The sequence below is a fragment of the Limnohabitans planktonicus II-D5 genome (genome assembly GCF_001270065.2).
GTDB classification, from domain to species: domain Bacteria; phylum Pseudomonadota; class Gammaproteobacteria; order Burkholderiales; family Burkholderiaceae_C; genus Limnohabitans_A; species Limnohabitans_A planktonicus.
Genome location: NZ_LFYT02000021.1, coordinates 1 through 80,925, shown reverse-complemented (window position 1 = coordinate 80,925; position 80,925 = coordinate 1). Strand labels below are relative to the sequence as shown.

Annotated in this window: 73 protein-coding genes, 2 tRNA genes and 3 pseudogenes; 22 read left to right on the top strand and 56 right to left on the bottom strand. The window is 58.6% G+C overall.

Translation table 11 applies throughout. From position 1 onward, the window contains the following. Positions 1-814: 814 nt before the first annotated feature. The 3 genes from H663_RS35075 to H663_RS35065 all read right to left on the bottom strand — a co-directional run bounded on the left by H663_RS35075 (position 815) and on the right by H663_RS35065 (position 4,950). Positions 815-1,786, bottom strand: coding sequence for an alpha/beta hydrolase (locus tag H663_RS35075; protein ID WP_053172425.1), 972 nt, complete (start codon positions 1,784-1,786; stop codon positions 815-817). Position 1,787: 1 nt separating this feature from the next. Further along, the gene (locus H663_RS35070; RefSeq protein WP_420844059.1) at positions 1,788-2,762 is read right to left on the bottom strand and encodes a Bug family tripartite tricarboxylate transporter substrate binding protein; all 975 of its coding nucleotides are present in this window, start codon (positions 2,760-2,762) and stop codon (positions 1,788-1,790) included. Between the two features lie 190 nt (positions 2,763-2,952). Then, on the bottom strand, positions 2,953-4,950 hold the full coding sequence (locus tag H663_RS35065; RefSeq protein ID WP_083451219.1) for a sigma-54-dependent Fis family transcriptional regulator: 1,998 nt from the start codon (positions 4,948-4,950) through the stop codon (positions 2,953-2,955). Positions 4,951-5,306: 356 nt separating this feature from the next. Here H663_RS35065 and H663_RS35060 point away from each other — a divergent pair, with 356 nt between their 5' ends. The 7 genes from H663_RS35060 to H663_RS35030 are packed head-to-tail and all read left to right on the top strand — an operon-like array spanning position 5,307 to position 11,136. Continuing rightward, a complete protein-coding gene (locus H663_RS35060) occupies positions 5,307-6,314 on the top strand; it encodes a thiamine pyrophosphate-dependent dehydrogenase E1 component subunit alpha (protein ID WP_053172429.1) in 1,008 nt (335 codons plus the stop codon). 51 nt (positions 6,315-6,365) lie between these two features. Beyond that, positions 6,366-7,406: an alpha-ketoacid dehydrogenase subunit beta gene (locus tag H663_RS35055; protein WP_053172431.1), complete on the top strand. Its 1,041-nt coding sequence runs from the start codon at positions 6,366-6,368 to the stop codon at positions 7,404-7,406. Next, on the top strand, positions 7,403-7,645 hold the full coding sequence (locus H663_RS35050) for a lipoyl domain-containing protein (RefSeq protein ID WP_053172433.1): 243 nt from the start codon (positions 7,403-7,405) through the stop codon (positions 7,643-7,645). Before H663_RS35055 ends, H663_RS35050 begins: the two co-directional genes overlap by 4 nt. Further along, entirely contained in the window at positions 7,642-8,277 is a 636-nt protein-coding gene (locus H663_RS35045; RefSeq protein WP_053172434.1) for a dihydrolipoamide acetyltransferase family protein, read from the top strand. The genes H663_RS35050 and H663_RS35045 overlap by 4 nt, the downstream gene beginning before the upstream one ends. Then, the gene (locus H663_RS35040; RefSeq protein ID WP_053172436.1) at positions 8,274-8,981 is read left to right on the top strand and encodes a lipoate--protein ligase family protein; all 708 of its coding nucleotides are present in this window, start codon (positions 8,274-8,276) and stop codon (positions 8,979-8,981) included. Before H663_RS35045 ends, H663_RS35040 begins: the two co-directional genes overlap by 4 nt. Then, the gene (locus tag H663_RS35035) at positions 8,978-9,532 is read left to right on the top strand and encodes a gluconate 2-dehydrogenase subunit 3 family protein (protein ID WP_205872737.1); all 555 of its coding nucleotides are present in this window, start codon (positions 8,978-8,980) and stop codon (positions 9,530-9,532) included. The genes H663_RS35040 and H663_RS35035 overlap by 4 nt, the downstream gene beginning before the upstream one ends. Before the next feature lie 23 nt (positions 9,533-9,555). After that, a complete protein-coding gene (locus H663_RS35030) occupies positions 9,556-11,136 on the top strand; it encodes a GMC family oxidoreductase (RefSeq protein WP_053172439.1) in 1,581 nt (526 codons plus the stop codon). Between the two features lie 296 nt (positions 11,137-11,432). On the opposite strand, the gene H663_RS35025 is transcribed toward H663_RS35030, so the two are convergent. The 4 genes from H663_RS35025 to H663_RS35010 are packed head-to-tail and all read right to left on the bottom strand — an operon-like array spanning position 11,433 to position 16,118. Next, positions 11,433-12,974 (bottom strand): class I adenylate-forming enzyme family protein, encoded by a 1,542-nt coding sequence (locus H663_RS35025; RefSeq protein ID WP_053172441.1) that lies wholly within the window; start codon positions 12,972-12,974, stop codon positions 11,433-11,435. Beyond that, a complete protein-coding gene (locus H663_RS35020) occupies positions 12,974-14,242 on the bottom strand; it encodes an acyl-CoA dehydrogenase family protein (RefSeq protein ID WP_053172443.1) in 1,269 nt (422 codons plus the stop codon). The genes H663_RS35025 and H663_RS35020 overlap by 1 nt, the downstream gene beginning before the upstream one ends. Next, positions 14,239-15,036 carry an alpha/beta fold hydrolase gene (locus H663_RS35015; RefSeq protein WP_053172445.1) on the bottom strand — a complete coding sequence of 266 codons (798 nt, stop codon included), beginning with the start codon at positions 15,034-15,036 and terminating at the stop codon, positions 14,239-14,241. Before H663_RS35015 ends, H663_RS35020 begins: the two co-directional genes overlap by 4 nt. Continuing rightward, positions 15,033-16,118, bottom strand: coding sequence for a 2,5-dihydroxypyridine 5,6-dioxygenase NicX family protein (locus H663_RS35010; protein ID WP_053173559.1), 1,086 nt, complete (start codon positions 16,116-16,118; stop codon positions 15,033-15,035). The genes H663_RS35015 and H663_RS35010 overlap by 4 nt, the downstream gene beginning before the upstream one ends. A 71-nt stretch (positions 16,119-16,189) precedes the next feature. Between H663_RS35010 and H663_RS35005 the strand changes: the two genes are divergently transcribed. The 3 genes from H663_RS35005 to H663_RS34995 all read left to right on the top strand — a co-directional run bounded on the left by H663_RS35005 (position 16,190) and on the right by H663_RS34995 (position 18,070). Then, positions 16,190-16,762, top strand: coding sequence for a flavin reductase family protein (locus H663_RS35005; RefSeq protein WP_420844058.1), 573 nt, complete (start codon positions 16,190-16,192; stop codon positions 16,760-16,762). Beyond that, the gene (locus H663_RS35000) at positions 16,759-17,199 is read left to right on the top strand and encodes a MarR family winged helix-turn-helix transcriptional regulator (protein WP_053172447.1); all 441 of its coding nucleotides are present in this window, start codon (positions 16,759-16,761) and stop codon (positions 17,197-17,199) included. Before H663_RS35005 ends, H663_RS35000 begins: the two co-directional genes overlap by 4 nt. Before the next feature lie 226 nt (positions 17,200-17,425). Continuing rightward, complete coding sequence (locus H663_RS34995) at positions 17,426-18,070, top strand: LysE family translocator (protein WP_083451159.1); 645 nt, start codon at positions 17,426-17,428, stop codon at positions 18,068-18,070. A gap of 158 nt (positions 18,071-18,228) precedes the next feature. Here the strand turns inward: H663_RS34995 and H663_RS34990 are convergent, their stop codons facing one another. The 7 genes and pseudogenes from H663_RS34990 to H663_RS34960 all read right to left on the bottom strand — a co-directional run bounded on the left by H663_RS34990 (position 18,229) and on the right by H663_RS34960 (position 26,417). Further along, the gene (locus tag H663_RS34990; protein ID WP_019430837.1) at positions 18,229-18,624 is read right to left on the bottom strand and encodes a RidA family protein; all 396 of its coding nucleotides are present in this window, start codon (positions 18,622-18,624) and stop codon (positions 18,229-18,231) included. A 49-nt stretch (positions 18,625-18,673) separates the two neighbouring features. Then, complete coding sequence (locus H663_RS34985) at positions 18,674-20,353, bottom strand: AMP-binding protein (RefSeq protein ID WP_053172449.1); 1,680 nt, start codon at positions 20,351-20,353, stop codon at positions 18,674-18,676. 157 nt (positions 20,354-20,510) lie between these two features. Then, complete coding sequence (locus tag H663_RS34980; RefSeq protein ID WP_053172451.1) at positions 20,511-21,695, bottom strand: acyl-CoA dehydrogenase family protein; 1,185 nt, start codon at positions 21,693-21,695, stop codon at positions 20,511-20,513. Between the two features lie 3 nt (positions 21,696-21,698). Continuing rightward, complete coding sequence (locus H663_RS34975) at positions 21,699-22,559, bottom strand: enoyl-CoA hydratase family protein (RefSeq protein ID WP_053172453.1); 861 nt, start codon at positions 22,557-22,559, stop codon at positions 21,699-21,701. Positions 22,560-22,714: 155 nt separating this feature from the next. Beyond that, positions 22,715-23,173, bottom strand: a pseudogene (locus H663_RS34970) (MarR family winged helix-turn-helix transcriptional regulator); the annotation flags it as partial. Further along, positions 23,170-23,967 carry an SDR family NAD(P)-dependent oxidoreductase gene (locus H663_RS34965; RefSeq protein ID WP_053172454.1) on the bottom strand — a complete coding sequence of 266 codons (798 nt, stop codon included), beginning with the start codon at positions 23,965-23,967 and terminating at the stop codon, positions 23,170-23,172. The pseudogene H663_RS34970 and the gene H663_RS34965, both read right to left, overlap by 4 nt. A gap of 116 nt (positions 23,968-24,083) precedes the next feature. After that, positions 24,084-26,417, bottom strand: coding sequence for a bifunctional salicylyl-CoA 5-hydroxylase/oxidoreductase (locus H663_RS34960; RefSeq protein ID WP_053172456.1), 2,334 nt, complete (start codon positions 26,415-26,417; stop codon positions 24,084-24,086). 533 nt (positions 26,418-26,950) lie between these two features. Here H663_RS34960 and H663_RS42065 point away from each other — a divergent pair. Beyond that, positions 26,951-28,207: a sigma 54-interacting transcriptional regulator gene (locus H663_RS42065; protein WP_133240038.1), complete on the top strand. Its 1,257-nt coding sequence runs from the start codon at positions 26,951-26,953 to the stop codon at positions 28,205-28,207. Positions 28,208-28,243: 36 nt separating this feature from the next. On the opposite strand, the gene H663_RS34950 is transcribed toward H663_RS42065, so the two are convergent. The 26 genes from H663_RS34950 to H663_RS41660 form a co-directional block, all read right to left on the bottom strand. Further along, positions 28,244-29,500 (bottom strand): FimV/HubP family polar landmark protein, encoded by a 1,257-nt coding sequence (locus H663_RS34950; RefSeq protein WP_133240037.1) that lies wholly within the window; start codon positions 29,498-29,500, stop codon positions 28,244-28,246. A 153-nt stretch (positions 29,501-29,653) separates the two neighbouring features. After that, positions 29,654-29,729, bottom strand: a tRNA-Phe gene (locus tag H663_RS34945). A gap of 55 nt (positions 29,730-29,784) precedes the next feature. Further along, positions 29,785-30,444 (bottom strand): response regulator, encoded by a 660-nt coding sequence (locus H663_RS34940; RefSeq protein ID WP_053172462.1) that lies wholly within the window; start codon positions 30,442-30,444, stop codon positions 29,785-29,787. Positions 30,445-30,464: 20 nt separating this feature from the next. Beyond that, entirely contained in the window at positions 30,465-32,762 is a 2,298-nt protein-coding gene (locus H663_RS34935) for a sensor histidine kinase (RefSeq protein ID WP_053172464.1), read from the bottom strand. 1 nt (position 32,763) lies between these two features. Further along, positions 32,764-33,330, bottom strand: coding sequence for a DUF4390 domain-containing protein (locus H663_RS34930; protein WP_240620540.1), 567 nt, complete (start codon positions 33,328-33,330; stop codon positions 32,764-32,766). Between the two features lie 31 nt (positions 33,331-33,361). Then, positions 33,362-34,720 carry a 16S rRNA (cytosine(967)-C(5))-methyltransferase RsmB gene (gene rsmB, locus H663_RS34925; protein ID WP_053172468.1) on the bottom strand — a complete coding sequence of 453 codons (1,359 nt, stop codon included), beginning with the start codon at positions 34,718-34,720 and terminating at the stop codon, positions 33,362-33,364. A 10-nt stretch (positions 34,721-34,730) separates the two neighbouring features. Then, entirely contained in the window at positions 34,731-35,273 is a 543-nt protein-coding gene (locus H663_RS34920) for a LemA family protein (protein WP_053172470.1), read from the bottom strand. A 97-nt stretch (positions 35,274-35,370) separates the two neighbouring features. Then, entirely contained in the window at positions 35,371-39,585 is a 4,215-nt protein-coding gene (rpoC, locus tag H663_RS34915) for a DNA-directed RNA polymerase subunit beta' (protein ID WP_053172473.1), read from the bottom strand. A 23-nt stretch (positions 39,586-39,608) separates the two neighbouring features. Continuing rightward, complete coding sequence (gene rpoB / locus H663_RS34910; protein ID WP_053172475.1) at positions 39,609-43,733, bottom strand: DNA-directed RNA polymerase subunit beta; 4,125 nt, start codon at positions 43,731-43,733, stop codon at positions 39,609-39,611. A gap of 348 nt (positions 43,734-44,081) precedes the next feature. Next, positions 44,082-44,456 (bottom strand): 50S ribosomal protein L7/L12, encoded by a 375-nt coding sequence (gene rplL, locus H663_RS34905; protein WP_053172477.1) that lies wholly within the window; start codon positions 44,454-44,456, stop codon positions 44,082-44,084. A gap of 40 nt (positions 44,457-44,496) precedes the next feature. Further along, positions 44,497-45,003: a 50S ribosomal protein L10 gene (rplJ, locus tag H663_RS34900; RefSeq protein WP_053172478.1), complete on the bottom strand. Its 507-nt coding sequence runs from the start codon at positions 45,001-45,003 to the stop codon at positions 44,497-44,499. A gap of 306 nt (positions 45,004-45,309) precedes the next feature. Beyond that, positions 45,310-46,005 (bottom strand): 50S ribosomal protein L1, encoded by a 696-nt coding sequence (rplA, locus tag H663_RS34895; protein ID WP_053172480.1) that lies wholly within the window; start codon positions 46,003-46,005, stop codon positions 45,310-45,312. Next, positions 46,006-46,437, bottom strand: coding sequence for a 50S ribosomal protein L11 (gene rplK, locus H663_RS34890; RefSeq protein WP_019430860.1), 432 nt, complete (start codon positions 46,435-46,437; stop codon positions 46,006-46,008). It abuts the gene before it with no gap. Between the two features lie 118 nt (positions 46,438-46,555). Continuing rightward, positions 46,556-47,137 carry a transcription termination/antitermination protein NusG gene (nusG, locus tag H663_RS34885; protein ID WP_053172482.1) on the bottom strand — a complete coding sequence of 194 codons (582 nt, stop codon included), beginning with the start codon at positions 47,135-47,137 and terminating at the stop codon, positions 46,556-46,558. Then, positions 47,137-47,520, bottom strand: coding sequence for a preprotein translocase subunit SecE (gene secE, locus H663_RS34880; protein WP_053172484.1), 384 nt, complete (start codon positions 47,518-47,520; stop codon positions 47,137-47,139). The genes nusG and secE overlap by 1 nt, the downstream gene beginning before the upstream one ends. A 98-nt stretch (positions 47,521-47,618) precedes the next feature. Continuing rightward, a tRNA-Trp gene (locus H663_RS34875) sits at positions 47,619-47,694 on the bottom strand. 11 nt (positions 47,695-47,705) lie between these two features. After that, on the bottom strand, positions 47,706-48,896 hold the full coding sequence (tuf, locus tag H663_RS34870) for an elongation factor Tu (protein ID WP_053172825.1): 1,191 nt from the start codon (positions 48,894-48,896) through the stop codon (positions 47,706-47,708). Between the two features lie 180 nt (positions 48,897-49,076). Beyond that, positions 49,077-51,179 carry an elongation factor G gene (gene fusA, locus H663_RS34865; RefSeq protein WP_053172827.1) on the bottom strand — a complete coding sequence of 701 codons (2,103 nt, stop codon included), beginning with the start codon at positions 51,177-51,179 and terminating at the stop codon, positions 49,077-49,079. A 99-nt stretch (positions 51,180-51,278) separates the two neighbouring features. Then, on the bottom strand, positions 51,279-51,749 hold the full coding sequence (gene rpsG / locus H663_RS34860; RefSeq protein ID WP_053172830.1) for a 30S ribosomal protein S7: 471 nt from the start codon (positions 51,747-51,749) through the stop codon (positions 51,279-51,281). Positions 51,750-51,914: 165 nt separating this feature from the next. Further along, positions 51,915-52,292 (bottom strand): 30S ribosomal protein S12, encoded by a 378-nt coding sequence (gene rpsL / locus H663_RS34855; RefSeq protein ID WP_011466063.1) that lies wholly within the window; start codon positions 52,290-52,292, stop codon positions 51,915-51,917. A 136-nt stretch (positions 52,293-52,428) separates the two neighbouring features. Then, the gene (locus H663_RS34850) at positions 52,429-53,586 is read right to left on the bottom strand and encodes a D-alanyl-D-alanine carboxypeptidase family protein (protein ID WP_053172832.1); all 1,158 of its coding nucleotides are present in this window, start codon (positions 53,584-53,586) and stop codon (positions 52,429-52,431) included. Positions 53,587-53,636: 50 nt separating this feature from the next. Continuing rightward, positions 53,637-54,263 (bottom strand): alpha/beta hydrolase, encoded by a 627-nt coding sequence (locus H663_RS34845; protein WP_053172834.1) that lies wholly within the window; start codon positions 54,261-54,263, stop codon positions 53,637-53,639. Further along, a complete protein-coding gene (locus tag H663_RS34840; protein ID WP_053172835.1) occupies positions 54,263-54,607 on the bottom strand; it encodes a (2Fe-2S) ferredoxin domain-containing protein in 345 nt (114 codons plus the stop codon). Before H663_RS34840 ends, H663_RS34845 begins: the two co-directional genes overlap by 1 nt. Positions 54,608-54,632: 25 nt before the next feature. Next, the gene (locus H663_RS34835) at positions 54,633-55,742 is read right to left on the bottom strand and encodes a VanZ family protein (RefSeq protein WP_053172837.1); all 1,110 of its coding nucleotides are present in this window, start codon (positions 55,740-55,742) and stop codon (positions 54,633-54,635) included. Between the two features lie 13 nt (positions 55,743-55,755). Next, positions 55,756-56,184, bottom strand: coding sequence for a CopD family protein (locus H663_RS34830; RefSeq protein ID WP_053173590.1), 429 nt, complete (start codon positions 56,182-56,184; stop codon positions 55,756-55,758). Positions 56,185-56,354: 170 nt separating this feature from the next. Next, positions 56,355-56,495, bottom strand: a complete 141-nt coding sequence (locus tag H663_RS41660; RefSeq protein ID WP_165803926.1) for a hypothetical protein — start codon at positions 56,493-56,495, stop codon at positions 56,355-56,357. 9 nt (positions 56,496-56,504) lie between these two features. Here H663_RS41660 and hemB point away from each other — a divergent pair, with 9 nt between their 5' ends. Together hemB and H663_RS34820 are read left to right on the top strand one after the other, a co-directional pair. After that, complete coding sequence (hemB, locus tag H663_RS34825; protein ID WP_053172840.1) at positions 56,505-57,509, top strand: porphobilinogen synthase; 1,005 nt, start codon at positions 56,505-56,507, stop codon at positions 57,507-57,509. Between the two features lie 8 nt (positions 57,510-57,517). Continuing rightward, positions 57,518-58,663 (top strand): magnesium transporter CorA family protein, encoded by a 1,146-nt coding sequence (locus H663_RS34820; protein ID WP_053172842.1) that lies wholly within the window; start codon positions 57,518-57,520, stop codon positions 58,661-58,663. Positions 58,664-58,790: 127 nt separating this feature from the next. On the opposite strand, the gene H663_RS34815 is transcribed toward H663_RS34820, so the two are convergent. After that, entirely contained in the window at positions 58,791-59,480 is a 690-nt protein-coding gene (locus tag H663_RS34815) for a dienelactone hydrolase family protein (RefSeq protein WP_053172843.1), read from the bottom strand. Between the two features lie 27 nt (positions 59,481-59,507). Beyond that, positions 59,508-60,110: a 2-hydroxychromene-2-carboxylate isomerase gene (locus H663_RS34810; protein WP_053172845.1), complete on the bottom strand. Its 603-nt coding sequence runs from the start codon at positions 60,108-60,110 to the stop codon at positions 59,508-59,510. Positions 60,111-60,187: 77 nt separating this feature from the next. On the opposite strand from H663_RS34810, the gene H663_RS34805 reads away from it, so the two are divergent. Next, positions 60,188-60,934 (top strand): SDR family oxidoreductase, encoded by a 747-nt coding sequence (locus tag H663_RS34805; RefSeq protein ID WP_053172847.1) that lies wholly within the window; start codon positions 60,188-60,190, stop codon positions 60,932-60,934. After that, entirely contained in the window at positions 60,934-61,401 is a 468-nt protein-coding gene (locus tag H663_RS34800; protein WP_053173592.1) for a MaoC family dehydratase, read from the top strand. Before H663_RS34805 ends, H663_RS34800 begins: the two co-directional genes overlap by 1 nt. A 22-nt stretch (positions 61,402-61,423) precedes the next feature. Here H663_RS34800 and sppA read toward each other — a convergent pair whose 3' ends face one another. Further along, positions 61,424-63,226 (bottom strand): signal peptide peptidase SppA, encoded by a 1,803-nt coding sequence (sppA, locus tag H663_RS34795; RefSeq protein ID WP_053172848.1) that lies wholly within the window; start codon positions 63,224-63,226, stop codon positions 61,424-61,426. Positions 63,227-63,397: 171 nt separating this feature from the next. Here sppA and H663_RS34790 point away from each other — a divergent pair, with 171 nt between their 5' ends. Next, the gene (locus H663_RS34790) at positions 63,398-64,036 is read left to right on the top strand and encodes a MarC family protein (RefSeq protein ID WP_053173594.1); all 639 of its coding nucleotides are present in this window, start codon (positions 63,398-63,400) and stop codon (positions 64,034-64,036) included. Between the two features lie 18 nt (positions 64,037-64,054). Here the strand turns inward: H663_RS34790 and H663_RS34785 are convergent, their stop codons facing one another. The 5 genes from H663_RS34785 to H663_RS34765 form a co-directional block, all read right to left on the bottom strand. Beyond that, positions 64,055-64,441, bottom strand: coding sequence for a YkvA family protein (locus tag H663_RS34785; protein WP_053172850.1), 387 nt, complete (start codon positions 64,439-64,441; stop codon positions 64,055-64,057). Positions 64,442-64,522: 81 nt separating this feature from the next. Next, on the bottom strand, positions 64,523-65,677 hold the full coding sequence (locus H663_RS34780; RefSeq protein WP_083451179.1) for a tripartite tricarboxylate transporter substrate-binding protein: 1,155 nt from the start codon (positions 65,675-65,677) through the stop codon (positions 64,523-64,525). Between the two features lie 292 nt (positions 65,678-65,969). Further along, positions 65,970-66,890: a nucleotidyl transferase AbiEii/AbiGii toxin family protein gene (locus H663_RS34775; RefSeq protein ID WP_053173843.1), complete on the bottom strand. Its 921-nt coding sequence runs from the start codon at positions 66,888-66,890 to the stop codon at positions 65,970-65,972. Next, entirely contained in the window at positions 66,887-67,627 is a 741-nt protein-coding gene (locus H663_RS34770) for a type IV toxin-antitoxin system AbiEi family antitoxin domain-containing protein (protein ID WP_053173842.1), read from the bottom strand. Before H663_RS34770 ends, H663_RS34775 begins: the two co-directional genes overlap by 4 nt. A gap of 276 nt (positions 67,628-67,903) precedes the next feature. Further along, on the bottom strand, positions 67,904-69,931 hold the full coding sequence (locus H663_RS34765; RefSeq protein ID WP_053173841.1) for an AAA domain-containing protein: 2,028 nt from the start codon (positions 69,929-69,931) through the stop codon (positions 67,904-67,906). 106 nt (positions 69,932-70,037) lie between these two features. On the opposite strand from H663_RS34765, the gene H663_RS34760 reads away from it, so the two are divergent. Next, positions 70,038-70,292: an AbrB/MazE/SpoVT family DNA-binding domain-containing protein gene (locus H663_RS34760; RefSeq protein WP_053173840.1), complete on the top strand. Its 255-nt coding sequence runs from the start codon at positions 70,038-70,040 to the stop codon at positions 70,290-70,292. Further along, positions 70,286-70,606 (top strand): type II toxin-antitoxin system PemK/MazF family toxin, encoded by a 321-nt coding sequence (locus H663_RS34755; RefSeq protein ID WP_053173838.1) that lies wholly within the window; start codon positions 70,286-70,288, stop codon positions 70,604-70,606. The genes H663_RS34760 and H663_RS34755 overlap by 7 nt, the downstream gene beginning before the upstream one ends. 39 nt (positions 70,607-70,645) lie before the next feature. Here the strand turns inward: H663_RS34755 and H663_RS34750 are convergent, their stop codons facing one another. From H663_RS34750 to yaaA, 5 genes are all read right to left on the bottom strand, one after another. After that, the gene (locus tag H663_RS34750; RefSeq protein ID WP_053173836.1) at positions 70,646-71,086 is read right to left on the bottom strand and encodes a PACE efflux transporter; all 441 of its coding nucleotides are present in this window, start codon (positions 71,084-71,086) and stop codon (positions 70,646-70,648) included. Positions 71,087-71,145: 59 nt separating this feature from the next. Then, positions 71,146-71,397: a YlcI/YnfO family protein gene (locus tag H663_RS34745; RefSeq protein WP_053173833.1), complete on the bottom strand. Its 252-nt coding sequence runs from the start codon at positions 71,395-71,397 to the stop codon at positions 71,146-71,148. Between the two features lies 1 nt (position 71,398). Continuing rightward, positions 71,399-71,827 carry a putative toxin-antitoxin system toxin component, PIN family gene (locus tag H663_RS34740; RefSeq protein WP_053173831.1) on the bottom strand — a complete coding sequence of 143 codons (429 nt, stop codon included), beginning with the start codon at positions 71,825-71,827 and terminating at the stop codon, positions 71,399-71,401. A gap of 113 nt (positions 71,828-71,940) precedes the next feature. Then, entirely contained in the window at positions 71,941-72,786 is an 846-nt protein-coding gene (gene queF, locus H663_RS34735) for an NADPH-dependent 7-cyano-7-deazaguanine reductase QueF (protein ID WP_053173829.1), read from the bottom strand. Then, entirely contained in the window at positions 72,783-73,559 is a 777-nt protein-coding gene (yaaA, locus tag H663_RS34730) for a peroxide stress protein YaaA (protein WP_053173828.1), read from the bottom strand. The genes queF and yaaA overlap by 4 nt, the downstream gene beginning before the upstream one ends. On the opposite strand from yaaA, the gene H663_RS34725 reads away from it, so the two are divergent. Next, positions 73,558-74,253 carry a pseudouridine synthase gene (locus tag H663_RS34725; protein WP_053173826.1) on the top strand — a complete coding sequence of 232 codons (696 nt, stop codon included), beginning with the start codon at positions 73,558-73,560 and terminating at the stop codon, positions 74,251-74,253. The two genes, yaaA and H663_RS34725, sit on opposite strands and share 2 nt — an antisense overlap. Positions 74,254-77,323: 3,070 nt before the next feature. Here H663_RS34725 and H663_RS34720 read toward each other — a convergent pair. After that, positions 77,324-77,479 (bottom strand): annotated as a pseudogene (locus tag H663_RS34720) (IS91 family transposase); the annotation flags it as partial. Positions 77,480-77,587: 108 nt separating this feature from the next. After that, positions 77,588-77,937, bottom strand: a pseudogene (locus H663_RS34715) (dihydrolipoyl dehydrogenase); the annotation flags it as partial. On the opposite strand from H663_RS34715, the gene H663_RS41370 reads away from it, so the two are divergent. Beyond that, positions 77,914-78,219 carry a hypothetical protein gene (locus tag H663_RS41370; protein ID WP_133240036.1) on the top strand — a complete coding sequence of 102 codons (306 nt, stop codon included), beginning with the start codon at positions 77,914-77,916 and terminating at the stop codon, positions 78,217-78,219. The pseudogene H663_RS34715 and the gene H663_RS41370 sit on opposite strands and share 24 nt — an antisense overlap. After that, positions 78,186-79,064: a LysR family transcriptional regulator gene (locus H663_RS34710; protein ID WP_053175783.1), complete on the top strand. Its 879-nt coding sequence runs from the start codon at positions 78,186-78,188 to the stop codon at positions 79,062-79,064. Before H663_RS41370 ends, H663_RS34710 begins: the two co-directional genes overlap by 34 nt. A gap of 337 nt (positions 79,065-79,401) precedes the next feature. Here the strand turns inward: H663_RS34710 and H663_RS41365 are convergent, their stop codons facing one another. Continuing rightward, a complete protein-coding gene (locus H663_RS41365) occupies positions 79,402-79,701 on the bottom strand; it encodes a hypothetical protein (protein WP_133240035.1) in 300 nt (99 codons plus the stop codon). Positions 79,702-80,049: 348 nt separating this feature from the next. Here H663_RS41365 and H663_RS34705 point away from each other — a divergent pair, with 348 nt between their 5' ends. Further along, on the top strand, positions 80,050-80,799 hold the full coding sequence (locus H663_RS34705) for a LamG domain-containing protein (RefSeq protein ID WP_053175778.1): 750 nt from the start codon (positions 80,050-80,052) through the stop codon (positions 80,797-80,799). The last annotated feature ends 126 nt before the right edge of the window (positions 80,800-80,925 follow it).

Here is an 80,925-nt window from a genome sequence, read left to right as displayed (position 1 = left end):
CCCCCGACGTTTGCGTGATTTGCCCGTACCGCCCTGACATGGGCATGTGCTTGTTCGGGCACATGTCGGACTCTGCGAGTGCCGACCTACGAGATGACGGTGATTGGCAGGTCGGTGGTCGAAGACCCCGACGTTTGCGTGATTTGCCCGTACCGCCCTGACATGGGCATGTGCTTGTTCGGGTAAATGTCGGACTCTGCGAGTGCCGACCTACGAGATGGCGGTGATGAGTAGGTCGGTGGTCGAAGACCCCGACGTTTGCGTGATTTGCCCGTACCGCCCTGACAGGGGCATGTGCTTGTTCGGGCACATGTCGGACTCTGCGAGTGCCGACCTACGAGATGGCGGTGATGAGTAGGTCGGTGGTCGAAGACCCCGACGTTTGCGTGATTTGCCCGTACCGCCCTGACATGGGCATGTGCTTGTTCGGGCAAATGTCGGACTCTGCGAGTGCCGACCTACAAGATGGCGGTGATTGGCAGGTCGGTGGTCGAAGACCCCGACGTTTGCGTGATTTGCCCGTACCGCCCTGACATGGGCATGTGCTTGTTCGGGCAAATGTCGGACTCTGCGAGTGCCGACCTACGAGATTCCGGTACTTGGTAGGTCGGTGGTCGAAGACCCCGACGTTTGCGTGATGTGCCCGTACCGCCCTGACATGGGCATGTGCTTGTTCGGGCACATGTCGGACTCTGAGAGTCCCGACCTACGAGATGACATTTCTCACACATTTCAAACTTCAGCGTGCCGAATCAATGAAGCCAAGCGCCCCTGCGCTTGAGGCGTCAAGGGACGGCCTCTGGAGCAGGTCAGGTCAAACCATCCACTTGGCCAGCGCGTTGCTGGTGCCTTCGGGCAGTTCTTCGGGAATGAAGTGGCCCGAAGGCATGACCTGCCCGCTCACATGGCCCGCGCATTGCGCCTGCCACAGCTCAAGCGGCTTGAACATGCGGTTGACCACACCCCGACTGCCCCACAAGACCAGCGTGTCGCAAGCGATTTGGTCACCCCGCGCGCGGCTTTCACGGTCGTGCTCCAGGTCGATGCCTGCACTGGCGCGGTAGTCTTCGGCCGCGCTGTGAATGGCGGCAGACCAGCCCTTGTCGTTGAGCGCCGGGTTGCAAAAAGCGCGTTCGTATTCGGCCAAGGCTTCGGCTTCAATGTATGCCAAACCCTGACTGCCCCAGCCGCCGAGCTTGGCGTGCAGATAAGCCTTGGGGTTGCCGCCGATCATGAATTCGGGCAGGGGCGCGGGCTGCGTCAGGTGGAACCAGTGGTAGTAGGCCTGTGCAAACGCAAAGTACGGGTCAGCCACGGGGCCGGAGACCTCCGGGGTTTTGCCCCACAGACCGCTGTACATGTCAAACGTCGGCGCGATGTCGATCACACACAACTTCTTGACGCGCTGGGCATGGTCCAGCGCCAGCCGATGCGCCACGCGCCCGCCCCGGTCGTGACCGCACAAAAAGAAGTCGCCCACACCCAGGGCGTCGAGCAGGCCCACCACCTCTTGCGCCATGGCGCGCTTGCTGTAGTGCAAGTGCTCGGCGTCGCCCACCGCATGCGACGAATCGCCATAGCCACGCAAGTCGGGCATGACCAGGCGGTAACGGCCGCGCAAGTTTTGCGCGACGCGGTGCCACATGACATGGGTTTGCGGAAAGCCGTGCAGCAACACCAGCACGGGCAGGTGCGCTTGCGCGGCCCAATCGGCCGATTGCCGAAAGCACACCGGCAAGCCCGCCACCGTGAGCGTTTGCCGCTCGAAGCCATCAAACCAGGCCATATCAGTCCACCTTGGCGCCAGAGGCCTTGACCACTTCGGCCCACTTCTTGTGCTCGGCGTCAATCAGCGCGGCAAATTGTGCGGGCGTGTTGCCGCTGGGGATCGCCCCCAAGGTGGCCAGGCGTTCTTTCAGCGCGGGGCTGGCCAATGACTTGGCAACTTCTTGCTGGATGCGGTTGACCACATCGGCAGGCGTGCCTGCAGGGGCCAGCAAGCCAAACCAGCTGCTGGCCTCAAAGCCCTTGAGACCGGCGGCTTCTTCGATGGTGGGCAGCTCGGGCATGGCGGCCGAGCGCTGAGCGCTGGTCACGGCCAGGGCTTTGAGCTTGCCGCCTTTGATCAGCGGAATGGCTGAGGGCAAGTTGTCAAACATCACGTCCATGTTGCCGCCCGACAAATCCAGCAGCGCGGGACCAGACCCCCGGTAAGGAATGTGCGCCATGAAAATGCCGGTTTGGCTCTTGAACAACTCGCCCGCCAGATGAATGGAGGTACCGTTGCCACTCGAGGCCATGTTCAGCTTGCCGGGGTTGGCTTTGGCGTACTGAATGAAATCCTTGACGTTGTTGATCTTGTTGGCCGCGGCTTTCTCGGCATTGACCACCATCACGTTGGGCACACCCGCGACCAGCGTGATGGGCGCGAAATCCTTGAAGGGGTCATAAGGCAGCTTGGCGTACAGGGCCCGGTTGATGCCGTGTGTGCCCACCGTGCCCATGAGCAGGGTGTAGCCGTCGCCTGCCGACTTGGCCACTTGTTCGGCCCCCAGGTTGCCGCCTGCGCCGCCCTTGTTTTCGATGACGAATTGCTGGCCAAAAGCTTTGCTCAAATCAGGTGCGATGGCGCGGGCCAGGATGTCGGTGGTGCCGCCGGGTGCGAAGGGCACCACGATCTTGACGGGTTTGTTGGGCCAGGCGGTTTGCGCCCAGGCCATGGACGAAGTTGCCAGCAAGGCAGCGGCCGCAACACCACCCATGATGTGTCGGCGGTTCAATTTTGAAATCATGCGAGTCTCCTTAAAAACGTGAGTCCTGCATGATGACATCATCGCTTCAAGCCCCTGTCACCCAAGCGCCGAAACACCCCCACACCAAGGGTTTGTCTGAGGTTGAACCCTCAGGCCAACTGAAGATGTCCAGCTTGCGCAACGCGCGGCTTGATCCTCCTCAGATCGGCGCACTGATGCCTTCGCGCGCCATGCGTCGGTAAATGGTGGAGCGGCTGACGCCCAGTTGGCGTGCCACTTCCGAAACATTCCAGCGCTCTTGGCGCAAATGCGCCAGGAGTTGGGCGCTCTTTTCGGGCAGGGCTGACTCTGGCATGGACGACGCTGTCTGGCTGGACAGGGCTGCGCAAGACGCCAGCGGCTCCCCCGAGGCCAAGCGGGGCGGCAACAAAGGCACGCCCGCACCGCACTGCAACTCGCGAGGCAAATGCCTGGGCTCGATCAGATTGCGTTCACACAAGGCCACCGCCGTTCGCAACACGTTTTTCAACTCGCGGATATTGCCAGGCCATGCATAGTGCTTCAACAAATCGCAGGCCTCTGGCGTGATGGTGGGAATGAACACCCTGGACTGTGCGCGCGTTTGCGCGTGCAAGACCTGTTCAATCAGTGCGCCCAAATCCTGGCGTTCGCGCAAAGCCGGCAACTCGATCACGATGCCACTCAAACGAAAATACAAGTCCTGCCGGAAGTGTCCCTCGTCCACCATGGACAGCAGCTTGCGGTGCGAGGCGCAAATGACCTGCACATCCACTTTGGCCGACACCTCTGCGCCCAAGGGCATGACTTCACCTTCCGCCAGAACGCGCAACAAGCGGGTCTGCAAAGCCAGTGGCATGTCGCCAATTTCATCCAGAAACAAAGTGCCGCCATCGGCTTGCTGGATCTTGCCCTTGACCCCTTTGGTGCGTGCCCCGGTGAAGGCACCATCCGCATAGCCAAACAACTCACTCTCAATGAGGCTTTCGGGAATGGCTGCGCAATTGAGGGCGACAAAGGCTTGGTCTTTGCGGGCGCTGCACTGGTGCATGGCTTGCGCAAACATTTCCTTGCCGGTGCCGGTCTCCCCATGCAACAAGACCGAAATGCCCTTGTTCATCACCCGACCGGCCTTGAGCACGTTAGACATCATCAAGGGGTCCGTACCGGCCAGCACATGCAAAGCTTGCAGGTCCGTGCCCACCGAGGCGACCTGGGCATGGTCTGCCAAGACCCGGGTCACACGCGGCTGCGTCGGATGCGTGAGTTTGGCAAAGTAGCGCCGCGCACTGGCCACATGGCGCACTTCGAAGGCGTCACCTTTGGCCCGGTGCGCCTGCGTGACCAGCGCGGGCATGTCCAGGCCCAATACATGGCTGATGTCTGCCCCCATGCACGTCAGCGCTTGCGCCAGTGGATGGTCCGGATGCGCCCCCAAGCACTGACGCGCCCGGCTGTTGGCGGCCATGACCCGTCCGCTCTCGTCCAAGGCCATCAAGAGGCTGACCTGCACATCCAGCAAGGCCCGACTTTCGCTCAGGTACAAGACGCAGTGGTGGCGATGCTGGCGCAAAAAATAAGCGTCCTCGACCATTCGGGCCGTTTGCGACACCATTTGCAGCACCAGGTGTTGGCTGCGCTTGTCGTGCGGTGAATACAGCGCCGATGCATCCAGAACGGCCAGCAAATCCCCCCCAGGCCCAAACACCGGGGCAGAGCTGCAGGTCAAGGTGGTGTTGGGCGAGCGAAAGTGCTCATCGTGGTGCACGGTGATGGGTGCGCGTTCAATCGAACACACGCCCACCGCGCAAGTGCCTTCCACCTCCTCTGACCAGCAAGCCCCCACGTAAAGACCCGCATGTCGCAGCTCTTTGTCGTGGGCCTCGTTGTTCACAAAGTCCACCGTCACGCCTTGTGGATCGGTCAGCAACACCACATAACCGGCATCCCGCACTTGGCGCGAGAGTTGATTCATGCCCTCGCGCGCGGTGTGCATCAAGTCTTCCAACGGCGTTTGGTAGTCCTTGAGCTGCCCCCTCGAATACACCCTGGGTGGCGTGCTCAGACCGGGGTCGATCTGGTAGCGCTCCAGAGACCGTTTCCAGGAATTGGCCAGGGCCGAATCGCCCTGCAGGGCCTGACGAATGCGCTGGTCGATGACGGAAGCAGAAAAGGACATGGTGAAAGGGGTGAACACGCCCATACCAGCGCTGCAAGAAGGATTCCCCCAAACGCCGTATGCCTACGTGTAGTCGTTGACAAGACGAGTCCATCGTAGTCATTTATGCCTCTGTATTCATTGGCGCTTACCCGACTCCAAGGTGTCATTTGTTGCATGTGAATGCAACACCTGTCGCACCTCAAACGGCGGCCATTGCATCAGCTGTCTGCCTTTTGCAACAGGCCAGCGGCCATGCAGTCAGGGCAATCCCTTGCTGAATCTGGCTTTTGCCCGCTGGCACGGCGATTGCAAAAGTTCATCGTCCGATGCCCGTCATTCGACGGTGCACGGCGCCAGAACTTTAGGAGATATGCATGCAAGCAAGTACCGAGCAATTGCGGTGGATGTACGAAACGATGGTCGAAATTCGTGAGTACGAAGAGACCATGGTCAAGGTGTATATGGAAGGCAAACTGCCGCCCGCCATTCAAAAAGGCCTGGCCTTTGACATCGGCTCAGGCCCCGTGCCCGGAGAAATGCACCTGGCCGCAGGCCAGGAGCCGGTGGCCGTCGGGGTGTGCGCGCATCTGCGCCAAGACGACACCGTGGTGGGTGCACACCGCCCGCACCACTTTGCCATTGCCAAGGGCGTGCCCCTCAAACCCATGACGGCCGAGATGTTTGGCAAGGCCACGGGCCTGGGCCGTGGCAAGGGTGGCCACATGCATTTGTTTGACCCGGAGCACAAGTTCAGCTGCAGCGGCATCGTGGGCGCCAGCATGCCCCCGGCTTGCGGCGCAGCGCTGGCCGCCAAAAAGCGCGGCACCGATGCGGTGGCCATCGCCTTTTTTGGCGAAGGCGCCACCAACCAGGGCGCCTTCCATGAATCCATGAACCTGGCTGCCCTGTGGCGCTTGCCGGTGATTTTTGTGTGCGAAGACAACGCGTATGCCATCTCGGTCGAAAAATCCGAATCGACCTCTGTGGCCTGGAATTCAGACCGTGCAGCGGCATACGGCATGCCCGGCATTTTGGTGAAAGACAACGACGCCGTCGAAGTGTTCAAAGCCGCAGGCCAAGCCGTGGCGCGGGCACGCGCAGGCCTTGGGCCAACCCTGATCGAGGTCAAGACCGACCGCTACCTGGGTCACTTTCAAGGTGACCCGGAAACCTACCGCCCCAAAGGCGAAACAGACGCATTACGCAAAAACGATCCGATCCCGCACCTGGCGCAGCAACTGCGCGCCCTGGGCGCCTTGGACGATGACCAAGACGCAGCATTGCGCCAGGCCGTGCACCAGCGCGTTCAAGAGGCTTACGACTTCGCGCGCAACAGCCCCTACCCCGAAGCCGAAGACGCCTTGCTGCATGTCTTTGCCTGAACTTTTCAGCCTCGGAAAACCCCACACCCCCTCACATTTCAGGAGTCCTTCATGACCCAACCCACCCGCAAACTCACCATGGCCCAAGCCATCTCCGAAGCCATTGGCCAGGAGATGGAACGCGACGCAGAAGTCTTTGTGCTCGGCGAAGACGTCGGCAAGTACGGTGGCATCTTCGGTGCCACCGGCGGCCTGCTCGACAAGTTTGGCAAAGACCGCATCATGGACACGCCCATCTCTGAAACCGGCTTCATTGGCGCGGCCATCGGCGCAGCGGCAGAAGGCATGCGCCCGATTGCCGAATTGATGTTTGTCGACTTTTTTGGCGTGTGCATGGACATGATCTACAACCACATGGCCAAGAACACCTACATGGCCGGTGGCAACATCCAGCTGCCCATGGTGCTGATGACGGCCATTGGCGGCGGCTACAACGATGCGGCGCAGCACTCGCAATGCCTGTACGCCACATTTGCCCACATGCCGGGCCTCAAGGTGGTGGTGCCCTCCAACGCCTATGACGCCAAGGGTTTGATGACCCAGGCCATCAGGGACAACAACCCCGTGGTCTTCATGTTTCACAAAGGCATCATGGGCCTGCCCTGGATGTCCTACCTGGAGGGCAGCACCAACGAGGTGCCGCAAGAGGCTTACACCATCCCATTCGGCAAGGCCAAGGTCGTGCGCGAAGGCCGCGATGTGACGATCGTCACGCTCAGCCAGATGGTGCAAAAAGCGGTGCTGGCCGCCGAAACCCTGGCCGCACAGGGCATCGACGCCGAGATTGTGGATTTGCGCACCGTGGTACCCCTGGACCGCGAAACCATCTTGGCCTCGGTCAGCAAGACGGGGCGTCTGCTGGTGGCCGATGAAGACTATTTGAGCTTTGGTCTGTCGGGCGAGATCGCCGCACTGGTGGCTGAAAACCTGGACATCCTCACCCTCAAAACGCCTGTGCGGCGCTTGGCCGTGCCCGATGTGCCGATTCCCTACAGCCGTCCGCTGGAACAATTCGTCATCCCGCAAGTGGCCAACATCGTGCAGCAGGCACAAGCCTTGATGGTGGCCCCGAAAGTGAAGGTGGCCGCATGAACGCCGTGACCTTGCCCACCGAATTGTGGGCCGACGTGGATGAGGGCACCGAAGCCCTGGTGGAAGAATGGCGGGTCAAAGAACAAGACACGGTGACGGCAGGTCAGGTGCTGGGCAGCGTGGTTCTGGTCAAGTCCAGTCACGAAATCACGGCCCCCGTGGCCGGCACCGTGCAACGCATTTGCGTTCAGGTCGAGGAGACTTTCGCACGCGGCACCACACTGATCGAACTGTCATGAGCGTCATTCCCCTCAAAGGCATGCGAGGTGCGATTGCGCGCAACATGACCTTGGGCTGGCAAGCCCCTCGCGTGGCCATGACCGTGGAAGTCGACATGTCGGCCTGCCTGGGCCAACAAGTCGGCGTCACGCCCCAGGTGCTCAGCGCGGTCGCAGGCGCTTTGCGGGATCACCCCGCGCTCAACGCGTGGCTGACCCCCGAGGGCATCGCCCCGCAGAGCGTGGTGAATCTGGGCATGGCCGTCGCGCTGGCAGAAGGCTTGGCTGTGCCTGTGATCCGCAACGCGGCGGCCAGGTCACTGGCCGACATGGCGCAGCAGGTTCGGGAATTGGCCGCAGCGGCACGCCAGCAAAGCTTGCCACCCAAGGCCTACCAGGGCGGCAGCTTCACGGTGACGAATCTGGGCGCCACGGGCATTGACTGGTTCACGCCGATTCTCAATCCACCCCAAGTGGGTATTTTGGGCATCGGTCGCACGCTGGACACCCCCGTGGTGCGTGACGGCCAGATCGTGATTGCGCCCATGATGTCCATGACTTTGGTGTTCGATCACCGCGCTGTGGATGGTCACCCTGCCGCCTTGTTCTTGGCCGACTTGCGCAAGCGACTGGAAGCAGGAGTCCTGCCATGAAGCGCGACTGGCCAGTCGATTGCCTGACGGTGTCTGCGGCAGAGGAACAACGCTGGATCGAACAGCAACTGAGCACGCGGGTGACGCAGCCGATCACGCGCTTTTGGCGCTACACGGAACCTGCTTTGGTGCTGGGCTGTGGACAACGCGCCAGCTTGGCACAACTGCCCGACAGCCCCATACCCGCGCTGGTGCGCCATGCCGGTGGCGGCGCGGTGCTGACGGGCCCCTGGATGCTGAGCTTGTCGGTCATGCTGCCGCCTGACCACCCGGCTGTCAGCTCAGGGATTTTGAGCAGCTACCGCTGGTTGGGCGAGAGCCTGGCCACGGCCTTGCAAAACAGTTGGGGGGTGCCCGCGCAAGCCCTGGCCAAGCACGCGTCCAAGCCCCCACATTGGGCCTGTTTTGCAGGCTTGTCCCCCTGGGAAGTCGTGGCCGATGGGCGAAAACTCGTCGGTCTCGCCCAGGTCCGCCGAAGCACGGGCGTGTTGCTGACCGCCGGTGTTTTGGTGAGCCCGCCCGACTGGGCACTGCTGTGCCACGCCATGGGCAAACCCCTGACAGACGCCATGGACCTTGAATGCGCAACGACTTCGGTCAGTGCGTATGGGGGCCACGCTGTCACGGCCCACGATGTGTTTCCTGCACTGGCTTTGGCCGTGCAAGAAGCGCTCCATTCATTTTTACCTCAGGAGACTTTATGAGCACTCAAAAACCTTCCATGCGTGTCCTCGACAAACTGCCCCAAGTGCAGCGCCGGAGCTTTCTCGCCGGTGCCGCCGGCATGAGCGTCGTGCCAGTCACGGCGCTGAGCATGGCCCCCACGGCCTTGCACGCAGCGTCGTTCAAGGTACTGGGCAGCCAAACCGGCGCCACGCTGCTGCGCATGGCACGCGACATTTATCCGCACGACAAGCTGGCCGACCGCTATTACCTGCAGGCGCTGATGGCCCATGAGAAAGCCTCGGCCAAAGACGCGGCCCTGAAAAAAATGATCACCGACGGTGTGGCAGAACTGGACGCGCAAGCCAAGCGCCGCTTTGGCAGCAGCTACGCCGCAACCCCCAAAGAAGCCGATCGCGTCAGCGTGCTCAAAGCCATGGAGCAGTCGCCGTTCTTTCAAAAAATTCGCGGTGACATGGTCACCGGTCTTTACGACAACAAGCAGGTCTGGCCCATGTTGGGCTACGAAGGCTCATCTTGGCAAAAAGGCGGTTACGTCAACCGTGGCTTCAACGACATCAACTGGCTTTGAGCCACTTTAAAGGAGACAAACCCATGACAACACCCAAAAAATTCAGCCTCAACGACGACAGCGTCGTGGTCATCGTCGGCTCCGGCGCGGGCGGCGGAACCCTGGCCAATGAGTTGGCCCAAAAAGGCATCAACTGCGTGATTCTGGAGGCAGGCAAGCACTACACCCAGGCCGATATCGACAACGACGAATGGGGCATGTTCAACAAAATTTCCTGGCTGGACAAGCGCATCTCGGCCGGTGGCTGGCACCACACCAAGACCTACCCCGGCCTGCCCGCCTGGATCGTCAAGGGCGTCGGTGGTTCATCTGTCCACTGGGCTGGCCTTGCCTTGCGCTTTCAGCCGCACGAATTCAAAACCCGCAGCACCTATGGCGAACAAGCGGGCACGCAAGTGATGGATTGGCCTGTGGATTACGCTGAAATGGCACCCTTCTACGATCTGGCCGAAAAGAAGTTGGGCGTCACGGGCTCTGCAGCCAGCGGATTGCCCATGCTGCCCGAAAACAACCACTACAAGGTCATCGCTGCCGGGGCGCGCAAGATCGGCTACAAAAACATCGTGCGCCCCATGGCCATCAACTCGCAGGCCTACCAGCACCGCCCCGGTTGCCAGCAAATCGGCTTTTGCATGCAAGGCTGCAAGATCGGCGCGAAATGGTCCACCCTGTATGCAGACATCCCGGAGGCCCTGGGCACCGGCAAGGTCGAGCTGCGCCCGCAGTCCATGGCCTTGCGCATTGAACATGACGCACAGGGCAAAGCCACGGGCGTGCTGTATGCCGACAAAAACGGCAAGCAGCACTTCCAGAAAGCGCGCATCGTTTGTGTCGCAGGCAACTCGATTGAGTCGCCACGCCTCTTGCTGAACTCGGCCTCCAGCATGTTCCGTGACGGTTTGGCCAACTCGTCCGGCCAGGTGGGGCGCAATTACATGAACCACGCCACAGCGGCAGCGGCGTCGATTTACGAAAAACCGGTCTACATGTACCGTGGCACCTCCCTTGCTGCAGTGGTGGCCGATGAAGCACGACATGACGCATCACGCGGCTTCAATGGCGGTTACTACTTGGAAGGCTTGTCTCTGGGCCTGCCCTTCATGGCGGCCTTCATGCAACCGGGTGGCTGGGGGCGCGATTTCACATCGGCCATCGATTTGTACGACCACATGACCTGCGTCTGGGTGTGCGGCGAAGACCAGGCCATGGCGGACAACCGCATCACGCTGCACGCCACGGAAAAAGACCAATATGGTCTGCCCGTCCCCGTCGTCACCAAGACCTACACCGCCAACGACGATCGGCTCGCCAGCCACGGCCTCAAGCAATGGCGTGCTTTGTCCGAAGCCGTAGGGGCCAAGCGTGTGATCGACATGCCGCCTTACCCGGCCAGCCACAACATGGGCACCAACCGCATGAGTGAAAAAGCCCGAGACGGGGTGGTCAACCGCCACGGTCAGGCACACGACATCAAAAACCTCTTTGTCTCGGACGGTAGCCAATTCACGTCCAGCGGTGCCTGCAACCCGACCCTGACCATCGTGGCCCTGGCCATTCGGCAAGCCGGTTTCATTGAAAACGCAATGAAACGCCGGGACCTGTAAGCCGCAGCACACGCTGCCAAGCTGGGTGACCGCGCTTCGCTCGCGATGACGGGAAAGGGGCAATGACAGGGATTGCACGCAGGCCCTCTCAAACCGTCATCGCGAGGAGCCGCCTTTAGCCGCGAGGAGCGCAGCGACGTGGCGATCCAGAAGTGGTGGTTGAGCTGACACTGGATTGCCGCGCTTCGCTCGCAATGACGGAAGAAAAGGGGCAATGACCTTCCAACCGTCATCGCGAGGAGCTTGCGACGCGGCGATCCAGCTGTGTCGTTCGCCAAAGCTCTAACGCCCTTCGTTCACCCCTGCAAAAGTTTTTGCAACTGGGGCTTGAGCACTTTGCCCAAGGCACTTTTGGGCAGGCTTTCCATGAACACCACGCGGCGCGGCAGCTTGAAGCGGGCGATGCGCGACTGCAGGTGCGCCAGCACGACTTCGGCGCTCAGGGCTTGCCCTGCGGCGTCGGCGCTGCGCACCAGCACCGCCACGGGCACTTCGCCCCAGCGGGCATCGGCCACGCCGACCACCGCGTTCTCGGCCACACCGGGCAAGGTGACGAGCTGGTTTTCGATTTCGGCCGGGTAAATGTTTTCACCGCCCGAGATGATCATGTCTTTGCTGCGGCCCACGATGGTGATGCAGCCGTCTTCGGCGCGCTGGCCCAGGTCACCCGAATGGAACCAGCCGTCCTGCAGGCCCGCGTTGAGTTCGCAGTCGGCACGCCAGTAGCCGCTCATCAGGTTATCAGCGCGTATGCAGACTTCGCCCGTTTCCCCGGGGCCAACTTCCTGCCCTTGGGCGTTGATCAGTTTGACCTGCGCTTGCGGGTGCGGCCAGCCCGACGCGCCCACACGGGCCATGGCGTCCGGCAGACGCAGCACGATGGACACAGGGCCTGTTTCTGTGGTGCCATAGACTTGGCCCACGGGCACGCCCCGTGCGTGCAGCGTTTCAAGGTACGCCACAGGCACGGTGGACGAACCGGTCATGATGCCGCGCAGGCAGGCGAGCGAGGTGTCCGCCCAGCGCGGGTGCTCAAACACGGCGCGCATGGTGGCGGGCACCAAGAGCGACAGCGTGGGGCGGCTCGTTTGCATTTCACCCAGCCAAGCGGTCGGGTCAAAGCGCGGGTGCAGCACCACCTCCACCCCCGCCAGCAACGCGGGCAGGGTCTGGATGCACAGGCCGCCCACATGGAACATCGGCAGCGTGGACAGCACTTTGTCGCCGGGCACAAAACCGTGCGTCCAGGCACTGGCGCGGGCATTGGCCAGCAGCGCGGCTTGTGTGTGCACCGCGCCCTTGGGCACGCCTGTGGTGCCCGAGGTGTAGACCAGCAGCAGCGGCATGTCGCTCTTCACATCTGGCAACGGCAGGCCGCGTTGTGAGTCTGTGGCGATCAGGCTTTCGTGGTGCGTGTGCTGCAGGCCTGCGCCTTGCAACGCATGGGCTGTATCGGCATGGTGGGTGTCGTGCACCAGCAGGCGCGGCTGGGCGTCTTGCATGACCTGCTGCAGCTCGGGCACCGCCAGGCGAAAATTGAGCGGCAAAAACACCGCACCCAAACGGGCACAGGCCACCAACGTGACCAACTGCAGCTCGTGGTTAAACCCGAGCCAGGCCACGCGGTCACCCGGCTGCACGCCCCAGGTGGACTGCAGGTGCGCGGTGACGCGTGCCACGCGCCGCCAAAATTTGGCGAAGTGGTAGGCGAAGGTGCTGTCACCCGTCTGGGTGGCTTTGCGCTCATCGCCCCGGAAGGTCATGGCGGGCTGCGTGCCGCAGTCCTGCGCCAGCTGTGCAAAGCGGGCCGCGAGGGGGCTGGTCTCGGGGGCCTGCATCACTCGTCTTTTTCGCCGGGTTCGTACAGGGCTTCGCGGCCAATGCGGTCCATGCACAACTCGGCCGTCCAGGGCAGCATGAGCGAGCCGCAACGTGCATCGCGGTACAGGCGCTCGAGCGGCAGGCTTTTGAGCATGGACTGACCGCCGCAAGTGCGGATGGCCAAACGGGCGATGTCTTGTGCGTTTTCCATGATGGTGTACTGCGCGGCGTAGGCTCGCAGTCGGGTGGATTTGCTCGGGTCCACCTTGGCGTCTTCAATGGCGCGCAAGAAGAGGTTGCGGGTTTGTTCGAGCTTGATGAACATCTCGGCTACGGCGATCTGCTTGGTGGCGAACTGGCGGCGCTTGACGGGGCCCGTACCCGGAATTTCGCCACGCAGATAAGCCAACGTGAAGTCGTACGCCGCTTGCGCGATGCCCATGTAGGTGGGCGAGAGCGTCATGAACATGTGCGGCCAGCGGCTGGCCGCCTGGAAGTACAGGCCTTGCGGCATGAGCGCCGCGTCGTCGGGCACAAACACGTCTTTGAAAATCAAATTGCGCGACACGGTGGCGCGCATGCCCAGCGGGTCCCAGTCGCCTTCGATCGTCAAGCCCGGCGCGGTGCGAGGGATGGCCAGGTACAAGGTGTCTCGGCGCGAGAGGTCAGCGCCCTCTTTCTTTTCGGTGCACAGCACGCCAAAGTAATCGGCGGCGTCTGACAGGGATGCGAAGATTTTTTTACCGTTGATCTTCCAGCCGCCATCGACCTTGACGGCGATGGTGCCGAAAGGTTGTGCCCCTGAGGCTGCTGCGCCGCCTTCTGAAAAAGGCTGCGCGTAAATCGCTGCATCTTTCACCACACGCGCAAAGTGGGTGGCTTGGTGCTGGCGGTGTGATGCGCGTTGCTCGGGCGTCATCTCCAGGTCTTCAGACAACAAGCCGCTCCAAAGCATGGTGCAGACGTGCATGTTGAAGGTGAGCGCGGTGGCGCCGCAGTAGCGACCGATCTCGGCCGACACCATGGCATAGGTGGCGTAATCGGCCCCCTGGCCGCCATGCGCTTCGGGCACGCACAGCGCCAGCAGGCCTGAGTCGCGCATGTCATCGTAGTTGGCGAACGGGAACTGCGCGTCGCGGTCGAGTTGCGCGGCACGGGGCGCGAACTTCTCGCGGCCTAGTTGTCGGGCCAGGGCCATCAGCTTTTGCTGCTTCTCGGTCAGGGGGTAATCGTCGCCACAGATGGGCATGACGTCTGGTTGAGAGGGGGCTTGCACGTCGGTCATGGTTTCACGTCCTTCAGGAATTTTTCGAGTTCGGCGTTGAACGCCTCGGGCTGTTCGTAATGCAGCAAATGCCCTGCCCCGGCCAGGCAGGCGTAGCGCGCACCGGGGATCTTTTGCGCCATGCGTTCCATCACGGTGGGCGGTGCGGTGCGGTCATGTTCTGCGGCCAGGCACAACACGGGCACGGTGAGGGTGGGCAAAGCGGCGCGTTGCTCAAACTGCACCAGCGCATGAAGTGCGGCGCGGTAAGTGGCTGGCGGCACGCCAGACATGCTTTGGTGCGCAGGCTGCAGATGGGCAGGGATTGTCTGGGCGGCATCGCCACCGGGTGCAGCCATGGTCGGGATCAGCTTGTCGGCAATGTCAGCCATGGTTTTGCCCGCTTCCAGTGGAGCCAAGCGCTGCGCCAAAAACTGCTTTTGAAAATCGCCATCGCTGTTGCCAAAAGCCGGACTGCTGGCGGCCAGCAGCAGGCCACGGATGCGCTCTGGCTTTTGCGTCCAGGCTTGCAGGGCGACCATGGCCCCCATGCTGTGGCCCACCAACACGGCTTGGTCGGTGTGCGCCGCGTCCAGCATCTGCCAGAGGGCTTGCGCCAGGTGCGCGAAGTCATAGGGGGTGACCATGGGGCTGTCGCCATAACCGGGCATGTCCCAGGCCAGGCTGCGCCAACCCAGAGCAGCCACATGCGCTTGCTGCGCTGCCCAGCCGTGTCGGCCGCCGCCTACGCCGTGCAAGAACACCACAGCGGGCTGAGTGGGCAAGCCCACGTCGGTGAAGGCGGGCGTACTCATACCAGCGCCGCGCTCACGACTTGGCCCGCATCAACCACCACCGTGTCGTCGAGCCGAATGGTGCAGCCGCGCATGGGCAGGTCAAAGTGGCCCAGCGTGTGGCGGCCTGCCACCTCGTTCGCCCCGGTCGAATACAAAAAGTTGCCCGCAAAGGCCCGCAGCTCGGTGCCGTTGCAGTCGCGCTTGTCGTAGAACGCCATGGCGTCCCAACGCGCCGCCGGGTTCAGGCCAAAGCCCACATGCGAGACCGCATAAGCGGCGCGGTGGCCCTCAAAGTCTTCCCAGGCCTTGTAGTAGCCGCGCATCATGTCCACATCCACGCCCTGCCCCTCGATGGCGACCACGCTGTCGTTCTCGATGGTCAGGCGGATCGTGTCGCGCAAATAGCTTTTGAAGGTCAGGTTCACGTCGCCCGGGGCCATGACCAGCGTGCCGTTGACACTGCCCGCTGCGGGGAAAGCCAGCGCCAGCCCGGCAGGCCAGTGCGACACCATGCCCGGCTTGGGGCAAAAGCCCCACACACCACCGACCACCGCTTGCTTGTCGCCATGTTTCAGATTCACGCGCAAGTCGGTGCCAGCGGCAGACGTGACGTGCATTTGTTGTGCACCACGCAGTTTCTTCATGGCGGCTCGCACCACACCTTCCAGCGCCGGATCGGGCACGGTGCGTTCCAAGATTTCAGGGTGCTCGTTGGACACCATGAGCAGGCGCGGCATGTGGCCGTCCACGCCCTTCATGATGGTCGGCAACTCAGGCGCGTGCAGCAGGCCTTCGACAGTGCAGTCCACCACCATGTCGGCGCGGGCCAATGCAGCCACCACGGGGCCGAGCTGGCCAATCGCGTCGCTGGCGCCTGTCGAGCGCACGGGCGCGGGGGCGGTGAGCGCTGGCGTTGTCAACGTCACTTCGAACACACGGGCGCCCATGGCCTCCAGCGCGAGGCGGGCCAAGTCCACGTTGACCCGGCGTGATTGGGTTTCGGCCAAAATAGCGACCACTTCGCCAGGCTGCACCTTGCACAGCGTGAAGGTGCGGGTAAAGGCCGCGAGCCACCTGTTTTCGATTCGTTCCACCAGCATGCTTGTCTCCTTGGCCTGCAGCGCTGAACGGCTCACCTGCAGACATGAATGGTCAGTTTATATGAAAATTCATGCAATTCAACTATCATCAACCCATGCACCAAGCCCCCCCATCTCACATCAAAGCGCTCAGTCCAGACTTTGAAACGCCGCATTTCAAGCAAGCACTGTCCCGCTTTGCCACGGGCGTGACCGTCATCACCACGTTCGCACCAGGCGCACACAAGGGCGACTCGGCCAGCAGCAGCTTTGTGGGCATCACCGCCAGCTCATTCAACTCGGTGTCGCTCACGCCGCCGCTGGTGCTGTGGAGCCTGGGGCAAGGCGCCAGCAGCGCCCCGCTGTTCCATGCGGGCACGCATTACGTGGTGAACGTGCTGGCCGCCGATCAACTGGATGTCTGCAACCGTTTTGCCTTCGGCAAGGGCGACCGCTTTGCCGATACCGCTTACAAGCTGGGCGCGTCGGGTTTGCCCATTTTGGATGGCGCTCTGGCCTGGTTTGAATGCCACAACCGCAGCCGCCACGAAGAAGGCGACCATGTGATTTTTGTGGGCGAGGTGGAACGCTGCGGTTTCAGCGATGGCTCTGCCCCACTCGTCTACCAGGGCGGTCAGTTCAGCACCACCACGCCACTGGCATGAGCAACCCGGCAGGCTTTGTCGACGACTACCTGGCCTACTTGCTGGCCCGCGCCAGCCATTTGATTTCGAGTGAGTTCCACGCCGTGGTCGAAGCCAGCGGCCTGAGCCTGATGGAGTGGCGCGTCATGGCCAGCCTGTCGGGCAAAGACAGTTTGAGCATCAAAGAACTCGCCAGCATCGTGCTGGCCAAACAACCCACCGTGACCAAGCTGGTGGGCCGCATGCAAGACGCCGGGTGGGTCAAGCGATGCGACGCCGCGCACGACAAACGCCAAAGCCTGGTCAGCCTCACGGCAGCGGGTCGGCGCAAAGTGCAGCCCCTGCTGAAACAAGCCAAAGCGCACGAAGCGCAGGTGGTGTCTGCTTTGGGGTCGGACCCGGCGCATCAGCTCAAGCTGATGTTGGAGAGTTTGATTGCGGCGCATGGGAGTGCCTGAGCGCGCAAAGTCATAGCCAAAAATTTGAGCTTGAGGTTTGGTTGAACCTTTTATTGCCAATATCTGCGTCAAGTGGATATGGCCAAGACTAAATAACTGCTTTGCAGCGCAAGCAGTTTTTTCAAAATCGATCCGTTTTGCTACTGAAGTCCGTGAGACTCAATTCAGGCAAGAGCGTGTTCGTCTAAACTGAGTCAACATAAAACAGTTTTTTCGGAGAACGAAGATGGTTATCGATTCGTCCTTTATTCCTGCAAATTTGTTGCTGATGTACTCCGTCTATTTGGTTGGTACCGCAAGTCCTGGACCGAGCAATATGACTATCATGGCTGTAGCTATACAACGTGGACGCACCCCAGCTTTGGCGCTTGCATCAGGCGTTATTACTGGCTCGATTGCTTGGGGACTGCTGGCAGGTTTCGGCCTCGCCACTGCACTCAGCACGTGGGGAAATATCTTAGTTGCCTTGAAGGTCGCAGGTGGTCTGTATTTGCTTTGGTTGGCATACAGCGCTGGTCGCTCCGCGTTGAAAAGCAATGGGAAATCTAAAAAGTATGCTGATAGTTTAGGTGTGAGTAACAGACAGTTGTATTTGCGAGGTGCTGCAATGCACCTCACGAATCCAAAGGCAATATTTTCTTGGGCTGCTACGATTTCTGTTGGATTGCCTAACTCACCTTCAATGCATGACTTACTAGTTGGACTTTCAGGATGCTTTTTTGTGGGGATGTTGACCTTTTTTGCTTACGCGATTTTCTTCTCCACTACGAGTGCACAGCGCGCTTTCACGGCTACTCGCCGTTGGTTTGAATGCACGTTGGCAGTCATATATGGATACGCTGGCATAAGGTTGCTGCTCTCTAAAACATAGCCTTCGAAGTGGCCCCAAAACTGGTAGTTACCCCTTTTCAACGAAGGCCACTTCAGTCCGTTGCAGTCCTGCTGCAAGAGTCGGCCAGTGGCTGCAACTAGCCTAAACTTGCCGATCGATCTACGACCTTTGCAGCTTCTCCTCCAGACCTTTTTCGCTCACTCCGGCACCACCGCCGTGACTTCAATCTCCACCAGCGCACGGTCCTCTACCAGATCAGCCACTTGCACCAGTGTCATGGCCGGGTAGTTCTTGCCGATGACTTCCTGGTAGACCTTGCCCAGCTCGCGACCACGGGCCAGGTATTCCTTCTTGTCTTTGACGTACCAGGTCATGCGGGCCATGTGCTGTGGGCCTGCTCCGGCGCAAGCGAGCGTGTCGACGATGTTTTGCAGGGCCTGGCGGCACTGGGCCACAAAGTCGTCGGTCTCGAACTGGGCCTGGCCGTTCCAGCCGATCATGCCCGCGACGAACACCATGCGGCCACGCGCTTCGATGCCGTTGGCATAGCCTTTGGCGGGTGCCCAGCCTTCGGGTTGCAAGACGTTGAACATGCTTATCCTTTATCAGTTGGGAACAGAGCTAAAGATCTGTCCCGCAAAGTTATTTGTTGACTGAAATTTGACGCAGCTTGAAGCGCTGCAGTTTGCCGGTTTCGGTGCGGGGCAAGGCGTCCAAAAAGACCACCTTGCGCGGGTACTTGAATGGGGCGATGGTTTGTTTGACGTGCTCTTGCAGTGCTTTTTCCATGGTCGCGTCGCCCGTGTGGCCGGGCTTGAGCACGACATAGGCCTGCACGATGTGACCACGGTCTTCGTCGGGCATGCCGACCACGCCGCATTCGGCCACGGCCGGGTGTTGCAGCAAAGCGCCTTCCACCTCAGGGCCTGCGATGTTGTAGCCCGCCGAGATGATCATGTCGTCGTTGCGTGCCTGGTAGCTGAAGTAGCCGTCGGCGTCCATGACAAAGGTGTCGCCGGGCAGGTTCCAGCCGTCTTTCACATAGTCTTGTTGGCGCGGGTCGGCCAGGTATTTGCAGCCTGTGGGGCCGCGCACGGCCAGGCGCCCCACGGTGCCGGGCGGCACAGGTTGCATGTCGTCGCCCACAATTTGCGCCACATAGCCGGGCACCACTTGGCCAATGCTGCCGGGGCGCACATGCGCGCCCGCACTCGAGATGTAGATGTGGATCACTTCTGTGCCGCCAATGCCATCGGTCATCTCGATGCCTGTGGCCTGCTTCCACAGCTGGCGGGTGGCGTCGGGCAAGGCCTCGCCTGCCGACACAGGGTGCTTGAGGCTGGAGAGGTCAACGCCTTTGGCCAGCGTCGCCATCTGGCGGTACATGGTGGGCGCGGTGTAGCACTGCGTGGCGCGGTACTTGGCAATGGTCTGCATCAAGGTCTCGGGCGTGTGCTTTTCGAGCAGCACGGTGCTCGCGCCATAGCGCAGCGGAAAGGCCAACAAACCACCCAACCCGAAAGTGAATGCGATGGGCGGCGTGCCGCACACCACATCGTTCTCGTTCATCTGCAAGATGTGGCGCGGGAACAAATCGCACATGGCCAGCACATCGCGGTGGAAGTGCATGGTTCCTTTGGGTTTGCCTGTGGTGCCACTTGTGAACGCAATCAGGCACACGTCATCGCGGCTCGTGGGGTAGGCGGTGTACGCGCCACTTTGCTGCTCCATGCGCTGCTCCAGGCCATCAGGGGCATCGCTGCGGAACTGCACCAGCTGCTGCAAGCTGGCCATGTGGCTGACGTGCCCGGGCGTCATGCAGTGCTGCAGTTCGTCGGCCAGCAGGCTGTCGCACAGGGCGGCGCTGACTTGGGCTTTGTCGATGATCTGCGCCAACTCGCCCGCACGCAGCAGCGGCATGGTTGGCACCGCCACCAGCCCGGCCTTGAGTGCGCCCAGCAAGCAAGCAGCCATCATGGGGCTATTGCCTCCGCGCAGCAAAATGCGGTTGCCGGGCACGAGGCCCATGTCGAGGGTCAGCACCTGGGCGATGCGGTTGCTCTTGTCTTGCAACTGCGCATAGGTCCAACTGAAGTCGCCGCCGCCCTTGTTGAAATCACTCACGCCATGCAGCGCGATGCGATCGCCTCGACCTTCGCGCACATGCCGATCCACCAGTTCCACCGCGCAGTTGATCTGGTTCGGGTAATCCAGCTCGGGCCGATCCGCCATGAACACAGGCAATTGGTCCTTCGGCGGCAGCCGGTCACGCGCAAAGGTGTCGGTGTGGCTGCTGGGCAGCAGTTGGTTCCAGTCCTTCATGTCCTTGTCTCCTTTTTTATTTCTACTGTGCAGCGCTTGCCGCACCACGCTGTCGAGGGGCCCCGGGGGCGGGGGCCGATTTCTGCGTACCCCCGCAGCATGAGGCCCCCGCCCCCGGGGCCCCTCGGCAGCTCACCCGATCAGCCGCATCGAACCATCAGCCCTTCAACACATCCTTGCCAATGATCAACTGCTGCACTTCCGTCGCCCCTTCGTAAATGCGCAGCGCTCGGATCTCGCGGTACAACGACTCCACCATCACACCTTTTTTCACACCCATGCCGCCGTGCATCTGCACCGCCATGTCGATGATCTGCTGGGCGTTTTCGGTGGCGGTCATCTTGGCCATGGCCGCTTCGCGGGTGATGCGACCGCCTTGGTCACGCAGCCAAGCGGCGCGGTACGTCAAGAGCGTGGCCGCGTCCAGCATGGTGGCCATCTGCGCGATCTTGGTCTGGGTGATCTGAAAGTCGCCCAAGGTTTGGCCAAACATCTTGCGTGAACGCGCCCAGCTGATGGACTCGTGCAGCGCACGCCGCCCAAAACCCAACGCGGCCGCCGCCACCGAGGTGCGGAACACGTCGAGCGTGGCCATGGCGACCTTGAAGCCCTGGCCCGCTTCGCCAATGCGCTGGTTGGCAGCGACCTTGCAGTTATCAAACTTGAGCGTGGCCAACGGGTGCGGTGCGACCACGTCGATGCGCTCTTCAATCGACAGACCGGGCGTGTCGGCATCGACAATGAAAGCCGTGATGCCGCGTGCGCCGGGCGCTTCGCCCGTACGGGCGAACACCACATAAAAGTCGGCAATGCCGCCGTTGCTGATCCAGGTCTTGCGGCCGTTGAGCACATAGCCGTCTGCCGTGGCAGTGGCGCTGCACTGCATGGCGGCCACATCCGAGCCTGCATCGGGCTCGCTCAAGGCAAAAGCGCTCAAGGCCTGGCCCGACGCCACACGCGCCAGGTAGCGCTGCTTTTGATCGGCCGTACCCATGAGGCTGATGGCCCCTGTGCCCAAGCCCTGCATGGCAAACGCGAAGTCAGACAAGCCGTTGTGAAAAGCCAGTGTTTCGCGCAGCAGGCAGAGCTGGCGGGTGTCGATCACATCCGACGCTGCGCCATAGGCCGTGCCAGACACCGCATGCTTGAGCCAGCCGCCGCTGCCCAGCAGGCGCACCAGACGGATGCATTCAGCGTCTACGGCATCTCGGCTTTCGTCGTGATGGGCGTGGGCCAGGTGCTCTTGACACCAAGTGTCCAAGCGCACTTTGAAGTCGCGGTGGCTGTCGTCAAAGAAAGGCCAGTCGAGTTCTGGCGGGTGAGTGGCTGTGTGATTTGACATGGCTCAGTCCCCTTCAAACACGGGCGTTTGCTTGGCCACAAAGGCGTGGTACGCCCGGTGGAAGTCGTTGGTGGCCATGCAGATGGCTTGGGCCTGGGCTTCGGCCTCGATGGCTTCGTCCACGCCCATGTTCCATTCTTGTTGCAGCATCTTTTTGGTGATGCCGTTGGCAAAGGTGGGGCCTGCCACCAGCTGGGCGGCGATGGCTTGCGCATCGGCCAGCACTGTGCCTGCCTCGCACACGCGGTTGTAAAAACCCCAGCGCTCGGCTTCCAGCGCGCCCAGGCCCCGCCCGGTGAAGAGCAACTCGCTCGCTCGCCCTTGGCCGATGATGCGCGGCAAGAGCGCGCACGCGCCCATGTCGCAACCAGCCAAGCCGACCTTGTTGAACAAAAAGTAGGTCTTGCTGCGCTCGGTGCCGTAACGCAGGTCTGAGGCCATGGCCAGGATCGCGCCTGCGCCCGCGCACACGCCGTCGATCGCCGCGATGATGGGCTGCGGACAGGCGCGCATGGCCTTGACCAAGTCGCCCGTCATGCGGGTGAAGGCCAAGAGGCCGGGCATGTCGAGTTGGGTGAGCGGGCCGATGATCTCGTGCACGTCACCACCCGAGCAGAAGTTGCCGCCCTCACCCGTGATGACCACGGCGTGGATGTCAGGTGCATAGGGCAAGGCGCGGAAAAAGTCACGCAGCTCGGCGTACGAATCAAACGACAACGGGTTCTTGCGCTCGGGGCGGTTCAGACTCACGGTGGCCACACCGTCTTTGACGGACAGCAAGAAATGCTCTGGCTGGTACCCGGCCATGGGCTGGTTGTGGCGAGGCAGCTGGTGCGGCTGGCCGGGCAGGTAGCGTTGGCTCATTTTGTCTCCTTAGGATTGGGTAGGTCGGCACTCGAAGAGTCCGACAAGGGCGTGAATACCCCCTGCGGCCCGCGTTCAGCGCCAAGGCCTGCGCGACCCACGTCGGGGTCTTCGACCACCGACCTACGAAGGGCGCTGTTGTTTGCGGTGGGGGTGCCGGACTTCAAAGCGCCCAGCAGTTGATGCAGTTGTGTTTGTTCTTGTTCGGCCAGCGGCGACAGCAGCTCGACGACCCACCCCTCGTGGGCCTGCGCCATGGACGCGAAAGCAGTACGCCCGGCCTCGGTCAGACTGACGGTGTAGGAGCGGCGGTCGCTGGCCTGCATTTGCCGCTGCACCAGTTGTTCTTTTTCCAGCTGGTCCACGATGCTGGTGACGTTGCCACCCGTGACCATCATGCGGCGCGAGAGCTCGCTCATCGACAGGCCTTGCGGCTCACGCTCGAGTTGCGCCATCAGGTCAAAGCGCGGCAGCGTGATGTCAAACTGTTCGCGCAGGCGTTGTCGGATCGTGTCTTCGATGCGGGTGGTGCACGACAACAGTCGCAGCCACAGGCGCAGCGAGGCGTGGTGATCGGCGTGCGCGCGCACTTCCATGTCAGTCATGTTGTTCATCCTGCCAACTCCCCGCCGTCGATGGCAATGGCTTGGCCGTTGATCGCGTCGCTGCCTGCAGCGCACAACCACAACACGCTTTGGGCGACTTCTTGCGGCTGCACCAGGCGCTGCTGAGGGTTTCTGGCGGCCAGCGCTTGGCGGGCTTGCGCTTCGGTCTTGCCGGTTTTGCTCACGATGTTTTGTACGGCTTCGCGCACGATGTCGGTTTCGGTGTAGCCGGGGCAAATGGCGTTCACGGTCACGTTCTTGCGCGCCAGTTCCAGCGCCAATGCTTTGGTCAGTCCGACCACGCCGTGTTTGGCGGCCACATAGGCGCTCACATAGGCGTAGCCTTGGAGGCCTGCTGTGCTGGCGATGTTGATGATGCGCCCGGGCGTGCCACCCCCTTGTTCGCTGGCGGCTTCAAGCATGCCCGGCAGCACCGCCTGGATGCTGTGGTAAGTGCCCGTGAGGTTGACGTTCAGCATCTGCTGCCACAGCGCGGCATCGGTCTTGGCAAAGGGCTGGCTGCTCGCCTGACCTGCGTTGTTGACCAGGATGTTCACAGGGCCAAAGCGGGCCTGCGCCTGCTGCACCGCCGCTTGCACGGCGTGTTCATCGGCCACGTCCATGGGCGCGATCAACACCGCCACATCGGACACTTGCGCGTGCAGGGCTTCGGCTTGGGCTTGCAAGGTGTCTTGCGAGCGGCCACACAGGGTCAGGCGGCAACCCGCTTGCGCAAGCTGCAGCGCGATGGCTGCGCCAATGCCTGCGCCCGCGCCTGTGATGAGGGCGTGGCGGTTATTCATGAACCCTCCATAAGTTGTAGGAGCTTGCCTGCAAGCGATGGCTTGCTGCGCAACAACCGACTTGATCGCCAGCAGGCTGGCTCCTACAAGACATTCCCGAAGCTGGGTGACGCATCTCAATCCCCCGTGCTTGCGGTCTGCAACGCACGCTCACGGGCAAAGCCCGCTTCAAGCTGCGGCTTGCCCGACACGTAAGCACGCGGCCAAGCCACGTCTTTGAAGCCGATGCGCGCCGCTTCGGTCAGCGTCCAAGCCGGGTTGGCCAAGTGCGGGCGGGCCACAGCGCACAAATCGGCACGGCCTGCGGCCAAGATGCTGTTGACGTGGTCGGCTTCACTGATGGCACCGACTGCGATGGTGGCGATGCCTGCTTCCTGGCGGATGCGGTCGGCAAAAGGTGTTTGGTACATGCGGCCGTAAGTGGGCTTTTGCTCCGCACTGACTTGGCCTGATGAGCAGTCGATCATGTCGGCACCTGCGGCCTTGAAGGCGCGGGCGATCTCAACCGCATCGGTGGGTGTGATACCGCCTTCGACCCAATCGTGCGCCGAGATGCGCACCGACATGGGCAGGTCTTTGGGCCAAGCAGCACGCACAGCGGCAAACACTTCGAGCGGATAGCGCAGGCGGTTGGCGAGCGAGCCGCCGTACTCGTCCGTGCGTTGATTGGTGAGCGGGCTGATGAAGCTCGACAACAAATAGCCGTGCGCGCAGTGCAACTCCAGCCAGTCAAAGCCTGCTTGGGCAGCGCGTTGGGTGCAGGCCACAAAGTCGGCCGTGACGCGGTCCATGTCGGCACGGGTCATGGCGCGGGGTACATCGCCCTGCGGCAAATAGGGCTGGGCGGAGGCCGCCAGCAAGGGCCAGTTGCCTTCGGCATCGTCTGCTGGCACAGGCTGGTCCATGCCAGCACCTTGCCAAGGTCGGCAGGTGGAGCCTTTGGGTCCGGCGTGACCGATCTGCAGGCCGATCTTTGCATCCGACTTCGCATGCACCCAGTCGGTGATGCCTTGGAAGTCCTGCGTTTGGGTGTCGTTCCACAGGCCCGGGCAGCCGTGCGTGATGCGGCCGTCGGCGCTGGGTGCGGTCATCTCAACCATCACGAGCCCTGCGCCGCCCATGGCGCGTGCGCCCAGGTGCACCAGGTGGTCATCTCCCACGCGACCATCGACCGCCATGTATTGCGCCATGGGCGAGACCACCACACGGTTCTTGAGCGTGACCGAGCGCTGGGTGTATGGCGTGAACATCGGCGGGCGAATTCCTGGCGTGGCCGTGCGCCCTGCAAACCAGGCCTCGTAACCTTCCAACCAAGCTTTGTCACGCAGACGCAAATTCTCGTGGCTGATGCGCTGGCTGCGGGTGAGCATGGAGTACATGAACTGCTCGGGTTCGAGCTGGTCGCAGTAGCGCTCGCCACAAACCTCGAACCATTCCATCGCGTTCCAGGCCGCGTTTTGCAGGCGGATGACATCGATCTCGCGCACGGCTTGGTAATGTTTCAACACCTCCGGAATGCGATCAGCCGTGTCGCCCAGCGCCTTGAACTGGCGCACCAGCTCGATGGCGTCTTCCAATGCGAGCTTGGTGCCCGAGCCGATCGCAAAGTGGGCGGTGTGCACCGCGTCGCCCATCAGCACCACATGGCTGTTGCCGTTGAAGTGCGACCAATTGGCGCACTTGACGCGTTGAAAATTGAGCCATGCCGAGCCACGCAGGTGGCGGGCGTTGGTCATCAGCTTTTCGCCCTGCAGGTTTTTGGCAAAGAGCTTTTCACAGAAGGCGATCGAAGCATCTTGGTCGGCTTTGTCCAGCCCGTGCGCCAGCCAGACGTGCTCGGGGCATTCGACGATAAAGGTGGAGGTCTGCTTGTCAAATTTGTAGACGTGTGCCTGAAACCAGCCGTGCTCGGTCTTCTCGAACAAGAAGGTGAACGCGTCGTACTGACGGTTGGTACCCAGCCAAATGAAACGGTTGGGACGGGTGACGATGTCTGGTTGGAACACTTCAGGCATGCGGCTGCGCACACGCGAGTTGACGCCATCGCTGGCAATGATGAGATCGGCATCAGGAAAATCCAGATCGGACTGCACATCCTGCTCGAAAAGCAGCTTCACGCCCAACTGCTCGCAGCGCACCTGCAGGATGTTGAGCAGTTTCTTGCGGCCAATGCCCACAAAGCCGTGACCACCCGAGCGGATCACACGGTCCTTGAAGTGCAGCTCGATGTCGTCCCAGTGGTTGAAGGCCTGCTCCACTTCGGCTGCGGTCTCGATGTCCCACTGGCGCATGTTCTCCAGCGTTTGGTCGGAAAAAACCACGCCCCAACCAAAGGTGTCGTAGGGCTTGTTGCGCTCGACCACCGTGATGTCATGGTCGGGGCCAAGCTTTTTCATCAGCAACGCAAAGTACAGGCCCGATGGACCGCCGCCAATGCACACGATTTTCATTGTTGTCCCTTTCGCCTTTGACGCCCAGCGGAATTGTTTAAGACCTAGATAATTTAGGCTTGAAGTATTTGCGCCAGTCATTTGTCTGTCAATCAGGTGTTAACCCTTACGAGGATGTATCTGTAGGTCGGTGGTCGAAGACCCCGACGTGGGGGATGTGCCGAAGCCCACAACGTCGGACTCTTCGAGTACCGACCTACTAGACCACCACCTCGTAGGTCGGTGGTCGATGACCCCGACGTTTGCTTGCCAGCCCCTGCCGCATGGTGAGCGTTGACGATGCGCGTTCCGCGTCGGACTCTTGGCGTACCGACCTACCCGCACCAACAAACCCCAAATCAGCTTCATTGCCATATTCATGAATCTCAAACCACTTCAGTCCAGTTGTTTTGTTTTTCCTCTTTGTCTTTGACCATCCGCATTCACACCATGGCTTGCACGCAACATATTCAATTAAAAACCCCTTACTTTTTGTGTGGCTACGATTAAAATTTGTCAATACTGACAAAAACATCAACAGCCGTGTGAGCCGCATGCCCCCCTTGACCTCTGACCATCCCGTCCTGGCACTTGCCAAGCGCCCCACAAGTGCGGCCTTTCATGGCTTCGTTCGACGCCTGCACATGGCCAGCCAGACAGACGACCCTATACTGCTCGCAGGCGAGGTGGGCACAGGTAAGCGCCAATCGGCCACCACCGTGCACAACGTCAGCGGCCGCAGCGCGCACAACTTTGTTCAAATCGATTGCTTGGGCATCAAGGAAAGCAAGTTCGAGTTGGAGATGCTGGGTTCACTCAACCCCCATAACCACCAATTGCGCCAAGGCGCGGTGTCTCTGGCCGAAGGTGGCACGCTGTACCTGCATGAGGTTGGCGAACTGCCGTCCACCAGCCAGACCCTGCTTTTGCGCCTTTTGGAAAGCGACACCTATTCCCCGGTCAACTCCAGCGACACCTACAACAGTGACTTCCGTTTGATCACCTCATCCAGCCAGGACCTGATGGCCATGGTGGAACACGGAAAGTTCCGCAATGATTTGCTTCACCACATCAACACGCTGACCATACGCACGCCATCGCTCAATGAACGGCGTGAAGACATCGAAGACCTGGTCAACTCCATCTTGCATGAGATCCCTGGGGGACGTCACAAACAACTCAGCCCCGAGGCCATGGAGGTGCTGTGTCACCACAAGTACACAGCCAATATCCTGGAGCTTCGCAACATCATCCACCGCCTGGTGGGCACCTTCGAGTCCCAGTCCTATTCGGGTTTGCAGGTGGTGCAGGCCATTCACGCAGGTACGCCATCGAGCAAATCAGAACGGGTGATCGAAAAAAAGTCGCAGCGCTCCATGCTGCCCGACTTCAATGGTTATATCGATCAGGCCCAGAACAACCCACCCACATTCGTTCAACCCGACCAGCAAGTGGCCGCGCCGCAGCCGATTTTTCAGGGTGCCAACCATTCGGCTTACGCCAGCACGACTTACCACATCGGCCCCCAAACTGCGCCTGCTCAACCCGTGTCCGAGCCAGCATGGCCATCGGCCAAGGTGGCCGACATCCGCTCACGCCAGGTTCAAGCCCCGCCTCAACCCCCGAGTTGGCAAGACAGGGTTGCGGCCATGGAGACTGAAGACGAAAGCATGGGGCCATTCACGGCCCTGAAAGCGCAGGAGCGCGATTACATTGCGCGGCTGGTGGAGTACTGCAACGGCGACAAGAAAAAAGCGGCCGACATTGCAGGCGTCACCTTGCGCACGCTGTATCGCAAGCTCAAGCATTGACGATGTCAGAGCCCTGGGCACGGGCACCAGGCGGTCTCAGACCATCTCTTTGATGAGCTTGAGTGCTTGCGTGGTTTCAGGCTCTGAGCCTTCTGCGATGACTTCGTCCAACACCGATTTGGCGGTGGCTGCATCGCCCATGCTCAGGTAAATCTTCGCCAGATTGAGGCGGTCTTCAGCCACGCTTCTGGGTTGCGAGGCACGCGTCTTGCGTACGCTGTCAACCACCAGCGTGGGCCGTGTCGGCGTTGGGCGCACGGGCTCATCCACCTTGGACTCGGACGCAAACACAACAGGGCTCGCCTCATTCGCAAGCCCTGTGCTCCGCATGGGCACTTCCAAGTCGGGCGGCTGCGACGCCAGTTCGGAGCTTGTCGCCTCTTGCGGACGCCCCCAGCGCTGACGCCCCAGCAAAAAACCCAAGAGCAGCAATGCGCAGCACACCAGTGCCAACCCCAGCATCAATTCGTTTTTGGACAGACTCACATGGGGCATGAGCACCGTCAAAAAGGGTGTCGGTGCCGGGGTCGGGGTCGGGGTCGTCAAACCATCCGGCATCGTTTTGTCTGACTGAGCCGGATCGTCGGCCAAAGGCGAAAGCTTCAAACTGTTTGAAGCATTGGGCGCACCATCAGAACCATTGGCCAAAGCAGGCACCGCAGAAGCGTTTGCAATTGGAACGCTGGCCTGCGCACTGCTTGACACTGCAGTTGGGGGGGTAAGGGGGATCGCCTGCACGAACTTGTTGGGCAGCGGCTTGTTGGCTGCGGGCAGCGGTGCTGCAGGCAGCGCAGTCGGAGGCACCAGCATCACCTCCCCTTTGCTCACCGTGGGCTTTTCGGCCACGGTGACTTTGTAATGCATCGGTATTTTTTGCTGCGCATGGCTTACCCACAGTACCAAATCAAAGGTCTGCTCGGCCACCGGGTCGGCCGACACCAATTCAATGTAGCCCGCATCCTCCTTGGTCAACACCACCCGAGGCCGAATGAATTTCGAGGCCTCTGCCCGCGTAAGTCCCCAGCGCTCATAGTCACTCGGCGAGCCTGTTTGAACCTGAATCTCACGCGACGCACCAGGCAAGGCTTGCGAAAAGGGCAAAACGGCATGAAACACCGTGAACTGACTGGATGAAACCGTCAAATCAGCCAAGGTAAAGGCAGGTGACGAGATGCTGCAAAGCAAGCCCAGCAAACTGCAAACGGCACGTCCCATTTGCCTTGCCGCAATTTCACGCAGACAGACGCGCACGCTCAGCAACACCGCACACCCCCACGTTTTGTGAGCGCACACAGTGCAATTTCCGAAAATACCAAGCTATCAACCATTGATGTATTTGTCATTACTGACAATTTATACCATTGGTTCAGCTCATGGCGTGGAAATGATGCCCTGCTCAAGCCAAGAAAAAAGCCGCAACTTCTTGCGAAGCTGCGGCTTTTTGTTTGGTGGCCTGGGACGGAATCGAACCATCGACACGCGGATTTTCAATCCGCTGCTCTACCAACTGAGCTACCGGGCCTGAGCCTTGAATTATAGCAGAGTAAAAACAGGGGTCCAGAATTTTCAGACAAGTTTCAAGCGATGCGTTTGCTACGTGACAAATCAATGCCCAGTTGCTTGAGCTTGCGGTAAAGGTGTGTACGTTCCAAGCCGGTTTTCTCAGCCACCTTGGTCATGGAGCCGCCTTCATGCGTCAAGTGATATTCAAAATACGCCCGCTCGAAAGCGTCGCGTGCCTCACGCAATGGGCAGTCCAGATCGAAAAGCTGTCGCTCTTGAGGACCCAAATTTTCCTCTGCGCTTGCTGCGGGGGGCGGCACGTACAAAGCTGTGGGCTGTAAATTAACGGTGGTGGCAATTTGGCGAACTTGCTCACGCGCCAAACCTTGCTCAACCGCTTTGAGCAATTTTTGCAGGGTGATGGGTTTTTCGAGAAATGCCTGTGCGCCGATCTTGACGGCATCAACAGCGGTATCAATCGTGGCATGACCACTCATCATGATGACGGGCATGGTCAGCAGGCCCGATGAGGCCCACTCTTTGAGCAAACTGACGCCATCGGTGTCTGGCATCCAGATGTCCAGCAACACCAGGTCAGGACGCATGCGCTGGCGTATATCGCGCGCTTGTGCGGCATTCTCGGCCAGTTCAACCTGATGCCCTTCATCGAACAGGATTTCAGACAGCAGGTCACGTATGCCCAGCTCATCGTCCACCACCAAAATATTTGCCATATTGACCGTCTTGTCTCAGTTCATGAAGAGGGCTGGTTCAGTGAGCCCTGTTTAGCGACCAGTGCGAATGATAGCGATACTTGTGCACCTTTGATTTCACCGCCTTCAATGACGTTGCTCAGTTCGATGCGCGCACCGTGTTCGTCGGCAATTTTTTTGACCACCGCCAGGCCCAAGCCTGTGCCTTTGGCTTTGGTGGTGACGTAGGGCTCAAAGGCTCGCTTGAGGATGTTGGGCTCAAATCCTGGTCCTGTGTCTGTCACGCTCAGGCGCACCCGTTGGCGCAAGGCACTCCATTCTGTGCGCACCAATACACGGGCGTTGTGTAAGGCGTGTCCACGGCTTTCGCAGGCGTCCTGACCGTTTTGCAGCAGGTTATGGATCACCTGCCTCAATTGCTGCACATCACCTTGTATCGGGGGGCAAGCCGGGTCCAACTCGACGCTCACTGGTGCCCTGTGCACTTGATCGCTGGGTTCGCTGGCATACAAAACCATGAGATCGCCAATGAGCGTATTGAGCTGCACGGACTTGAGTTCTGCTGAGGGCAGCCTTGCGTAGTCGCGAAATTCATTGACCAGACGTTTCATGGCATCGACCTGATCGACGATGGTTTTCACGGACTTGGTCAGCAAGGCATCGTCTTGTGCAGCCAGTTTGCCGATCAATTTGCGCTGCAGTCTTTCGGCCGATAGCTGAATCGGCGTCAACGGATTTTTGATTTCGTGGGCCAGTCGCCGTGCGACTTCACCCCAGGCTTGCGAGCGTTCTGCAGATACGATTTCAGATATGTCATCGAACACCAATAAACGCATGCCGTCAGGCAAGACAGCGCCTCGGGCCAACAAGGTGACACAGCTTTCGGTCAAGCCCTGTCCCGTGGCATGAATTTCAAATGACTTTTGCCAATGGTCGAGCTCATGAGCGTCTTTGTCTGAGCGCAACAGCGTAAATTGTTCGGCCACGCCTTTGGCAAAGTTCTCCAGCGTCGGCAAATTCAGCAAGCTCAGGCCTTCATGGGCCGCCACAGGCACCCGCAAAATGCGCGTTGCGCCCGGGTTGGCAGACAAAATGATGCCATGCGCATCGAGCACCATCACGCCCGAGGTGAGGTTGTCCAAAATCGTTTGCAAATTGCCGCGTGCTGAATCCAGTGCCTCAAGGCTGCGCTCCACACTGGCCCGGGCGTCCGACAACTGCTGGGTCATGTCAGCGAACGAGCGTGTAAGCCCCCCCAACTCATCCTTTCCTTGCAGCGCCATTTTGGGGGTCAAATCACCCGCCGCCACCTGCCGCATGCCGTGTGCCAGCAACAGCAGTGGCCGGGCCAATTGATTGCCCAGCAACACGGCCAACAAAATGGCCCCCAGAACGGCCAGAAACAAGCTCAGCGTCAAGGTTCCGATGTACATGCGCCGCAACCCTTCACGGGCCAGGGCCCGCTCTTGGTATTCACGGTAGGCAGATTGAACTTCTAGCGCGTTGTTGACCAGCGCGGTCGGCAGGTCTTGGGTGATTTGCAGAAGTTTTCGGTCTTCGTCAAAGGCCATGCCCGATTGCGGCACCAGTACCAGGACCTTGATGCGGCCTTTGTCCGCGCCTGAGCTTGACTCGTCAAGCCCTTCTATCCATTCGGCCGCGCCCTTTTGGCGGGCTTCTTTGATCATCGATACAGGAGGCCGCTCGGGGCGGATCTGAAACCTCGATTGGCCTGCACTGGCCACCAGTTTTCCATTGACGTTCCAGAGCACCACATCGCTATAGCCATTTTGTTCTTGCAATTTGTCCAAACTCATGCCGACATTGGTGTCCATCACATCCGCCAGTTGCGATGCGGCGGCGCGTGTTTGCTTGCCCAAATCGTTGCTCAAGGTGTCCAGCGTGGCTCGCCCCAGGTTGAGACCTCCGACAAGTGCTGCTTCTACTTTGACATCAAACCAACTCTCGATGGAGCGCGAAACAAACTGGTAGGACACAACATAAATCAACACCCCGGGCACCACGCCCACCAAAGCAAAGATGGCCGCCAACTTGAGAAGCAATTTGGCGCCGAATTGACCACTGCGCCAACGCAGGATCAATCGCACAAACCCCCACAATATGGTCAGTAACAATCCGCCAGCGACGATGCGGTTGACCAGCACCAGCCATTCGTAGTTTTGGTTGTAGCGACCAAGGTGACCGGTGGCCTGCGTGAGCAACACCAGCAGGCCCAAGCCAATCACCACCATGGCCACAGCACCGAGGGTCACCAGCCATCTGCTGGTTTTTGTCGCCCACAAATTTTGCCGACTGGGTAAATTCGCAAACAAGGCCATGTCAACGCACCATATCGGCACTCAATCGCAAGCTGCGGCTGATCACCAAATTCCAGTCCGCTTGATTTCCGGCAGCAATTTGAAAAGGTCTGGGCAACTGGGAAAAATCGAGCTTGAAACGGTAGAGCAAGTATTGATGACCGTCCGCGTCCAAGTCGGAAGCGTTGGCCACTTTCCAGCCCGATTGCCGACGGATTACCCCCAAGGCCTCTGAGAGTGTTTCGAAATTTTGCGAGATGGTGCTTGATAGACCCGAGTTGGAGATGGGTTCACTCGACACGTTCAAGCGCCAACGCCGCGTCAAGGGCTGAAAGGCCAAACGGTAATAACGACTGACTCCGCCCAGCTTGCGGTCATACCAGTACCAACGGTCCCGCATGAGTTCGGCATCGGCCACAAAGTGCACCGCCAGACCCTTGACCAAGGCGTCCTCCACGGCGGGGCCCAATTCCAGTTTGAGTTGCGCATTCAGAACCAGCGCACTGTCTTGGCGGTCCATGCGCAGTTCTGTCAACTCGGCCACTGATGATTGCGCGCCCACTTTGCACACCGCCAACAAGCAAAGCACGCCCAATACCCAAAGGCGACAGCGCCCCAGATCAATCCTGGCGCTTTTCAAGCAGTGCGTAATAAAACCCATCGTGTTCACCCAAGTGATTGTCCACGACTGGCAGTCCACTTGGCGCATTTCCCGGTATCAAATGTCCCGCAGAGGGTAGCAATACGGCGTCAGTGTTGCGTTGGAGAAACGCTTGCATGACATCATCGCCTTCCAGCTTGAAAACCGAGCAGGTGCAATACAAGAGGCGCCCTCCAACCTTCAATAGTGGCCAAAGTGTCTCCAATAAGTGGGCCTGTACCTTTGCCAACTGGGCACTGTCTGTCGGACGCCTTAACCAGCGCACATCGGGATGTCTGCGCACGATGCCCGACGCAGTGCACGGTGCATCGAGCAAGATGGCATCAAAAGCCAGCCCATCCCACCAGGTCTCGGGCATGCTGGCATCGGCAGCACGCACTTGTGCCTTGACCCCCAGCCTTTCCAAATTTTCATGGATTCGGGCACAGCGATCTTCATCGACGTCCAGCGCCAGGACCTGGGCCTGTGGACAGATTTCCAGCAGATGTCCTGTTTTGCCCCCCGGTGCAGCACAGGCATCCAATACGCGCCAGGGGTGCTGACTGTTCCAATCCTGCAACATCAAGGGTGCAGCGACTTGCGCTGCTGCATCTTGCACCGATGCATGTCCTTGTTCAAAGCCCGGCAATTGATGGACGGGCACGGCTTTGTCCAATTGCAAACCATCCGGCCCCACCGGTGTGGATGCCAAGCCTTGAGCAGCCAGCGCATCTTGGTAGTCCCGCACGTTGTGGTGTTGTCGGTTGACACGCAAGGTCATGGGTGCCGGTGTTTGCGCCATCCTCAGCAGTGCCTGCCAGTGCTCGGGGTGGTCCGCCTGCAGCCGCTCGATCCACCACAAGGGGTGATTCCACTGCGCCTGCGGGTTGCCAGACGTCTGATCCACCAGGGCCTGTCGCTCGCGCAAGAATCGACGCAGGCAGGCATTGATGAAGCCGCTTTGTCCCTGAGTGCTGCGTTGCTGGCGAGCGGCTTGAACCACCTGATTGACCAGTGTATGCACCGGATAAGGTGCTTGCGACTCGTCCCAGCACAAGGCCAAGGCCGTACACAACAGCGCATCGGCTGCGGGCGGAGGTGCTTTGCTGGCCAGCAACTCGCGCAAGGCTGTAGCCCGTCCGAGCTGGCGTAAGGCATGAAAGCTCAAGGACTGAACCCCTGGGCGTAAAGCATGCGGTACAGATTGCAGTTGAGCGGTCAAGGATCGGCCTGCGCGCACGGCCTGTACAGCTGAAGCTGTGGCTTGCAGCAGACGCCAAAGGGGCTCGGATGCAAGGGCTGATCCTCGCGGCTCAGCTTGTGTGTTGAAGGTTTTCATGCAATGCGCTTCAGCTCGCCGACAAAGACAAGTCCATCCGAATGGCGGGCTTGAATTTCAAACGCTTGCCCAGCCATGATGCAGGTCGCATCGACAAGGCCTCGTTGTAGGCCAAGACAGCCACATGGTAGGGAATCAAGGCCGCTGGCAAAGTCTGGCGCATGCGGTTCAGGGCAATGTCCAAATCTGGGCGAATCGACTCCTGAACCGTCTGCTGCATCAGCCGTATTGCCGCCACCAGTTTCAGGTGTTGGGAGACCACTTGCTTTTGACTGTCTTCATCGAGGGGCTGCAGCCTGGCTTGCGTCAGCGCCTCCAGCAAATCATCACAGATGGTTTGAATCTGTTGCAAGTCTTGCGTTTCACCATCACTGGCCAAGACCTGACGGGCAGCCAAACCGCCTTGCAGGCGCACGAGTAGTCGCAGCCACACGGCATCCACACTGCTCCATTGGCGCACGACTTCACCGCGCAAACGGACCAAGCGGTTGTGCGCACCCACCGCCCAAAACACCAACACAGCCAGAACCATGCCAAAACCCAATGCACCCATCACAGCTCCTCAAGTTTGCATCTGCAACAAAACAGCCCCTGTCCGCGAGCGGCACAGGGGCTGATCAAGATCACCGACGGATCGGCGATGTCATGGCTCAGGCAGACTCGCCTGCATCCGAGACAGCTTCTTGCACCGAGGAACCCGCCAAATCTGCAGCTTCAGCGTCTGCAATGGCGCGGCGCTCGGCGTCGTCCATCGCATCCTTGACTTTGCGCGCTTGGTGATAAGCCAAACCGGTTCCAGCAGGAATCAAGCGACCGACGATCACGTTTTCCTTCAGGCCACGCAGCTCGTCGCGCTTGCCCATGATGGCCGCTTCGGTCAGCACACGGGTCGTCTCCTGGAAGGAAGCAGCCGAGATGAACGAATCGGTCGACAAGGACGCCTTGGTGATACCCAGCAACAAGTTGCTGTAAGTCGCAGGGATCTTGCCATCAGCTTGCAGGGCGTCATTGGTGTTGAGCATTTCGGAGCGCTCCACCTGTTCACCAGCGATGTAGTTGGAGTCACCAGAGTTCTCCACCACCACACGGCGCAGCATCTGACGAACAATCACTTCGATGTGCTTGTCGTTGATCTTCACGCCTTGCAGGCGGTACACGTCCTGCACTTCGTCGACGATGTAACGGGCCAGCTCTTCGATGCCCAAGAGACGCAAGATGTCTTGTGGGTCGGCGGGGCCGTCCACAATGCTCTCGCCCTTGTTGACCACCTGGCCTTCGTGCACCAGGATGTTCTTCTCTTTGGGGATCAGTTCATCCCAGACCTTGCCTTCAGGGTCGGTGATCTGCAAGCGGACCTTGCCTTTGGTTTCCTTGCCGAAGGACACGGTACCCGTGATTTCGGCCAGCATGCCTTTATCCTTAGGCGAGCGGGCTTCGAACAGTTCAGCCACGCGGGGCAGACCGCCGGTGATGTCTCGGGTCTTTTGACCTTCCACAGGGATACGCGCCAGCACTTCGCCAGGACCGACATCCATGCCGTCACGCACCTGAATCAAAGCGCCGATCTGGAAGCCAATCGTCACCGAGTGGTCAGTGCCGGGAATCTTGACTTCCTTGCCCGCGGCGTCGATCAGTTTGACCTGTGGACGCACCACTTTGGCCGCACCACGACGCTTGGGATCGATCACCACCAGGGTGGACAGACCGGTCACTTCGTCGACCTGTTTGGCCACGGTGAGGCCTTCTTCGACGTTTTCGAATTTCACCTGGCCAGCAAATTCGGTGATGATCGGACGGGTCAACGGATCCCAGTTGGCCAAGATGGTGCCAGCCTTGATGGTCTGGTCAGCTTTGATGGACAGGATCGCACCATAAGGCACTTTGTGGCGCTCACGCTCCCGGCCGTGTTCGGTGATGACGATCTCGCCGGAGCGCGCAATCACCACCAGTTCACCCTTGGAGTTGGTCACGTAACGCATCGTGGCATTGAAGCCGATGGTGCCGTTGGACTTGGCTTCCACACTGGAGGCCACTGCTGCACGCGAGGCCGCACCACCGATGTGGAATGTGCGCATGGTCAGCTGTGTGCCAGGCTCACCAATCGACTGGGCCGCGATCACGCCTACGGCTTCGCCGTTGTTGACCAAACCGCCACGGCCCAGGTCGCGGCCATAGCACTTGGCGCACAAGCCAAAACGTGTGGCACACGTCAGGGCAGTGCGCACTTTGACTTCGTCAACGCCCGCAGCTTCAAGTTCGTCGATCAAGTCTTCGTCGAGCATGACGCCGGACCCAGCCAACACCGACCGGTTTTCAGGGTGCAAGACATCTTCGGCCACCGTGCGGCCCAACACGCGGTCGCGCAGCGATTCGATCACTTCACCACCTTCGACGATGGCGCGCATCAGCGAGCCATCGGCGGTGCCGCAATCGAGCTCGGTCACGACCAGGTCTTGAGTCACGTCCACCAGACGGCGGGTCAGGTAACCCGAGTTGGCGGTCTTCAAAGCCGTGTCGGCCAAACCTTTACGTGCGCCGTGTGTCGAGATGAAGTACTGCAACACGTTCAGACCTTCACGGAAGTTGGCCGTGATGGGGGTCTCGATGATCGAGCCGTCGGGCTTGGCCATCAGGCCACGCATACCGGCCAACTGGCGAATCTGCGCCGCAGAACCACGGGCACCGGAGTCGGCCATCATGTAAATCGAGTTGAACGATTCCTGATCGACTTCATTGCCATGGCGGTCAATGGTTTTTTCTTTGCGCAGCTGGTCCATCATCACTTTGGAGACGACGTCACCGGCCTTGCCCCAGATGTCAACGACCTTGTTGTAGCGCTCGCCTGCGGTCACCAGACCGGAAACGTATTGCTGCTCGATGTCTTTGACTTCCTTCTCGGCCGCTTCAATGATGGCTGGCTTCTCAGGCGGCACCAACATGTCGTCAATACCGATCGAGATACCAGCGCGTGTGGCCAGACGGAAACCGTTTTGCAGCAGTTTGTCGGCGAACACCACAGTCTCTTTCAGACCGCACTTGCGGAAAGACGTGTTGATCAGCTTGGAGATTTCCTTCTTCTTCAGCGCCTTGTTCAGGTTACTGAATGGCAGACCCTTGGGAAGGATCTCGGACAACAAAGCACGTCCCACGGTTGTTTCAACCATGGACACGGATGAAGTGAATTCACCGGTCACTTTGTCTTTGGTCCACTCGGTCATACGCACATTGATCTTGGCGGACAACTCCACGGCACCGGCGTCCAAAGCGCGCTGCACTTCACCGATGTCGGAGAAGATCAAGCCTTCACCCTTGGCGTTGATGCGGTCACGTGTGGCGTAGTACAAACCCAGCACCACGTCTTGCGACGGGACGATGGAGGGCTCACCCGACGCGGGGAACAAGATGTTGTTGGAGGCCAGCATGAGTGTGCGCGCTTCCATCTGCGCTTCCACCGACAGTGGAATGTGCACAGCCATTTGGTCACCGTCGAAGTCGGCGTTGAAGGCCGCGCAAACCAGGGGGTGCAGCTGAATGGCCTTGCCTTCGATCAGCAGGGGCTCAAAAGCCTGGATACCCAAACGGTGCAGCGTAGGCGCACGGTTGAGCATCACGGGGTGCTCTTTGATGACCTCTTCCAAGATGTCCCACACCACCGGTGTACCGGCTTCGACTTCCTTCTTGGCAGCCTTGATGGTGGTCGCGATGCCCATGGCTTCGAGACGCGCAAAGATGAAGGGTTTGAACAGTTCAATGGCCATCAACTTGGGCAAACCGCACTGGTGCAGCTTGAGGGTTGGGCCCACGGTGATGACGGAACGACCCGAGTAATCCACGCGCTTGCCCAGCAAGTTCTGACGGAAACGACCGCTCTTGCCTTTGATCATGTCGGCCAGCGACTTGAGGGCGCGCTTGTTGGCTCCGGTCATAGCCTTGCCACGACGTCCGTTGTCCAGCAAGCTGTCCACGGCCTCTTGAAGCATGCGCTTTTCGTTGCGGGCGATGATCTCTGGCGCTTTGAGTTCCAGCAAACGGCGCAGACGGCTGTTGCGGTTGATGACGCGGCGGTACAGGTCGTTCAGGTCGGATGTTGCAAAACGACCGCCGTCCAGCGGCACCAAGGGACGCAGGTCCGGTGGCAACACGGGCAGCACTTCGAGCACCATCCACTCGGGCTTGATGCCCGACTTCTTGAAGGCTTCCAGCACTTTCAGGCGCTTGGAGTTCTTCTTGACCTTGAGTTCGGAGCCCGTCAAGTCACCACGCAGGCGTTCGATCTCGCTTTCGATGTCGATGCCTTGGAGCAGTTCCTTGATGCCTTCAGCACCCATCTTGGCCACGAACTCGTCGCCGTATTCCTTGACCTTGGCGTCGTAATCATCTTCAGACATGATGCTGAATTTTTTCAGCGGCGTCATGCCCGGGTCGGTCACCACATAGGCTTCAAAGTAGAGCACGCGCTCGATGTCACGCAACGTCATGTCGAGCACCAGGCCCAGACGTGATGGCAGCGACTTGAGGAACCAGATGTGGGCGCAAGGCGCGGCCAGGTCAATGTGACCCATGCGCTCGCGACGCACTTTGGTTTGTGTGACTTCAACGCCGCACTTCTCGCAGATCACACCGCGGTGCTTGAGGCGCTTGTACTTGCCGCACAGGCATTCGTAGTCTTTGATGGGGCCAAAGATTTTGGCGCAAAACAGACCATCGCGCTCGGGCTTGAAGGTACGGTAGTTGATGGTTTCCGGCTTTTTCACTTCGCCGAACGACCAAGAACGGATCTTTTCGGGCGATGCCAGGCCGATGCGGATCGCATCGAAGTGGTCATCGGGCGTGAACTGCTTGAACAGGTCGAGTAGTGATTTCATGGTTTGAATCCTTTGCCTGTGAATTAAGAACGCTCGAGCTCGATGTCAAGGCCCAGCGAACGGATTTCCTTGACCAGCACGTTGAACGACTCGGGCATGCCCGCTTCGATGGAGTGTTCGCCTTTGACGATGCTCTCGTACACCTTGGTACGGCCTTGCACGTCGTCGGATTTGACGGTGAGCATCTCTTGCAACACGTAAGAGGCACCATAAGCTTCCAGCGCCCACACTTCCATCTCACCAAAACGCTGACCACCGAACTGCGCCTTACCACCCAGCGGCTGCTGAGTGACCAAGCTGTATGGCCCCGTCGAACGGGCGTGCATCTTGTCGTCGACCAAGTGGTGCAACTTCAGGTAATGCATGTAACCGATTGTTGTTGGACGGTCAAAAGCGTCGCCTGTGCGGCCGTCAAACAAATTGGCTTGAGTGCGTGTGGCGGTCAGGCCCTTGGCCTTGGCCAGGTCATCAGGGTAAGCCAGGTGCAACATGGCTCTGATTTCCTCTTCGGCTGCGCCATCAAATACGGGTGACGCGAAGGGGAAACCCTCTTTGAGGTTCTCGGCCATGGCCAGTACTTCATCATCGGACAATTGCGACAGGTCTTCTTTTCGGCCCAAGCTGTTGTAAAGCTGCTCGAACAGCGTGCGCAGTTCGGCGATTTTTTCCAAGCGCTGGGTTTCTGCCTGCAACATGTTGCCAATGCGATGACCAATGCCTTTTCCGGCCCAGCCCAGGTGAACTTCGAGCACCTGACCCACGTTCATGCGCGATGGCACGCCCAGCGGGTTCAGCACGATGTCGGCGGGGGTGCCATCGGCCATGTAAGGCATGTCTTCGACCGGCACTATTTTTGAGACCACACCTTTGTTACCGTGACGGCCGGCCATCTTGTCACCTGGCTGCAAGCGACGCTTGACGGCCAGATAGACCTTGACCATCTTGAGCACGCCTGCGGGCAACTCGTCGCCTTGGGTGAGCTTTTTGCGCTTTTCTTCAAACGACAAGTCAAAGCTGTGGCGGGTTTGCTCCAGCGAGTTCTTGATGGACTCGAGTTGCATGGCCACGTCGTCTTCCGCTGGACGAATGTCGAACCAGTGGAATTTCTCGACCGACTCCATGTAGGCCTTGTCGATCTTGGTGCCTTTGGCCAATTTCTGAGGGCCACCGTTGGCCACGCGGCCCACCAGCAACTTCTCGATACGGTCAAATGCGTCGGCTTCCACAATGCGCAGCTGGTCGTTCAAATCCAAGCGGAAACGCTTGAGTTCATCGTCGATGATCTGCTGTGCACGCTTGTCGCGAACGATGCCTTCACGGGTGAAGACCTGCACGTCGATCACAGTGCCTTGCGAGCCCTGGTCCACGCGCAGCGAGGTGTCTTTCACATCGCTGGCTTTTTCGCCGAAGATGGCGCGCAGCAGTTTTTCTTCAGGCGTGAGGGTGGTCTCGCCTTTAGGGGTGACCTTGCCCACCAGCACATCGCCGGGCTGCACTTCGGCGCCCACGTAGATGATGCCGGAGTCGTCCAGACGCCCCAGTTGCTGCTCGGACAGGTTCGGGATGTCGCGCGAAATTTCTTCGGCGCCCAACTTGGTGTCACGGGCCATGACCACGAGTTCTTCGATGTGGATCGAGGTGTAGCGGTCTTCGGCCACCACGCGCTCGCTGATCAAAATCGAATCTTCGAAGTTGTAGCCGTTCCAAGGCATGAAGGCGATCAGCATGTTCTGACCGATGGCGATTTCGCCCAGGTCGGTCGATGCGCCGTCGGCAATCACGTCACCCTTGGCCAGTTTGTCTCCACGCTTGACGATGGGGCGCTGGTGGATGTTGGTGTTCTGGTTGGAACGCTGGTACTTGATCAGGTTGTAGATGTCCACACCCACTTCGCCGGCCAAAGCTTCTGCGTCGTTCACGCGGATCACGATACGGGTCGCGTCCACATAGTCCACGATACCGCCGCGGGTGGCGGTGACCACGGTGCCGGAGTCGACCGCTGCAACGCGCTCGATGCCGGTTCCGACCATGGGCTTTTCGGGGCGCAGCACAGGAACCGCCTGACGCGACATGTTGGCACCCATCAATGCGCGGTTGGCATCGTCGTGCTCGAGGAATGGCACCAAAGAGGCCGCCACTGAGACAATCTGCGCAGGCGACACGTCCATGTACTGGATGCGTTCAGCACCGCACAAAATGGATTCGCCTTTTTCACGGGCAGACACGAGGTCGCCAGTCAGCTTGCCGTCTTTGTCCAAAGTGGCGTTGGCCTGGGCGATGACGTACTTGCCTTCTTCGATGGCCGACAGGTAATCGATGTCCATCGTGACCTTGCCGTCCACCACGCGGCGGTACGGGGTTTCAATGAAACCGTACTCGTTCAGACGGGCGTACAAAGCCAGCGAGTTGATCAGGCCAATGTTCGGGCCTTCAGGCGTTTCAATCGGGCACACGCGGCCGTAGTGGGTCACGTGCACGTCACGCACTTCAAAGCCTGCGCGTTCGCGGGTCAAACCACCTGGGCCAAGTGCCGACACGCGGCGCTTGTGGGTGATCTCGGCCAGAGGGTTGGTCTGGTCCATGAACTGCGACAGCTGCGAGGCACCAAAGAACTCTTTCAAGGCCGCAGAAATCGGCTTGGAGTTGATCAGGTCATGCGGCATCAGCGGCTCTTGCTCGGCCTGGCCCAAACGCTCTTTGACAGCTTTTTCGATACGCGCCAGACCGGTGCGGTACTGGTTTTCGGCCAACTCGCCCACGCAACGCACGCGGCGGTTGCCCAAGTGGTCGATGTCATCGACTTCGCCATTGCCGTTACGCAAATCCACCAGGATTTTGACCACAGCCAAGATGTCTTCGTTGGTCAACACCATTGGCCCAGTGGACTCACTGCGACCAACACGGGCGTTGAACTTCATGCGACCCACACGCGACAGATCGTAAGTGTCGGGGTTGTAGAACAGGCGCTGGAAAAGGGCCTGAACAGCGTCTTCGGTTGGCGGCTCGCCTGGGCGCATCATGCGGTAAATGGCCACGCGAGCTGCGAATTCGTCCACGGTCTCGTCAATGCGCAGGGTTTGCGAAATGTACGCGCCCTGGTCGAGTTCGTTCGTGTAGATACAAGGCAGGTCCTGCACACCAGAAGAACGCAGCTTTTTCAACAAGGCTTCAGTCAGCTCTTCGTTGGGCTTGGTGATGATTTCGCCTGTGTCGCCGTCCACGATGTTGCGGGCGACCACGCGGCCGATCAGGAAGTCCTCAGGCACGCTGATGTGCGTGGTGCCCGATTGCTCGAGTTCACGCGTATGGCGTGCTGTGATGCGCTTGTCCTTGGCCACCACGACTTTGCCAGCTTTGTCGGTGATGTCGAAGCGAGCCACTTCACCACGCAGTCGTTCAGCCACAAATTCCATTTGTGCACCGCTGTCCATCAGGCGGAAAGTGTCGTTGACGAAGAAGTTCGCCAGGATCGATTCGGGGTTCAGGCCGATGGCCTTGAGCAAGATCGACACAGGCATCTTGCGACGGCGGTCAACGCGGAAGTACAGGATGTCTTTAGGATCGAATTCGAAGTCGAGCCATGAACCACGGTAAGGGATGATCCTGGCAGAAAACAACAGTTTGCCCGAGCTGTGGGTTTTTCCCTTGTCATGTTCAAAGAACACGCCTGGCGAACGGTGCAACTGAGACACGATCACGCGCTCGGTACCGTTGATGATGAAGGAGCCTTTGTCGGTCATCAAAGGCACTTCGCCCATGTAGACTTCTTGCTCTTTGACTTCCTTGACCACTTTGTTTTGTGAGGTCGAAGAATCACGGTCGTAAATGATGAGCTGAACACGCGCACGCACAGCCGACGAGAAGGTCAGTCCACGTGTTTGGCATTCGCGCACATCAAACGCGGGTTTGGCCAGGTTGTACTCGACAAATTTCATCTCCACAAAACCATTGTGGGACACGATGGGGAATGCCGATTCAAATGCGGCTTGCAGACCTTCGTGCGTCCTCTTGGATGAAACAACGCCTGCTTGCAAGAACGACGTATAAGCGTCTTTTTGCATTTGCAGCAGGTAAGGAACTTCGAGCACGCTTTCGCGGCTTCCGAAACTTTTGCGGATTCGCTTGCGTTCGGTGTATGAATAGGCCATGAGATCTCCGGGCTTGATCTTTCAGGACTGAGTGTTATCAACGCTTTTGGCATTGATAACGGGCTTGGCGGCTGGCCTCTACCAGCGTTGGCGGACGATTGCGCATTGCACGCAACCCGAACCAAGGGTCTTCTGCAGTCGGGTCAGAAAACACTGGAAAGCAGACTTGTTGAAATCCACTTTCCGGTGTTTCGCTAAATACTGGAAAGCAGACTTGTTGAAATCCACTTTCCGGTGTTTCACCTCAACACATAAAAATCTGCAGTTGATGCGGATTTTTCTGTGGGCTCTGTAAGCACCAAAGGCTGGAGGCCCTTGCGGACACTCCAGCCTTGGACAGAGACCGAATTACTTGAGTTCGGCCTTGGCGCCAGCTTCTTCGAGCTTCTTCTTGGCAGCTTCAGCGTCAGCCTTGGGCAAGGCTTCCTTGACTGCTTTAGGCGCGCCGTCCACCAGGTCTTTGGCTTCTTTCAAGCCCAGACCGGTGATTTCACGCACAGCTTTAATCACGGACACTTTGTTGGCGCCAGCTTCCAGCAACATGACGTTGAATTCAGTTTTCTCTTCAGCAGCAGCAGCGGCACCGCCACCAGCAGCAGCGGGAGCAGCCATAGCGGCAGCGCTCACACCAAATTTCTCTTCGATGGCTTTCACCAGGTCGTTGAGTTCCATGACCGTCATGCTGTCCAGCGCGGTCAAAAATGCGTCTTTATCGAATGCCATTTTTATTTCCTAACAATTGGTTAAAACACGAATGCTGGCCTTATGCGGCTACAGCTTCGCCTTCGCCTTTTTTGGCCGCCAAAGCACCCAACACCACGGCGGTGCGGGACATCGGCGACATCAACAAGCCACACAACTGAGCCAACAAAACTTCTTTCGAAGGGATGCTTGCCAGCTGCTTAACGCCGTTCACGTCCAAGGCTTTACCTGCAAATGCACCTGCGCGAATCACCAATTTGTCATTGGTTTTCGCGAATTCCGCCACCACTTTCGCGGCAGCAACTGCATCTTCAGAGAAGCCATAGATCAGCGGACCGGTCATCTGGTCGGCGACTACTTCAAACTGCGTACCGGCCACAGCACGGCGAGCCAAGGTGTTTTTCAACACACTCAGCGAAACGCCAAGGCTGCGAGCTTTGACGCGCAAGTTTGTCATGTCAGCGACCGTGATGCCACGGTATTCCGCCATCACCAGCGTTTGAGCTTTAGCGGCGAGGTCGGTCACTTCTGTAATGACCGCTTCTTTCTCACTGCGATTCAGACTCAAGGTCTACTCCTTTGTATGTGTTTTTCGGGTTACCCCTGAAACACGCCTATTTGCAGCGACCAACTGTTTTGGAAATTCATCCATCCGCAGCGGGATCGCCATCTGCGTTGGCCCAAACTGACCATTTCATCGGTCAATTTGTTGATTAAGCACAGCATTGCGTGCACCAACGGTCTTGGATGGCCTGGCGCATTTTTGCAAATACTCCAGCCCACCACATCGAGCCCCTCTTTATGAAGAGGCTCAAATTTCAGTTCCAAGCCCCCTGGTTAATGCTCAGGGCAGCAGGGAACTTCATTGATGCCATCAAGCAGCGATGGATTGTGTGTCGACGCGAACGCCCACACCCATGGTCGATGACACAGCGACTTTACGCAGGTAAACACCTTTGCTTGTGGCTGGCTTGGCCTTCACCAAGGCCTCGATCAATGCTGCCAAGTTGCCTTGCAACTTGTCCGTGTCGAATGAACGACGTCCGATGGTGCCGTGAACAATACCGGCTTTGTCAACGCGGAATTGGACTTGACCGGCTTTGGCGTTGCGCACAGCAGTGGCAACGTCAGGCGTCACTGTTCCGACTTTGGGGTTTGGCATCAGACCACGAGGACCCAAGATTTGACCCAAAGTACCGACCACACGCATGGCATCAGGCGCAGCAATCACCACATCGAAGGGCATATCGCCTGCTTTGACCATGGCAGCCAAATCATCCATTCCGACAATATCTGCACCTGCAGCACGGGCTTCTTCAGCTTTGGCACCCTGAGCGAACACCGCCACGCGGGCAGTTTTACCAGTGCCATTAGGCAACACAACTGCACCACGAACGACTTGATCCGATTTCTTGGCATCAATACCGAGTTGCACGGCCACGTCGATGGATTCGTCAAACTTGGCAGTGGCGCACTCTTTGACCATGACCAAAGCGTCAGCCAAAGCGTACAGTTTCAGACTGTCGACTTTGCCAACCAATGCTTTTTGTTTTTTAGTGAGTTTGGACATTTACACGCCCTCCACATTCACGCCCATGGAACGGGCAGTACCAGCGATGGTGCGAACGGCTGCGTCCATGTCGGCTGCAGTCAGATCTTTCATCTTGGTTTTGGCGATTTCTTCCAGCTGAGCACGGGTGATCTTGCCGACCTTTTCCAAGCCTGGCTTTGTCGAAGCCTTGTCGATCTTGATGGACTTCTTGATCAGGGTCGCTGCAGGAGGCGTCTTGATGATGAAGGTGAAGGACTTGTCTGCAAACGCAGTGATCACCACTGGCAATGGCAGACCTGGCTCCACGCCCTGGGTCTGGGCGTTGAACGCCTTGCAGAATTCCATGATGTTCAAACCACGTTGACCCAGTGCTGGGCCAATAGGTGGTGATGGGTTGGCTTTACCAGCTGGCACTTGCAGCTTGATGAAGCCGACGATTTTTTTCGCCATGCTTTTCTCCTTGCGGGTATTAACGCTTAGGTTCGTTGAACCATCTGCTTCCCGGGGTTAACGACTCTTTTTTCAGAAACGAACACCGAGTCGGGAAGTGCTTCGTTTGTTTGATTGATCAGGTTTTTTCGACCTGACTGAATTCCAACTCAACCGGTGTTGCACGCCCAAAAATCGTGACTGACACGCGCATCTTGTTTCGTTCGTAGTTGACTTCTTCAACCGTGCCATTGAAGTCGGTGAATGGGCCTTCCTTGACGCGGATGTATTCACCGACTTCAAACTCCACTTTATGACGCGGCTTGTCTGTCCCTTCTTGCATTTGGCTGACGATTTTGGCCACATCTGCTTCTGAAATCGGGGCAGGTCTGTTTTTGGCACCCCCCACAAATCCCGTGACCTTGTTGGTATGTTTGACCAAATGCCAAGTCTCGTCGTCCATCACCATTTCCACCAGCACATAGCCTGGGAAAAATTTGCGTTCTGTTGTTCGCTTTTGGCCGTTCTTGACTTCTACCACCTCTTCGGTGGGCACCAAAATGCGCCCGAACTTGGACTCCATGCCTGAACGTGTAATGCGCTCCACAATATTGCGCTCCACGGCTTTTTCCATGCCCGAATAAGCGTGGACCACATACCACTTCAAATCTGGATTCGTGGAGGAACCTGCCATAGGCGCATTGACCACAATATCGTTCATTATTTTTTCCACCCAAGAATAAGATCGTAAAAAACCCATTCCAGAGTTTTGTCAGTGAGCCACAAAAACAGCGCCATCACCACCACAAAGACAAAAACATACGCGGTAATTTGCATGGCCTCTTTGCGCTCAGGCCAAACCACCTTTTTGACTTCACGCACAGCATCACGTCCGAAAGCGATCAACTGTCTTCCGGATTCCGATGTGAAAAACGCCACCGATGAAGCCGCCAGCCCCAGCAGCATTCCGGCCCATTGAGCCCAAACACCTTGTTGAGCCAACAAATAATAGGCAGCCAAGGCAGCAATGACCAATGCACCAGCAAGAACCAGACGCACCTTGTCGCTTGTAGCGCTAACAGTTTGAACTTCGGACGTTGCCATACGGCTTGAAAACCTTTGTTTCACCCCATCAATGATGGCGGCGTATCAGACAAGGAAGCCCGCTAGAGTCTAGCGGGCTTGAAAATCCACCTTTCAGGTGGCAGGGGCAGTAGGAATCGAACCTACAACCTTCGGTTTTGGAGACCGACGCTCTGCCAATTGAGCTATACCCCTAAAAAAACCTCTTAAGCGATGATCTTGGCAACCACGCCAGCGCCAACCGTGCGGCCGCCTTCGCGGATAGCGAAACGCAGACCTTCTTCCATGGCGATGGGGTTGATCAACTTCACAGTGATCGACACGTTGTCACCAGGCATCACCATCTCTTTGCCTTCTGGCAATTCGATCGCACCGGTCACGTCAGTCGTACGGAAGTAGAACTGGGGACGGTAGTTGTTGAAGAAAGGCGTGTGACGGCCACCTTCGTCTTTGGACAAGACATAGATCTCGCCCGTGAAGTGGGTGTGGGGCTTGATCGAACCTGGCTTGCACAGCACTTGGCCGCGCTCAACGTCTTCGCGCTTGGTGCCACGCAACAAAATACCGACGTTGTCACCAGCTTGACCTTGGTCCAGCAGCTTGCGGAACATCTCAACGCCTGTGCAAGTGGTCTTGACCGTGTCTTTGATACCGACGATTTCGATTTCTTCGCCGACTTTGACGATACCGCGCTCGATACGGCCGGTCACCACAGTGCCGCGACCGGAGATGGAGAACACGTCTTCCACGGGCATCAGGAATGCGCCGTCCACTGCACGCTCAGGTGTAGGGATGTAAGTGTCCAAAGCGTCAGCCAGCTTCATGATGGCTTCTTCGCCCAAAGGACCTTTGTCGCCTTCCAGGGCCATCTTGGCTGAGCCTTGGATGATCGGTGTGTCGTCGCCTGGGAAGTCGTACTTGGACAACAACTCACGCACTTCCATCTCGACCAACTCGAGCAGCTCGGCGTCGTCAACCATGTCGCACTTGTTCAGGAACACGATGATGTATGGAACGCCAACCTGGCGGGCCAACAAGATGTGCTCGCGGGTCTGAGGCATGGGGCCGTCAGCAGCGGAGCACACCAAAATAGCGCCGTCCATCTGGGCAGCACCGGTGATCATGTTCTTCACATAGTCAGCGTGGCCGGGGCAGTCCACGTGGGCGTAGTGACGGTTAGCCGTCTCGTACTCAACGTGCGCGGTGTTGATCGTGATACCACGGGCTTTTTCTTCGGGTGCAGCGTCGATCTGGTCGTACGCTTTGGCCGAACCGCCGAACTTTTGAGCCAACACAGTCGTGATAGCGGCAGTCAAGGTGGTTTTGCCGTGGTCAACGTGACCGATGGTGCCCACGTTGACGTGGGGTTTGGTCCGTTCGAATTTTTCTTTAGCCATTTTTCAATCCTTAAAAAGAGCAATGCCCGTGTGTTGGTTTAATGTTTGCATCAGGTTGCTTGATCACTCCGCACGGGCACAGAATGGCACTTGATCGCAGACAGTTTTTTCAGTTCGGCGTTGAGCGTCCAGAGTTCAGCGACGAATTCACGCTGAACGCAGAGCGCCTAACGCACAACGTCACTTGGCGCGTGCAGCGACAATGGCTTCCGCCACGTTGCGCGGAGCTTCCGAGTAGTGCTTGAATTCCATGGTGTAGGTGGCACGACCTTGCGACATCGAACGCAGTGTGGTCGAGTAACCGAACATTTCGGACAAAGGCACTTCGGCCTTGATGGCCTTGCCGCCACCGACCATGTCGTCCATGCCCTGCACCATGCCACGGCGTGAGGACAAGTCGCCCATCACGTTACCGGCGTAGTCTTCGGGTGTCTCGACTTCCACAGCCATCATGGGCTCCAGAATCACGGGCTGGGCTTTGCGGCAACCTTCTTTGAAACCAAAGATGGCGGCCATCTTGAAGGCCATTTCGTTCGAGTCCACGTCGTGGTACGAACCGAAGTGCAGCGTGACTTTGACGTCCACGACGGGGTAACCCGCCAACACGCCTTGACCCAGAGCTTCGATCACGCCTTTTTCCACTGCAGGGATGTATTCACGAGGAACCACACCGCCCTTGATGGCGTCAACGAATTCGAAACCCTTGCCAGGTTCCTGAGGCTCAACCTTCAGAACCACGTGGCCGTATTGACCTTTACCACCGGACTGACGCACGAACTTGCCTTCGGCTTCTTCGACGGTCTTGCGGATGGTTTCGCGGTAAGCCACTTGGGGCTTGCCCACGTTGGCTTCCACACCGAATTCACGCTTCATGCGGTCCACAATGATTTCCAGGTGCAGTTCGCCTTGGCCGCCAATGATGGTCTGACCGGATTCTTCGTCGGTCTGCACACGGAATGATGGATCTTCCGCAGCAAGGCGCGACAAGGCCATGCCCATTTTTTCCTGATCGGCTTTGGATTTAGGCTCCACCGCCTGACGGATCACGGAGTCAGGGAACACCATGCGCTCCAAGGTGATCACCGAGTTCGGATCACACAAGGTCTCACCCGTGGTCACGTCTTTCAAGCCCACGCAAGCGGCAATGTCGCCCGCACGGATTTCGTCGACTTCTTCACGGTTGTTGGCATGCATCTGCACGATACGGCCAATACGCTCTTTCTTGCCACGCACCGCGTTGTAAACGGTATCGCCTTTTTTCAGAACACCTGAGTAAACGCGCACGAAGGTCAGCTGACCCACGAAAGGATCTGTCATCAGCTTGAATGCCAAAGCCGCAAACTTCTCGTCATCATCGGCCTTGCGGGTGATTTCCTTTTCGTCTTCGTCAAAGCCCTTGATGGCTTTCACGTCCAAAGGAGAAGGCATCAACTCGATCACGGCGTCCAGCATGCGTTGCACGCCTTTGTTCTTGAACGCAGTGCCGCACAGCATAGGCTGGATCTCGCCAGCGATGGTGCGCAGACGCAGACCGTGTGTGATTTCTTCTTCGGACAAAGTACCTTCTTCCAGATACTTGTTCATCAGGTCTTCAGAGGCTTCAGCAGCGGCTTCCACCATCTTTTCGCGCCACTCGTTGGCGGTTGCCACCAAGTCAGCGGGGATCTCTTCGAAGTTGAATTTCATGCCCTGGGAAGCTTCGTCCCAGATGATGGCTTTCATCTTGCGCAGATCAACCACGCCAGTGAAGTTTTCTTCAGCGCCGATGGGGATCACCACGGGCACAGGATTGGCCTTCAGGCGCAATTTCATCTGCTCGACAACTTTGAAGAAGTTGGCACCGGTGCGGTCCATCTTGTTCACGAAGGCCAGACGTGGCACTTTGTACTTGTTGGCCTGACGCCACACGGTTTCAGACTGGGGCTGCACACCGCCCACAGCGCAGTACACCATGCAAGCGCCGTCCAGAACACGCATGGAACGCTCAACTTCAATCGTGAAGTCCACGTGTCCAGGGGTGTCAATGATGTTGATGCGGTGCTCGTCGAAAGAGCCGTCCATGCCTTTCCAGAAGCAGGTGGTGGCAGCCGAGGTGATCGTGATGCCACGCTCTTGCTCTTGCTCCATCCAATCCATGGTGGCAGCGCCGTCGTGCACTTCACCAATTTTGTGGTTCACGCCGGTGTAAAACAGGATACGTTCTGTGGTCGTGGTCTTGCCGGCGTCGATGTGGGCCGAAATACCAATGTTGCGATAACGCTCGATGGGGGTGGTGCGAGCCATAATTTTCTCCAATGATGATGTACCAAAGCCCGCCACCCCTCATGGGGCCAGCGGGCCGGCTTCTGACAGTGTCGGGCTTGCTTGTGAAGCCTTTGTGAATCAGAAGCGGAAGTGCGAGAACGCCTTGTTGGCTTCGGCCATGCGGTGAACTTCGTCACGCTTTTTCATGGCACCGCCACGGCCTTCGTTGGCTTCGAGCAGTTCGTTGGCCAAGCGCAGGGCCATCGACTTTTCACCGCGCTTGCGAGCGGCTTCCTTGATCCAGCGCATCGACAGGGCCAGGCGACGAACAGGGCGCACTTCAACAGGCACCTGGTAGTTCGCACCACCCACGCGGCGGGATTTCACTTCCACCATGGGCTTGACGTTGTTGATGGCAATCGAGAACAACTCGACAGGGTCTTTGCCAGTTTTCTTTTCCATGGTGTCCAGAGCTCCGTAAATGATGCGTTCTGCGACAGCTTTTTTGCCGCCTTCCATGATCACGTTCATGAATTTGGACAACTCGACATTGCCGAACTTGGGATCCGGCAGGATTTCACGTTTAGGGACTTCGCGACGACGTGGCATATTTCACCTCATATTGCTTCAGTTGGCATCTTTTCAGACACCGCGAGCGTTATTCAAAACGGCTCACTTACTCGACCCACCCGGACAATTCCTGGCTTCGGGTCACTTCGCTGAATCACCGCGCCACGCGGGAAACAGCACCGAAAAATTTCAACCCGACAGGGCTTACTTGGCCTTTGGCTTCTTCGCGCCGTACTTGGAGCGAGACTGCTTGCGGTCTTTCACGCCTTGCAAGTCCAAAGAACCACGCACGATGTGGTAACGCACACCGGGCAAGTCCTTGACACGACCACCGCGCACCAGAACAACAGAGTGCTCTTGCAGGTTGTGGCCTTCACCGCCGATGTAGGAGATGACCTCAAAACCGTTGGTCAAGCGCACTTTGGCAACTTTACGCAGAGCGGAGTTAGGTTTTTTTGGCGTTGTGGTGTACACACGGGTGCAGACACCACGACGCTGTGGAGAGTTTTGCATCGCAGGGCTTTTGGACTTGATCGTTTCGACCTCGCGCCCCTGACGCACCAATTGATTGATGGTTGGCATTGTTTGTAACGTCCCTAAACGTTGAATTTAGACAAAAGAAACTTCCCCGCCCCAAAAGCGGAAAAGCCTGCCAGTATAACCGCCCGGCAGACTTGTGACAAGTTATCCACAATTTAAGAAATAGAAGCTCTGGCGCTCATTTGATCCACAAGCGAACAGTATCCCAAGCACGGCCCAAAATCCCCGCCTGCTCGACGGATTCAAGCACCAGCAAAGGCACTTCAAACAGGGCTTGCTCGCCCTGCGAAATTTTCAGGGCCCCCACCAGCTGGCCCTTGGTAAATGGCGCCACCAGAGGTTCAGGCCGCACCACCTGGGTCTTGATTTGCGCGGCGCTTCCTGCAGGAATGGCCACCACCAAGGGGCGAAATGCACCCAGCTTCAAAACAGGTGACTGGCCTTTCCAGACAGCAGGTGTCGCCACAGCTTGGCCCGGGTCAAAGAGCTTGACGGCATCAAACGCGGTGTAACCCCAGTTCAGAAGCTTTTGGCTTTCATTGGCCCTGGCATTTTCGCTGCTGGTACCCAGCACGATGCTCAGCAATCGACGTGTGCCCACGTGTGGAAAATCCCGCTTGGCTGTGGCCACCAGGCAGTATCCGGCGGCATCGGTGTGGCCGGTCTTGAGCCCATCCACCGTCGAGTCACGGAACAACAGCAAGTTGCGGTTGCTGTCGTTAGCAGCTGGGGTGCCCGTATAGCGGTATTTCTTGATGGCGTAGTAAGGAATGTATTCCGGAAAATCACGCATCAAACGGGTGGCCAGGGTGGCCAGATCACGCGCCGTTGTCATGTGTCCTGCAGCGGTGAGTCCTTCAGGATTCTTGTAGCCGGTGCTTTTCATGCCCAAGGCTTTGGCCTGGTCATTCATCATCTGCACAAAACGCTCAACGCTGCCCCCCACGCCTTCAGCCAAAGCCACTGTTGCGTCATTACCCGACTGAACAATCATGCCCTTGATCAGGTCTTCCACCGGCACCATCATTTTGGGGTCGATGAACATGCGCGATCCCGGCATCTTCCAGGCACGCTCGGACACGGGAAGGGTCTGAGTCAAATTGATCTTGCGGGATTTGAGGGCATCAAACACCAAATAGGCCGTCATCAGCTTGGTCAGCGAGGCGGGTTCTACCGCCATGTCCGGGTCCTTGGCGGCGAGCACTTGGTTGGCCGTCACATCCATCAGCAAATAGGCCTTGGCGGCCATTTCAGGGGGCTGCGGCATCTGCGCCTGGACGTGCAAGGAAATGACCACCAGCAGTGATGACGCCAGGGTTTGAAAAATTCGTTTCATGAATGACATTCGTGACAGGACCAGCCCTTGAGGGCAAACAGCCAAAGGATTCAGGCACTCAGGTGACGCATCACCAAGGCTTTGAGGAGCGGCAATTGTCCGTGAAAGAAGTGTTCCACACCCGGAATCACCGTGATCGGCAAGGTCTGAGGCCTTGCCCAGTCCATCACGCTGGACAGCGGCACCGTATCGTCTTGTTCACCATGCAGCACCAACGTGCGCTCATGCAATTCGCTGGCGATGGGCGCTACCGCAAAACGCGAAGCCGCCGTGCCCACCAACACCAGTTTTTCAGGCCTTCGCGCATCACCCAAAGCCTGGGCCACATGGCTGGTGACAAAGGCACCAAATGAAAAGCCCGCCAGCGCAATCGGCCCCTGTGGCACCACCTGCTCAATCAGGGCCAGCATGTCGGCCGCCTCACCACGGCCCTCGTCATAACGGCCTGCACTGGCACCCACGCCCCGGAAATTGAATCGGATCGCCTGCCAGCCACACTGCACAAAAGCCCGCGCCAAGGTCTGCACCACCTTGTTTTGCATGCTGCCGCCAAACAGGGGATGCGGGTGAGCGATGACTGCAGTGCCACGCACATCGCCCTCTGCGGGCGCATCGCGCAAAGCCTCAATGACCCCCGAGGCGCCCTGCAGCATGAAAGATTGGGTTGCAGCATTCATCAGCGCCCCAAATGTTCTGGCGTCACCAGTCGCTCCACCACCTGTCCGTTTTGCAAATGTGATTCAACAATTTCATCAATATCTGTTTGGTCCACGTAGGTGTACCAAACGCCTTCAGGGTAGACCACCGCCACAGGCCCCCCCGAACAGCGGTCCAGACAGCCCGCCTTATTGACCCGCACCTGACCCGGGCCTGCCAGTCCGAGTTCCTTGACCCGGGTTTTGCAGCGGTCAAAAGCCGCTTGTGCGTTGTGCTGGGCGCAACAGGCTTCGTTGTTTTTGCGCTCGTTCAGGCAAAAAAAGATGTGGCGCTTGAAATAGGAAGTGGAATTTGCAGAGGTCATGGCCAGATTTTAGGCCCGCCCCTTTTCAGGCGTTTTGGCTCTGCCCCGATGCCGACAAATGCCGCACCAAATACACGAGCAAGGCATAGGGCCACAGCCAGCCCAACCACTGGATCAGCCCGTGAAAACGGATGAACCGCCCCTGCTCCCAGGTTTGCAGCGTCAGGGAAAAATAGGCATCGGCCGAAGCGTTGTTGAGCAGCGCCAACTGCCAAACCAGCGCCGCCAGGGCCATCACCCAGCACACCCGGGCAGTGCAAAAGGACAGCAACACTATGCAGACAGTGGCCACCACCAAGCCCACCAACACCTCTTGCCCCACCCAGCCCCAGGCATGCGCCGGGCCGTAGGTCAAAGCTGCCGACAGCGCACTGAAGCCAAAGCCCAACACCAGCACCCACAAGGCTGCCATGAGGCGCTGCCGCCACTGACGCAACACACCAAAGGCCAGCAAACACGGCAGCAGCAAACCAATAGCCGCACACAACATTTCACTGACCGGCAAAAGGGGTTGCAACTCCACCTCGCGCAAAGGCAGCCATTCAATCCACGGGCTGCCCTCCAGCCCATGGGCCAAGGCTGCCTCCAAACGCTCGAGCACTTGGCCGAGGCCAAAACTCACTGGCGCAGGAAACAGCAAAGCCAAAGGCCAGACTGCCAGCAGGACCAGGGCGTCACTGGCGTCTGGCACAAACCAGCGGTCACGAAAACGGCTCCAGCGGTCAATCAGGCCGACCCACTCCAGGCCCCGGGCCAACACCGCGCCCCCCCACGCCCCGGCAATGTTCAGCGCTGCATCCACATTGGAGGGCACACGCACCGGTAAAAACAGTTGCAGCGACTCCATACACAGCGACAAAACGGCCGCCGCCAAGGTCGCCTGAGCAACGGCCGAGCTGCGCCGCTGCGTGCGGTGCACGGCCAGCGCCAGCAAAAAACCAAAGGGGGCATAGCCCAGGACATTCGACAAGACATCAAAACCAGTCCAATAACGGGGCAATGGCGCGGTCAAAAATGCCCAAGGCGCGATGCCTTGAACACGCCAGTTGTCAAACGGGTACAGGCTGGCGTAGACGATCAGCACCGCGTAAATCCAGGTCAAGGGCCAGGCGGCCGTTTTACGCTGGGTTGACATGCTCGCAGGGCCTTCAGAAAGGCTTGACCACCACCAAAATCACCACCGCCAGCATCATCAACACAGGGGCCTCGTTGAACCACCGAAACCAGACATGACTGCGCTGCATCTGCCCCGCCCTGAACTTGCGCAAGATCACGCCACAGCCGTGGTGATAGGCCAGCAAAGCCACCACCAGCGCCAGCTTGGCATGCATCCAGCCTTGCCCGGGGCCACGGCCTATGCCATAGACCAGCCACAGCCACAAGCCCAGCACCAAAGCGGGCACGGCCAGGATCGTCATGAAGCGGTACAGCTTGCCAGCCATGAGCAAGAGGCGGTCCCGTTCTGCCTGCGAATCGGGTGCCACCATGGCCAGATTGACAAAAATGCGCGGCAAGTAAAACAAGCCCGCGAACCAGCTGGCGATGAAAACGATGTGAAGGGCTTTGATCCAGAGCATGCTGCAAGTGTAGTCATGGACGATCTGCCCCACAGTCGCCACGGCGATGGACGCACCAAAAAAAACCCCCAGCCAGAGGCCGGGGGCAGGAAGCCTTTTTGCTGTCACACATCAAGGCGCCCGCTCAGGGAGGAAAAGCGGGAGGCAGCAAGCTGCCCGTCTGTAATTTATCAAATATCAAAACCAATAACAAGGCTACTTTCATTTTTTTCAAGTCTTTTAGCAGGTTCAATCAGCAACAACATGAAGCAAAGTCTCCAAAGGACAGTCTTGCCAACTGTCGCGATTTCATTTTTTTGAAGTTCAGGCACAATTTATTCATGAACCCCGTCGCCCCCTTCCCCTCCAGTCGCCCACGCCGCTTGCGCCGTGACGAATTCACCCGCAACCTGGTGCGCGAACACCAGGTCACGCCGCATGACCTGATTTACCCGGTGTTCGTGTTGGACGGCCAGAACCAGCGCCAGCAGGTCGCCTCCATGCCGGGGGTGGAGCGCCTGAGTCTGGACCTGCTGCTGCCTGTGGCCGAAGACTGCGTCAAGCTCGGCATCCCGGTGATGGCCCTGTTCCCGGTGATCGATGCCTCACTCAAAGACCCCACAGGCAGCGAAGCCAAAAACCCGGACGGCTTGGTGCCCCGCGTGGTGCGCGAGTTGAAAAAACGTTTTCCTGAACTCGGCGTGATGACCGATGTGGCGCTCGACCCCTTCACCAGCCACGGCCAGGACGGCCTGCTCGACGACACCGGCTACATCCTGAACGACGAAACTACCGCCGTGCTGGTGCAACAAGCCCTGACCCAAGCCGAAGCTGGCGTGGACATGGTGGCACCCAGCGACATGATGGACGGGCGCATCGGCGCAATCCGCCAGGCGCTCGAAGCGCGCGGCCTGATCCACACCCGCATCATGGCCTACAGCGCCAAGTACGCCAGCGCCTTTTACGGCCCCTTCCGCGACGCGGTCGGCTCTGCCAGCAACCTGGGCAAGAGCAACAAAAAGGTCTACCAGATGGACCCCGGCAACAGCGACGAAGCCCTGCGCGAAGTGGCCATGGACCTGGCCGAAGGGGCCGACATGGTCATGGTCAAGCCCGGCATGCCGTATCTGGACATCGTGCGCCGCGTCAAAGACGAGTTCAAGGTGCCCACCTTCGCCTACCAGGTGTCGGGCGAATACGCGATGCTCAAGGCCGCTGCGCAAAACGGCTGGCTGGATCATGACTTGGTGATGATGGAAAGCCTGCTGGCCTTCAAACGCGCCGGGGCAGACGGGGTGCTGACTTACTTTGCGCGTGACGCGGCCCGATTGATCCGCCAGGGCTGAGCCCCGCCATGCGGGTTTTCAGCGTCTCGGGCGCACAAGTTCATGCCGGGCTGGCGCTGCCTGAGCAGCTGCCGGAGGACGGCTACGTCTGGATTGCCTGTTCGCGTGACAGCTTCAGCACCGAGCTGCCACAAATCCAGAACACGCTGGAGCGGCTGACGGGACAGACCTTGGTTGACCTGCACGTTTCGGACCTGCTGAATGCGCAATTGCCCTCGCGCTTTGACTACAGCTCGCACTATGACCTGCTGGTGTTTCGCAGGCTCGCACAGCGCCCCAACAACGCCCTCAATGCCAACACCACCGCCAGCAACGGCTTGCCGCTGCAAGTCGGCAAGCGCCCTGGCCCCCCCGTGTTGCATCGCATCGACACCAGCCCGGTAGGTTTTGTGGTTTTTGACCGCGTCTTGCTGAGCGTGCACCCGTCCGACTGCGCCGTGCGCGAGGCCTATGCCAGCCGCCTGCTGGCCAGCACACCAGCGGCCACGCAAACCGGGGAATCGGCAGACCTGCGCTCCACCGGCGCACGCGGCGTGCCTCACAACGCTGCAGACATGATGCTGCGCATCATCAGCCAGATGGTCGATGGCTACCTCGATTTGCGCCGCGAACTGAGCCGCCAGCTCGACCACTGGCAAGCCGAATTGCTCAACCCTCGCACACGCTTTAACCGCTGGGACGCCCTGCTGCACGCTCGCCTGGCGCTCCACCAGCTCGAAGGCCTGTGCGAAGACCAGCACACGGCCATGCAAAGCTGGACCGAATCACTGGACGCCTGGGGGATAGAGGAAAACAGCACGTCCGAACGTGAACACGAACTGCTCAAGATCCGCAGCCGTGACGTGCTGGAACACATTGACCGCGTGGTGCAACACGTACGCCGACTGGAGCACAACACCGAAACGGCCGTGCAGATGCACTTCAATGTGCAAGGCAACCGCACCAACGACATCATGCGCACACTGACGGCGCTGACCGCGATCTTCTTGCCGCTGAACCTGATCGCAGGCATCTTCGGCATGAACTTCGAGTTCATCCCCTGGCTACACCAGGCTTCTGCCTTCTGGTGGACGCTGGGAAGCATGGGGGCCATCGCCATCGCGATGGGGATCATCTTCTGGCGCAAGCGTTACCTGGCCCGCACAGGCGGGTGAATCCGGCAAATGACCTCCTTCAGGCCTGCGCCTGAGTTGGTTTTTTGTAGGCGCTTGCCCTGCAAGCGATGGTTTGCGGACCACCGCCGGGCCATTCGCCAGCAGCGCTGGCGCCCACGACAGAGATTCAGCCCAGGTGCTTGGCAAAAAACGCCAGCGTGCGCTCACGGGCCAGCTGGGCCGATGGGGCATGCCAGGCACCGCGTTGGTCACAGTTGAAGCCGTGGTGCGCCGCATAGGTGTGCACCTCGACTTCCGGATGTGCCTTTTGAAAGGCCTCCACCGTATCCATCGGAATCCAGCTGTCTTCTTCGGCAAAGTGCGCCAGCACGGGCACCCGGGTTTGGCGTGCGCTCTCTTGCGGGGTGGTCACGCCACCGCCGTAGTAGGGCACGGCAGCACTCAGCCCTGTGAGCATGCAGGCCGAGCGCCAGGTCAGCAAGCCGCCCCAGCAATAACCCACAATGCCCACCTTGCCACCACTGAGTGTGGCCGCGTGCGCGATGGCGGCCTGGATGTCCTGCATCACGCCCGGCGCTGGTAGAGCCTCGACAGCCGTCTTGTAGCCAAAGCCTTCCCCCATGTCGGCCTCCGTATATCCCAGCTCCACACCGGGCTTGATGCGGTGAAAGGTCGCAGGTGCCAAGGCCAGGTAGCCCTCGGCCGCATAACCGTCCGCCACGTTGCGGATGTGGCTGTTGACGCCAAAAATTTCCTGGATCACCAGCACTGCCCCCTTGGGTGTGCCGACAGGTCGGGCCTCATACGCAGGCACCACCGTGCCGTCAGCGGCCTTGAGTTCAATCATCGTTCCCATAGTCATTCCTTGGTTCGGTTCAACACATCAACGGTTCAGGGCCCGTTCGACAAAGTCCAGCCGGTCCTGCCCCCAGAAAATCTCGCCATCCACCACATAGCTGGGCGCGCCAAACACCCCCGCATCGATGGCCGACTGGGTGTAGCTTTCATAACGCTCTTGCACGGCCTGGCTGTGCGATTGCGCCAGCAAGGCGGCAGGCAGACCCAACTCGGCCAGCAATCCGGCCAGCACATTGTCATCGGCGATGTTGCGCTCTTGCGCCCAACACGCAGCCAGCACGGCACCCGCCACCTGCATGGCAGCAGCTGGGCCTTGCGCCAAGTCTGCGGCGATGATGAGCCTGGCCGCATCGTCGCCGCCCACTGGGAAATACTTCGGCTTGAGGTTGAGCGGCGCATTCAGGTGCTCGCTGAAACGCTGCAACTCCACCAGCCGGTACGCCTGGCGCTGCGGTGCCCGCTGGCCCAAAGGCAATCCACCCGAAATCGGGAACACCTTGCCGCCCAGGTCAATCGGCATCACCCGCACTGCAGCGCCGGCCCACGCCACAATTTCAGTCAGCCGCTGGTGCCCCAGGTAAGCCCAAGGGCTTTGGGGGGCAAAGTAATAGTCCACTGTGTGACCCATGTCGTCTCCATGCTTGTTGTGTAATGTTCGCAGCGCGGATTGTGTCCGCAGAATTGAAATCGTGCTGGAGACATTGGATGAACAAAGTGCTTTTGGTCACCGGCGGCAGTCGGGGCATTGGTGCCGCCACCGCCTTGTTGGCGGCAGCGCAAGGCTGGACCGTGGCGGTGAATTACACCGCCAACTCGCTTGCCGCTGACGAGGTGGTGCGCCAGATCCGCAACACGGGCGGCAACGCCATCGCGGTGCAGGCCGATGTGGCCGATGAAGCGCAGGTCATGCGCATGTACGAGCACATCGACGCCAAATTAGGGCCACTGCACGGTCTGGTCAACAACGCGGGCGTGGTCGATGTCGCCGCGCGGGTAGACGAGATGAGTGTTGCCCGATTCAAACGCATGTTCGACATCAACGTGATCGGCTCCATGGTCTGCGCCCGAGAAGCCGTGCGCCGCATGAGCACGCGTCACGGCGGCGAAGGCGGCAGCATCGTCAACGTGTCGAGTGCCGCGTCGCGTTTGGGCTCACCCAGCCAGTACGTGGACTACGCCTCGGCCAAAGGGGCGATTGACGCCTTCACCTTGGGTCTGGCCAAAGAGGTGGCAGCTGAAGGCGTGCGCGTGAACGCCGTACGCCCCGGCCTGATCGACACCGACATCCACGCCTCGGGCGGACTGCCCAACCGTGTGAAAGACCTGCAACACCTGGTGCCGGCACAGCGCGGCGGCACGCCCCAAGAAGTGGCCCAGGCCATCGTTTGGTTGCTTTCCGATGCCGCCAGCTACACCACCATGAGTTTTCTGGACGTTTCGGGAGGTCGATGATGGCCGAGTTCAAATATTACTGGGAAGACATGCAAGCAGGCCAGGTGCGCGATCTGGGCACCATCACGCCCACACGTGAAGAGATCATCGCCTTTGCCAACCAGTTCGACCCTCAACCCTTTCACCTCGACGATGAGGCAGGCAAGGCCTCGGTGTTTGGCGCTCTGTCGGCCAGTGGCTGGCACACCTGCGCCATGGCCATGCGGCTGATGGTGACCAACTTTCTGAATTATTCGTCGAGCTTGGGCTCCCCCGGCCTGGAAGGCATCAAATGGCTCAAGCCCGTGCTGCCCGGCGACACCTTGCGCCTGCAGTCCACGGTGCTCGAAACCAAGCCCATGAGCAAGCGGCCTGATGTGGGCCTGTCGCGCAACCTGTGGGAAATGTTCAACCAGCACGGCCACAAAGTCCTGCACATGGAAGGCTGGGGCATGTTCCGTCGCAGGCATCCTGCCCAAACGCCTTGATCGCTCAGGGCGATCAGTTTGTTCAGGGCGTGATTTGACACAGGCAATGCGCAGCCGCCGCAAAGGGTTGTGCCTGATCCAGGAGGGCTTTGAGCCAAATGAAATCTTCGGCCACCGCAGCATTCACCGCTCCAGGCAAGCCCGTGATCGGCGCGAATTCTGACGGCCCCACATTCCAGCCAAGGTGTGCTGCCGCTTGCACCCAATACCGCTGAACCCAGCTTTGCAGTTTCGAAACTTGGGGGCCCCAATACCGAATCGGTAAAGGCGAGTTCGCGCCAGCCGACTTGCCAACGAGTTCACGGGCGGCCTCCACCGCGTCATTGAAGCTGCCCACGCGGTCCACCAAACCATGCGCCTGCGCCTGTGCGCCCGTCCAAATGCGACCTTGCGCCAACGCGTCCACTTGGGCCACGTCCAGCTTGCGCGCTTGCGCCGCTTTGCCAATGAAATCGGCATAAATATGCTCAACGCTTGACTGCACCAAAGCCTGTACGCGCGGGTCCAGTGCCTTGCGCGGATCGTAGGCACCGGCCAGCCAAGTGGTGCGGTAGCCACCGGTGTTCACACCCAGCTTGCGCATCAAGCCCTCCCCGGTGGGCAGCATGGCAAACACGCCAATGGAGCCGGTGATGGTGGACGCATCGGCCCACACCTGGTCAGCCGACATGGCGATCCAGTAACCGCCCGAAGCGGCCACGTCGCCCATGGACACCAGCACCGGCTTGCCCTTGTCACGCGCCATGCGCAATTGGTCGCGAATCAATTCAGAGGCAAAGGCGCTGCCGCCAGGTGAGTTGACGCGCAAAACGATGGCCTTGACATCTTCATCTTCGGTGGCTGTGCGAATCAAATCGGAGGTGGACAGCCCGCCAATCTTGCCAGCCGGTGCCCGGCCATTGCCAATCTCTCCTTGGGCCACGATGACCGCGATGTGCTCGCCTTTGACCGGTTTGTATTGCGTTCGCAGATACTCCTTGAAACCGACTTGCCGGAACGTCTTGCCGTCCTCGTCCTTGCCCACCGTGTCCATCAGCGTTTGGCGCAAGGATTCGAAAGTCTGCAACTGGTCCACCCACTTCCAGTCCTTGACCAGCTGGCCCGCATTCCCCTGAACAGCCTGCAATGCACCGGGCAAGCTGTCGATGTGTTGCACCACACTGCCGGGCGGCAGCTTGCGGGCTTGCTCAATGCCCTGTGTGTAAAGCTTCCACAAAGCGTCATACACATGCGCCTCAGCCTTCAATGCCTGCGCAGAAGGTTGGCTGAGAACGAACGGCTCGCCCGCAGACTTGTATTGCCCCACACGGATCAGGTTCGCCTCGATGCCCAGCTTGTCCAGCGCCTCTTTGTAGTAGTTGCGTTGGCGTCCAAAACCTTCAATGAAAACCGTTCCCATGGGATGCACAGCCACCTGACTGGCATGGGCTGCCAAGTAATACTGGCGTTGGTCATAAGCGGCAGACCACGCCATGACCGGCTTGCCGGAAGTCTTGAACATTTCAATGGCACCCGCTGCTTCACGCAAGGAGGCCATGCCCCCACCCTTGAAGCCATCGAGCTTCAACAGCACCCGGTCAATGCGTGGGTCTTTCGCCGCCAATGCGAGTGCCCTCTGCAGATCACGCAAGCGCACGGAATCTGTCGACTCGCCCTGCAACTCGCCCAAAACCTTGTCACGCAAGCCGCCTGCCGACTCTTCCACCAAGGCACCTTTGAGGTCCAGCACCAACACGGTGTGGTCTGCAATGGCGACCCGATCCGCCAAGTAAAGGAACCAAACCATGCCCATGCCGTAGGCCAGGACAAGCAAAACCAAGCCCATTCGGAAACCCTGGATGAGCCAATCGGAGACCTTCAAAGTCTTTCGACGCAGCGTTTGAAAAAAGTTGCCTACAGATGAAAACACTTGGAAAGCCTTTGCATGAAGTCTCAATCCATCTTACTGTCGGTCTGCAAGGCGTCAATCCAGTCAACTCGCGGCACAATGCAGCGCATGGACTTCAAACCACTCATCACCCTGCTGGCCATCGTCAACCCCTTGGCCATCGTCCCGTTTTTCATTCACTACACCCAAGGCTTCAGCCGTGCCCAGCGCCAGCGCACGATCCTGGTGTCTGCCCTGACCGCATTCATTGTGATTGCGATCAGCGCCTTGCTGGGCCTGCAGATTCTGGAGTTCTTTGGCATCTCGTTGGCCAGCTTCCAGGTCGGCGGCGGCTTGCTGCTGCTCACATCGGCCTTGTCGATGCTCAACGCCCAACCGGCCGAAGCCCGCGCCAACGCTGACGAAGTGCACGACGCCGAAGCCAAAGCCGCTGTGGGTGCCAGCATCGCCGTGGTGCCACTGACCATCCCGCTGCTGACCGGCCCGGCGACCATGTCCACCGTGGTGATCTATGCCGAAAAAGCCAAAACCATGTTCCAGCTTGGCACCCTGGTGGGCTACGGCGTGGTCATCGCCCTGGCCACAGCGCTGTGCTTTTCATTGGCCACCCCGATTGCCCGCGTATTGGGTAAAACAGGCATCAACGTCATGACCCGCCTGATGGGTTTGATTTTGGCCGCGCTGGCCGTCGAAGTGATGACCGACGGGCTGCATAAGTTGTTTCCGGTGCTGGCGCGGGGCGTTTGAACGATCAGTGTTACTGCATCAATGAGTGCTCCATAACCCAAGCCACAAAAGCCAGGCCACGACAGCCCACACCAGCAAGACCAGTACGATGCCCGCCCGGCTGACCGGTTTGCCCCCTCGCTCGCTCATCCAGTCATCGGCCTGCTGACGGCAATCGCTGGCGATGTGCTCGGGTAAGTGGCGCACGATGAACCAGATCAACACAGGCAGCAAGATCACATCGTCCACAAAGCCCAGCACCGGTATGAAATCGGGCACCAGATCAATCGGGCTGAGCGCATAAGCCACCACCAAAAAAGCCAGCGCCTTGAGCCACCACGGTGTGCGTGGGTCACGGCACGCAAACCACAGCATCACGCCATCGCGCTTGATGCGGCGTGCCCAGTTTTTGAGAGAAGTCAGCATGTCCGGAGCTTACAAGGCCCAGATATCAGACCTCTCGGTTCAATGACTTTGCTTGGACGTCCGTACTTTTTTTGAACTGGCTCACCCGCTAAAGGCTTCTTCCGCGTTGATGTTGAAAAACTCGACCGCCTGCTCCCACACTTTTCTCTGCTGAGCGACGAATCGCGAAAAATCCCGCTCCGACAGATTCAACTCAGCCAAACCACGGCCCCTTCTGAATGCGCGGTATTCCGGCATGGCCATGATTTTTTGAAAATCCAATGCCAAGGACTCAATCAATGGCGTCGGCACATTGGTTGGCGCCAAAACGGCATCCCATGAGTAGTAAGAAAATGAGCCCTTGAGTCTGTGCCCCAGCAACTCCGTGAGGGTGACGACCGCTTGGTTTCTGTGGTTCATCACCGGCCCATCGCCAATGTTGACGAGAAAACTCAGGCCTTGGTCCAGATATCGATGACACGAGCCTTTGTCCACCATCGCCGTCGTCAGTTCACCACTCAACACGCGCTCAATCGCATTGGCATCGCCCTGCGTGACCCTATAGGTACCCAATGGCTGCGCCAATCGGGAAATCATTTCCGAAAACAAATGCCCAGCAGCGCCCATCCCCGAAATTCCGCACTTTCGACTGGCCAGTGGCACACGCTTCAAGTCATCCAGCGTTGCGACTGTTTCTTGACGCGCAATCAAGACAGGATCATCACGGTAAAGAGACGCCACATACCGGAACTGATCGACCGCTCTCACGTTGTGCATCGGGCTGGCCACCACCCCCGCCGTACTGACGACCGCCCCTGCGACCAATAGACTGGGGCGCTGTGGACGGCTGTGACGCTCGGCATACTCCACCGCCTTCATGCCGGTATACCCGTGCTGGTGTGCCACCTGGACAGGCAAACCGGTCATGTTGGACAGCGCCACTTGGAAGTACCGGGCCACCTGACTGGTGATGCCATTGGCACCAAAAGGCACGACCAGTTCAATCCCCTCCAGGTCATGGATTGGGCTGTTTGCCCCCCTGGTCAGGGCAGGTGCCCCCATGCTGCAGCCTAGGCCCAAGGCTGCCAGTTTTTGAACAAAATCACGCCGCAGCATTCCGTCTCTCCCGATTGAGCCTGGCAGCTTGCGTATGACCATCGGCCGTTGAAGCCTGATCATTGCTGCACTGATTTTTTTGAATGAATGAATTCCAAAGAACTCAATTATTCTGTAATTTGGAACGGCGCGGTATCTCATGACATTCAGGCAGGCCCCAACAAGGCGGCTGTGCGGCCCGAAATGGGCCTGCAAACAGGCGAATCCCACACTCCGAGCAAGTCAGAACGATGGATTCGGCACGCTGAAGTTTTCAATGCTCAAAACTGTTGTAGGTCGGTGGTCGAAGACCCCGACATGGGCCTGTGCCGAAACCAATAACGTCGGACTCTGCGAGTGCCGACCTACGAGATGACATGTCTCACGCATTTCAAACTTCAGCGTGCCGGATCAATAGGCAAAGGGCTATCCACAATCGTGGATCGAGAAAAGGCTATTGCCGTTTGAATCGCTCATCAAGCGCTTCGCGTTGAAGCTGGAATTTCGCAGGGTTTTTTAACTTCAGATGGTTCAAATTCTGCAGTTTCCATTGGATGGCAGGCAATTCTTGCAAATGCTTGAACGGCAGGAGCGACCAGTCCGGTTTGCTTTCCAGTAGCGATAGAAGGAAATTTCTGTGGTTTTGCGTGAGCGCCCGTGGTAGTTCGGTCATCAGTCGTTTTTGGGTTTGGAGCAGATCATCCAAGTGGATGGGGTCTGAAGTCATTCCCACAAATTCGTTCTTAAATGTCGCTTCCATCGGTTGCGGGTTGGTAAACAAGACCTCGTGCACGGGTCTGTTGTGCCCCGCCAAATAGGCCACAAAGCAGTCCAAAATTTCTTGCGTTAAGCCATGGCTTTCGTACATCTTGAGAACGTCGAAAAAATCACGTGGATGCTGTCTGTCCATCGCTGCGACCAGTTTGCTGCCATAGAGTTCAGAGGGGGAGAGCACGGAAACTTGGATATTTTTGGAGAACAGGGCTTGTGTTTTTTCTGACAGCGAACGTGTCTCTATCGGTAGCACGGTTCCCCGAAAAACAAAATTCACTTCAACCTTGACTTCAGCTTCTGCGCTGAAGATGTCAAGCTTCACTTCGTCACCCCCATGCACTTTCCTGGTTCGGGTTTCATAACCCATGACAGCAATCGCTGCTTCAATGCGCTGGAGCTCTTGGGCGATTTCTTTCAGTGCGTTGTCTCTGTCGGCTTGGTGCTTGATGAAGACGACGTCGATATCCACTGACAGTCGTGGCAAGTCCTGAACGAACAAGTTCAGTGCTGTTCCCCCCTTCATCGCAAATCGCGGGGTTTGGAAGACGGTGGGTGCAATGTCCAGCAGCAGGTTGACCGTTTGTACGTAGATGGGGTTCATTTTTTGAGGTAAAGAATTTTCTTGTCCCTGGTCACAGCAACCCAGCGGCTTGCACTCCCGAGCCGTTCGTTGTGTTTTTTGGCAATCTCAAGCCAAGGTAAATCAAGGCTTTCGGCCAAGGCCTTGGCCAGTCGCACCACCTTGACGCGGGTGGTGTGGGTCAGCAATGTGTCCAGGACTTCTGGGCGCAGGTGCCGAACGCTTTCAGCGACGTTCAAGGTTTCTTCCAGAGACTGGAGCTTGCCCGTGTCGCTGAAGAGTTCCAGCAACGCTCTCTCGGGAACAGAAACCATCACTTTGGGGTGTCCTGCGGGAAGGGGTGCCAGACCGAACCCTTTGGGCAGTGCGTCGTCAAAAATCCGGGTTGACTGGTAGTTGGCGTTGAACAGTTCTGTGACCCATGCGGGTAGCCGTGCCGCTTTGTGGCCCCATAAGTTCAAGCGCTCCTGATGTGCAAGGTTGTGGCGTGTTCCGCGCCATGCCAAAGCGGTTTTCCCGCCAACATGCAATTGCGGAACTTCAAGCGACAGGTGCGCCAATGTTTTGTTCATGTCCAATTTACCGTTGGGCACTTGGTACACGCCGCGTCCCAATCTTTTGAGCCAGCCTGCCTGGGCCAAACGGGCCGCAGCCGTCGAAGCCAAGCCCAGCATCTGCAGCTCACGGGAACTGTATGGCGTGTCCCATTCGAGTTTGCCCAGAAGCTCTTTGATTGAAATATTTTTAGAAACTCTCATTTAAAGTGAACTATCTCAAATATTTCAAACAGAGGCAAGAGGTCTACAGGGCATTTGTTTGAAATATTTCTGAAAAAAGCATTGGAAGTGAATTTCTTCAATTATTTCAAACATCTGATGTCAAGTCTGACTTCAATCAGCCTGTCTGTCTGGTTTCCCACTGGCCTTTCCCAACTTGGTCACATTTTCAGTTTGAATGGAACCCAAGCAAGACTTGTATTTGCGCGACTGCTTGGCCAACAACCGCAAAGTACAAATCAACTGGCCAAAGCTGGTTTAAACAGCCCAAGCCGTGCGGTAGCCCCCCACCCCCTTCACATAGGCCAACAACTCCCCAAAAAACGGATGCCTGCAAAGCGTGGACGAATCGCCCACCAGCAGCAGCTTGCGCCGTGCGCGGGTCATGCCCACGTTCATGCGGCGGATGTCGGACAGGAAGCCGATCTCGCCTTGAGGGTTGCTGCGTGTCAGGGTGATGGCAATGATGTCGCGCTCTTGGCCCTGAAACGAATCGACTGTGCCCACGCTGAGCCTGCGTTGCAGCAGCAAGTCGTTCAGCACGGCGCTGTCTTCGATGGCGTCTTTTAAATAGTTGATTTGGGCGCGGTACGGCGCGATCACGCCAATGGTCAGCGGGCGCTGATCTGGTGCAGTTGGTTCGCCCAGCGTGAGCAGTTGCGCCAGCCGCTCCAGCAGCAAGTGGGCTTCTTCGGGGTTGGCTGTTGAACGGCTTTCGGGGATGGCCAGTTCTTCATAGCCGCAGCCTGCCGTGTCGATGAACTCCACGGGCAGGTCGGGTGCAAAACTCGGGTCATCAAAGCGCGGGTCATACGCGGCCAAGTCGGCATGGCGCACGCTGGCGTGCGGCACCAGCTGGCCGCCATAAAACTTCTCGGAGCTGAAGCCCATGATGTGCGCGTGCATGCGGTATTGCACCTTCAGCATGCGGGCCGTGTTGGGTTGGCGCTGGATGCACTTTTCAAACAGGGTTTCACGCAGGCCTTCGCGGGCGGCTTTTTCGCTTTTCACGGTGGGCGGCAGCTGGTGGTGGTCGCCCGCCAACACCAGGCGCTGGCCCTTGGCAATCGGAATCCAGCAAGCCGGCTCCAGGGCCTGGGCGGCTTCGTCGATGAAGACGGTCTCAAAGCCCAGGTGGCGAATGTGGCGGTGGCTGGCGCCCACCAGCGTGCAGGTGATGACTTGCACCGATTCGAGCACGTCTTCGGTCATGAAGCGCTCCAAATCGTCGGCGGCTTGGCGCAGCGTGCGCGCTTCATCCTTCAGCCATTGGCGGCGCTGTCGCTCTTCAAAACCAAAGTTGCGAACGCGTTCGCTGGCCGTCTCGCGGTGCTGCTCGGCCGTTTGGCGCATCGCGTGCATCTTGGCGTAGCTGGCGTGGGCCATCACCCCGGCGTCGAGCGTGTGCTTGAGCAACAAGTCCGACACGCGGCTGGGGTTGCCCAGGCGGATCACGTTCACACCGCGCTCGGCCAGCTTTTCGGTCAGCAGGTCCACGGCGGTATTGGAGGGGGCGCACACCAGCACGCGCCGCTCGCGCCGGATGGTTTCCAAAATGGCCTGCACCAGCGTGGTGGTTTTGCCCGTGCCGGGCGGGCCGTGGATGATGGCCACGTCTAGCGCCGTGACCACATGGCGCACCGCCGCCAGCTGCGAGTCGTTGAGCGCACTGGGGTAATACAGGTCGTCGGCTTGGGGCTCGCGAAAGCGGGCGGGCTGTGCGCCCAGCAGCACGTCGCGCAGTTCGGCCAAGCGGTTGCCGTGGGCAGTCATGACCGCGCTCAGGGCCTGGTTCATCTCGCGGTAGCTGACCTCGTCAAACGTCAGGTCAATGCCCAGCGTGCTGCCGTTGAGGCTGCTGCCGTCCCGCACCCAGTCGGGCAGCGCTTCTTTGGTGGTGGCCAACAGCAGCTTGTTGCGCCGCACGCGGGTGACCACGCCGCTCACCACGGGCCGGTCTGGCCCCGAGTAGCCGGGCGCGCTGCTGAACAGCGCCGCAGCCGCCCCCACCTGAAACAAGTGCAGGTCTTGCCGATGCGCCGGGCGCTCCAGCTCCAGCACCACCTTGCCCCCAAACCCAATGTCTTCTTGGGTGATGGTGACGGGGTACCAAGTCAGGCCACGCCGACGGCGCTCTTTGATGCTGGCACTGGCGTTTTTGAGCTTGAACTGCGCTTGGTCTTCTTGTTGCTCAAGGTGCATGAGGGCACGCACATGGCGCAACTCGTGTTGAACATCATGTGCAGCAGCGCAAGGGGCGGTGGGGGTGGGGTCTTGGTCGGCCAAAGGTGCAGGGACTTTTTCGTCACAATGATGTGGTCACATTGTTACAACATTGGGTCTTGCCCATCCACTTCGCATGGATTAACATTGTTGCAACTGGAGGATTATCATGGAAATTGCCATTCGGAACATCGGCAACAGCAAGGGCGTGGTGTTGCCTAAGCCGTTTCTGGCCCAAGTCGGGCTGGACGGACAGGCCACAGCCACCATCGAAGTGGAAAACGGCTCCATCGTCTTGCGAAAGCCTGCCAAGTCCGTACGTGCTGGCTGGGCAGCGGCTGCTGCAGCCGTGTCCGCCAAAGGTGGTGATGCGCTTTTGATGGGTGAGTTCGGCAACTTGGACGACGAGGAGTTGGGCTGGTGAAGCGCGGCGACATTTGGCTGGTGAACCTGGACCCGACCGTGGGCAGCGAAATCAAAAAGTCGCGGCCCTGCGTTGTGATGTCACCGGCAGAGTTGAATGACAACCTGCGAACCGTGATGGTGGCGCCCATGACATCAAAGGGTTTTGCCGCGCCGTTCCGGGTGCCTGTCACCCATGCGGGCACCAAGGGTTTGATCGTGTTGGATCAGCTCCGGACGGTTGACAAGGTGCGTTTGGTCAAGCGTCTGGGCGCTGTGTCTGCCAAGACCTTGAGTGCCGCGCTGACCACACTGCAAGAAGTATTCGCGGCGTAAAAAGGGAAAGCCCTTGCGGCCTGCTTCACTGCCGCGCCCTCAGACCCGATCGCCATCGCCCGCTTGAGCCGAAGCGGGCAACCCAAATACCCGGTCGAAGCACCAGGTGAACGCGATGGCATAGAAGAAAAAGAACGCCAGCAAACCCAAGTTGGCCACCAAGGCAGCGGTGAGCGAAATGTCCAACCACAGCGACATGACGGGCAAAAGAATGATGACCAAGCCGCCCTCAAAACCCGCCCCGTGGGCAAGCCGCCTGACAAAGGAACGGCCACGCACGGATTGGCGCGACTCCCAGCGCTCAAAGAACCAGTTGAAGGCGTAATTCCACGTCAAGGCAATGCTCGACAAAACCACCGCCAAGCCCAAGGTGGAGGCGGGCGACTTGTCAAAAGCCACGCTCAACACGGGCCCGACCACGGCGATGGCAATGGCCTCGTACAAAAGGGCCTGGAGAACGCGGCGGGTGGTGGGTGTCATCTTGGGGAACGGGGTGAACAGTGCGGTGAGGCGGACGGCACGGTGTTGTGTTGCAGGCCTCAAGAGGGCAACACGTCCTGCTCTTCAGGCGCTTGCCCGCCTTGACGGCTCAAGAATGCCAGCGCGGCATTCACATCGCCGCGTTTGGCACGTTGGGCAAAGTAGTCGGCTGTTTTCATGGCTGAGAGCTTTTCAGCCACGGCACTCACGATGAATTGGTTCAAGGTTGTGCCGTCTTCACGGGCTAGTTGCTCTGCCCCTGCCTTCAGTGACAGCGGCAAACGCAGGGCGTAATTACTTTGGGTTCCCATATCAGGCTCCTTGAAAAAATTGCCGTGGTGTCATGACACCGATGCCAAACTTGCTCGCTTGTGGCCAAAAATCTTTTTGATTGGACGTGACGATGGCCACCGAATCGCCAACGCCTTGGCCATTCACGGCCAACTCCAACACCAAATCATCGTTAGGGTCACGCAATTGCGGACGCCACAAAAACTGAATCTCCACCCGAATGACCACGCCAGCCAACGCATCGAGCAAGTTGATCACTTGATCCGCATGCGCACCCGCTGCCGCCAAATGTTCAGGGCGCAACAAAACAGCTTCGTACTCCATGAACAAAGGCACGCTGCACAGAGCGCCCACTTGCCTCAGTAGCACGCGTCGCAAAATTTCAGCCGATGCACCTGAAGGGCTGCGCACTGCGGCTTTTAGCACATTGGTGTCAAGGACATAATTCATATTGCTGGCAATATATCACCGAACGCTCAATGGTTCAAGTGTCTCCAACCCTTCTCGCACCGCTTGATGCTGACAGGCTGTCGTCGCTAAATGGCTAACCCAAACTACCCAGCTCACTGCCGAGCCGTGCGCACATTGGGCGGCAATGCGCCCGGTGCGCTGGTGCGCCAAGGGTTGATGTCCAACCCGCCGCGGCGGGTGTAGCGGGCGTACACCGTGAGCTTGGTGGGTTTGCAGCGCGTCCAGATGTCCATGAAGATGCGCTCGACGCATTGCTCATGAAACTCGTTGTGGTTGCGAAAGCTCACGATGTATTGCAGCAGACCCGCTTGGTCGATTTGCGGGCCGCTGTAAGTGATTTGCACGCTGCCCCAGTCGGGCTGGCCTGTGACCAGGCAATTGCTTTTGAGCAAGTGGCTGACCAGGGTTTCGGTGACCGGTGCCTCATCGGCGGTGGCGCTGAGCAAGTCGGGCGCGGGCTGGTAGCGGCTGCATTCGATGTCCATGCGGTCCAGGTTCAGGCCGTCGAGCTCGTGCACAGGCTCGGCGTCAAATTGCTCTTGCAGCAGCAGCTTCACGCCCACGCTGGCCTGCATGGTGCCGCCGTGCCAGATGGCGGCGCTGATGTCGCGACGGATCATGTCGCGCACCACGTCGGCGCTTTCCAGCCGCGTGTTGTTGAAGCTGTTCAGATACAGCTTGAAGGACTTGCTCTCCACGATGTGGGTGCTCTCAGCAGGCACCGTGATGTGCGCCAGCGCCACCTGCGGCTTGCCCTTGGTGTTGAGCCAGGACAGCTCAAACGCGGTCCACAAGTCGGCCCCAAAAAACACGGGTTGCCCGGTGACGCCGATTTCAGCGCGTTTGGTGGCGCGGGGAATGGGGAACAGCAGGCTGGCGTCGTACTGGTCTACATAGGCGCTGGACTTGCCCAGTTGCGATTGTTCAGGAGTGTTCATGCCTGCACCTTGCGACGGAACACCAAACGGTCAGGCTCGGACACTTGCGGGTCGTAGGCATAGCCTTCCAGGTCAAAACCCAGCAGACCTTCGGGGTGGGTGACTTTGTTTTGGATGGCGAACCGTGCCATCAAGCCCCGCGCCCGCTTGGCGTTGAAGCTGATGATTTTGTATTTGCCGCCCTTGAAGTCTTCGAACACGCATTCGATGACGCGGGCCTTGAGGGTTTTGCGGTCCACCGACTTGAAATACTCTTGCGAGGCCAGGTTGACGATGACGGGGGTTTTGTCTTTGGCCAGCTGGGCGTTCAGGTACTCAGCAATTTGCGGCCCCCAAAATTTATACAGGTTGCTGCCCTTGTCGGTTTGCAGCGTGGTGCCCATTTCCAGGCGGTAGGGCTGCATCCAGTCCAGCGGGCGCAACACGCCATACAAGCCACTCAAAATGCCCACATGGGTTTGCGCCCAGTCCAGGTCTTGCGCGGACAGGGTTTTGGCGTCCAGGCCCTCGTAAACGTCGCCATTGAAGGCCAGCACGGCTTGTTTGGCGTTCTTGGCGGTGAACTTAGGCGTCCAGGCTTCGTAGCGGGCCACATTCAGGGCCGACAGCGCGTCTGACAAGTCCATCAACTCGGCGATTTGCTGGGGCGACATTTGGCGCAGCACCTCAATGAGGGCCTGCGATTGCGGCACGAACTGCGGCAGCGTGTGGGGCACGCCCGCTGCGGGGGTTTCGTAGTCCAGAGATTTGGCGGGTGACAATAAGAACAACATGCTCGACATCCTTTACCTGGACGATTATCTCGCCATCGTGAACAAGCCCACGGGCTGGCTGGTGCATCGCACCCCGCTGGACAAGGGCGAAACCCGCTTTGTGCTGCAAACCCTGCGCGACCAGATCGGGCAACATGTATGGCCGGTGCACCGCCTGGACAAAGGCACCAGCGGCGTGCTGGTGTTTGCGCTGAGCGCCGAGGTAGCCCGCACGCTGGGGCAGGCCTTTGAAAAGGGCGAGGGTCTGCACAAGACTTACCGGGCCATCGTGCGGGGTTGGCCCTTGCCAGAGGGTTTGATCGACCACCCCTTGAAGCGCATGCCGGACGATATGCGCAGCGAACGCGAAGAAATCCAGCCCGCCCAGACACGCTATGCCACCTTGAAACGGGGTGAGCTGCCCATTGCGCAAGGTGAATTTCCAAGCCTGCGCTGGGCCGAGGTGCAACTGCAGCCCTTGACCGGCCGCCGCCACCAGTTGCGCCGCCACATGAAACACATCGCTCACCCCATCATTGGTGACGCCACACACGGCAAAGGTCCACTCAACAGGGCCGTGGCAGATTTGATCGGGCTGCAGCGCCTGTGGTTGCATGCACAAAGCCTGGAACTGCTCCACCCGGTCAGCGGGCAGCTGCTGCGTTTGGTGTCGCCGTTGCCCAACGAATGGGGGCTGTGGGACGTTTTCTCTTAAACCTAGAAAACGCAGTTGAACGCGCCCGAGGGTGCTGTCCTTGGGGGCAATGGCCAGGCGCGAGGAGGCCGCAGGCTGCACCCCTGCAAAGACGGCCAGTGCCGCCCAGGGCTGTGCCATCGGGTGCGTAGCGGAGTCAATGCGGTCAACTGCGTTTTGTATTGATCCGGCACGCTGAAGTTTGAAATGCGTGAAACATGTCCTCTCGCAGGTCGGCACTCGCAGAGTCCGACGTTTGCTTGCTCGGGCACTGCTGCATGAAACAAGCAGGGATGTCTGTTCAACCAGCGTCGGGGTCTTCGACCGCCGACCTACAAGTTCTTTGGGCGTTGAAAACTTCACAGGGGCGAATCCATTGATCTGGCACGCTGAAGTTTGAAATGCGTGAAACATGTCCTCTCGCAGGTCAGCACTCGCAGAGTCCGACGTTTGCTTGTTCGGGCACTGCCTCATGAAACAAGCAGGGGTGTCTGTTCAACCAGCGTCGGGGTCTTCGACCGCCGACCTACAAGATCTTTGGGCATTGCAAACTTCACAGGGCCGAATCGATTGATCCGGCACGCTGAAGTTTGAAATGCGTGAAACATGTCCTCTCGCAGGTCGGCACTCGCAGAGTCCGTCGTTTGCTTGTTCGGGCACTGCTGCATGAAACAAGCAGGGATGTCTGTTCAACCAGCGTCGGGGTCTTCGACCGCCGACCTACAAGTTCTTTGGGCGTTGAAAACTTCACAGGGGCGAATCCATTAATCTGGCACGCTGAAGTTTGAAATGCGTGAAACATGTCCTCTCGTAGGTCGGCACACGCAGAGTCCGACGTTTGCTTGTTCGGGCACTGCCTCATGAAACAAGCAGGGGTGTCTGTTCAACCAGCGTCGGGGTCTTCGACCGCCGACCTACAAGTTCTTTGGGCGTTGAAAACTTCACAGGGGCGAATCCATTAATCTGGCACGCTGAAGTTTGAAATGCGTGAAACATGTCCTCTCGTAGGTCGGCACACGCAGAGTCCGACGTTTGCTTGTTCGGGCACTGCCTCATGAAACAAGCAGGGGTGTCTGTTCAACCAGCGTCGGGGTCTTCGACCGCCGACCTACAAGATCTTTGGGCATTGCAAACTTCACAGGGCCGAATCGATGGATCTGGCAGGCTGAAGTTTGAAATGCGTGAAACATGTCCTCTCGTAGGTCGGCACTCGAAGAGTCCGACGTTTGCTTGTTCGGGCACTGCTGCATGAAACAAGCAGGGGTGTCTGTTCAACCAGCGTCGGGGTCTTCGACCGCCGACCTACAAGTTCTTTGGGCATTGAAAACTTCACTGGGCCGAATCGATGGATCCGGCACGCTGAAGTTTGAAATGCGTGAAACATGTCCTCTCGCAGGTCGGCACTCGCAGAGTCAGACGACTGCTTGTTCGGGCACTGCTTCATGAAACAAGCAGGGGTGTCTGTTCAACCAGCGTCGGGGTCTTCGACCGCCGACCTACAAGTTCTTTGGGCATTGCAAACTTCACAGGGCCGAATCGATGGATCTGGCAGGCTGAAGTTTGAAATGCGTGAAACATGTCCTCTCGTAGGTCGGCACTCGAAGAGTCCGACGTTTGCTTGTTCGGGCACTGCTGCATGAAACAAGCAGGGGTGTCTGTTCAACCAGCGTCGGGGTCTTCGACCGCCGACCTACAAGTTCTTTGGGCATTGAAAACTTCACAGGGGCGAATCCATTGATCTGGAACGCTGAAGTTTGAAATGCGTGAAACATGTCCTCTCGTAGGTCGGCACTCGCAGAGTCCGACGTTTGCTTGTTCGGGCACTGCTGGATGAAACAAGCAGGGGTGTCTGTTCAACCAGCGTCGGGGTCTTCGACCACCGACCTACAAGTTCTTTGGGCATTGAAAACTTCACAGGGGCGAATCCATTGATCTGGAACGCTGAAGTTTGAAATGCGTGAAACATGTCCTCTCGTAGGTCGGCACTCGCAGAGTCCGACGTTTGCTTGTTCGGGCACTGCTGGATGAAACAAGCAGGGGTGTCTGTTCAACCAGCGTCGGGGTCTTCGACCACCGACCTACAAGTTCTTTGGGCATTGAAAACTTCACAGGGCCGAATCCATTGATCTAGCACGCTGAAGTTTGAAATGCGTGAAACATGTCCTCTCGCAGGTCGGCACTCGCAGAGTCCGACGTATGCTTGTTCGGGCACTGCTGCATGAACCAAGCAGGGATGTCTGTTCAACCAGCGTCGGGGTCTTCGACCGCCGACCTACAAGTTCGTTGGGCATTGAAAACTTCACAGGGGCGAATCCATTGATCTGGCACGCTGAAGTTTGAAATGCGTGAAACATGTCCTCTCGCAGGTCGGCACTCGCAGAGTCAGACGACTGCTTGTTCGGGCACTGCTTCATGAAACAAGCAGGGGTGTCTGTTCAACCAGCGTCGGGGTCTTCGACCGCCGACCTACAAGATCTTTGGGCATTGAAAACTTCACAGGGGCGAATCCATTGATCTGGCACGCTGAAGTTTGAAATGCGTGAAACATATCCTCTCGTAGGTCGGCACTCGCAGAGTCCGACGTTTGCTTGCTCGGGCAATGCTTCATGAAACAAGCATGGGTGTCTGTTCAACCAGCCTCGGGGTCTTCGACCGCCGACCTGCAACATCTTTGCGCATTGACAACTTCACAGGGCCGAATCGATTGATCTGGCACGCTGAAGTTTGAAATGCGTGAAACATGTCCTCTCGTAGGTCGGCACTCGCAGAGTCCGACGTTTGCTTGTTCGGGCACTGCTGCATGAAACAAGCAGGGGTGTCTGTTCAACCAGCGTCGGGGTCTTCGACCGCCGACCTACAAGTTCTTTGGGCATTGAAAACTTCACAGGGCCGAATCGATGGATCTGGCACGCTGAAGTTTGAAATGCGTGAGAAATATCGTCTCGCAGGTCGGCACTCGCAGAGTCCGACGTTTGCTTGCTCGGGCACTGCATCATGAAACAAGCAGGGGTGTCTGTTCAACCAGCGTCGGGGTCTTCGACCGCCGACCTACAAGATCTTTGGGCGTTGAAAACTTCACAGGGCCGAATCGATAGGGCTTGGGGCTGTAGTGGTCGACTTGCCCGTCGAACTGGACCGCGCAAGCAAACACCAGCCATGTTTCGTAGTGCTCGGCCAACGTTTGATACAGCAGCGTGCGCTCGCAGTGGCGTGCGTTATAGCGCATGGGCTTGGATGGAGTCGATATGAATTTTGTACCAATGCACAGCATTGCTGCGGCGCTTATTCGAGCAACCAAAACTCAATGCCCTATCCGGTGCCGGATCGGGCATTGAGTTTTGAGTTTCAGTCCGACTTACTTCTTCGCAGGCGGCAAATCGTTGCATGACCCGTGCGCCACTTCCATCGCCATGCCAATACTTTCGCCCAGCGTGGGGGGTGGGTGGATGGTTTTGCCGATGTCGACGGCGTCTGCGCCCATTTCGATGGCCAGTGCAATCTCGCCAAGCATGTCGCCCGCGTGCCCACCATTGCGCCGCCGAGAATTTTGCCGTGGCCCCCGTTCGTATGCACCTCAGGTGAATCGTCAAACAGCAGTTGGGTCACGCCTTCGTAGCGGCAGTTGGCAATGGCGCCGTCTGAAGCGGCCCAAGGGAACAAGCCCTTTTTCACCTTGAAGCCTTGCGATTTGGCTTCGGTCCAGGTTCAGCCCCCACAGGCCGCTTCGGTAGCTTTCCTTTGGGTGAAAGCAAAATCAAAAAATCAACCAAGTGCTTGTGGTTGTCTTCGGTGGAATTGATTTGCACATGCCGTGGTGTCGTCATCACGATTGAGCTGGAGACAGCAATCCAGGTGAACAAAACAGGCTTCATCACAAGCATCAAAAATGATTTCGGCAAAGTGCGTTTAATTCTGATAGATACAATTATTGATGCACACAACGCAATCCTAAAATGCGCAAAATCGAATCTACGGGTCTGGACCTGAACCTGCTGATTGCCCTGCAGATGCTGCTCAAACACAGCCAAGTGGCTGCGGCAGCAGCAGCTTGTGGCGTGACCCCATCGGCCATGAGCCGTGCACTGAGCCGCTTGCGGCAGGCCTTGGGTGACCCTTTGCTCACACCGGTGGGCCGAGCACTGGTACCGACAACCCGGGCACTGGCGCTGATGCCGGATCTCGATGAGATCTTGCAGCGCATCAGCCAACTCAGTAGCCCAAGGGTTTTCGACCCACACAAAAGCCAACGTGCATTTCGTATTGCCTGCACCGACTATGAAATCACGGTGCTTTTGGCCCCCCTGATGCGGCAACTGCGCTGGAGCGCGCCGGGCGTAAGACTGCACTTGCTCAATGGTGGTGATCTGGGCGTGGGCTCACTGGAAAACCAGGTGGCGGAACTGGCTTTGCTATCACCTGACGGCAACTACCCCTGGGCCAAGCGCCGGATTTTGTTACGCGAATCTTTCATGACACTTGTCCCCAAGTCAGCGCTGCCACTGACACGCAGCCGCTATCTGAACTTGCATCATGTGGTGCTGGCAACCGAAGAAGCCGAGACCAACCTTGTGGACGCACAGCTCAACGCACATCCACGCCATATCGCCTGCAGGGCGCGCAGTTTTGCAAGCGCCATTGAATTGGCCTGCGCGGCGCAGTTGGCCTTCAACGCACCTGCCCGGTTGATCAAAGGCATGCAATTGCCAGACCATATGTCTGTGGTGGAACCGGTGATCCCCATCCCTGATTTTGAAGTGGCCATGTACTGGCACACCCAAACTGACAAGGACCCAGGTTTGCAATGGCTCAGAGGCTGTATTGCGGCCATCTAACACCCTTGATTCACCATCAACTTATTGATCTGGCACGCTGAAGTTTGAAATGCGTGAAACATGTCCTCTCGTAGGTCGGCACTCGCAGAGTCCGACGTTTGCTTGTTCGGGCACTGCTTCATGAAACAAGCAGGGGTGTCTGTTCAACCAGCGTCGGGGTCTTCGACCGCCGACCTACAAGTTCTTTGGGCATTGAAAACTTCACAGGGGCGAATCCATTGATCTGGAACGCTGAAGTTTGAAATGCGTGAAACATGTCCTCTCGTAGGTCGGCACTCGCAGAGTCCGACGTTTGCTTGTTCGGGCACTGCTGGATGAAACAAGCAGGGGTGTCTGTTCAACCAGCGTCGGGGTCTTCGACCACCGACCTACAAGTTCTTTGGGCATTGAAAACTTCACAGGGCCGAATCCATAGGCTGCTTTTGGCAGCCAGCCGCATGGGGGCGGTGTAGCCCACGCTGAGGATGACGCGTGCATTGATCGCAGTGGCTGGCCACTCTTTACGGTACCCGCACGGGTTCACCGAACACTTCTCATATCCAGCCCAGTGCCAGCTGAATGCGGACGGTGTGACAAACAAGTCAGCGCTGGTGCTGCGACCCGTCGGGTGCTGCAGCAAATGGTGTAGCAGGGTCATCCAGCACAAAACCAAGTCCAGGGCATCGAGTTTTGCGCATGTCACAAGTGCGTTGAATGCATGCTTTATCTAATTTTTCGACATTAAACTCAGGTCAACTGTGAATCAAAAAACGGACTCCTTTGGTATGTAGGCCTTGCTCCTAAGCCTCGGGTCCCATAAGGCAACTTGCTGGGCCGTTCACAGCCAAAGTGTTGACAAGCCCAAGGACCCACTGGACCTTAGCAAGTAGATTGTTGACGCTTCTGGTTCAAATCCAGAAGACTGTTGAACCTAGGAAAGTGGGCAAAGTTGAGCCCGACAAAACTGCCAACACCTCAACCAAAAGCATTTTCTGGAACAACCCATATGAAAAACCCCCACAAAGACTTCAACCGACGCGACGCATTGCGCCTGCTCAGCCAGGCATGTGTCGTGTCTGCGGGTGGATTGGTCACAACCAAGCTGCTGGCAGGAAAAGGTGACTGGCAATCCACCTTGGGCACAGCTCTCGATTTGGTTCCCTCGGACGTGACAGTAGCGGCGGCGCAGTTTGGCGGCCGCAACTGCGTCGCTGTCAACCTGACAGCAGAAGCCCAAGCCAGGTCCCTACGCAACGGCGGGAATGCCGCGACGTTTGCTGCCCTTTCTGCCGGTTTTTCCGATGGCTCTTTGGAAGTCGATCTGGCTGGTGTGATCAACGGCAAAGGCGACCCTGACGCGCGCGCCTTTGTCGGCTTGGCATTTCATGTCGGCGCCCAAGCCAAGGAGTTCGAGGCTGTATACCTTCGCATGGCCAATGGCAGCAAGAATTTGCCACCCCCACCTGCGCCTCGCAACGTGCGCGCCGTGCAATACATTGCCCATCCGGATTTTCACTTCGATGTCTCGCGCAACCGTTTTCCTGGCAAGTACGAGGCCGGTGCACAGATTGCACTGAACACCTGGCACACACTGCGCCTGGACATTTCAGGCAAGAAACTGCGTGCGTTGGTCGATGGCATCGAGATACTGACGGTGGATGACCTGCGCTTAGGCGGAAAATCGGGAGGCATCGGACTGTGGGTTGACGACGGCACAACCGGATATTTTTCGAATTTGAGGATTCGACCAGCGTAAGGCTTGCAGCCCAGAACGAAGCTGGAGTTGCTCAACTCACCTGCTCGCAAACAAACTCAAAGGAACCCAATGAGGATCCTTGAAGTTGAAAATCTCAGTGATTGACCTGCCCCCATCGCAAGAACC

Bases quoted from the DNA above. Each gene is read 5' to 3' on its own strand.
- H663_RS34965 (WP_053172454.1), bottom strand. From the start codon at position 23,967: ATGAATAACCGCCACGCCCTCATCACAGGCGCGGGCGCAGGCATTGGC.
- H663_RS35030 (WP_053172439.1), top strand. From the start codon at position 9,556: ATGACAACACCCAAAAAATTCAGCCTCAACGACGACAGCGTCGTGGTC.
- H663_RS34935 (WP_053172464.1), bottom strand. From the start codon at position 32,762: ATGGCCTTGTTTGCGAATTTACCCAGTCGGCAAAATTTGTGGGCGACA.
- H663_RS34995 (WP_083451159.1), top strand. From the start codon at position 17,426: ATGGTTATCGATTCGTCCTTTATTCCTGCAAATTTGTTGCTGATGTAC.
- H663_RS34845 (WP_053172834.1), bottom strand. From the start codon at position 54,263: ATGAATGCTGCAACCCAATCTTTCATGCTGCAGGGCGCCTCGGGGGTC.
- H663_RS34810 (WP_053172845.1), bottom strand. From the start codon at position 60,110: ATGGGTCACACAGTGGACTATTACTTTGCCCCCCAAAGCCCTTGGGCT.
- H663_RS34960 (WP_053172456.1), bottom strand. From the start codon at position 26,417: ATGAAAATCGTGTGCATTGGCGGCGGTCCATCGGGCCTGTACTTTGCG.
- H663_RS34850 (WP_053172832.1), bottom strand. From the start codon at position 53,586: ATGAAACGAATTTTTCAAACCCTGGCGTCATCACTGCTGGTGGTCATT.
- H663_RS35020 (WP_053172443.1), bottom strand. From the start codon at position 14,242: ATGACCGACGTGCAAGCCCCCTCTCAACCAGACGTCATGCCCATCTGT.
- H663_RS34940 (WP_053172462.1), bottom strand. From the start codon at position 30,444: ATGGCAAATATTTTGGTGGTGGACGATGAGCTGGGCATACGTGACCTG.
- H663_RS34750 (WP_053173836.1), bottom strand. From the start codon at position 71,086: ATGACACCCACCACCCGCCGCGTTCTCCAGGCCCTTTTGTACGAGGCC.
- yaaA (WP_053173828.1), bottom strand. From the start codon at position 73,559: ATGTTGTTCTTATTGTCACCCGCCAAATCTCTGGACTACGAAACCCCC.
- rpsG (WP_053172830.1), bottom strand. From the start codon at position 51,749: ATGCCACGTCGTCGCGAAGTCCCTAAACGTGAAATCCTGCCGGATCCC.
- H663_RS35070 (WP_420844059.1), bottom strand. From the start codon at position 2,762: ATGGGTGGTGTTGCGGCCGCTGCCTTGCTGGCAACTTCGTCCATGGCC.
- H663_RS34815 (WP_053172843.1), bottom strand. From the start codon at position 59,480: ATGGGAACGATGATTGAACTCAAGGCCGCTGACGGCACGGTGGTGCCT.
- H663_RS35015 (WP_053172445.1), bottom strand. From the start codon at position 15,036: ATGAGTACGCCCGCCTTCACCGACGTGGGCTTGCCCACTCAGCCCGCT.
- H663_RS35010 (WP_053173559.1), bottom strand. From the start codon at position 16,118: ATGCTGGTGGAACGAATCGAAAACAGGTGGCTCGCGGCCTTTACCCGC.
- H663_RS41365 (WP_133240035.1), bottom strand. From the start codon at position 79,701: ATGACCCTGCTACACCATTTGCTGCAGCACCCGACGGGTCGCAGCACC.
- rplA (WP_053172480.1), bottom strand. From the start codon at position 46,005: ATGTCCAAACTCACTAAAAAACAAAAAGCATTGGTTGGCAAAGTCGAC.
- secE (WP_053172484.1), bottom strand. From the start codon at position 47,520: ATGGCAACGTCCGAAGTTCAAACTGTTAGCGCTACAAGCGACAAGGTG.
- H663_RS34770 (WP_053173842.1), bottom strand. From the start codon at position 67,627: ATGAGAGTTTCTAAAAATATTTCAATCAAAGAGCTTCTGGGCAAACTC.
- H663_RS34710 (WP_053175783.1), top strand. From the start codon at position 78,186: ATGCGCAAAATCGAATCTACGGGTCTGGACCTGAACCTGCTGATTGCC.
- H663_RS34820 (WP_053172842.1), top strand. From the start codon at position 57,518: ATGCGGGTTTTCAGCGTCTCGGGCGCACAAGTTCATGCCGGGCTGGCG.
- sppA (WP_053172848.1), bottom strand. From the start codon at position 63,226: ATGGGCTTGGTTTTGCTTGTCCTGGCCTACGGCATGGGCATGGTTTGG.
- H663_RS35045 (WP_053172434.1), top strand. From the start codon at position 7,642: ATGAGCGTCATTCCCCTCAAAGGCATGCGAGGTGCGATTGCGCGCAAC.
- H663_RS34740 (WP_053173831.1), bottom strand. From the start codon at position 71,827: ATGAATTATGTCCTTGACACCAATGTGCTAAAAGCCGCAGTGCGCAGC.
- H663_RS34745 (WP_053173833.1), bottom strand. From the start codon at position 71,397: ATGGGAACCCAAAGTAATTACGCCCTGCGTTTGCCGCTGTCACTGAAG.
- H663_RS34830 (WP_053173590.1), bottom strand. From the start codon at position 56,184: ATGCTCTGGATCAAAGCCCTTCACATCGTTTTCATCGCCAGCTGGTTC.
- H663_RS34725 (WP_053173826.1), top strand. From the start codon at position 73,558: ATGCTCGACATCCTTTACCTGGACGATTATCTCGCCATCGTGAACAAG.
- H663_RS35000 (WP_053172447.1), top strand. From the start codon at position 16,759: ATGAGCAACCCGGCAGGCTTTGTCGACGACTACCTGGCCTACTTGCTG.
- rpoB (WP_053172475.1), bottom strand. From the start codon at position 43,733: ATGGCCTATTCATACACCGAACGCAAGCGAATCCGCAAAAGTTTCGGA.
- H663_RS35005 (WP_420844058.1), top strand. From the start codon at position 16,190: ATGCAATTCAACTATCATCAACCCATGCACCAAGCCCCCCCATCTCAC.
- nusG (WP_053172482.1), bottom strand. From the start codon at position 47,137: ATGAACGATATTGTGGTCAATGCGCCTATGGCAGGTTCCTCCACGAAT.
- H663_RS34705 (WP_053175778.1), top strand. From the start codon at position 80,050: ATGAAAAACCCCCACAAAGACTTCAACCGACGCGACGCATTGCGCCTG.
- rsmB (WP_053172468.1), bottom strand. From the start codon at position 34,720: ATGAAAACCTTCAACACACAAGCTGAGCCGCGAGGATCAGCCCTTGCA.
- H663_RS35035 (WP_205872737.1), top strand. From the start codon at position 8,978: ATGAGCACTCAAAAACCTTCCATGCGTGTCCTCGACAAACTGCCCCAA.
- hemB (WP_053172840.1), top strand. From the start codon at position 56,505: ATGAACCCCGTCGCCCCCTTCCCCTCCAGTCGCCCACGCCGCTTGCGC.
- H663_RS42065 (WP_133240038.1), top strand. From the start codon at position 26,951: ATGCCCCCCTTGACCTCTGACCATCCCGTCCTGGCACTTGCCAAGCGC.
- H663_RS35025 (WP_053172441.1), bottom strand. From the start codon at position 12,974: ATGCAGGCCCCCGAGACCAGCCCCCTCGCGGCCCGCTTTGCACAGCTG.
- H663_RS34990 (WP_019430837.1), bottom strand. From the start codon at position 18,624: ATGTTCAACGTCTTGCAACCCGAAGGCTGGGCACCCGCCAAAGGCTAT.
- H663_RS34835 (WP_053172837.1), bottom strand. From the start codon at position 55,742: ATGTCAACCCAGCGTAAAACGGCCGCCTGGCCCTTGACCTGGATTTAC.
- H663_RS34840 (WP_053172835.1), bottom strand. From the start codon at position 54,607: ATGACCTCTGCAAATTCCACTTCCTATTTCAAGCGCCACATCTTTTTT.
- fusA (WP_053172827.1), bottom strand. From the start codon at position 51,179: ATGGCTCGCACCACCCCCATCGAGCGTTATCGCAACATTGGTATTTCG.
- H663_RS35040 (WP_053172436.1), top strand. From the start codon at position 8,274: ATGAAGCGCGACTGGCCAGTCGATTGCCTGACGGTGTCTGCGGCAGAG.
- H663_RS34985 (WP_053172449.1), bottom strand. From the start codon at position 20,353: ATGAAGGACTGGAACCAACTGCTGCCCAGCAGCCACACCGACACCTTT.
- H663_RS34980 (WP_053172451.1), bottom strand. From the start codon at position 21,695: ATGTCAAATCACACAGCCACTCACCCGCCAGAACTCGACTGGCCTTTC.
- H663_RS34800 (WP_053173592.1), top strand. From the start codon at position 60,934: ATGGCCGAGTTCAAATATTACTGGGAAGACATGCAAGCAGGCCAGGTG.
- H663_RS35050 (WP_053172433.1), top strand. From the start codon at position 7,403: ATGAACGCCGTGACCTTGCCCACCGAATTGTGGGCCGACGTGGATGAG.
- H663_RS34920 (WP_053172470.1), bottom strand. From the start codon at position 35,273: ATGGGTGCATTGGGTTTTGGCATGGTTCTGGCTGTGTTGGTGTTTTGG.
- H663_RS35075 (WP_053172425.1), bottom strand. From the start codon at position 1,786: ATGGCCTGGTTTGATGGCTTCGAGCGGCAAACGCTCACGGTGGCGGGC.
- H663_RS34780 (WP_083451179.1), bottom strand. From the start codon at position 65,677: ATGAGATACCGCGCCGTTCCAAATTACAGAATAATTGAGTTCTTTGGA.
- H663_RS35065 (WP_083451219.1), bottom strand. From the start codon at position 4,950: ATGTCCTTTTCTGCTTCCGTCATCGACCAGCGCATTCGTCAGGCCCTG.
- rpsL (WP_011466063.1), bottom strand. From the start codon at position 52,292: ATGCCAACCATCAATCAATTGGTGCGTCAGGGGCGCGAGGTCGAAACG.
- queF (WP_053173829.1), bottom strand. From the start codon at position 72,786: ATGAACACTCCTGAACAATCGCAACTGGGCAAGTCCAGCGCCTATGTA.
- rpoC (WP_053172473.1), bottom strand. From the start codon at position 39,585: ATGAAATCACTACTCGACCTGTTCAAGCAGTTCACGCCCGATGACCAC.
- H663_RS34975 (WP_053172453.1), bottom strand. From the start codon at position 22,559: ATGAGCCAACGCTACCTGCCCGGCCAGCCGCACCAGCTGCCTCGCCAC.
- H663_RS34775 (WP_053173843.1), bottom strand. From the start codon at position 66,890: ATGAACCCCATCTACGTACAAACGGTCAACCTGCTGCTGGACATTGCA.
- tuf (WP_053172825.1), bottom strand. From the start codon at position 48,896: ATGGCTAAAGAAAAATTCGAACGGACCAAACCCCACGTCAACGTGGGC.
- H663_RS34790 (WP_053173594.1), top strand. From the start codon at position 63,398: ATGGACTTCAAACCACTCATCACCCTGCTGGCCATCGTCAACCCCTTG.
- rplK (WP_019430860.1), bottom strand. From the start codon at position 46,437: ATGGCGAAAAAAATCGTCGGCTTCATCAAGCTGCAAGTGCCAGCTGGT.
- rplL (WP_053172477.1), bottom strand. From the start codon at position 44,456: ATGGCATTCGATAAAGACGCATTTTTGACCGCGCTGGACAGCATGACG.
- H663_RS34760 (WP_053173840.1), top strand. From the start codon at position 70,038: ATGGAAATTGCCATTCGGAACATCGGCAACAGCAAGGGCGTGGTGTTG.
- H663_RS34805 (WP_053172847.1), top strand. From the start codon at position 60,188: ATGAACAAAGTGCTTTTGGTCACCGGCGGCAGTCGGGGCATTGGTGCC.
- H663_RS35060 (WP_053172429.1), top strand. From the start codon at position 5,307: ATGCAAGCAAGTACCGAGCAATTGCGGTGGATGTACGAAACGATGGTC.
- H663_RS35055 (WP_053172431.1), top strand. From the start codon at position 6,366: ATGACCCAACCCACCCGCAAACTCACCATGGCCCAAGCCATCTCCGAA.
- H663_RS34785 (WP_053172850.1), bottom strand. From the start codon at position 64,441: ATGCTGACTTCTCTCAAAAACTGGGCACGCCGCATCAAGCGCGATGGC.